Consider the following 113,266-nt stretch of genomic DNA (forward strand, 5'->3'; position numbering starts at 1 on the left):
CGCCGCTGCAACGAGCAGTCACGCGTGGAGACCACCACCACATTGCCGTGCGTGTCGGCCAGGCACTGCGTCTCCACATGCCGCGGACGGTCCAGGTAGCGCTCCACGAAGCACTCCCCGCGGCCGAACGCCGCGACCGCCTCACGCACCGCGGAGTCGTACAGCTCCGGCACCTCCTCCAGCGTCCGGGCCACCTTCAGACCCCGCCCGCCACCGCCGAACGCCGCCTTGATCGCGATCGGCAGCCCGTGCTCCTCAGCGAACGCCACGACCTCATCCGACCCCGACACCGGATCAGCGGTCCCCGCGACCAGCGGCGCACCCGCACGCTGCGCGATATGCCGCGCCGCGACCTTGTCACCCAGATCCCGGATCGCCTGCGGCGGCGGACCGATCCACGTCAGACCCGCGTCCAGGACCGCCTGCGCGAACTCCGCGTTCTCCGACAGGAATCCGTACCCCGGATGCACCGCGTCCGCACCCGACTCCGCCGCGGCGGCCAGCACCCTGGCGACATCCAGATAACTGGTCGCCGGAGTGTCACCGCCCAGCGCGTACGCCTCATCCGCCACCCGGACATGCACCGCGTCCCGGTCCGGATCGGCGTACACCGCCACACTCGCGATCCCCGCATCCCGGCAGGCACGGGCAACGCGGACAGCAATTTCACCGCGGTTCGCGATGAGCACCTTGCGCACGATGGCTCCCTTGGCTCATTTGGCTGGTTCGGCTTCCCCGACTCCGGCGGCTTCCCGGCTCCGACGCCCCGCGGCGGTCAGGGGGCCGCGCGTCGGCCGGCCGCGCTCACGGCGTCCAGCCGCCGCTCCGGCCGCCGCGCCGCCACTGGCCGGGGCCGCGGTCCGGGGCGGGGACCGTGCCCCGCCGCCACGATCGCCGCGAAGGTGACCGCCGCGCCGCGGGCTCGTCACCGAGCGCGGCGCCGGCGCCCGCCCACACCGCGAGCAGTGCGGCCAGCTCCTCGGCGGTGGGCTCGCCCCGCACCACCCGGATGTCGGGGTCGCGCGCGCCGCTCACAGCGGGATGTTCCCGTGCTTGCGCGGCAGCCGCGTCACCCGCTTGTCGGCGAGCGCGCGTAGCGCCTGGGCCACTTGCCCGCGGGTCTCGTGCGGCATGATCACCGCGTCCACGTAGCCCCGCTCGGCGGCGACGTAGGGGTTGCACAGCGCCTGTTCGTACTCGGCGCGCAGCCGGTCGCGCTCGGCGGCCGGGTCCTCGGCCTGCTCGACGGCGCGGCGGTGCAGGACGGTGACCGCGCTCTCGCCGCCCATGACGGCGATCTCGGCGGTGGGCCAGGCGAGGTTGACGTCGGTGCCGAGGTGCTTGGAGCCCATGACGCCGTACCCGCCGCCGTACGCCTTGCGGGTGACGACCGTGACCATGGGGACGGTGGCCTCGGCGTAGGCGTAGATCAGCTTGGCTCCGCGCCGGATGATGCCGCCGCGTTCCTGCTCCAGGCCCGGCAGGAAGCCGGGGACGTCCACGAAGGTGAGGACGGGGATGTGGAAGGCGTCGCAGGTGCGGATGAAGCGGGCGGCCTTCTCGCTGGCGTCGATGTCGAGCGCCCCGGCCATGTGCGAGGGCTGGTTGGCGACCACGCCGACACTGCGGCCCTCCACCCGGCCGAACCCGCAGATGATGTTGCGGGCGAACAGTTCCTGCGTTTCGAGGAGCTCGCCGTCGTCGAGGACGGTGTGGATCACCTGGTGCATGTCGTAGGGCCGGTTGGCCTCGTCGGGGATCAGCTCGTCGAGCGCGAGGTCGGCGGCGGTGAACTCCTCCGCGGCGCGCACCTCGTAGTCGGGCGCGTCGTCCATGTTGTTCGACGGGAGGTAGCCGAGGAGCAGGCGGACGTACTCGAACGCCTCCTTCTCGTCGCGCGCGAGGTGGTGGGCGTTGCCCGAGACGGCGTTGTGGCTGTAGCCGCCGCCCAGTTCCTCGCGGTCGATCTGGTGGCCGGTCACCGTCTTCAGCACGTCGGGCCCGGTGACGAACATGTGGGAGATGCCCTCGACCATGACGATGAAGTCGGTGATCGCCGGGGCGTAGACGGCGCCGCCCGCGCAGGGGCCGGTCATCAGGGAGATCTGCGGGATGACACCGGACGCCTGGACGTGCCGCTTGACCAGTTCGGCGTAGAGGGCGAGGGAGACCACGCCCTCCTGGATGCGGGCGCCGCCCGAGTCGTTGATGCCGATGATGGGGCAGCCGGTGCGCAGCGCCAGGTCCATCACCTTGAGGATCTTCTCGCCGTAGACCTCGCCGAGGCTGCCGCCGAAGACGGTGAAGTCCTGGGCGAACAGGCAGACCCGGCGGCCGTCGATCGTGGCGTATCCGGTGATCACGCCGTCGCCGAGCGGACGCTGGCGGTCCATGCCGAAGTCGTGGCAGCGGTGCCTGGCCATGGCGTCCAGCTCGACGAAGCTGCCCGGGTCGACCAGGGCGTCGATGCGTTCGCGGGCGGTGAGCTTGCCCTTGTCGTGCTGGCGCGCGACGGCTGGTGCGTCGGTCGCCAGCCGCGCCGACTCGGCCCGCCTGCGGGTGAGTTCGGACAGCCGCTCGGCGGTGGTTCCTCTTCCTGGGCTTGCGGACACGGTGTCTCCTCGGTGCGTCATGACCTGGCCGTGCGGGCGTCGCGGGGCCCGGACGTCAGCCGCTTCGTACGACGGCGTCGGCCAGCGATCCGTCCGTGTAGAGCTGTCGGCAGGCGCGGCGTCGCACCTTGCCGCTGGAGGTCTTGGGCAGAGTGCCGCGCCGCACCAGCAGTACGTCGTCCGCCTCCAGCCGATGATTGTCCCAGACCGCCTCACGTACAAGCCTGTGCAGCCGTTCCGTACCGGTCTCGCGCAGGGTCCGCCCGTCGGCCTCCACGACGACGACCAGTTTCTCGGTGCTGCCGTCGTCCACGGAGAAGGCCGCCGCGCAGTTGGGGCGCAGGCCGGGGGCGGCGGTCTCGGCGGACAGTTCGATGTCCTGCGGGTAGTGGTTGCGGCCCGCGCGGATGACGAGGTCCTTGAGCCGCCCGTTGATGTACAGGGTGCCGTCGTGGAGGAAGCCGAGGTCGCCGGTGCGCAGGTATTCGTGGCTGTCGTCGGCGGCGGGGGCGGTGCGGGCCCAGAAGGTCTCCTTGCTCGCCTCCGGGCGGCCCCAGTAGCCGGCCGCGACGCAGGGCCCGTTGATCCAGATCTCGCCGACGCGGCCGTCGGGCAGCGGGTTCAGGGTCGCGGGGTCGACGATCCTGATCCGGGTCCCGGGCTCCGGCGCGCCGCAGCCGACGATCGGCACGGCGCCGGGCGCGTCCGCGTCGACCTGCCGGACCACGCCGTCCCGCAGGGCGTCGTCGGAGACCCACAGGGCGGCGGGTTCCCGGTCGACGCGGTCGCCGGTGGCCTTCAGGGTGTTCTCGGCGAGCCCGTAGCCGGGGCACATCGCGCGCGGGTCGAAGCGCGCGGGGGCGAAGGCGGCGGCGAAGTTCTCGATGGTCCGCCAGCGCACCGGTTCCGCGCCGTTGCCCGCGACCTGCCAACTGGACAGGTCGAGTCCCGGGCCGATCCGGCCCTCCGCGGCGGCTGACACGCACAGGTCGTACGCGAAGCCGGGCGCGGCGGCGTGCGTGCCGCGGAACCGCGAGATCGCCTCCAGCCAGCGGGCCGGGCGGCGGATGAACGCCTCGGGTGTCATCAGGTACGAGGTGGGGCCCGCCCACAGCGGCAGCACGATCCCGAACAGCATGCCCATGTCGTGGAAGAGCGGCAGCCAGGACACCACGGTGGCGCCGGGGCCGCAGGGCCACAGGTCGTCGGTCTCCCGCGCGTTGGCCATGAAGTTGGCGTGGGTGACCATCACGCCCTTGGGGTCGCCGGTCGACCCCGAGGTGTACTGGAGCAGCGCGGTGTCGCCCGGTCCCGGCAGGGTGCCGTGCCACTGCTCCGGGTCCGCGCCCCCGGCGGCGTCCTCGGGAAGTTCGTCGGTGGGGATCAGCGTCAGGCCGGTCAGCTCCGGGCGGTCGCCGAACCGCTCCCGCAGCTCGCGTGCCACGGCGGCCGTGGTGAGGACGGCGTGGGTGTCCGCGTCGTCGGCGATGCCGCGCAGCCGCTGGAGTCCGCTGACCCGGCTGGGCACCTGGACCGGCGCCGCGGCGATGCCCGCGTACATGCAGCCGAGCAGGGCGCGGACGAAATCGAATCCTGAGGGGTAGAGCAGTACGGCGTTGCGGCCGGCGAGTCCGGCCGCGGTGAGCGCGACGGCGTGCCGCCGGGCGTCGGCGTCGAGGGCGCCGTAGGTCAGCGGGTCCTGCGGCTCCTCGCCGTCGTGCAGGAAGACGAAGGCGGTGTCGTCCGGCCGTGTCGCGGCGCGCAGCCGCAGCGCGTCCACCAGGGTGCGCACCTCGGGCAGGGTGCGCAGGTCGAGCGGCGCGGAGGGGTGGGGGTACGGGGGCACGGCCTCGGCGACGGGCTGTCGCGTCAGGTCGATGCTCATGGTCAGCGCTCCTTGTCGAGCCGGGCGAGCCGTCCGCGGTAGAAGGTGAGCGGGCCGTCGTCCTCCAGCGTGCCGAGCGAGGTGACGGCGCCGACCACGATCCGGTGGTCACCGCCGTGGTACTCGTCGGCGACCTTGCACTCCAGGTAGCCGATGGCGTCGCGCAGGATGGGCGCGCCGGCGCTGCCGCTGAGGCAGTCCAGCCCGTCGAAGCGGGTCGGTCCCGGTGCGGCGAAGCCCATGGCGACCGGGCCCTGTGCCGCGCCGAGGATGCTCACGGCGAAGGTCCCGGTGGCGCGGACGGCGGCCAGCAGCCGGGAGTCGTGCCGCAGGCAGAACAGCACCAGGGGCGGTTCCAGCGAGACGGAGGTGAAGGAGTTGACGGTGGCGCCGACCCATTGCCCGTCGATCACGCTGGTGACGACGGTGATGCCGGTGGTGAAGTGCCCGCACACCTGGCGCATGGCGGACGGCTCCGGCGGCAGGGCCTGGGCGGGGAACCTCTTGGTTCCGGTGTCTGCTTCCATGTCCACGATCCCCAGGTGGGCGAGTCTGCGTCGGATGTCCTGTTCCTGGTCAGTCGTCATGGCCGAGGTCTTTTCCGCCGCCGCGCGCACCGTAGGGCCGCACCAGGCGCAGCACTCCCGGTGGTGCTTCCTTGCGCGCCCACAGCAGGGTGCGCACCCGTTGCGGGGTGGTGAGGACGTACTCGCGGTCGGTGGGGTCGCCGAAGCCGTAGATCGGCGGCACCATCGCTTCGTTCCGCAGGCGGACGAAGATCCGGTCGGCGCTCTGGCGGGCGGTGGCGCGGCCCTCGGCGGTGTCGCGGCAGGCGGCGAGGGTGAAGTCGAGCAGCTCGCGGTATTCCGGCAGCGTCTCGTGGCAGACACCGGTGGCGGGGTCGGCGCGCAGCGAGGTGAGGGCGGCCTCGGCGGCGCCCGACGCCATCGTCTTGGCGCTCCGCTTGAGGGAGAGCGCGTCGAACATGGTGCCCAGCAGCCAGACCCTGGCCGTCGCGCTCCACAGCGCGGGGTGCGAACTGGCGGTCAACGCGGCGTCCACCAGGCGGTCCTGACGGTCCGCCATGCCGTGCTGCAAACGCTCCAGATAGCGGAAGCGGCCCGCCGACCAGTCGTCGTCCCTGGCCGCGGCGAGGATGTCGGAGGCCGCGGAGTAGACGAGTTGGGCGGAGGTGTAGAGGTCGCGGCCGAGGACCGGGTCGCCGCCGAGCGCGGAGCCGTCGAGCAGCAGCATGCGGTCGCCCACGGTGCGCGAGGCGTGCCACTGGCCGGAGTCGGCCGTCCAGCAGAACATCGGCTGGGCGTCGGCGAGTTGGGCGGCGACGGCCGGGTGACGGGCGGCGCGGGCGAGGATCTCCTCCCAGCCGTCGGTCCCCTGCCGGGGGAAGCGGGCGGCGTCCAGCGACAGGGTGACGGTGGCGAGCGCGGAGCCGGCCGGCGTACCCGAGCCGTTGCGGAAGTGGCCGACCTGTATCCAGCCGCCGTCGAAGACGTGGTGCAAGGTGCCCTGCGACCAGGGGTGCGAACCCTTGAGGACCGGCGCGACCCGCTCGTACGGCCGTACGCCGACGGCGTGCGCGCCGATCACCCGCGTGCCGGTGCCCCCGGAGACCCGCTCGGCGCCGAGCGCGCGGGCCACGGCCGAGTCGGGGCCGCCGGTGTCGACCACGAAGCGGGTGCGTATCTCCTCGCCCGAGGTCAGGGTCAGGCGTACCCGGTCGTCCTCGGCGACGGCCTTGTCGACCCGGACCCGCTGCCGTACCCGGGCGCCGTACCCGACGGCCGCGGCGAGCATCCAGGCGTCCAGGTCGGGCCGGTAGAAGCGGCTCTCGCCGTGCTCCGAGGGGATGTTGAACTGGAGGGAGTCGGCCCGCCGGTGCCCGGCGCCCTCGTGGTGGTGCACGAAGCCGAGGGTGCGCTGCACGCCGCAGTTGTACGACAGTTCGCGTCCGACCCGTCCCGCGTCGGCGAGCAGCGCGATCTCCGGCACCCGGAAGCGCTCGGCGATCACCTCGTAGAGGAACGAGGTGCACGGCAGCGTCATCTCACCCGGCTCGCTGCCGGACGTGTCGTGCTCGCCGAGCAGCAGGACGCGCAGGCCGTGCCGGGCGAGGATCACGGCCAGCGAGGTGGCCGTGATCCCGGTGCCCAGGACGGTGACGTCCGGGTCACGCTGGTCGTCTCCGATGTGGTCGGGGTCGGTTCTCATGGTGCCCATCACCTGTTCGGGTCGGATACGGATGGGTCAGCCGCCGTGCGCGACGCGTTCCATGGCGAAGCCGCGCATGGCGTGGGTCACCGTGCCCGCGATGTCGGCGGGTGCCTTGGTCCGGGCCCAGGCGACGGTGCGCGCCATGCGCGCGGGGGTCGCGTGGAAGAAGTGGTTGCCCGGCTTGTCGAGGTTGAGCGGCGGCGGGATGAAGTCGGCGGCGGAGAGCTGCGCGAACAGCCGCCGGGTCGCCTCCTGCGGTGTGATGGTGCCGTTCTCCACCTGCTCGCTGACGGCGGTGGTGTGGCGCAGCAGTTCGTTGCAGCCGTCGTGGGTGGGGAAGGGCGAGCCGAGGTACTTGGAGTGCTCCATCTCGCGCAGCGGGCCGGTGTCGCCGCCGCGCCGCAGCCGGTCGTAGACGCCTTCGAGGTGGAAGGTGCCGAGCACGGTGGAGATCGCCCAGGTCCTGAAGACCGCGTTCCACATCTCGTAGTCGCGGAAGGCGATGAAGGAGCTGTTGACCAGGTCGTCGTTGGCGCTGAGCAGGCCCTGCTCCAACTGCTCGACGAAGGCGAAGCGTTCGCGGGAGAAGTCGTCGTCGCGGATCGCGTCGAGCAGCCGGTAGCCCAGGACGTTGACGACTTCGAGGGTGTTGGTCAGGCCGCGGGAGTAGAGCGCGTCGATGAATCCGGCGGCGTGCGCGGTGATGCAGAAGCGGTCGCCGACGGTGCTGGTGGTCGAGTACTGCAACCGGCCGGTGGAGACCCACTCGCGGACCGGGCGGGCGTTCTTGAACTGCGGTGCGATGTCGGGGAACCTGCTGAGGAATTCGTCGAATTCCTGCTGCGGCGGGCCGTCGGGCCGCGGGTGGCGGCGCGGGTCCAGGGTGAGGCCGACGCTGCACAGCCGGTTGGTGCCGCCCTTGTTGTTGTCGAAGGGGATCACCCACAGCCAGCCGCCGTCGAAGACGTGGTGCAAGGTGCCCTGGTGCCACGGGCTGGGGTTGCCGTACTGCGACGGGTTGCGCATGACGTCGTCGTACGGGGTGACGCCCACCATGTGCGTGAACAGCGAGCGCGAGTGGTGCTTGAAGCGGGTGGGCTGTTCGCGCAGGCCGAAGTGCTCGGCGACCGGGGAGCGGTGGCCGCTGGCGTCGACCACGTAGCGGGCCTGGAAGGTCTCGCCGCGGTCGGTGGTCAAGGTGACGCCCGAGCCGTCGATGTCGACGTCCTGGATCCGGGTCTGCTGCCGCAGGACCGCGCCGTAGGAGGCGGCGGTGTACGCCATGTAGGCGTCGATGTCCTGCCGGTAGAAGTGGTTCTCGGTGTGCAGCATCTTCGGGATGACGAACTGGTTGACCTCGTCGGGCCGTTGGGCCTGGCCCTCGCGCTGGTAGACGAAGCCGAAGTTGCGCTTGACGCCGCAGGCCCCGGTCACGTGCTTGCGTACGCTCTGGAAGCTGGCGAGGTGGGCGATCTCCGGCACGTCGTAGCGGGCGCTGACGACCTTCATCAGCACCGAGGTGTAGGGGATGGTGGACTCCCCGATGGCGAACCGCGGGTGGGTGCCGGCGTCCAGCAGCAGCACCTTGGCGCCGTTGCGGGCGAGTACGGCGCCCAGGATCGAACCGGCGATGCCTGCGCCGAGAATGGCTACGTCGTGGCGGGTGTTCATCTGCGACCTCCTGGGATACGGCGGTGTGTCCTGGGGCTTCGGCCGGTGCAGCCGGATCGGTGGGTCAGTGCTGACGGGCGACCTCGGCGGCGAGCAGCCGTGCCCAGTGGACGGCCGGTTCCTCGAAGAAGGGACGGGGTTCCAGGCGCAGGGCCAGGTCGGCGCGGTAGCGGGCGATGACCTGCGTCACCCCCAGCGAGTCCAGTCCCAGGTCGAGCAGGCTGATGTCGTCGGTGATCTCGGTGAGCGCGACGCCGAGGTGGTCGGCGAGGACGGTTCTGACGTAGCCGTCGAGCAACGGTTCGCGCTGGTCGACGGGCGCGTCCAGGACGGCCCGCAGGTGTTCGGAGGGTCCCTGGTCCTGGCCGGGACCGGCGCTGTCGGCGCGGACCTCGGTCAGCAGCGGGCGGGCGCGGCGCGATTCCAGCAGCGGGCCGAGCGTCGTCCAGTCGGCGCCGGAGACCACGGCGTGCGCGGTGTCGGAGGCGAGCAGCGGGCCCAGGTGCCGCAGCCCGGTCTCCGGGTCGATCGCCCGGAGCCCCAGGGCCTCCAGACGGGCCATCAGCTCGTCGCCGCCCAGGCCGCTGGCCACCCGCCAGGGGCCCCAGCTCACGCTGAGCGCGGTGGCGCCGGTGCCGCGCCGGTAGGCGGCGAGCGCGTCGAGGAAGCGGTTGGCCGAGGCGTACGCGCCCAGGTGCGCCGAACCCCACACGGAGGCGATGGACGACATCAGCAGGAAGAAGTCCAGCGGTGCGCCGTCCAGCAGCCGGTGCAGCGTCCAGGCTCCCTCGACCTTGGGCAGCAGCACGGCGTGCAGCGACTCGGGGTCGGCCTCCGCGATGTTCTGCGCCCCGGCCAGGCCCGCGGCGTGGATGACGCCGCGCAGCGGCTGCCCGCTGTCGGCGATGTCCGCGAGGACCGCCGCCATGCCCGCCTCGTCGCCCACGTCGGCGGCGGCGACGGTCACCCGCGCGCCGTGGGTCTCCAGGGCGCGGATCGCGGCGACCCGCTCGGCGACGGGTGCGGGGAGCGCCGGGTCGTCCCAGCTCTGACGCGGGGGCAGGCCCGCGCGGCCGGTGAGGACCAGGTGCCGGGCGCCGAGGCCGACCAGCCACTCGGCCAGCGTCAGCCCGAGGCCGCCGAGCCCGCCGGTGATCAAGTAGCTTCCGTCGCCGGTCACTTGGAGGCGCGGGGCGTCGTCGGCCGGGGGGCCGGAGCGGATCAGACGGGGCACGAGGCGGGCGCCGCCGCGGTAGGCGACCTCGTCGTCCTCGTCCCCGAGGAGCAGTTCCTCGGCCAGTTCCGCGGCGCCGCTGTCGGCCGCGCCGCCTTGCGGGTCCAGGTCGACGGCCCCGCCCCACAGGTCGGCGTGTTCCAGCGAGACGACCTTGGCGAGGCCGGTGAGCAGCGATCCCGCCAGGCCCTCGGGGGCCTCCTCCTCGCCGGTGGCCTGCGCGCCGCGGGTGACCAGCCACAGCCGGGGCGGCCGGGCCCCGGCGGTGGCGGCTTCGGAGGCGGAGCCGGGAGGCGCCTGGGCGGCTCCTTCGGCGAGCGCCTGGATCAGGTGCACCACGGTCTCGGGTCCCGTCACACGGGCCCGCGCCAGGTCCTCGACGGTGGTCTTGTCGCCGCCGGGCGCGTCGAGGGCCGCCAGGTGCACGATCCGGTCGACCGGGCCGATGTCGGCCAGCAGCGCGCGCAGCGCGGCGGGATCGCCCGCGGGGACGCTCCGGGCGCCCGGCAGCCCGGCCGGACCGTCGCCGATCCTGGCCAGCACGCACTCCCCGCCGAGCGAGGACAGCTCCGCCGCCAGCCGCTCACCGACCCCCGTGGTGTCGGTGAACAGCAGGGTGCGCCCGGCCGGATCCGCGGCGCGGCCCGCGCGCGGCGAGCGGCGCCACTCCACCGCGTACTGCGGGTAGTCCGCGGCTTCGGGGTCCGCGACCGCCCCGCCGGGTCCTGGCAGTACCGGAGAGGTGTCGTCGGCCAGCGGGAAGTTCAGTCGCAGTCGCTGGAAGGCGTACGTGGGCAGCGGCACGTGCCGGTCGGCGGTGGCCGGGTGCACCCGCGACCAGTCGACGGGTACGCCCCAGGCGTGCAGCGCGCCGAGGCTTCCCAGGACCTGCTCGGCCTCGGGCCGGCCGCGCCGCAGGGACGGCAGCCACAGCAGGTCGGGGTCGGGCAGGGCGCGGGCGGCCAGGCCGAGCAGGGTCCGGCCGGGGCCGATCTCCACGAAGGCGCCGACGCCGGTCTCGCGCAGTGCCAGCACGCCGTCGTGGAAGCGGACTGGCTGCCGGGCGTGCCGGGCCCAGTAGCCGGGGTCCGCGAGGGTGGCGCGGTCCAGCGGCCGGCCGGTGAGGTTGGAGATCAGCGGGACGCGCGGCTCACGGAAGGTGATCTTCGCCGCCGCCTCCTCCAGTGGGGCGAGGACCGGGTCGAGCAGCGGCGAGTGGAAGGCGTGCGAGACGGTCAGCGGTTTGGCGGTCACACCCTCGCGGGCCAGCTCAGCCCGGATCTCCGCGATGGCGTCGGCATCGCCGGAAAGGACCGTGTCCTGGGGCCCGTTGACGGCGGCGACGGCGACCAGGTCGGCGCGGGAGCCGATGGCCCGCTCGGCGGCCTGCGCGTCCAGTTGTACGGCGAGCATCGCGCCGGGCGCGGTCACCGACTCCATCAGCCGGGCCCGCAGGGCGATCAGCCCGAGCGCGTCCTCCAGGTCCACCGCTCCGGCGACGCACGCCGCCGCGTACTCGCCGACGCTGTGGCCGATCACGGCGGCGGGGCGGACGCCCCAGGACGCCCACAGTTCGGCGAGCGCGAATTCGACGGCGAACAGCGCGGGTTGGGTGTAGCCGGTCCTGTCGAGCGAGCCGTCGGGCTCGACGGGGTGGACGACCTCCAGCAGCGGTCGGTCCAGGACCGGGTCGACGATCTCGGCGCAGCGCTCCAGAGCCTGCCGGAACACCGGCTCGGCCTCGTACAACTCCCGTCCCATGCCCGCGAACTGGGCGCCCTGGCCGGTGAACATGAAGGCGGTCTTCACGCGGTGCGCGGCCTGGGCGCGGCGGGGGGCGGGACCGCCGTCGCCGGTCCCGAAGTCGTGCAGCCGGTCGGCGAGCGAGGCGGTGTCGCGGGCGGTGAAGGCGGCGCGGACCTGCTGCGGTGAGCGGCCGGCGGCGATGGTGCGGGCCACGGAGTCCAGCGGGGTCGCCGGGTTGGCGCGCAGGAAGTCGGCCCAGCGCAGGGAGAGTTCACGCAGCGCCGGTTCGCTGCGGGCCGACGCGACGAACACTTCTGCCTGCCGCCCCGGCCGCGGGTCCGGCTCGGGCTGCTCGGTGGTCATGGCGGGCGGTTCCTCGATGACGAGGTGGACATTGGTGCCGCTGGCGCCGAACGAGCTGAGGCCCGCGGTGCGCGGCTGCCCGTCGGACGGCCACGGGGTGTGCTCGGCGGCGACCCGCAGGTGCAGCGCGTCCCAGTCGACGTTGGGGTTGGGCGTGCGGAAGTGCAGGCTCGCCGGGATCTCGCCGTGGCCGACGGCCAGCACGCTCTTGATCAGCCCGGCGATGCCCGCCGCCGCCTCCAGGTGGCCGACGTTGGTCTTCACCGACCCGACGTAGACGGGGTGATCCGCCGAACGGCCGGTGCCGAGGACGGTCTCCAGGCTGCGCAGTTCGATGGGGTCGCCGAGGGCGGTGCCGGTGCCGTGCGCCTCGACGTAGCCGATCCGGTCTGCGGTGACTCCCGCGTCGGCGAGGGCCGCGCGGATGACCTCCTGCTGCGCCTTGCCGCTGGGTACGGAGATGCCGCTGGCGTGGCCGTCGTGGTTGACGGCGCTGCCCCGGATGACGGCGAGCACCCGGTCGCCGTCGGCCACCGCGTCGCTGAGCCGCTTGAGCACCACCAGACCGCAGCCCTCGCCGCGTGCGTAGCCGTCGGCGGAGGCGTCGAACGCCTTGCAGCGGGCGTCGGGCGAGACCGCCCCGGCCTTGCTGACCAGCACGAAGCCGTACGGGGACAGGATGACGTTGACCCCGCCCGCCAGTGCCAGATCGGTCTCGCCCAGGCGCAGGGCCTGGCACGCCTGGTGGACGGCGACCAGTGAGGAGGAGCAGGCGGTGTCGACGACCTGCGCGGGTCCGCGCAGCCCGAAGGTGTGCGCGATGCGTCCGGCGATGAAGCTGTTCTCGCCGAGGAGTTGGTAGCCGTCGATCGCGGCCGGGTCGCCGTACTGCTGCCGCAGCCGTACGTAGTCGCTGGTGCTCGCGCCGATGTAGACGCCGGTGCGGGAGCCGTCCAGCGAGTCGTGCGGGATGCCGGCCCGCTCCAGCGCCTCCGAGGCGACTTCGAGCGCGATCCGCTGCTGGGGGTCCATTCCGAGCGCTTCGCCCGGCGCGATCCCGAAGAGCTGCGCGTCGAAGGTGTCGGCGCTGTCCAGGAACCCGCCTTCCACGACGTACGCCTTCGCGGGCGCCTCGGGGTCGGGGTCGTAGTACGGGTCGGTGTCCCAACGGTCGCGCGGGAAGGGGCCGATGGCGTCCACGCCGTCGCGCAGCAGGTCCCACATGCGCTCGGGCGAGTCGGCGCCGCCGGGGAAGCGGCAGCCGACGCCGATGACGGCCACCGGGCTGTGCAGCGCGGCCCGTTGGTCCTCGACCATCGTGCGCAGCCGCCCGATGGTCTCCAATGCCTGGGCGAGGCGGGACCGTTGGTCCGGTGCGCGCTCCGGCGTACGGTCCGATGTGCGGGGTCCGGCACCGTCGGTGGGCTGGTTCATCGCTTGTCTCCCTCGATGAGGGCGTTCACGGCGGCGACTTCGGCGTCCAGACGGGCGAAGAGGTCCGCGTCGTCGGGGTCGTCGTAGTCGTCTTCATCGGTGAGGTCGCCGGTGACGGTGGCGTTGTCCGCGGTGCCTTCGGCGCTTTCGGCGCGTCCGGTGGTCGCGGCGTTCTCGGCGCGTCCGGTGTCTTGGGTACGGGTGACGCTGCCGGCGGCGGGCTGCGGCGCGTGAGACCGTTCGTCGCCCGATCCGCCGACCACCTCGGCGGCGAGGAATCCGGCCACGGCGTCGCCCGTCGGGTATTCGAAGGCGAGTGTCGCGGGGAGCGCGCTGCCGAAGCGGCGCTCCAGCCGTACCTTCATCTCCAGCGCCGTGATGGAGTTCAGGCCCAGTTCGAAGAAGCCCTGCCGGGGCTCCAGTTCGCCGGGTCCGTCCAGGCCGAGCACCACCGCCACCTCCTCCAGGACGCACTCCAGCAGCAGATCGCCGCGCGCCGCGTCGGGCAACGAGCGCAGCTTGTCCAGCAGCGCGCCGGAGTCACCGGGCGCAGCCGCCGCCTCGGCGGCCAGGGCGTCGAAGAGCGGCCAGGGGCGGGCCTGTTGGTAGAGCGGCAGCAGCAGGCCCCAGTCGGCGTCGGCCGCGGCGGCGCCGGTCAGGCCCGCCGCGGTGATCCGGTCGAGCAGTTCCACGGCGATGCCGGGCGGGAGCGGGCGCATGCCGCTGCGCGTCAGCCGGTTGGCGCTGTCGCGGTCCAGCAGATCCACGTCGAGCCAGGGCGCCCAGGCGATGGCGCAGACCGGCAGGCCCAGGGCGCGCCGGTGCCCGGCGAGGGCGGTGAGCAGCGCGTCCACCGGGGCCTGCACGCCCGCCCCGATCGCCGCCCAGGCCGACGCCACGGTGCCCCACACCTGGAAGAGGTCCAGGTCGGTGCGCGTGTCGAGCGCTGCTTGGTGCAGCAGCCACGCGCCGCGGGCGCGGTCCTCGACCGCCTCGGCGATCGCGGCGGCGGTCGGCTCCTGGTCGATCGGCAGATTCCAGCCGACGCCGAGCCAGATCACGCCCGCGACGGGGTGTCCGGCCGCGGCCTCGTCCTCGATCAGCCGGGTCGCCTGCTTGGCGTCCTCCACGCGGGGCACGACCAGCGTGCGGCCCGCGCCGCGCGCGGTCAGCCAGGCGGCCACCCGGTCGGGCAGCGGTCCTTCCGCGCCCGCCACCAGATAGCTGCGGTCGGCGGCCAGTTCGACCGGCTCGAACAGCGGCGGCGGGGCCGGGGCGCGCAGCACCCGGGCGGTGAGCCTGCGTCCGGCGCGCAGCGCGATCTGGTCCTCGACGTCCTCGCCTCCGGCGCGGTCGGCGCCGTGGGCGAGCAGTTCGGCCGCGACGGCCGCCGCGTCCTCCGCCACACCCGAGGTCAGGGGGTCCAGGTCGAGCGCGGCGCCCCAGGCGGTGGGGCGTTCCACGCCGGAGACGATCGCGGACTGCCGCAGCGGTGCCTGTGCGGCGGCGGGCAGTTCCAGCTCGTCCACCGCGACCGCGCCCCGCGTTACGTACAGCACGCGTGCGCCGCTGCCGACCGCCGCCGTCACGGAGGCGACCGCCGTCACCCCCGCGCACGCGTCGGCCACGGCGAGGGGGTCGGGCTCGTCCCGCTCCGGCAGGTCCAGCGCCCCGAGGTGCACGACGTCCCGGCAGCCGGGCCCGGTGCGCAACTCCCGCAGCGCGTCGGCGAGTCGCTGCCGTACGGTGTCGGGCTCGCCGTCGGCCGCCAGCAGGGTCGTGGGCCGGCCTTGTGCGGCCAGTGCCCGTGCCAGTTCTTCGGCGACGCCGCCGCGGTCGGCGAGGACGACGGTGACGGGTCCGGTCAGGAGCGCCCCCGCTCCCCCGGCGGCTGTGGACGGGTCGTCGGTCCGCGATGCGCCGAGGCCGTCCCGCTGGGCGGGGACATGGGCGGTCAAGCCGCGCTGCGGAGTCCCGGCTTCGAGCCGAGCCTGGGTTTCGGCCGGCCGCTGCTCGGGCTGACGGACCGTCAGCGGGCGCTCCTGCCAGCCGAGGACGTACAGGCTGGTGGTGAGGCGCGCGGTCTCCTCCTGGTTGAGGACGCGGCCTCGCGGCGGGGCGAGGCGCAGGCCGGTGATCTCGGCGAGCGGCCGGCCCTCGGGGGTGGTCAGGCGGATGTCGGCGGTCGGGTCGCCCGCGGTGTCGGGGCGCAGGGCGGCGGTGACGAGGACGCGGTCGTCGGGGGCCGCGTACAGGGTGAGGCTGTCGAGGGAGGCGGGGAGCGGCGCCGGGTCGGCGGGGTCGGTGGACAGCAGGAACGCGGGCAGCCGCAGGGCGAGTTCGAGGAGGTCGGGGGCGAGGTGCCACCGCATGGTGGCCGGGCGCAGCCGCAGTTCGAGTTCGATGCGGCCGTCGGCGGTCCGGGCCGATTCCGGGGTCGGCGCGCAGTCCCCGGTGGCGTGCCGGGCCACCCAGGCGCGCAGGGCCTCGTCGACCGGGCCGCGCGGGTGCGGCGGGGCGTCCGCAGCGGTGTCGGACGGCGCGCGTCCTGGCAGGGCGCGGCCCGAGACGAGGCGGCGGGGGCGCGGCGCGGTGTCGGTGGCGGGCTCCCACAAGGTGAGCGCCAGACCCGGCCGGTCGCCCGACGCGGCGCGTTCCAGGCTGAGTTGGGTGGTGACGGAGCCGTCGGCCGGGACCAGCAGGGGGCGGTCGAGGGTGATCTCCTCAAGGCGGACGGGGCGGCCGGGGCCGAAGGCGGTCCCGGCCGCGGCGACGGCCAGCTCCAGCCAGGTGGCGCCGGGCACCCGCAGCGCGGCGCCCACGGGTTCGGCGCCGAGCCGGGTGGCGGTACGGGCGTCGAGGTCCGTCTCCACGACGCGGCCCGACGGGGTGCGGACGTCGCGGGTCAGCAGCGGGTGGGCGCCCTTGTTCGCGGGGGCGGCGTCGCGCTGGTCGACCCAGTACCGCTTGTGCTCCCACGGGTAGGTCGGCAGCTCGGCGAGCGGGCCGTTCCCGGGGTGCAGCCGCGGCCAGTCCACGGCCTGGCCGCCGACGTGCAGGGCGCCGAGCCCGGTGAGCAGCGACTCCGGGCCGTCCTGGTCGCGCAGCAGTGACGGCACGAACAGTCCGTCGGTGCCCGCGGCCCGCAACTCCTGCTCGATGGGCACGAGTTGGATGGGGTGGGCGGACAGCTCCACGAAGGTGTCGTGTCCGTCCGCCGCCGCTGCGCGTACGGCGTCGGCGAACCGTACGGTCTGCCGCAGGTTCCGGCCCCAGTAGGCGGCGTCCAGGGGGGTGTCGGCGGCGAGCGGCGCGCCGTCCACCGAGGAGTACATCGGCAGGCGAGGGGCGGCCGGGGCCAGGCCGGTCAGGGCGTGTACAAGCTGTTCGCGCAGCGGCTCGGCCCAGGGGCTGTGGGCCGGGCCGCCGGCGTTGACCGCACGGAAGAACACGTTGCGCGCGCGCATTCGGGCGCCCAGTTCCTCCAGTGCGGTCGTCTCTCCCGACACCACCGTCGACTGTCGGCTGTTGACCACGGCGACGCACAACCGGTCGCCGTACGGTGCCAGTTCGTCCTCGGTGCGGTCGGCGTCGAGGCCGACCACGGCCATGCCGCCCTGGCCGACCAGGGCCCGCAGCAGGTGGGTGCGGCGCACCATGATCTCCGCGGCCTGCGCCAGGTCGAGCGCGCCCGCGCACAGGGCGGCCGACACCTCGCCCATGCTGTGGCCGAGCACGGCGGCGGGCTCGACGCCCAGGGCGCGCCAGCTCGCCGTCAGGCCGTACTGAGTGGCGAAGAGCATGATCTGCTGGTCGAGTTCGTTCGAAGGCTCGCGCGCGGATTCCAGCGCTTCGCGCACCGACCAGTCCAGGTGGCGGGCGAGCGCGGCGTCGCAGTCCGCGATCGCGTCCCGGAACACCGGGTCGGCGGCCAGCAGGGAGCGGCCCATGGCGGGCCAGTAGGAGCCGTGCCCGGAGAAGACGAAGACGGGTCCGCGTGCGCGTGCGGCGGCCTTGCCGAGGACGGTGCCGGGGACGCTGTCACCGTCGGCGACGGCGGTCAGTCGTTCGGCGAGCGCGGCGCGGTCGCGGCCCACGACGACCAGCCGGTGGTCGAGGTGGGAGCGGTGTACGGCCAGGGTCCGCGCCACGGCGGCCGGTTCCGCGCCGTGCGCGTCCCGTGTCGCGTCGCCGTCCGGCTCGGCGGTGAGCAGTGAGCGCAGGGCGGCGGCCCGGTCGCGCAGTGCGGCGGGGGACGCGGCGGACAGCGGCAGGACGTGGAGGCGGGCGGTCAGGGCAGCGCCGTCGTCCGCGTCGGAGGTACCGGGGGCATCGGGGACGTCGGAGGCATCAGAGGCGTCGGTCGCGGGGGCCTCGGCGAGCACGATGTGCGCGTTGGTGCCGCTGAAGCCGAAGGCGCTGACCCCGGCGACCCTGCGGCGCTCGCCGCGGGCCCACGGGCGGGCCTCGGTCGGGACGTCCAGGGGCAGTTCGTCCCAGGGGATGTCGGGGCTCGGCCGCGTGAAGTGCAGGTGCGCGGGCACCGTCTCGTGCCGCAGGGCCAGGACGGTCTTGATGAGTCCCGCGATGCCGGACGCGGCTTCCAGGTGGCCGATGTTGGTCTTCACCGAGCCGACCAGGCAGGGCTGCTGGGTCGTCCGTCCGGCCAACGCGGCGCCGAGCGCCCGCAGTTCGATCGGGTCGCCGAGCGGAGTGCCGGTGCCGTGCGCCTCGACGTAGTCCATGTCGTCGGCGCCGACGCGGGCGTCGGCGAGTGCGGCGCGCAGCAGTGTCTCCTGCGCGGGACCGTTGGGGGCGGTGAAGCCGCTGCTGGCACCGTCCTGGTTGACGGCGGAGCCGAGGATCAGCGCCAGGACCCGGTCGCCGTCGCGCCGGGCGGCGGACAGCGGCTTGAGGATGACGGCTCCGCAGCCCTCGCCCCGCGTGTATCCGTCGGCGGTGGCGTCGAAGGTCTTGCACCGGCCGTCGGCCGCGAGGGCCCCGGCGGCGTCGCTGGCCCGGTGGATGGTGGGGCCGAGGATGAGATTGACGCCCGCGGCGACCGCGAGGTCGCTCTCGCCCGAGCGCAGACTGGCCACCGCGAGGTGCACCGCGACCAGCGAGGACGAGCAGGCGGTGTCGACGGCCAGACTCGGGCCGCGCATGCCGAGCAGATACGACAGGCGGCCGGCGGCGGCGCTGAAGGAGGTGCCGGTGCCGTAGAAGGCGTCCACGTTGTCGGGGTGGCTGCCCACGATCTGGGCGTAGTCGGTGGAGTTCATGCCGAGGAAGACCCCGGTGCGGGACTCGGCCAGCGAGGTCGGCGGGACGCCCGCGTGTTCCAGTGCCTCCCAGGCCACTTCGAGGAACATCCGCTGCTGCGGGTCCATCACCTTGGCCTCGCGCGGCGGGATCCGGAAGAACGGCGCGTCGAAGCCCGCCGGGTCGTCGTCCAGGAAGCCGCCCCACCACACGCGCGGGTCGTCGAAGCGGCCGTCGGGGGCGCGGCGTACGGCGTCGCGGCCCGCGGTCAGCAGCCGCCAGTAGGCGTCCGGACCCTCGGCGCCGCCGGGGAAGCGGCAGCCGACGCCGATGACGGCGATCGGCTCGGGCGCGCCGGGCGTGCCGGTCGGCGCGGCCGGAGCCGCGGGCGTGTCGGTCGTACGGGACACGGCCGCCGCGTCGGTCGTGCGGGCCACGGCGGGCGCGGGAGCCGGGGCGTCGCCGAGCAGGCCGTCGAGGTAGTCGGCGAACCGCCGCACGGTGGGGTGGTCGAAGGCCGCGGTCTTCGGCAGCCGCAGCGGCACGGACCGTTCCAGCACCTTGCACAGCTCGACGGCGCCGAGGCTGTCCATGCCGAGGTCGGTGAAGCCGCGACCGCGCGCCACGGTGGTGCCGGAGGCCAGCCCCAGCACCTCCGCGGCGGCGTCCGCGACCAGGTCGGCGAGCTGGTCGCGGCTGGGGCGCGCCGGGGTCGCCGGAGCGGTGGCGGGAGCGGCGTCCACCGGCGCGGGCAGGGCGGGCGGCGCCGTCTCGGACAGCGGCGTGCCCGGAGTGCTCAGGCGCAGCCCCACGGTCTCGGCGACGAGCCGCCCGGCCTCGTCGTACAGCTTCAACTCACCGTGCAGTGCGCTCAGTTGCGGCAGGGTGTCGGCATCGGCGTTCGCGTCGGGCGCGGGGATGTCGAACCACAGCTTGTCGCCCTGCCACGGGTAGCCGGGCAGGTCAGTGACGGCCGTGGGTCCCGGATTGACCTCGGGCCAGCGGATGTCGACCCCGGCGGCGTAGAGCCTGGCCAGCGAGGTGCGCGCGGTGGCGACGTCGTCGGTGTCGCGGCGCAGGGTGGGGACGACGAGCCCGTCGACTCCCCGGTCCTCCAGGCTCTGGACGACGGGCTGGGCGAGCACCGGGTGCGGGCCCAGCTCCACGAAGAGGCGGTGACCGGCGTCGAGCGCGCGGCCGAGCGCGGCGGAGAAGCGGACCGGCTGGCGGAGGTTGCGTCCCCAGTAGTCGGCGCCGAAGGGGCCCTCGGCGCCCGGCTCGCAGGTGAGGTGGACCGGCACGCGCGGCTTCGCCGGGGTGATCTCGCCGAGCATGGCGACGAGTTCGTCCTGGTAGGGCGCCATCTGCGCGCTGTGGAAGGCGTATTCGCCGGGCATCGCGCGGTAGCCGTGGCCGAGCTCGGCCAGTTCGGCGCCCAGGGCCTCGACGGCCTCGGTGCGTCCGGAGACGACCGTGCTCGCGGGACTGTTGACGGCGGCCACGGTCACGTCGTCGCCGTATGCGGCGAGCAGCGGCAGCAGGTCGGCTTCGGGGAGGGCCACGGAGGCCATCCGGCCGCCGCCCTCGGCCCGTTGGAGGAGGCGTCCGCGGTGCACGATGACGCGTACGGCGTCGGTGAGGGTGAGGGCGCCCGCCACGTGGGCGGCGGCGATCTCGCCCATGCTGTGCCCGATGACGGCGGCGGGCTCCACGCCCCAGGAGCGCCAGAGCGCGGCGGCGGCCACCTGCACGGCGAAGACGACAGGCTGGGCGAATTCGGTCCGGGTCAGCCGGGAGTGCTCGGCGTCCGCGGTCAGTTCGCCGATCACCGACCAGCCCGCCTCCGCGGCGATCAGCTCGTCCACGCGGGTCAGTTCGGTCCGGAAGGCGTCCTCGTGGGCCAGCAGTTCGCGGCCCATGCCCGTCCATTGGCCGCCCTGCCCGGAGAAGACGAAGCAGACCTGCGGCAGGTCGTCGCCCGAGTCGCCCGGGTCGCCGAAGTCCCCGGCGTCCGTGCCGCCCCACTGCGCGCCGCCTCGCTCTTCCGCCGCCAGGTCCGGCACGGCGGTGTCGAGAGACGTCTCCAGCAACGTGCCGAGTTCCTGGGCGAGTTCGGCGGCCGTCCTGCCGGTGACGGCGATGCGGTGCTCCCGGTGCTGGGTGCGCCGGGTGCCCGCCGCCGTGACGTACGCGGCCAGTTCGGCCTCCGGCTGGTCGAGCAGCCGGTCGCGGTGCGCACGGGCCAGTTCGCGCAGCGCGGCGCCGGAGCGCGCGGAGACCGGCAGGAGCAGCCGGGACGGCCGGTCCTGTGCCGCCTCGGCGGGCGGGGCGACCGCGGGCGGTGCCTCGACGATCACATGGGCGTTGGTGCCGCTGAGCCCGAAGGCGCTGACGCCGGCCAGTCGCCGCCCGCCGCCGTCCGGCCACGCGGTGAGGTCCGTCGGCACCCGCACCGGCCAGCGGTCCCAGCGGATACCGGGGTTGAGCCGGTCCAGGTGCAGATGCGGGGGGATCTCGCCGTGCTGTGCGGCCAGTGCCGCCTTGAGGAGACCGGCCGCGCCCGCCGCGCCGTCGGTGTGCCCGAAGTTGGTCTTCAACGAGCCGACCAGCAGCGGGTGTTCCGCGTCGCGTCCTTCGCCGAGAATCCGGGCGAGCGCGCTCATCTCGATGGGGTCGCCGAGCGGGGTGCCGGTGCCGTGCGCCTCGACGTAGCCGATCTCGTCGGGCCGTACGTCCGCGGCGGCCAGGGCGTCCCGCAGCAGCGACTGCTGGGCGGCGGCGCTGGGCACGGTCAGTCCCGCGCTGTGCCCGTCGTGGTTGACGGCGGAGCCGCGGATCACGGACAGCACGCGGTCGCCGTCGGCGAGCGCGTCGGTCAGCCGCTTGAGGACGAGCACCACGCAGCCGTCGCCGCGGACGATTCCGTCGGCCGCCGCGTCGAAGACCTTGCAGTGCCCGTCCTTGGCCATGGCGCCGACCTTGGACATGAACACCGTCAGCTCGGCGGAGAGCAGCAGATTGACGCCGCCGACCAGCGCGGTGTCGGACTCCCCCGTCAGCAGGCTCTGCCGCGCGAGGTGCACGGCGACCAGCGACGAGGAGCAGGCGGTGCTCAGCGCCACGCTCGGGCCGTTGAGGCCGAGCAGGTACGACAGCCGCCCGGGGCCGAAGCTGGCCTCCTTGCCCGAGGCGTACCAGGGGTCGATGCCGCGGACGCCCGCCTCGCGGGAGTGCCGCAGGAAGTAGTCGACGCTCAGGCCGCCGGAGAAGACGGAGGTACGGGTGCCGGCGAGGCTGCCGGGGACGATCCCGGCGTGTTCCAGCGCGTCCCAGGCGACCTCGATGAGCATCCGCTGCTGCGGGTCGATCTGCCGGGCCTCGCGCGGGGCGATACCGAAGAACTCCGCGTCGAAACGCGTCTCGTCCTCGATGAAACCGCCCCAGCGCGTGTACGTCCGGCCTGGCGCGTCGGGGTCCGGGTCGTAGTGCCGGGCGAGGTCGGAGCGGGACGGCGGGATCTCGGTGATCACGTCCGTGCCGTCCCGCAGCACCCGCCAGAATCCGGCCAGGTCCGCCACGCCGCCCGGGAAGCGGCAGCCGGCACCGATGATCGCCACCGCCTCCGGGGCCTGATCGGTCATCAGAACAGCGCCGCCGCTGAGGGCGCGGACAGGCTGCCCAGGTGCTTGTACCAGAGGTGGTCGGGATCGTTCTCGACCGTGGCGACGATCTTCCGCATCGCGGCGAGCGCGCGCGGTTCGTCGTCGTCGTAGACGTCGCCCTGGAGCATCTTGAGGACGTCGAGCCGGTACCTGGGGTCCTGCACGAAGGCGGTGAACAGGATGTTCAGCCGGTAGTAGATGGAGATGAACTCGTACCAGTTGCTCACCCCGCGCCGCAGGGTCCGCTCGTACTCGGTGAAGCGGGACTTGCTGAAGTCCCCGGCCTCCGCCGCCGCGATGATGTCCTTGGTCGCGATGCGGGCGCTGTTGAGCGCGACGCTGACGCCGCTGGAGAAGATCGGGTCCACGAAGCGCGCGGCGTCGCCGATCAGCACGAAGTTGTCGCCGGTGATCTCCTTCATGCCGTAGCTGTAGTCGCCCTCGGCCTTGAAGGGGCGTACGCGCTCGGAGTCCTCGAGCGCGGCGCGCAGTTCGGGGCGGCTTCCCACGCACTCCCAGAAGAAGCCCTCCAGGTCGTCCTTGGAGGCGGTGAAGTGCTTCTTCTGCGTGACGACGCCGACGCTGGTGATGGTGTCGGTGATCGGGATCTGCCAGACCCAGGTGTCGGTCAGCGGCAGGAAGTGGATGAAGATGTAGTCGGCCTTCTTCTTGTCGTGCGAGAGGGCCGTGCGGTCCAGGCCGTCGAACCAGGTGTGCACCGCGTACTGGTTGAACACCGGGTCGGGGACCTTGAGCTTGAGCTGGCGGCCGAGCATCGTGCCGCGCCCGCTGGCGTCCACGACCATGCGGACGGTGACACCGGTGTCCTTGTCGCGGACGGGGTGGATCACCGGGTGCTCGCCGGAGAAGTCGACGCTGCCGATGCGGGTGTTCTCGAAGACCTTCGCGCCGCAGGAGGCGGCGTGCTGGAGCAGGAGCTGGTCGAACTTGCCCCGGTCCACGTGGTACGTGTGGGACTGGAGGACGCCGGGCTGGTCGCGCTCGTCGAATTCGATCTCGGCGGCGCCGAGGCCGTGCGAGAGGCCGCCGAAGCCCATGGTGGGGATGCCGGCCGGTGCCGCGGACGTCCAGGCCGCGCCGAATTTGCGGGGGAATCCGGCCTGCTCGACGAGGTCGAGCGCGCCGATGTCGCGCAGTACGGGGGTGGTGGCGGGCACCAGTGACTCACCGACGTGCTCGCGGGGGAAGGTCTCCCCCTCGAAGACCGCGACGGTGAGTCCGGCCCTGGTCAGGTATGAGGCCGCGGTGGAGCCTGCCGGGCCTCCACCGATGATCCCGATGTCATAGTCGACTGCGGACAAGACTGCTCCTCTTGAGTCGGATCGGACGGGCCCTGCCTCGGCACGGGCCGCGCTTCCGGTCGGGCGGTTCGCGTCCGCGTCAAAGCGGCGGCGGCACAGCGGCGTCGGACAGAGCGTCAGGCCATGGCGGCGGGGTCGGTCTGGATCCGGACCACGAGCTTGCTGATGGCGTCCAGGCTCTTGAAGTTCCTGCCGACGATGTACTCGGGCGGCATGAACAGCCCGTACCTGTCGTGGATATGGGCGATCAGCTCGGTGGTGTTCAGCGACGTGAGGATTCCGAGCTGGAGCAGCGGGGAATCGGGCTCGATTCCCTCCTCGCCCTCGGGCAGGAATCGCGTTTCGACGAACTCCTTCAGCTCCGCGAGGACTTCGTCGTAGCCGAGCTGCGGATCAGAACTGTCGGACATGCGTAGCGACCTTCCGGAGTCCGGGGTTGACACGGCGGAACCCCCGACTCCACGAAGTCGCGGTCGGCTCGGCCAGGGCCCCAAACGTAGCTACGGGCGCCGCCGGAGGACTTCACCAGACCTGATGAATTACGCCCGCGCACACACGCCCCGAAGTGCGTACTTACGGGGGAGGCGCCGCTTCCGCTTCACGTGCGGGTCCTCATTAATGATGAGTACTCACGGCCGTGGCCCCGTGCCGCCGCAACGGCGAGGATCGAGGGACCATCCGGTGCGCCCGATCACAGGAGGTCCGCGGCCGTGCTGCTTCCCGCCCTACGGCCCCAGTTGCTGTGCCTGCCCCATGCCGGCGGCAGCGCGGTGATGTACCACGCGTGGCGGCCCGGCCTCGCCGAGGTGGCGCGGGTCCGCCCGGTCGACCTGCCGGGCCACGGCAGCCGCAGGCGCGAACCGCTCGCCCAGGACATCGGCACGCTGACCCGTACCCTCGCGGCCGAGCTGGCACCCGGTATCGAGGGACCCTACGCGGTGTTCGGGCACAGCTTCGGCGCCGTGGTCGCCTTCGAACTGACTCACCGGCTCTCGCAGTTGGTCGGCCCGCCCGCCGCCCTGATCGTCTCGGGACGCAATTCGCCCCGCACCCCGCACGCGCTGCCGCCGCTGCACAACGCGCCGCCCGCCCAACTGCTGAGCGGCCTGCGGACGTTGGAGGGCGCGCTGCCCGCCGTCGAGGACAGTCCTGAACTGCTCGACCTGTTCCTTCCGCCGCTCCGCGCCGACCTGCGGATGACGGAGACCTACCGCCGTCCCACCGAACTGCCGCCGCTGTCCTGCCCGGTGCATGTCTTCGCCGGCGACCTGGACCCGGTGGTGGACGCGCCGGGGCTGGCCGCGTGGGCGGCGGAGACCACCGGGCCGTGCCGGGTCACCACCGTGCGGGGCGGCCACATGATGCTCGCCAGCGCCGAACTGCGCTCCGCGCTGGCGGACCTGCTCACGGTCGGCGCGATGTGATCCGCGACCCCTGACCGCGGGGCCCTCGGCCCCGAGCCCCAGCCCTGAGCCCCGAGCCCCGAGCCCCGAGCGCAGCACCCCACCTTCCGTCTCTCCCTCCCTCCCCCTCCCGATGCAGGAGCCAGCGTGGACTTCAGTTGGAGCACCGAGCAGACCGCGCGGTACGAGGAGACCGTCCGCCGGGCCGCCGACGCGTTCCCCGCGGACCGTCCGCGGCGCCCCGGTGAACGGTCCGACTGGCGGGAACTCGGCCGGATCGGCGCCCTGGGCGCCTGCCTTCCCGCCGAGTACGGCGGGGACGGCCTCGGCGCGCTCGACACCGCGCGGGTCATCGAGGCCGTGGGCCGCGGTTGCCACGACACCGGGCTGGTCTTCGCGGCCAGCGCCCACCTCTTCGCCTGCGCCGTGCCGATCGCGGAGTTCGGCAGCGCGGACCTCAAGAAGCGCTTCCTGCCGGAGCTCGCGTCCGGCCGGATGATCGCGGGCAACGCCATGACGGAGCCGGAGTCCGGCTCCGACGTCTCGCGGCTGCGGGTGACGGCGACCGAAGTGCCCGGCGGATTCGTCCTGGACGGCGAGAAGAGCTTCGTCAGCAACGGCCCGGCCGCCGACGTCCTGGTCACGTACGCGACCAGCGACCCCGACTCGGGACACCTCGGCCAGACCGCCTTCGTCGTGCCGGCCGACGCCCCCGGGGTGCTGCGCGGTGAGCCCTTCGAGAAGATGGGCCTGTCCTCCTGCCTGGCGGGCACGGTGACCTTCCAGGAGTGCTTCGTCCCCGACGACCAGGTGCTGGGCGTCGAGGGGATGGGCGCGACGATCTTCCAGACGTCCATGGGCTGGGAGCGCGCCTGCCTCTTCGCGGGCTATCTGGGCCTGATGGACCGGCTGGTCGAGGAGTGCGTCCGATTCGCCCGCGAGCGGCGGCAGTTCGGCCGTCGCATTTCCGGCTTCCAGGCGGTCTCGCACCGCATCGTGGACATGAAGCTGCGGCTGGAGAGCGCCAGACTCCTGCTCTACCGGGCCTGTTGGGAGATGGACCGCGGCGGCAGGGCGACCCTGCCGGTGGCGCTGTCGAAGCTCGCCGTCTCCGAGGCCGCGGTGCAGAGCGCGCTGGACGCCGTACGGATTCTCGGCGGTCGCGGATACCGGTCGGAGTCGGGTGTGGAGGCGGCGCTGCGGGACGCGGTGCCGAGCGTGCTGTTCTCCGGTACCTCGGAGATCCAAAAGGAGCTCGTCGCGAAGGAGCTGGGACTGTGAGGCTGCACGAATTCGTCACCGCCGCCGCCCGCAGGGCGCCGGATTCCCTCGCGGTCGACGCCGTCGACGGACGGCTGACCTACGGCGAACTGGACGCGCTCGCGGCGCGTTACGGCGCGGCGCTGGCCGCGAGCGGGGTGCGGCCGGGCGACCGGGTCGTGCTGTGGAGCGCGAAGAGCCTGCACGTCGTGGCGCTGATGCAGGCGTGCCTGCGCGGCGGCGCGGTCTACGTACCGGTGGCGTCCTCGAACCCGCCGTCGCGGCTGGCGCGGATCGTCGCGGCCTGCGCCCCCGCGCTGGTGGTGACCGACGAGGACGGCGCGGACGCGGCGGCCGACGCGGGCTGGGACGCGGCGCCCTGCCGTACCTTCGCGGACCTGCTGGCGACGGGCGAGGGCCAGCCCGTACCGTCGCCGGTCGAGGGATCGGAGCACGATCCGGCGTACATCCTGTTCACGTCGGGTTCGACCGGTGAGCCCAAGGGTGTGTGCCTGAGCCACCTCAACGCGCTGGCGTTCGTGCGGTGGGCCGCGGCCGATCTGCGGCTGGTCCCCTCGGACCGGCTCTCCAACCACGCGCCGTTCAATTTCGACCTGTCGGTCTTCGACCTCTACGCGGCGTTCCTGGCGGGCGCCAGCGTCCATCTGGTGCCCGAGGCGCTGGCCTACGCGCCGGCCCAGCTCGTCCGCTTCATGGACGAGCACGCGATCACCGTCTGGTACTCGGTGCCGTCGGCGCTCACCTTGATGATCACCAAGGGCGGGCTGCTGGACGGGCCGCCGCCGCGCGCGCTGCGGGCCTGCGTCTTCGCGGGCGAGGCGTTCCCGATCGCCCATGTGCGGCGGCTGCGCGCGGCCTGGCAGGACGTCAGGCTGCTCAACTGGTACGGCCCGACCGAGACGAATGTCTGTACGTCGTACGAGGTCTGCGCCGCCGATCTCGACCGCGCGGGCGCCCTGCCGATCGGCGCGGTCTGCTCGGGCGACACCCTGGAGCTGGGCCCCGAGGTCGCGGGCCAGGCGGGGCGGGAGCTGCTGGTCTCCGGCCCCACGGTGATGCTCGGGTACTGGGGCCATCCGCCGCAGAGCGGCCCGTACGCGACCGGCGACCTCGTGCGGTACGACGACGCGGGCATGCTGGAGTACCTGGGGCGCCGCGACCACATGGTGAAGATCCGCGGCAACCGGGTGGAGCTGGGCGAGATCGAGAGCGTCCTGAGCCTGCACCCGCAGGTCAGGGACGTGGCCGTGGTCGTGCTCGGGACCGGGCTCACGGCACGGCTGCACGCCGTGGTGGTCCCGGCCCCGGACAGCGCTCCGGGCCTGCTCGCGCTCAAGCGGTGGAGCGCCGAACGGCTCCCCACCTACATGCTCGTCGACAGCCTCAGCCTTTTCGACGAGATACCCCGAACCGGGAACGGCAAGAAAGACCGTTCCCAGGTCGCGAAAATGGTGTCACATACTGGTACCGACTAAAGATTCTAAATTGCCGCCGGCTCTGACAATTCCTTTTTCATAAGCATATATAACGGCGTGTACTCGATTGCGCAGAGCCAGCTTGTCCAGCATGCGCTGAACGTGTGATTTCACGGTGCTCTCACTCAGAAAAAGTGCTTCTGATATTTCCGCGTTCGAATAGCCGCGGATGATGAGCTGGAGCACGTCGCGCTCACGCCGGGTTATTCCACTGGACACCAGATCGGTCTCCGATGTTTCCGCTTGCGGCGGTTCCGGCGTGATGGCCGCCGCGGTGGCGGCGGCAGTGGCGGCGCCGACGGTGGGAATCACCAGTCGGTAACCGGCGGCGACCATCCGGACGGCGGCGATGATCCGCTCCGGACTCGCCTGACTGTCGAGCACACCCCTGGCACCGGCCGCCTGCCAGTGCTGAGCGCACTGCTCCAGGCTCTGGACCAGGGCTAATATCTTAGGGCAGCCGTCGGCGCCGCCGACGATGAGCTGCTGGATGGCATGCGGAACATCCGGCGCCACATCCAGCGCGTCGATGATCACCACATGCGGAGACAACCTTGCCACGCAGGGCAGAGCGTGCCGAATATCGGCAACCTCGCCCACGACTTCCAGATCGGTTTCCCTGCTCAGCAGGACACTGAGTCCCACACGGGAAACCGCTCTGGAGTCGACGAGAAGAACTCTCGTGATCCCATCCTGAAGCATCGAGCCCCCGACCTTCAGCAAACAGCACGTTATTTCGACTCTAGCACGCACGCCTGACCAGCATCAACATGGAACATTTGAGCTCGTTATGATTGAAAGTTAAATCTATAGCCCTTTCGGGCAATGCCCCGAGCCGCCGCACAGGTCACGGCGCGCCGATAAACTCCCCTCGCGGACAGGTCGCCCGTTTGCGTCCCAAAGAGGTTTCAAGCGACCCTCGCGGGTAATTCTTCCGGGTTCGGCGAGGCGTGTCGAGCGCCCGGCGGGCGGCCGGGCCGCGTCGGCGCCGGACCGGACCGGCGCCCGGTCCGCACGCGGTCCGCGCCCGCGGCGCCGGCGGTGGCCGGCGCACGGCCGGCGGGTGGTTGGCGTTTCACCCCGCCGAGGCTACTCTCATAAATCACCGAACGGTGAATTTACGTGACAGGGCGGCGGTCATGGGAGAGGCGGTCACCGGACGGCCCGGCCGACGGCCGGGCCGCAGCGGCAGCAGAGAGGCGATCCTGCGGGCGGCGCGGCTGAAATTCGCCGAGTACGGCTACGAGCGGACGACGGTGCGCGGCATCGCCCGCGAAGCGAAGGTCGACGCGGCGCTCGTGCACCACTTCTTCCGGTCCAAGGAAGGGGTGTTCGCCGCCGCCGTCCACGAGGCGGTGCGCCCGATGGAGTTGCTGCCGGTGCTCGCCGGGGATCCCGCCACCTCGGGCGAGCGGCTGCTGACGACGGTCCTCGGCCTGTGGGAGTCGGCCGAGCGGCACGACGCGCTGCTGGCGGTGATCCGGTCGGCGGTCTCGCACGAGACGGCCGCCGGGATCCTGCGGGAATTCCTCGGCCGTGAAGTGCTCGGCCCACTGGCCCAGGCACTGGCCGAGCCACAACGCGCTTTGCGCTCGGCCCTGTTGGGCTCCCAGCTCATCGGTCTGGTCATGGCCCGCTACATCATCCGCGTCGAGCCGCTGGCATCCGCGAGCACGCCGTCGCTGATCGCCGTGTACGCGCCGGTGATCCAGAATTCCCTCACCGGCGACCTGCCGCTCCCCCGCACGGCCGACCGTCCTGGCGGCGCGGGCTGAGCCGCGCCCGGCCCGGTCCTTCACCATTCGCCGCGCAGTACACCGGTTCGTGATTCACCATCGCCGCGCAAAGCCTTTACGCGAGCTACGCGATCCGGGCCGGTGATTCGCCGTCACAATGGTGATTTAGCGTCATATCGAGCCAGCCCGGGGCCCGTTGGCCATGCATCGACCGCGCGCGAATCTTGGTGTAGCGTCTGCCGCCAAGCAGCGTGTCCTTCAGGGGAAAGGGCCCGAAGAGAAGCCTGCCCCGAACACCTTTGCCGCATTCATCGGCGAATGCACAAAAGGGTAACGGGACAGCTCGACTCCGGGTATCGCCCCAGGTCTTCGCCCTGCGCGTGTCGCAGTCGCGTCGATACGAGGAGTCACAGGATATGGTCACGGTCGCGGCATTCGCCAGCCGTAAGAAGGCCCCCGCGCTCAGCGGTGCTTCCCGTCTTCTGCTGGTGCTTTTCTCGGTATTGGTGCTTTTCACGGTGGGGTTGCTCCTGGCGCGCGGCACTTCCGCCGCCGCTCCCATCCCCGGTTCCCCGCTGGACGCGTACGACAAGCAGGTCCCCTACGACATGGGCGTCCACAAGATCGCGAGACTCGCGGCTCTGATCGCGTATGTGCTGATGGTGGCCACCGTCGTCCTCGGTGTGCTGCTGCGGCTGAGATTCCTGCAGCACGCGGTCAACCGGGCCACCTTCTACGGCGCGCACATGACGCTGGCGCTCTCCGCGATGATCTTCGGTGTCGTGCACGGCGCGACCTTTCTCTACCAGCCGGTCTGGCGGATCGGCGGCCGTGAGCTGACCGTGCCGTTCACCGGCGGTGTGCAGCGGCTCCCGGTGGGCTTCGGCATCCTCGGCACCGAACTGGCCATCGCCGTGGGATGTTCGGTGTGGCTCCAGCGCAGACTGGGCTACCACCGCTGGCTGAGGACTCATCAGTTCGCTTACGTGGCCTTTGGGTTGATCTGGCTGCACGTCTTCCTGGTGCACCCGGAGCCGCGCCATCTGAATCTGGTGTCGGTCGGCATCGCCACCGGCGCGGGCACGGTGTTGCTGGCCTTCCTGATCCGCGCCTTCCCGTCCCGCTCCCGGCTCAGACAGCGCACCTACCTCGGCAGGCCGGGAGCCGCCGAATGATCCAGCCGCCTCCCCCGGGCCGTGTCCCCCCGGCGCCCTGGCCACCGGGTCAGACGCCCGCCGCACGGCCCACCACACCGGTCGTCGTCCACCAGGGCCGCCCGCCCGCGCGCACCGCGCCGCCGCTCCCCCAAGCCCCCATCGCCGCCGAGTCGTTCGCGCCCGCCAGGCCCGTACTGGTGCCCGAGGCGGAGCCGGTACGGATCAGCGTCGACAACAACCGGTGCCACATCTACGGCATCTGCCAGCAAGAGGCGCCCGAGGTCTTCCGGATCGCCGAGAGCGGTTCGCTGCACTACACGCGCAGCGTGCCCGCCGACTACGCGGCCAAGGCCCGCCAGGCAGTGCGGTGTTGCCCGATGCAGGCCATCACCGTCCACGGCGGGCAGAGCCCGTCCGGCGCTCCCGCCGCGATCGGGCGGCGGGCGGCGAGGCCGCTGCGCAGCGGCTCCGCGGCGCGGGCGAGCCTGCGGCGGATCGTCGTCGCGGGCGCCGGGCTCGCCGGGCTGAGCGCCGCGACCCGACTCAGGGAGCGCGGTTTCGACGGGGAGTTGGTGATGGTCGGCGAGGAGCCGCACCGGCCGTACAGCCGTCCGCCGCTGTCCAAGCAGTATCTGTCGGGCCGGCTCGCCGAGCAGCAGTTGCCCTTCCGGGCGGACGCGGCGCTGGACGCGCACTGGCTGCTCGACACCCGGATGACGGGGCTGGACCTGGCGAAGTCCGCGATCGAACTGCGCGGCGGGGAGTATCTGCCGTTCGACGGGCTGGTGGTGGCGACCGGTGTGGACGCCAAGCGGCTGCCCGAGGCGCCGGTGTTCAGCGACCGGGTCCGTACCGTCCGCACGATCGAGGACGCGGCGGCGATACGGCGGGCGATGCACGCGGCGCGCGCCCGTCGGGTGGTGATCCTCGGCGGCGGCTTCATCGGCTGCGAACTCGCCTGCACCGCGCGGGAGAACGGGATGGACGTGACGCTCGTCGTCCACAGCGCGCCGCTGCTGCGCCGGGTGCTCGGCGCCAGGGTCGGCGCGGTGGTCGGCTCGCTCCAGCGCCGCGCGGGTGTCGACGTCCGCCTCGGCACGAAGATCACCGACTGGCAGGACCACGGCGACGGGCTGCGGCTGCGGCTCGACGACGGCGCGGTCCTCGACTGCGATTTCGTGGTGCTCGGTCTCGGCGGGCAGCCCCGTACCGAGTGGCTGCGGGGCAGCGGTCTGGAGATCTCCGACGGCGTGCTCTGCGGGCCGACCTGCCACGCGGTGGACGAGTGGGGCAGGACCACGCCGCATGTGGTGGCGGCCGGGGACGTGGCCCGCTGGCCGAACCCGCGGTTCGACACCGAGCCGCGCCGGGTCGAACACCTCATCCACGCCGTGGAGATGGGGCAGCACGCCGCCGACTCGTTGCTGCGCGGCCCCGGACGCGCGGCGCGCTTCACTCCGGTGCCGCGCTTCTGGTCGGAACAGCACGGCATCCGGATCCAGGCGGTGGGCATCCCCGCGCTCGGCACGGACACCGAGGTCATGGCGGGCTCGATGCGCTCCGACCGCTTCCTGGTCCGCTACTCCCGGCAGACCGCGTACGGTCCGCAGATCGTGGCGGCCGTCGCCTTCGACATGCCGCTGGAACTCCTGCGCTACCGCGACCAGATCGGACGCACCCTGCCCCATACCCGGCCCACCGGCGGGAGGGGGCGCCGATGAGCCGTCGCGGCGTCAACCGCAGGAGTCGTTCCGGGCTGCTGCTGTCCGGCGGGATGCTGTCGTGGCTGCTCAGCGTCCCCGCCCGGCTGCACCTGCGCTGGCTGATGATCCTGCTCGTGATGGCGGCGGCGATGGCGGCGTACGGCAGGGTGCTGATCACCGCGGCGCCGATGCCGCCCAGCAAACCGCCGGGCGTCCGCTCGGGTTCCCCCGCGTCCCCCACCTACTCGATGCCGCCCGCGACCTCCAGCCCGCCGGACGTGCACTGAGCCGGCGCCGGCGCGGACCGACCCCCGCCGTCCCCGTCAGGACGGCGGGTTTCCCGTCGCGCCCGCGGTGAAGGGGGTGACCACGAACTCGTTGTCGCAGTTGGTGATCTTCCCCGGGAAGACCAGCGACGCCCTGCTGCCCGGCGGGTAGATCCGCAGGCTCGTGGAGGTCGGCAGGCAGGTCCCCTGCTGGTTGACGGTGTGGATGGTGTCGCTCGCGGACTCGCCGGGCCGCAGCACGACGGGCCCGTGCGGGAGATTCTGGTACGTGGCGGGGGCGCCGATCTGCTTGCCGTTCGCGTCCAGCAGCGACAGGCCGGGGAAGCCGGTGACATGGCAGACCGTATCGCTGTGGTTGGTGAGCAGCAGGTAGCGGTAGAGGTTGCCCGCGCCCGCGTCGCCGTCGCCGAGGGAGGCGGTGAGCTGCGCGGCCGTGCACAGCGGTGTGGCGGCGGAATCGGTGCCGGTGCTGGTGCTGGTCGGCGAGGTGGGCGGGGTGGTCCCTGACGGCTCGGACGTGACGGTCGTACCGTCGCCCGGGCCCTTGGTGGGCGTGGTCCGCGTCGGGGTGGGCGCGGGCGGCGGCACGACGGGCGGGGTCGTCGGTCCGGGGGCCGTGGTGACGGGCCCGCTGCTGTTGGCCGGTGTGGGGACGACCTCCTGCGAGTCGTCCCTGTTGAGCGCACCGGCCACGTAGAAGGCACCGGTGATGACGGCGGCGGCGAGCGTGCCGCCGACCATCGCGCGGGAGCGGCGGCGCCTGGCCGCGCGTCGGCGGATCAGCTCGAACGAGCCCGCGGGCGGCGGCAGGTAGACCGCGGGCGGGCGCAGCAGCGGCTCCAGCGGGTCGAAGGGCTCCCCGCCGGGACCGTCGTCAGACAGTCCGGTCATGGTGTTCCCCCAGCCTGGCGCGCAGCAGTTCGCGGGCCGCGTGCAGGTCGGCCTTGACCGTGCCCTCGTTCCGGCCGAGCAGCGCGGCCACCTGCTGTACGGGCAGGTCCGCGTAGTAGTACAGCAGTGCCGGATCGCGCAGTCGCTCCGGGAGGGACTGGACGAGCATGCGCACCGAGGGGTCGCTGCTGTCCTGCTGCTCCTTCACGGCTTCCTCCGTGGTGAATCGGCGCATGGCGCGGCGCTCGCGCTCCAGTCTGCGCCAGTGGTCCCTGACCAGGTTGGCCGCGGTCACATAGAGGTATCCGCTGGGCTCCTCGACCTTGGTCCAGCGCGCCCACAGCCGGGTGAAGGCCTCGGACGCGATCTCGTGCGCGGTCCCGTCGTCGTCCACCAGACGGCGGCACCAGCCCGCCAGGCGCGGATAGACGGCCTCGAACAGCTCGGCGGCCGCGCGCTCTTGGGACCGGATGGCCGCTCTCCTCACTCGTCGTCCTCGTGGTGATCGTCGTCTGCCCCGGTGGCGCCGGGGCAGACCTCCCGGGCCGCCCGGCGGCGCCCGCCCCGCCCCGGCCCCGGTTCGGGGCCGGGGACGTACGCGCGGACCGGGTCCGGTGCGTACGAGCGGTGGGCGTCCGGACGGCGGACGGGTGCGGGGTCCTGTTCAGGTTCCCGCTCCCGACGACAGGGACGCGTAGACGATCACGTTGTCCTGATAGCCGCTCCCGGTGATCCGGGTGCCGCCACAGGTGATGAGACGCAGAGCGGGGTGGTCGACGTTCCCGTACACGCGGTCCGTCGGAAATCTCGCTTTGGCGACCGTCTGGACGGAGTCGACGGTGAAGGCGGCCGTGGCGCCGTCCTTGAGGCCGATCTCGATCCGGTCGCCGGCGGCGAGCTCGGACAGGTGGCGGAAGACGCCGTCGCCGTACTGTCCGACCGTGACGTGGCCGAGGATCACCGAGGGTCCGGTGACGCCGGGCGTCGGCGAGCCGCTGTACCAGCCCGCGGGCGAGCGCGCCTCGATCGGCGGTACGGCCACGGTGCCGTCGGAGTTGAGCCCCAGTGACATCACCGGGGTGTCGACGCCGATGGCCGCGATCCGCAGCCGGACCGGGACCGAGCGGGCCAGCGGTACGGCCCCGGTGGTCGCCGGGGTCGTGCCGCGGGACGACGGCGTCGAGGTCGCGGACGCCGAGGCGGACGGTGTCCGCTCCGTCCCGCCCGGGGTGGCCCGAGCGGGCGGGTCGGACTGGCAGCCGCTCAGCAGCACCAGTACGGCGGCGGCGAGCACGCACCAGGCCCGTACCGGGACGGAACGGCTGAGGGAGGTGACGGTCGGCAACGGTCAGTCCTGTGCCCGGCCGTGCGACCTGCGGCGCATCCCGGTGACCAGGCCGAGGGCGCCGACGGCCAGCACACCGGCGCCGGCCAGCGCGAGGGTGTCCTTGTCGTGGGTGCCCGAGGAGTGCGCGGTCTCGGCGAGGCCGGTGTCGGGGGCGCCGCTGGGTACGGCGGTGACCTGCGAGCCGGAGCCGGAGGACGTGGTGGTGGGCGTCGGCGCGGGCGTGGAGTTGGAGGGGTTGCCGCCGGTGCCCGCGACGAGCGGGGTGACGGAGAACTGGTTGTCGCAGTTGGTGATCTTCCCCGCGAAGACCAGCGACGCCTTGTTCCCCGGCGGGTAGATCCGCAGGCTCGTGGAGGTCGGCAGGCAGGTGCCCTGGTGGTTGATGGTGTGGATGGTGTCGCTCACCTTGCCGCCGGGGCGCAGCACGACCGCCGCGTAGCCGTTGTGCTCGCGGGTGGCGGGCGCGCCTATCTGCTTGCCGCTCGCGTCGAGCAGCGACAGGCCGGGGAATCCGGTGAGGTGACAGGTGGTGCCGCTGTGGTTGGTCAGCACCAGGTAGCGGTAGAGGTTGCCCGCTCCGGCGTCCTCACCGCCGAGGGACGCGGTGAGCTGGGAGGTGGCGCACATCGGAGTGCTCGATGTGTCGCTCGCGGGGGCGACGGCGGTCGCCGGGGACGCTCCGAGTACGGCGAAACTGGCCGCGGTCGAGAACGCGGCGGCGCCGACGGCGAGTGAACTCATGCGCATGTCCGGTCTTCCCTTCTCCCCCCGGCTGCCGCGCTCCGGAACGAGCGCCGGCCGGGCCGTAAGGGGATTCGCAGGGGAGAGACGACGCGGGGTGGCGCCGGGTTGTAAAGAGATTGCCAAATCAATCGAGCGGCAAGCGGCGGCACTTCGCGCACGGGGTTTCGCGCGCCGCCTCCCGGCTGGTCCAACGGCGGGCCTGGCAGGATCGGTTGCCATGGGCGCGCATCAGTGGGGCACGCACGCGGTGACGTTCGCGGCCGGCGGCGTGACCAAGCGGTTCCCGGCCACGGCCCACGAGCGCGCCGTGCGCGAGTGGCGGGCGTTGACGCTGCTCGACCGGCACGCGCCGGGGCTGGCGCCGCGGCCGTACTCCTGCGACCTGGGCGACGCGGGGCCGGTGGTCTCGATGTCCCTGCTGCCCGGAGTGCCGCTCCGGGGCGCGCCGTTGGACGGCGAGCGGCTGACGCGTCTCGCGCGGACGGTGAACGCGCTGCACAGCGCGCTGCCCGCCGACGTCCTCGCGCGGGTGCCCGTACGGCCGGAAGGCCCGGCGGAACTCGGCGCGCGGCTGCGCGGTTGGGCGCCGCGGGTGCGGGGACGGGTGGACGCGGCCGTGGAGGGCGCTGTCGACGCGGGCCTCGCCTGGCTGGACGCGTCGGGCCTGGACCGTACGGAACAGGCCGCCGTGCCCGCGGTCTTCGGCCCCGGTGACGGCAATCTCGCCAACTACCTCTGGGACGGCTCGCGTGTGCGGGTCGTGGACTTCGAGGACTCCGGCCGCAGCGACCGCGCCTATGAACTGGCCGAGATCACCGAGCATGTGGCGAGCTGGGTGGAACACCCGCTGGACGTCACGGCGTTCCTGTCGCACGTCGAGCTGACGGCGGCGGAGACCGTACGGCTGCGGGACTGCCGACGGCTGATCGCGCTGGTGTGGCTGTTCCTGCTGTCCTTCGAGGACCTGGCCTCGGGAGATCCTGCCGCCCGGCGCAATCCGCCGGGTACGGCGCGGCGGCAGGCGGGCCGTCTGCTGGCCCTGCTCGGCTGACCGGCCGTACGCCCTCGCGTGGACGGCCCGCCGAGCGCGGTCTCACGGCCGCGGCCACTGCCGCCCTTCGCGGGACTCGATGCTGCGGTTGAAGCGGGCGAGCATGTCGCTGAGGAGTTCCACGTCCTGCGGTGACCAGTCGGTCAGGACGCTGTCGATGCCCGCGATGTAGAACGCGCGGTCGGCCGCGAGCCGTTTGGCGCCCTCTTCGGTGATGCGGAGCTTGCGGGCGAGGCCGCCGTCGGGGTCGGGGACGCGCTCGGCGAGGTCGGCCCTCAGGAGGGCGGCGGTCTGCCGGTTGACCGTCGAGGTGTCGAGCGCGAAGGCGTCGGCGAGCTGTCCGATGGACATCGGGCCCTCCGAATCGAGGCGCGCGAGCAGCAGATACGCGGACTTGTCCAGCCGCTCGGCCGAGCTGTCCCGGCGCGTCAGCACATGGTGGCGGGCCACCAGCATCAGTTCCCGCTCCAGCCGCTCCAGCACACCGCCTCCGCATGACGTATGGACGCACGACGTGGGACGTACGAACCCGGGGCGCGCGCCGTGACGTCCGTGCTCCCGCCTCCCGAGAGTACCCACGACCTGGGCAATGTGCATGACGCACATCCTATGTATTATGCACATCTCCCTGCCCACCTCGTCCACGGCCCGCGGCCCGACGACCCCCACCGAAGGCGACGACATGTCCGACTCAGCAAGCGGCACCGGCATACCGGCAGCCGGTCACACCGCCGGTGTCCACCGGCCCGCGAGTGGCGCGGTCGTCGCCGTGCTGGCCTTCGCGGGCATCGTGGTCGCCCTCATGCAGACGCTGGTCGTCCCGCTGCTGCCCGAACTGCCCGGCCTGCTGCACGCCTCGGCCTCCGACACCTCATGGGTGATCACCGCCACCCTGCTCGCCGGAGCGGTCGCCACCCCGGTCACCGGACGGCTCGGCGACATGTACGGCAAGCGCCGCGTCCTGCTGCTCAGCCTCGGTCTGCTGGTCGTCGGCTCGCTGGTCTGCGCCTTCACCTCGTCGCTGGTCCCGATGGTCGTGGGCCGGGCGCTCCAGGGCGGCGCGACGGGCGTCATCCCGCTGGGCATCAGCATCATGCGCGACGAACTGCCCGCGGAACGGCTCGGTTCCGCGATGGCGCTGATGAGCTCGTCGCTGGGCATCGGCGGCGCGCTCGGCCTGCCCAGCGCCGCGCTGATCGCGCAGCACGCCGACTGGCACGCGCTGTTCTACACCTCCGCGGGGCTCGGCGTGGCGGCGATGGCGCTGGTCCTGTTCCTCGTGCCGGAGTCCCCGGTGCGCACGCCGAGCCGGTTCGACGTGCCGGGCGCGATCGGGCTGTCCGTGGGCCTGGTCTGCCTGCTGCTGGCGATCTCCAAGGGCGGCGACTGGGGCTGGGCCTCGGGCACCACGCTGGGACTGCTGGCCGCGGCCGTCGTCGTACTCGTCGGCTGGGGCATGTTCGAACTGCGCACCACCGCGCCGCTGGTGGATCTGCGCACGACGGCCAGGCCGCAGGTGCTGCTCACCAACATCGCCTCCGTCATGGCCGGTTTCTCGCTCTTCGCGATGTCGCTGGTCCTGCCCCAGCTCCTCCAGCTCCCCGAGGAGACGGGGTACGGGCTCGGCCGGTCCATGCTCGTGGCCGGTCTGTGCCTGGCCCCGTCAGGGCTGGTGATGATGGCCGTGTCGCCGCTGTCGGCGCGGATCTCGGCGGCCCGCGGCCCGCGTGTGTCCCTGATGATCGGCATGGCCGTCGTCGCGGTCGGCTACGGGCTCGGCCTGTTCCTCACCCACGCCGTGTGGCAGGTGGTGGTCGTCGCCTCCGTCATCGGCTGCGGGATCGCCCTCGCCTACGCGGCCATGCCCGCGCTCATCATGGGCGCGGTGCCGCTGGCGGAGACCGCCGCCGCCAACGGGCTCAACACCCTGATGCGGTCCATCGGCACCTCGTCGTCCAGCGCGGTCGTCGGCGTGATCCTCGCCCACATGACCACCACGTACCACGGCGCGCCGCTGCCCTCGCTCAGCGGCTTCCGGGTGGCCTTCGCCGTCGCCTGCGGCGCGGCCGTCGCGGCGCTGGTCATCGCCGCGTTCATCCCGGCGCGGCACGTGCGCGCCACGGGCGGCGGTGCGGCGAAGGTCCCGGCACCGGCGCCGGCGGACGAGCCGGTCTGAGCGGTCCTGCGGCCGTACCCGGTCCGAAGATCTCAGGACGTCCCACAAGGTCCCAGAAGCTCAACGTGAGGTCGACCTTCAGGGCAGGATCACGGCGCGGCCGTTGATCTTCCCGGCGTGCAGCCGCTCGTAGGCGAGCGGAGCGTCGTCCAGGGAGTACGTCTCGACGTGGACCTCGACCGCGCCGGAGCGGGCGAGGTCGAGCACCTCGATCAGCTCGGCGCGCGAGCCCCAGTAGGGGGCGCGGACGGCCGCGTCGTAGGCGACGGTGCCGAAGCCGACCGTGGCGCTGCCGCCGCCGATGCCGACGATCGTCACGTCGGACTCGACGGCGGCGCACGCGGTGGCGGTGGCGACCGTGGGGGCGGCGCCCACGAAGTCGAAGACGGCCTGGGCGCCGACGCCGTCGGTCAGCGCGCGGACCCGGTCGGCCGCGTCGGCGTCGGACAGGACGGTCTCGTGGGCACCGACCGCGCGCGCCAGCTCCAGCTTCTCGTCGCTGACGTCGAGGGCGACGACGCGGGCCGGGCTGAGCACGCGCAGCAGCTGCACGGCGACGTGGCCGAGGCCGCCGGTGCCGATGACGACGGCGGTGCTGCCGGGGACCAGCTTCGGCAGCGAGGTCTTGATCGCGTGGTACGGCGTGAGGCCCGCGTCGGTCAGCGGCACCGAGGCGACGGGGTCGAGGTCACCGAGCGGCACCAGGTGCCGGGGGTCGTCGACGATCATGTACTCGGCGATGGCGCCGGGCGCGCCGAGGCCGGGCGGGCGGATGCCCAGCTCCTCGGCGCGCAGACAGTAGTTCTCCTTGCCCTGCGCGCACATCAGGCAGCCGCCGCAGCCCCACGGGCCGTAGACGGCGACCGACTCGCCCGGCTCCAGGCCGCCGACGCCCTCGCCGAGCGCGGCGACGGTGCCCGCGCCCTCGTGGCCGAGGGTGAGCGGCAGCGCGAAGGGCAGGGCCTCGGCGGGCCAGCTCATGACGGCGATGTCGGAGTGGCACACCCCGGCCGCCGTGACCTTGAGCAGCACCTGGCCGGGGCCCGGCTCGGGGCGCGGGACGGTCACCACTTCGGGGGCGGCGCCCACGGTGCGGTACTGAACCGCCTTCATCTCGGCCCTCGGCTCCGCCGTCGTTCCGGCCCGAGTCGTGGCCGTCGTCCCTTCAGGGCTTGCTGATGTCGACATTCGGTGACCTCTCTCCGGCTCTCGCTCCCCCGCTTCTGCTCCCGGTCCCACCGCCGGGACCCCGCTCCCGGCTCTTCGATTTTCCCCCGGTCCCGCGCGCCCCGCTCAGCGAACGCGGAAGGCCCCCGGCGGGTCGCCGGGGGCCTTCGGGCCTACGAGGTCGCTGGTGGGGTGCTTACGCGACGGTGCCGGATGCGGAGATGACGACCTTGGCGGAGGGCGTGCCGCTGCGCGAGCCCTTGCCCTCGATCTGCTTGACCAGTTCCTCGCCCTCGACGACCTCGCCGAAGACGACGTGCTTGCCGTCGAGCCAGTCGGTGACCACGGTGGTGACGAAGAACTGCGAGCCGTTGGAGTTCGGCCCGGCGTTCGCCATCGACAGCAGGAACGGGCGGTCGTGCTTGAGCTTGAAGTTCTCGTCCGCGAACTTGTTGCCGTAGATGCTCTTGCCGCCGCGGCCGTCGCCGCTGGTGAAGTCGCCGCCCTGGAGCATGAAGGACGGGATGATCCGGTGGAACGCCGAGCCCGCGTAGCCGAAGCCGTGCTCGCCGGTGGCCAGCTCACGGAAGTTCCGCGCCGTCTCGGGCACGACGTCGTCGAAGAGACGGAAGACGATCCGACCGGCCGGAGCGCCGTCAATGGAGATGTCGAAGTACACGTTGTCCATGGGCACCATCCTTGCATCCCCAGCGGGAGACGCCGCGCCCAGAGCGGCCCAACACGGCAGATCCGCAGGTCACAGCCGTACCGGAGGTGCCCCAGGGCCTCCGGGGGCGACCGGGGCCCTCGGAAGGCCGACCGGGTCAACCTCGTCGCCTTGCCCGTGCGACCGGTGGCAAACTGCGCGGGTCCGAACTGTGCCGGATGCGTTTCGGTCATGGCACGTCGGCAAGACGCCCCGTTGACGACAGACCTGGGAAAACGTCCGCAGGTGTCACCGCGCACCGCGGGCGACCTCCCCGGACCGTCGCCGTCCGTTGCGACCCGATGTCGAATTCCTGGAGATCAGATGGCCGCTGACAGGCCGCCGCCGGGTGGTGGGCAGCGCTCCACGCAAACGCCCCCCACCGGTATGCGAGCGCTTCGGGCCCCCTTCACGGCCGCCGCCGTCCGCGCTCTGGTGCGGGAGACCGTGGCCGCCGACCCCGAGCCGTGCGATCCCAGAGCCATGGGCGACGCGGTGCTCGCCACCTCGGAACTCGCCACCAACGCCATCGTGCACGGCGGCGGTATCACCCACTGCCAGGCCCGCCTCGTACCGCTCGGCGTCGAGGTGAGCATCGACGACCTGAGCCCCGCGCTCCCCCGCCTCACCGAACGCCCGCCGGGCACCGAAGCCCCTTACGTGGGCGGCGGATTCGGCTGGCGTCTGATCCAGCAGCTCGCCCTGCGGGTGACCGTCACCCCGCACGACCCCGCGCCCGACGGCACCCCGCGCGGCAAGCGGATCACCCTCATCCTGCCGCTGTACTGAACCCGGCGCGCGCGGCGGCCTACGCCTCCGCCGCGGCGTGCACGAATCGCCGCAGGCACGCGCGCAGCTCGGCGATGTGACCGTCCAGCGGGTCCGCGCGGCCTTCCGCGCCGAGTTCGGCGTTCATGGCCCGGTTGACGGGGCGCCGCCGCCGAGCGTCCCGCGCCGCCCACCGCCGACCCCGTACGGGGTCGGCGACGTGCCGGGCGAGGGTGTGGCGGCCCTGCCACGGCGAGTGGCTGATGCCGGGACCCTTGACCTTGACCGGAGGTGAAGGTCGACAGTGCCGGTGGAGACCAGCCGACGAGCGGAGCCCACGCGGCTCCGGCGGGAACCGGACGAGAGGACCCACCCATGGACGACGACGCCCTCGTGGCGGAGCAGATGGCGTACTACCGGGCGCGGGCGGGCGAGTACGACCGGACCTACGCGCAGTACCAGGAGCTGCGGGATCTGCTGGAGGTGGTCGACGAACTCCCCATCACCGGGGACGTGCTGGAGTTGGCCTGCGGGACGGGCCAGTGGACCCCGAGGCTCGCGGCGCGGGCACGGTCGGTGACGGCGGTCGACGCGGCGGCCGAGGTGCTGGCCATCGCCCGTACCCGTACCGCGTCCTCCACCGTCCGGTTCGTCGAGGCCGACGTGTTCGCGTGGCAGCCGCCGCGCCGCTACGACACGGTCTTCTTCGCCTTCTGGCTCTCCCACGTCCCGCCCGCCCGGCTGCCCGGGTTCTGGGGCACCGTCGCCGCCGCGCTCGCCCCGGGCGGCAGGGCCGTCTTCGTCGACGACGGCCCCGGCGCGGCGACGTACGAGGACGTCCTCACCGGCCATGCGACCCCGGTGGCGCTGCGCAGGACCGACGACGGCGGTCGGTACCGCATCGTCAAGGTGTTCCACGACGCCCGGACGCTCACCGACGCCCTCACCGCGCTGAAGTGGTCGGTCAGCGTCCGTACCAGGGCCGGGTTCCTCGTCGGCGTCGCGGAACCGCCGCCCGGCGCGGGCCCCGCACCGACGGCGTAAACGGCGTGACCGGTGGTCGGGCGGGCGCGAGACTGGCCGCATGACCGTTACGGATGCCAAGACCGACCTGCGCTTCTACCTCCAGTCCGCGCGCGACGCCCTGCTGTGGAAGCTGGAAGGGCTCTCGGAGTACGAAGTGCGCCGCCCGATGACGCCGACCGGCACAAATCTGCTGGGCCTGGTGAAGCATGTGGCCAGTGTGGAGTTCGGCTACCTCGGCGACACCTTCGGGCGGCCCTCGGGCGAGCCGTTGCCCTGGCTCGACGCGGGAGCCGAGGCGAACGCGGACATGTGGGCCGCCGCCGACGAGTCACGCGAGTACATCGTGGGCCTCTACCACCGGGCGTGGGCCCAGGCGGACGCGACGATCGACGCGCTGGCCCTGGACGCGACCGGCCGGGTGCCGTGGTGGCCCGACGGCCGGGACGAGGTGACATTGCATCACGCAGTGGTGCGGGTGATCTCCGATACCCACCGGCACGCGGGGCACGCGGACATCCTGCGCGAATTCACCGACGGCGCGGTGGGCATGAACGAGAACAACGGCAGCCTGCCGCCGGGCGACGCGGCCTGGTGGGAGAACCACCGTGACCGCCTGGAGCGGGCGGCCCGGGAGGCCGACGCGTGAGGCCGTAGGACCGTCGTTCACCGACCGCCCGGCGTGACGGCACGCGCGCGGCCTCAGTCGGCCGCGACCGCCTCCGGCAGGTCCACGATGCCGCCGCTGCTGTCCGCGATGGCCAACGCCGGCCGGCAGCGGCCTCGAAGCGGACGCCCTGCTCCGGCTCGCCGCGTCGGCCGAGCATCCCAGCGAACACCCGCTGGCCCGCGCGGTGGTGGACGCGGCCCGCGAGCGCGGCCTTCCGCTGTCCGCCGCCGACGGCTTCACCTCGGCCCCCGGCCAGGGCGTCACGGCCACCGTCGACGGCCGCACGGTCCAGGTCGGCTCCCCCGCCCGCCTCCTCCCCGTCGGGACCGACGAGGCGGTGCGGGACGGGTGCGCGAGGCAGTGCGGGAGGTGGCGGCCCCCCTCCGGTCCTGCTGACCGGCGACAACGTACGGGCCGCCCGGCAGTTGGCCGCAGAGGTCGGCATCACCGACGTACGCGCCGGCCTGCTGCCGCAGGACAAGGCAGCGGCCGTACGCGCGTGGGAGGCACGCGGTCGCAAGGTGCTGGTCGTCGGCGACGGCGTCAACGACGCGCCCGCGCTGGCCGCCGCACACACCGGCGTCGCCATGGGCAGGGCCGGGTCCGACCTCGCGCTGGAGACCGCCGACGCCGTGGTGATCCGCGACGAGTTGGCCACCGTCCCGGCCGTCGTGAAGCTCTCGCGCGCCGCCCACCGTCTGGTGATCCAGAATCTGACGATCGCCGCGGTCTTCATCGCCGCTCTGGCCGTCTGGGACCTGACCGCCGCTCTCCCGCTCCCCCTCGGGGTCGCGGGTCACGAGGGCTCCACTCTCGTCGTCGCCCTCAACGGCCTCCGGCTGCTGCGCGACACCGCCTGGACCCAGCCGTGAGGCGAGCGGTCTCCGCGCGCCTGCTCTGCCGACAGCGGGTGTGTTAGCGTCGCTCGCTCACTTTCACAGAGCGATCAGTGCGGGGGCGTCATGAAGCTTCTCCTTACCGACTCCGGTGTCAAGAACGCCAGCATTCTGGCGGCGCTCCTCGACCTCCTGGGCAAACCGATCGCCGAAGCCAACGCCCTGTGCATTCCCACCGCCGGGTACGGGGGCCCGTACGGCGATCCGGGCGGGCCGTGGCGTTTCATCAGCGGACAGTCCCTTCACCCCATGACCGGGCTGGGCTGGAAGTCGGTCGGCGTACTGGAGCTCACGGCGCTGCCCGGCATCGACAAGGAGCGGTGGGTCTCCTGGGTCCGGGAGACGGACGTCCTGCTGGTGAACGGCGGCGACGCGCTGTACCTGTCTCACTGGATGCGGGAGTCCGGCCTGGCCGACCTGTTCCCCTCGCTGCACGACACGGTCTATGTGGGGCTCAGCGCCGGGAGCATGGTGCTGACTCCCCGCGTCGGGGAGCACTTCGTCGCCTGGCAGCCGCCCACCGGTGACGACCGCGCCCTGGGAGTCGTCGACTTCTCCCTTTTCCCGCACCTCGACAGTCCGGGCTGCCCCGAGAACACCATGGCCGAGGCGGAGCGGTGGGCCGCCGCGCTCAAGGCCCCGGCGTACGCCATCGACAACCAGACCGCCATCAAGGTGACCGACGACGGCGTCGAGATCGTCTCCGAGGGGAACTGGAAGCTGTTCAACGCGGCGCCGTGACCTGCTCGACCGTGAGCACGATCTTGCCCTGGAGGTGTCCGCGGGCGGCCCGTTCGTGCGCCGCCCGCGCGCGGGCGAGCGGGAAGGTGCTGTCGACGGCGACGCGTACCGTGCCCGCGTCGAGCAGGCGTCCCAGTTCGGCGAGTTGCGCGCCGTTCGAGCGGACCTGGGCGGTCGAGACGGTGACGCCCAGCCTCGCGGTCTCCTCGGCGTCGAAGTCCCCGGGAAGCACGGGGAATTGGGCGCCGCCGCGCTTGAGGGTGCGCAGGAACCGCCTGCTGTCGGGGCCGCCGACGGCGTCGAGTACGAGGTCGACGTCGTGCACCAGCTCCTCGGGACGGCTCTTGGTGTAGTCGATGAACCGGTCGGCGCCGAGATCGCGCAGGAACGCCTCGTGCGCACCGGACGCCACGGCGGTGACATGCGCGCCCTTCCACTTCGCCAACTGCACGGCGAAGTGCCCCACGCCGCCCGCGGCGCCGTTGACGAGCACCTTGCTGTCGGCGTCGAGCGGCGTCGGGCGGTGCCGCGCCGCCTGGAAGGGCGAGGGGTGGTCGTGTCCTGCCTCGATGAGGAACTGCCACGCCGTGAGCCCGGCCATGGGCGCCCCGGCGGCGTGCACGTGGTCGATGCCGGACGGCTTGCGCGCGAGGTCCGACGCGGGCGCGGCCACGTACTCGGCGTAGGCGCTGCCGTGGAAGCCGGGGAAGCGCAGAAGACCGAAGACCTCGTCGCCCACGGCGAGGTCGTCCACGTCCGGAGCGACGGCTTCGACGACACCCGACACGTCCGTTCCCGGAACGGCGGGCAGCCTGACGGTCGACTCCGGCTCCCCCGGCACCGAGGTCAGCCCGCCGCGCAGGTACCAGTCCGGAGGATTGACGCCCACCGCGTGGACGCGGACGAGCACCTCGCCCGGTCCCGGCTCGGGAATAGGCACCCGGTCCTCACGCAGCACCTCGGGGCCGCCGTGCTCGTGCAGCCGGATCGCCCGCATCGTGTCTGACGGCATCTTCGTGGGCATCGTCGTCTCCTGCCCCCACCGGGGGATACGCTGAACGGATCAGTGGTCCATCTATCCGAACCACTGATCCGAATATATGGACCACTGATCCGGATAGTCAAGAGGGACCCATGCGCGCCGACGCCAGGAAGAACCGCGACCACCTGCTCGACATCGCGGGCGCCGTCATCGCCGAGCACGGTGTCGACGTCTCGCTGCGCGACATCGCCCGCAGGTCCGGCATGGGCCTGGCGACACTGCTCCGGCACTTCCCCACCCGGGAGGCCCTGCTCGAAGCCCTGCTCCACACGAGCTTCGGTGAACTGACGTCGCGGGCGGCCGACTTGGAGACACAGGGGTCACCCGAGGACGCCCTCGTCTCGTGGCTGCGCGACTGCGTCGCCTGGACGACCGAGTACCGGGGTGTGACCGTCCTGATGGCCGCCGCCATCGAGGACACCGAATCCGCGCTCCACGCCTCGTGCGTCACCCTGCGCGCGGCCGGAGCGCGGCTCCTCACCCGCGCCCAGGCCGCGGGCGTGGCACGCGACGACATCGACGGCGCCGACCTGTTCGCCCTCGTCGCCATGCTCGCCTGGCTCGGCGACCAGCCCTCCCTCGCCCCCCGCGCCGACCACCTCTTCGACGTGATCGCGAGCGCGATCCTCACGAGCGCGGACAGCGCCGACACCGGCCGGCAACCACGCCCCCCGGTCCTCGGCTGAGGCCGTCGCGCCGGGGTCCGCGACGGGCTGGTCCGCACGCGTCACCGTCCACGCGGGCTCGGCGATGCCGCCGCACAGGAGCGGGCCGTCAGCGGATCAGCGGCGTCGCCGCGATCGTCGGAGGCGGCCCGACGCCGTACGGGTCACTTGGACTCCAGGTGTCCCAGGGGGTGGGCGGCGGCGAGGACGGAGCGGGCCGTCTCCCAGTCGGTGTGGTCGTCGCCGGTGATGTGGCGCAGGTAGGCGAGGGTGACCTGCTGGACGAGAGCGACGCGGCCGGGGTCCTCGTCGGTGGTCTCGGCCGACCGGTAGCCGGAGATGCCGCCGAGGAAGTGCTCGCCGCCGCGGACGGTGAGCAGGCTCTTGTCGCCTCGGCTGAGTGTGTAGGGGTCGGTGGTCCACGCCGGACCCCGGGTCGAGAGGGGGAGGTCGTCCTGGTCGCCCGCGACGACGAGTCCGGGGGCGGCGATGTGGGAGAAGTCCTGGTCACGGAGCCAGGGAAGGTGCTCGTGGGCGAAGGGGGTGAGTTCCGCGCCGCCCTTGCCCGCGGTGGCGAGCTGGACGCTGGCCATGACCCGCGGGTCGGACAGGTCTTCGGCGAGGCCGGTGCGCGGGTCCTTGACGCGCAGCCCCACCAGGATGCCCGCGGTCTGACCGCCGAAGGAGTGTCCCGCCGCGACGACACGGCTGCGGTCGGTCCGGCCCGCCAGGCCCGGCACCGACGCCTCCAGCGTTCCGAGTTCGTCCAGGACGCGCTTCATGTCCTGGACGCGGTAGCGCCACAGGTCGGGCGTACGGGGGTCGTCCCCGGCGAAGCCGAAGCGCTTGGAGTCCAGATGGGTGGCCTGGACGGTCACGAAGCCGTGCGCGGCCCAGTGGTCGACCAGCGGCGCGTAGCCGTCCAGGTCGGACCCGAAGCCGTGCGCGAACAGCACGATCGGCAGGCGGGTGCCGGTGACCGGGGCGGAGATCCGTACCCGCAGGTCCGCGCCTCGGTGCGGGGCGGGCAGGACGAGCGGCTTGACCGAGACGGTCGGGGTGGGCGCGGGGCCGGTGAGGCCGGTCGCCGAATACGTGGTCATGCGTGTCTCTTTCGGAGGTGCGGGGGTGCGGGGGTGCGGGGGTGCGGGCGTGCGGGCGTGCGGTGGCTCGGGAAGCGGGGCTCTCCGGGAGGAAGCTCCGGGAGAAGGGCGCATTGGTTACGCTAAAACCTGACGTTGACGTCAAAGGCAAGTGGCTGTGACGCGGATCGCAGGGACGTGGAGTGGGACATGCGCATCGGGGAACTGGCTCGTCGCACGGGCGTCAGCACCAGGGCGCTGCGGTATTACGAGGAGCAGGATCTGCTGGTCTCCGAGCGCAGCGACAGCGGCCAGCGCCACTACGCGGAGGCCGCGGTCGACCGGATCAATCTGATCCGGGAGCTGTACGCGGCCGGTCTGTCCAGTAAGACCATCGCCGCGCTCACGCCCTGCGTCATCGACGGCCGGGCCACGCCCGAGCTTCTGGATCGCCTCACGGTCGAGCGTGATCAGATCGACCGGCACATCGCGGATCTGACACACACCCGCGACCGGCTCGACTCGGTCATCGCCGGCGCCTCCGTGAACCTGCGCACCGGCGCGTCCTGCCGACAGGACACGTCCGGCTAACGGTGTCGCGCCGGTCCCGCGGTGGCACTCTTCGTCCCCCCATCGCCCGCCAACTGACAAGCGGCCTGGTGCGATTCCAGGGTGCGACGGTGACGCCCACGCGCCACGCGGACGACCGCGCAGAGTGCCCGCCCCGCCACCCAGGGTGCCGCCACGTTCGCGCAATGTCGCTGTCGTAATTCCCCTGCATGGTTGGTGCATGGTCCAGCGCGAAGATCGCCGGGACCCACTCTGACTAGGGGGATACGCAGTGACGTTCAGCCGCAGACAACTGCTCGGTACCGGAGGCAGCCTGGCCCTGACCGCTGCGCTGGCCGCCGCCTGCGGGTCGAACAGCGGCCGGGACGACGGAGGCGGCAAGGGTGGCAAGGGCGGCAAGGTCACCTTGCAGCAGTGGTACCACCAGTACGGCGAGGCGGGTACGGAGCAGGCGGTGCGCCGGTACGCCGACGCGTACACCGCGGCGAACGTCAAGGTGCAGTGGCGGCCCGGCGACTACGACCAGCAGACCGCCGCGGCGCTGCTCACCTCGTCGGGACCGGACGTCTTCGAAGGCGGCCCGACGCTGGACCAGATCCAAGGCGGCCAAGTGGTCGACGTCACCGACCTGGTCGGCCCGGTGAAGGCCGACTTCAACCCGGCCGTGGTGACGACGTACGGGGACAGGATCTGGGGTGTCCCGCAGGTCATCGACATGCAGCTCCTGTACTACCGCAAGAGCCTGCTCACTGCCGCGAACATCGCGCCGCCGACCACGCTCGACGAACTGGTCGACGCGGCGGCGAAGTTGACCACCAAGAAGGTCAAGGGGCTGTTCCTGGGCAACGACGGCGGCGCCGGGGTGCTCGGCGGTACACCGCTCTACGCCGCCGGGCTCAGCCTGGTGACCCCGGAGGGCACCGTCGGCTTCGACGACCCGGCCGCCGCCCGCACCCTGGCCAAGTTCCACCGGCTCTACGCCGACAAGTCGCTGCTGTTGGGCGCGCCGACCGACTGGTCCGACCCCTCGGCGTTCATCCAGGGGCTCACCGCGCTCCAGTGGTCCGGACTCTGGGCGCTGCCCGCGGTCAAGAAGGCCCTGGGGGACGACTTCGGGGTGCTGCCGTTCCCGAAGGACGGCGCGGCGGGCAAGCCCACGGTGCCGGTCGGCGCGTACAGCTCGGCCGTCAACTCCCGCAGCAAGCACCAAGCCGAGGCCAAGGCGTACATCAAGTGGCTGTGGATCGACAGGACCGAGTACCAGGAGGACTTCGCGCTCTCCTACGGCTTCCACATCCCGGCCCGGATCTCGCTGGCGAAGAAGGCGGCCAAACTGCGGGAGGGCGCGGCGGCCGACGCCGTCTCGTACGCCACCGACCACGGCTTCTCGCAGCCGCTGTTGTGGACACCGGCCAGCCAGACCGCGTACCAGGACGCGCTGAGCCGCATCATCAAGGACGGCGCGAACCCCGACACGGAGCTCAAGTCGGTGGTGCGCAAGACCAGTTCCGAATTGCAGCGGGTCCGGAAGAAGTCGTGAGACACCGCACGCTGTGGTTCTGGGTCTTCGTCGGACCATTCGCCGCCGGGCTCGCCCTGTTCACGTACGTGCCGCTGTTGTGGAGCGTCTATCTGAGCTTCTTCGACGCGCACAACACGGTGTCCCCGCACCGCTTCGTGGGCCTGGGCAACTACGCGGACGTCCTCGGCGACCAGGCGTTCACCGACAGCCTGCGCACCTTCGGGGTGTTCGCACTGTTCATCGTGCCCGCCACCTACGCGCTCTCGCTCGCCCTGGCGCTGATGGTGAACCGGCTCCGGTACGCGCAGGCGTTCTTCCGTTCGGTGTTCTTCCTGCCGGCCGCCTGCTCCTATGTGGTGGCGGCGCTGATCTGGAAACTGTCGATCTTCAACGGTGTGCGGTTCGGCCTGGCGAACACCGTCCTGGGCTGGTTCGGCGCCGACCAGACGGCGTGGCTGTCCACCACCCACCCGCCGTGGTACTGGCTGGTGATCGTGACCGTACGGCTGTGGTTGCAGGCCGGGTTCTACATGATCCTCTTCCTCGCCGGACTCCAGCGCATCCCCGCGCAGTTGTACGAGGCGGCGGCGGTGGACGGCGCGCGGCCCGGCTGGCAGGTCTTCCGCCACATCACGTTGCCCCAACTGCGGGCCACCTCGGTGGCGGTGGCGCTGCTGCTGGTCATCAACGCCTTCCAGGCGTTCGACGAGTTCTACAACCTGCTCAGCGATTCCCGCGGCTATCCGCCGTACGCCCGGCCGCCGTTGGTGTACCTGTACACCACCGCGCTCGGGCGGGGGCAGAACCTGGGCGTGGGCAGCGCGGGCGCCGTCGTCCTCGCGCTGATCATCGCGGTGGTCACCGTCGTCCAGGCCCGCTGGTTCGGGCTCGGCAGGAGGGAGGACTGACATGGAGCAGGCCCTGCTCAGATTCGGGCGCGCGGTGCGCCTGGTGCTGCTCGTGGTACTCGCGCTGCTGTTCCTGATCCCGTTCTACCTGCTGGTGCGCAACGGCCTGTCGGCCGAGCAGGACATCACCTCGCCGGACTGGACGTTCTTCCCCACCCACCTCCAGTGGTCCAACATCCGCGAGCTGTTCGACGACCCGGCGGTGCCGATGGCCCGGTCGCTGCTCAACTCGGCCATGATCGCGGTCACCACGACGGTGGGCACGGTGGTGCTGGCGTCGCTGGCGGGATACGGGCTGGCCCGTATCCCGTACCGCTGGTCCAACCAGGTGTTCTACGCGATCCTCGGCACGCTGATGGTGCCCGCCGCGGTCACCTTCGTGCCGAGCTTCGTGCTGGTGTCCTCGCTCGGCTGGATCTCCACGCTGCGCGGCCTGATCATCCCGACGATCTTCTCGGCGTTCGCCTGCTTCATCTTCCGGCAGTACTTCCTGGGCTTTCCCGGTGAGTTGGAGGACGCGGCGAAGGTCGACGGACTCGGCTACTGGCGCACCTACTGGCGGATCGTGGTGCCCAACTCCCGGCCGGTCTTCGCGGCCGTGTCCACGATCGTCTTCATCGGCGCCTGGAACGCCTTCCTGTGGCCTCTGGTCATCGGCCAGGACACGTCGTCCTGGACGGTGCAGGTGGCGCTGTCCACCTTCACCACCGCCCAAGTGGTCAACATCCACGAGCTGTTCGTCGCGGCGGCGGTGTCGATCCTGCCCCTGCTGCTGGTCTTCCTGCTCCTCCAGCGGCACATCGTGGCGGGCATCGAACGCTCCGGCATCGACGACTGAGCCCCCGCCGGGGAGTCGCGGCGGTACGCCCGCGACCCGTTCAGCGGACGTCGCGGACCGCGGCCAGGCCGCGGTCGTAAAGGTCGAGGATGTCGCCCTCGCCGTCACCCTCGATCCAGGTCGCGATGGCGGCGTCGAAGCAGCCGAAGGCCGTGGCGAGGACGGCGCGGACCTGTACTCGGTCGGCGCCCGAGGCTGCCAGCCTGGCTTCGAGGAGCGGGAGCAGTTCCTCCTGGCAGCGCACGCGCTTTCCGAGGTAGGCGGCGCGCAGCGAGTCGGTGCGGTGGATCAGGCGGAAGCGCTCCAGGGCCTGTTCGGGACCGGTGTGGACGGAGAGCGCGGCCTTGAGGGCGGCGCGCAGGGTCTGCCAGGCGTCGGCGTCGGCGGGCTGCTCGCGAACGGTCTCCGTCAGCAGGGTGACGAACTGCTCCTGGCTGCCGCCGATGAGGTCTTCCTTGGTGCCGAAGTAGCGGAAGAGGGTGCGCTGCGAGACACCGGCCTCGCGGGCGATCTGCGCGATGGTCGTCTCGTCGTACCCCTGCCGTGTAAACAGCCGCAGGGCGGTGTCGAGGATCTCCCGGGCCGCGAGCTGCCGCGTCCGGTCCCACAGTGTGGGCGCGGCCGGCCCGTCGCCCGTTGTTCCCTGCGTCATGACATCACCTTAGCGCGGCCTGCCATCGTGGCATTCACACGACATTTGGCAGTCACTGCCATACGGGCGTACGGTGACAATCAGTGGGGCCGTCCACGCGCCCCACGCGTCGACAAGGAGAGCGACCGTGGCAGCGAAGACAGCACTCGTCACCGGCGGCACCAGCGGGATCGGCAAGGCCACCGCGGAACTGCTCCACGCGCGCGGCTACCGCGTCATGGTCACCGGCCTCGGCAGCGTCGACAGCTCCGGCCTGCCGCACGACGTGGTCGCCATCAGGGCCGACGCCGGTTCGCTCACGGACATCGACCAGGCGGTGGAGCGGGCGCGCGGGCACCTGGGCTCCCTCGACCTGCTCCATCTCAACGCGGGCATCTCCCGGCCCGGACCGATTGAGTCCACCGACGAGGCCGCCTTCGACGCCCTGTTCGACATCAACGTCAAGGGGAACTTCTTCACCCTGCGGAAGGCGCTCCCGCTGCTGAACGAGGGCGCGTCCGTGGTGTTCACCATCGGCGCGGGCGAGGGGCTCGGCGCGGCCATGACCGCCGCCAAGGGAGCGCTGCTGCCTCTGATGCGCTCGCTCGCCATCGAACTGGCCCCGCGCCGTATCCGGGTCAACGCGGTGAGCCCCGGCCTGATCGACACTCCCGCGTACGGCAAGCTGGGCATCGGCCGGGAGACGGTCGCCGCGTGGGGCGAGGACGTTCCCCTCGGCCGCGTCGGAGCCCCCGCCGATGTCGCCGAGGCGGTCGCCTTCCTCGCCTCCGACGCCGCCGGTTACATCACGGGCGACAATCTGATCGTCTCCGGCGGCATGGGGATCCACGCCCGCTCCGCCTAGCGGACGGTCCGCCGCCGCGGGCCCATCGGTTTGCGACTGGTTCCGACCGCTTGCGATCAGTTTCTGACCTGGGATCGGGCTCCACCGGCGCGCGTCGACGGGGGCGCACTCGGGTTCGCCCTGATCCGCTCTTTCCTCTCCCCCGTGACGCTGGACATACTTGTCATATGTCGACACACCACGACGCGCATAGGGACCCGGTCGTCGGCGACCTCCCGCGCATTGTCACCCCGCACGGCGACCTCGACGCGGACACGCTGGGGCCGTTGCGGCAGGAGCTGACCGAGGCGGCCGAGGCCGGCCGGGTGCTGGTGCTCGACGCCAGCGGGATCACCTTCGCCGATTCCAGCTTCCTCAATCTGCTGCTGAGCATCCACCAGCACGGTGACCTGCGAGTCGCCGCCGTGCCGCCGCAGTTGGCGCGGCTGCTCCGTATCGTCGGCGTGGACCGCGTCCTCAAGGTGTACTCGACGGCGGAGGAGGCACTGCGGGCGACGGCGTGAGCCACCGGGTCCGGATCAGCGGGTGACGGTGAGTCCGGCGCACTCCCAGTGCAGCAGGCTCGTGCGCGCGTCGGGCGGGGTGTGCCCGTACGCGCCCGCGGACACGCTGATGTTCACCACTGGCCAGGCGCGCCAGGCGGGGCCGACGCCGTGGCCGTCGCGGAAGACGACCTCGTCGTCGATGGACCAGCAGACGTCGTCGGCGTCGAAGCGGACCCGGAGTGCGAAGGGGCGGCCGGGCGCGATCACGTCGGCCGCCTCGAACCCGCCGGGGCGTACGTGGTTGGACAGTTCGAGCAGCCGCGGGTTGGTGGGGTGGTACTCGAAGAGGTCGATCTCGCCGTGGCCCGGCTGGGGGCGGCCCGCGTCGCTGTCGCGGCCCCAGGTCCAGATCGCGGGCCAGGCGCCCTGCGGGGCGTGCACCACGCAGGTGGCGGTGAGTTCGTCGCCCGGCAGCAGCTCGAAGCCGCCGGGGGCGTACTCGGTCGACACCAGGTCGGTGTGCCAGACGCCGCCCGCCGCCCGCCGGGCGCGGAAGACACCCCCGGCGGTGGGGGCGTAGGCGGGGCCGATCTGGTCGAGTTTGTTGTCGCCGGGATTGCGGCCGCTCTCCGGGTAGGCGGAGGTGCGGCCCGCCGCCCAGGCCGTGCGGTCGGTGAAGGGCGCGTCGAAGACCACGCGCCGGGGGCGCCGGGGAGGCGGCGGACCGTGGGGCGGGTCATGAGGGGTCGGTTGCTGAGGGGGCGGCTGAGCCGCGTCCTGGCCGGTGGTCACGGTGCTCCTGGTGGCTCGGCGAGATCCGGCCGAGAGTTCAGGCGGGCAGCTCGCTCCGTACCCAGTGAAGATCACCGCGCGGCTCGCGAACAGGAGCGTGCGGAAGCGCGGGCGGCGCGTAACGCGTCAGCCCACGCCCCCTGACCGGGTCAGGCGCTCACGCTCCGAGGGCGACGCGCACCTTGATCCGCTTGCCCACCGGCTCGCGCCGGACGTCGAAGCCCTCGCAGACCGCGAGGATGATCTCCAGGCCGTGCTGGCCGATCCTGCCGGGCTCCGCGGCGCGCGCGAGCGGCATCGACGAGTCGGTGTCCCACACGGTGATCACCAGATCCGTGCCCTGGATCTCCAGGTTCAGCGCGCAGGGACCCGGCGCGAATTTGCACGCGTTGGTCACCAGCTCACTGACCACGAGTTGCGCGTCGGCGACGACGACCGCGGGGATCGGCTGGGCGCGCCCGCCCGTCACACCGGCCAGGAAGTCGGCGGTGAAGGCGCGGGCCGCCGCGATCGATCCGGTCTCGCCGTCGTACGCGGCTCCCGCCCAGATGTCCTGGCCGGCCTGCTGATGCGGGCCGTTCACGGCCACCGCGCTGGAACGCATGTTCTTGCCCCTGTCCGGTTGTCCGTCACAACCGTCAGGGCTTCTGCCCCACCCCAGTCGCTTCACACCCATCTTTTTTTCGGCTTCTCCTTTCGGGCCGGACGCGGGCCTCGGACGGGCGGCGCGCTCGGGGAACGGGCAGGTGGTGAGCGGGCCGTGAACGGATGACGCGCGGAGACGGCCGCCCGGCAGGACGGCCGTCTCCGCGCGGCCCGGTGGGCACGGCCGACGGCGTACGGGCGCGACGGCCCGGTCACAGCTCCAGGTCGTTCTCGATCCGCTTCAACTGGTGCCGGGCCATCGCCAGGTTGGCGCGCGACTTGTCCAGCGCCAGGTACAGGAAGAGGCCGTTCTTGCCCCGGCCCTTGAGCAGCCGGATCAGGTGGTACTGCGAGCCCAGGGTGATGAGGATGTCCTCGATCTCGTCCTTGAGGCCGAGCAGTTCCATGGTGCGCGCCTTGGCACGGACGACGTCGGTGTTGCCGGCCGCCGCGACGTTGAGGTCGAGTTCCTTGCCCCCGCCGAGGGTGCCCAGCGCCATTCCGCTGGTGTAGTCGACGAGTGCGACGCCTATGACGCCGTCGATCGAGGTCATCGCGTCCTTGAGGGCGGTTTCGGTGTTGGCCATGATGGCTGGGCTTCCTTCCGGTCGGTTCATGCGCGGTGCTGACGTGGATGCGGTGGACGCGGTGGATGCGGTCGATGGGGTGGATACGGTCGATGCCGTTGCCGCGTCGGGGGCTGTGGGCGCGCGGTGGCGGGCGCCGCCGGTCCGGGTGGGTCGGGTGGTCATGGTGTGGGGGCGTCCTCCCGTGGCTCGGGGTCGCCGTCGACCAGGTGCGCGATGTGCGCGCCGGAGCGGCGGGCCTCCATGTGCAGCCGGCCCACGTTGACCTGCGGTCCGGCCAGGACGGTGAGCACGCAGGCGGTGCCCGCGGCGTAGATGGCGACGTATCCCTGCTCGCCGCGGACCAGCAGTTCCCGGAAGGGGCCGTGGGACGCGGTGTCGGTCAGCCGCAGGCCGACGCCCAGCGCCGCGGCGGTGAGGGCCGCCACTCCCTCGGCCTCCACGGTGTCCGCCTCCTGGGCGAGCACCATGCCGTCGACGCCCGCGGCGAGCGCGCCCGTCGCGTGCGGCAGCCGGGCCCGCAGCCGCCGCAGTTCCTCGCGTATCTCGGCCTCCTGCGCCATCAGATTCCTTCTCTCCTCTCTCCTTCCGACCTTCTTGTCGGCGCGTTGTCGCACGACGCGCCTCATATCTGTGCGGTCCCGGTCCTGCGGGCGGGAGTGCGCTTCACGGTCGTGCCTCCAAGGCGTCGAGGACCCTGCGGAGCGTGCCGACGTCGGGAGGTCCCGGCAGGTACCCGGCGCGGTCCGCGGTGGCCGGTGCGGATGCGGCTTCCTGTGCCCGTCCCGGTGGCCGCCCCTGCCCTGGTGGCGGTGCCGCGCGCCGCGGGGTCTCGCAGTGCCCGGCGGCGGCCAGCCGCCGTACGTCGACCAGCGCGTGGAAGGTGGGCCTGCCGAGCACGGTGGCGATGGCGGACGGGGTGCGTACCCCGTCCACGAGGTCCAGCAGGGCCCGCTGCCGACGCGGTACGGGCGGCAGGCACGCGGCCCTGCGGCGGACGACGGGGGCGGTGTCGAGCTGCGGATACGGCCACAGGGCGTCGAGGAGTCCGCGGCGGCGGCGGGTCTCGCGCTCCACCTCGGTCACCCGCACCGGGCGCACGGGGCCGAACCAGTGGACGACACCGTGCCGGAAACGCGTGGGGCCGCTGCCCGCGGCGAGGACGAAGAAGGCCGCGTCGTAGAGCGCGCCGAGGTGGCTGATCTCCAGTTCCGCGGCGGAGATCCTGCGGTGTTCCAGGAGGTGGCGGGCGGTCCGGCAGCGGGCGCCGGCGGCGTCCACCGCCTCCTGCCACACCTCGACGGGAAGTCGGCCGCCGGCGGTCAGCAGGACGTCGATGCCGGGGGTGGCCGGGCTCTCGGCGTGCACCACGACGCCGTCCGCGAGGTAGAGCGCCCCGCTGTCCCGGAGCAGCGCGCCGGTCGCGCCCTCCTCGGCCAGGCGCAGCAGCATCGGTGACAGCGGCCCGGTCATGCCAGCACCAGCCGTTCGGCGAGGTCGCGTACGCGCATCATGGCGAGGGCGAGGTTGGCGTGCTCGCGGTCGAGCCACAGGTGCAGGAACACCCCGCCGTCGAAAGGTGCTTCGACGAAGCGCAGCAGGTGGTAGCCGGTGCGGGTGACGACGATGACGTCCTCGACCGGCAGCCCCTTGGCGGTGTCTGCGGGTCCTGAGGCAGCGGCGGGCGCGGCGGGTTCCGTGGTCCCGCCGCGCGGTGAGCCGAGGGGTTCCGCCGGTTCGAACGCCGAGTGCTCCACGGCCATGCGCGCGAATTCCGCGGTCTCGGCCGCCGCCGTCTCGGGGTCACCGCCCGGCGCGTCTCCGACCTGTCCGAGGGAGAGCCCGCTGATCCACTCCACGAGAGCGGCGCCCCGGGCTCCCGGCAGCGTCATGGCCTCGCGCAGGCACTCGTCTATCCCGGACACCCGACTCCCCTGCGTGAGGCCGCTGTTGGCCCGCCGACGGATCGGCAGTGACCGTCACGTTACGCACGGTGGCACTCGCGCGAAGGACTTCTGGCAATTTCCAGCGGTACATGACCGCACTGGGCATAAAATGCTCCCCCTCCGCCCGGCCGTCCGCGCTTGGTCGCCGTCCCCGGAGCGCCACCGGCCCCTCGCGTATCGCACGCGAGGGGCCGGGCCGGTTGTGCTCAGGGACGCCGGCCGGGTCGGGCCGGGTCGGAGGAGGTCGAGTCGGAGGAGGTCAGTCCGGGTCAGGTGTTCCAGACCTGGAATTCGGAGATCTGCCCGGCGGGCCAGCCGGAGTTGGCGGTGACCGTCACCCGGAAGTACCGCGCGGTGGCCGCGGTGAAGGTGAGGGTGACCGTGTTGTTGGAGGCGGGGTCGAAGGAGTAGGAGGCCGAGGACTTGAGGGTGGTGAAGGTGCTGCCGTCGGTGCTGCCCGACAGGGACAGCGTCTGGTTGCGGGCGCCCCAGCCCGCGGGGAGCTGGAGGACGACCTTGCTCGCGCTCTGCGCGGAGCCGAGGTCGACCTGGACCCACTGCGGGAAGGCGTTGTTGGCACTCTCCCAGTAGCTGTTCTGGCTGCCGTCGGTGACGTTGGAGGACCCGTAGACGTCGGAGTGGCTGGACTCGCTGGTGGCCTTGCCCGCCGCCAGGTTGGTGCTCACCGTGCCGCTGCCGGTGCCGGTCAGCGCCACGGTGGTGGGGCTGTTGGAGGCGTTCCCGCTGATCGTCAGGGTGCCGGTGCGGGTGCCGGAGGCGGTGGGGGTGAACTTCACCGCGACCGAGCAACTGGCGTTGGCCGCGAGCGACGTGCCGCAGGTGTTGGTCTGCGAGAAGTCCCCGGAGGCGGTGACCGAGCTGATCGACGCGGCGGCCGTACCGGTGTTGGTCACCGTCACGCTCTGCGCGCCGCTGGTGGTGCCGGGCGCCTGGGAGGCGAAGGTGAGCGAGGTCGGAGTGACGGACAAGGTCGCGGACGACGGGTTGGTGCCGCCGCTCGGGTAGACCTGGAGGCCGGACAACTGGGCGGCGCTCCAGCCCGAGTTGGCGGTGACGTTGATCCGTACGTAGCGGGCGGTGGCCGCGGGGAAGGTGAGGGTCACCGTGTTGTTGTTGGCGCTCGGGTCGAAGGTCTGCGCGGCGGAGGGCGACAGGGTGCTGAACGAGGTGCCGTCCGTGGAGCCCTGTACGGACAGGGTCTCGGTACGGGTGGCCCACGCCGTGGACGGCGGGAGCCGCAAGGTCACCTTGCCGACCGCGTAGTTCTGCCCGAGGTCGACCTGGACCCACTGCGGGAAGGCGCCGTTGGCGCTCTCCCAGTACGTGGACGCGTCCGCGTCGGTGACATTGCCCGCGACGAAGGTGCCGTTGGCGGAACTCGCCGTGGCCGGGCGGCCTGCGGCGATGTCGGTGCTGCTGTCGATTCCGGCGCCGCTGAGCGCGACCGTGGTCGGGCTGTTGTTGGCGTTGCTGGTCAGTGTCAGCGTGCCGTTACGGGTGCCGCCGGCCGTCGGCTTGAAGGTGACGGTCACCGCGCAGGACGAACCGACCGCGAGCGACGAGCAGTTGTTGGTCTGGGTGAAGTCGCCGGTCGCCGCGACGGCCGAGACGGTGGCCGTGGTGGTGCCGGAGTTGGTGACGGTGACGGTCTGCGGGGCGGCCGTCGCGCCGACGACCGTGCCGCCGAAGGACAGGCTCGCCGGGTTGGTGCCCAGGATCGGGCCGGGCGCGGTGCCGGTGCCGGACAGGGCGACGGTGCTGGTGTTGCCGCCCGCGCCGACGGTCAGCGTCCCGGCACGCGCGCCGGTCGCCGTCGGCGCGAATTTCACGCTGACGGTGCAGGAGCCGTTGGCCGGGATGGAGGTGCCGCAGGTGTTGGTCTGCGAGAAGTCACCGCTGGTGGTGATGGCGGAGACGGAGGCGGCCGAACCGGTCGGGTTGGTGACCGTCGCGGTCTGGGCGGCGCTGGTCGAACCGGTGGCGACCGAGCCGAAGTTGAGCGCGCTCGGGCTGGCGGTCACGCCTTCCGCCGGGTAGGGCGGGAAGACGGGGGTGGGGAATCCGCCGCAGAACGGGGTGCCGCTGATGCCGGAGTTGCCGCCGCCGTCGGTGACGGTGAAGTTGTTGCCCTCGCAGCTATAGATCGGTGAGCTGGCGCCGATGCCGGTGGCCGTGACGTTGGTGAACTTCGCGGCGCCACCGGTCTGTTCCTGGAGGGCGAAGGTGCCGGCGCCCGCGATGGTCACGTTGTTGAGGCTGACCCCGCTGACGGTGCCCTCGACCCACTGCACCGCCTCGTAGGGGCTCTGCTGGATCAGCGCGTTGGTCACGTTGATCGGGCCGGTGATGGCGCCCTGGCTGCCGTCGAACCACAGCGCGCCGACGCCGAACTGCCAGTTCGGGTCGAGACTGCCCGCCCTGATCAGGGTGTTGTTGGAGATCGTGGTGGTGCCGACCGGGGTGGAGGTGAAGCGCTGGCCGACGTGGATGCCGCCGCCCTGGGCGAGTCCGGTGTCCCGTACGAGGTTGCCGCTGACGGTGTTGTCGTGGCCGCCGTAGATCGCGATGGCGTTGGCCAGGATCTGGGTCTCCACGGTGTTGTTGGAGATGGTGTCGTTGGCGTCGGCGCCGAGCGCGGCGTCGGCCCAGGTGGCGATGCCGTCGTCGCCGGTGTTGCGGATCTCGCTGTTGGTGACGGTCGAATTGGTCACTCCGCCGTGGAAGTTGACGCCGTCGGCGGTGGTGTCCCGGATCCGCAGACCGCTGAGGGTCAGCTTGTCCATCGGCCCGTCCATCCAGGCGCCGACCTTCAGGTGGTCGATCCAGAGGCTGGAGACGGTGGAGTTGCTCATCGCGCCGCCGATGCCGTTGACCTGGTCGCAGTCGTTGCGCTCACCGACCTGGCCGAAGATCGCGAAGTTGGAGAGGTGGACGTTGCTGCTCACCCCGCGATTGCCGCCGACTCCGCAACTGTCGGGCTCGCCGAGCCCGTAGAAGCCGGGCGCCGCGCCGGTCACCGTCGAGTACCACATGCCCGCGCCGGTGACGGTGACGTTGTTGACCGTGATGTGCCGGGGGATCTTGAAGGTGCCCGGCGGGATCCACACCGTGCCGCCGGGGCCCGCCGCGTTGATCGCCGCGTTGAAGGCGGCCGTGCTGTCGGCGGCGCCGGTCGCGTCGGCGCCCTGGCTGGTCACCGAGACCGAGCCGGACGGCTGCGGGAGGGCGGCGCCGACCTGCTCGAAGTCGGCGAAGTCGATGGTGGTGGCGGCGCTGGAGCCGCTGGTCTGGAGGGTGAAGGTGGTGCCGGCCGGATACGTCTGCGGGAGCAGCCGGTGGACCTCGTCGTAGAAGTGGTGCGGGTTGCTGCCCGGTGTGTTGGTGAAGGGGTAGCTGCCGTAGTACCAGCTATAGGCGTTGGTGAGGGTGAAGTCGGGCTGTGCGGCGCCGTTGATCGCGAACGACAGCGGGGCGGTGTAGACCGAGCCGCCCGAGCCGTCGGGGATGCTGTAGCGGAAGTCGATCGAGTTGGTGGCGACCGGGGTGGTGAAGGTGACGTACTTGCCGCTGCCCGAGAGGGTCACCGCCTTGCGGTACGACGCCTCGTCGGCGAGCTGTCCCGCGGCGAAACTCGGGCCGATGGCCGTGCCGTTGGTGGCGGAGTTCTCCGCCTGCACCTCGACGTAGGGAAGGCTCGCGCCGCTGCCGCCGGTGGCTGCGGCGGCCGATGCCGGTGGGGCCGCGAGGGCGATGACGCCCGCGGCGGCGATCAGCGCGGTGGTGCCTCCCACGGCGATGGTGCGCCTCAGGGATCTGATGGGCTGGAACAACGTCTGCTCCTTTTCGACACGGAATGCCGGACCTGCGCCGTGCGGACAGCCGTACGAGGGCATGGGGAAGCGAGGTGACGCGGAGCTGGGCCGCCGACGCCGGTGCGGGCCTGGGACACGGCCCGTCGCGGTGGCGGTGAAGGGGATGGCGACTGGGGCGTTGCGCTGAAGCGGTCGGCGGGTGGGGGGTGACGGCGCAAGGGGAACCGTAATGTCGTGGACACGGCAGCGCAATATACGAACTTATCTTTGCTCAATCTCTACTTTCTCTCGCAAGATCCAATGTTGCCCGTCCGTGGATTCGGGAGACCGCCGCCGCTCGCCCCGTGCGCCCTCCGATCGACGGGCACCTCGTCCACCTTCTACAACGTGTAGTAGATTCGCGGGCAGCCCCCGGCCGGGGCCGTCCGCCGAGGTCACCGCGGGGCGCGGGTCTGGCATGCCCGGCTCCCGCTGCCCACGCCCGCAAGGAGGCCGATCACCGTGACTCCTCATTCCGACCGGCGGACCGTCGCCCGTACCGTCCTGCGCACGGGTGCGGTGGCCGCGTCCGCGCTCGCCGCCGCGTACGCAGGGCCGGCGCTGTCGACCTTCGGGCCGCTGCGCAACCGGCTCATGCCGCGGCTGTCGGGACACGGACGGCCCGACAGCGTGGCGCTCACCTTCGACGACGGCCCCGACCACCTGTCCACCCCGCACTTCCTGCGACTGCTCGACACCCGCCGCGTGCGGGCCACCTTCTTCCTGCTCGGCTCGATGGCCGTCCGCTCCCCCGGCCTCGTCACGGAGATGTACGAGGCGGGCCACGAGGTCGCGATCCACGGCTGGACCCACCGGCCCGCGCTGCTGCGCGGCCCCTGGACCACGTACGAGGACCTGGCCCGCGCCCGCGACCTCGTCGGCGGCCTCACCGGCGGCGCGCCGACGCTCTACCGGCCGCCGTACGGCGTCATGACCGCCGGTACGCATCTGGCCTGCCGCCGCCTCGGACTCACGCCGGTGCTGTGGACCGCCTGGGGCGAGGACTGGCGCGGGCGCGCGACGCCGCGGACCGTCCTCGACACCGTCACCCGCGACCTGCGCGGCGGCGGCACCGTCCTGCTCCACGACTCCGACTGCGCCTCGGCCACCGGGTCGTGGCGCAACACGCTCGGGGCGCTCCCCCGCCTTCTCGACTTCTGTCAGGAACGCGGCCTGACGGTCGGCCCGTTGCGCGATCACGGGGGTCTCGCGGTGGCCGGTTGGTCGGGCGGCCGGGGCCGGGGCGGCCAGGTCGTGCCGTAGTACCGTGAGGATTCCTACGAAGGAGCGGGAAGCGTGGCCGAGCAGGAAGGCCCGGCCGCCGGGCGACGCGCGCCGGGCGAGCTGGAGAGCGAAGTCCTCGCGGCGCTGTGGGCCGTCGGCGAGCCGGCCGGGGCGGGCGCCGTACGCGAACAGGTCGCGGGCGAACCCGCCTACACCACCGTCCTGACGATCCTCACCCGCCTCCACGACAAGGGCCTGGTCACCCGCGAGCGCGCCGGACGCGGCTACCTCTACTCCCCCGTGCGCGACGAGGCGGGCCACGCGGCGGCCGGCATGCGCGACCTGCTGGAAGCCGGCGGAGACCGCGCGGCCGTCCTGGCCCGCTTCGTCTCCGAACTGCCCGCGGAGGACGAGAGGTTGCTGGAGCGGTTGCTGCGCGATCACGCCTCGGGGCAGGCCACCGGCGCCGCTCCCGGCACCCGCCCGGCGCGGCGCCCACGCGGCCGCCGGTCCTGACGACGTCGGGCACGGGCGTGCGCGCCAGGGCCGAAGGGGCCGGGGGGCCGTTCGTGATCCGCGGAACGGACCCTAGCCCGGCGGGAGTGTCACCTGGAAGCGGGCTCCGCGCGGTGCGGGGACCAGGGTGATGTCGCCGCCTGCCGCGCGGGCGAGGCGGCGGGCCAGGGGGAGGCCGAGCCCGGCGCCGTCGTGGGCGTCCGTCTCCGAGCCGAAGCGGCGGCCCGCCTCGAAGACGGCCTCGGCGTGTTCGGCGGGGACGCCGGGGCCGTCGTCGGCGACGAACACCCGCGCGCCGTCGGGGAGTCGGACGCATTCGAGGGCGATCGCGCGGGCGGCGTAGCGGCGGGCGTTGTCGAGCAGCGGGGCGAGGACGCGTTCGAGGAGTTCGGGAGTGACGCCGACGTCCACCGGCTCGCCGGACGCCGTGACCGGGGGCGCCTCGGGGTGTTCGGCGCGGCTGCGGTCGGCGACCGCGCGGGCGACGTCGAGGGCGGCGCAGCGGCCCGCCGCCGCCGCGGACGGCTGCCGGGCCTCGCTGAGCAGTGTCCGGCAGATCTGCGCCATCTGTGTGGCCGCGGCGGCGATGGCCTGGTGGGAGGAGCGGGACTGGTCCGCGGTGCGGGGGCGGGCGGTGAGCCAGTCCGTCTCCGCCGTGATCCGGGCCAGCGGATTGCGCAGTTCGTGGGAGAGCTCGGCGGTGAACTGCTGTTCGTGCCGCAGGACGGCCGCCTGGCGGTCGAGGAGCTGGTCCAGATTGGCGGCCAGCGCGGCCAGTTCCGCGGGCCTGGCCTCCCGCGCGCCGAAGCGCTGCGCCGCGCCGTACCGGCTCCAGCGGGACGCCTGGTCGCTCATGGTGCTGACCGGGCGCAGGGCGCGGCCGATCACCATGCGGGTGACGAGGTAGACGCCGCCGACCAGCAGCAGGGCGAGGCCGAGCGAACCGGCCAGCGCCGAACGGGCGGTGAGCAGATACGGCTCCAGGCTCGCGGCGGCCACGACGGTGGCGACCTGAACTCCCCCGCCGCCCAGCGGCATCGCGTACAGCCGGGTCGAGCGCGGGGTGGAGGTGTCGGCGAATCGGGTCCCCTTGCCCGCGAGGGCGTCCGCGCGGCGCTGGAGCGGTTCCGGAGCGGCGGGGCGTTCGACGACGTGGGCGCCGCGGTAGATCCAGATTCCGCTGTCGAGCGCGCCGTCATCGCCCGGTTCCCGGACGGCGATGGTCCCGTCGGCGCGGATGTCGACGGTCGCGGCGACGGCCGCGGCGCGGGTGCGCAGCAGGTCGTCGGCCTGGCGGCGCAGTATCTCGTGCAGCGCGACGTTGAACGCGGCGGTGAGCAGCGCCACCCACAGCACGGTGGTGACGAGGGCGAGCAGCGCCAGTCGGCCGCGCAGGGTCGCGGGCAGCGTGCCGGACAGACCCCGGCGGCGCGGGCGCCCCGCGCGCGGCTGCTGCCCGGCGCGGCTCGGGCGTTCCGCCCGGCCCGGACGTCGCACGCGGGCGGGCGGCCTCACGCGAACCGGTATCCGATGCCGCGCACGGTGTCGATGCCGCGCGTGCTGCCCGTCTCGCGGAGCTTGCGGCGCAGCCGCGACACGTACTGGTCAAGGGTGTTGTCACTGACCTGGGCGCCGTGCGGCCACGCCGCCCGTACCAGGCTGTGCCGTCGTACGGCGGCGCCGGGCGCGGCCATCAGGCAGGCCAGGATGCGGAATTCGGTGGGGGTCAGGGGTACGGCCGCGCCGCCGTCCGCGGACAGCGCGTGCGTGACGGGGTCCAGGCGCAGTCCCTTGACCTCGCGGGCCGCCACGCGGTTGCCGCGGCGGAGCGCCGCGTGCAGACGGGCGGTCAGCTCGGCCAGGTGGAAGGGCTTGGCGAGATAGTCGTCGCCGCCGGAGGAGAAGCCCGACAGCCGGTCGTGCAGGGCGTCGTGCGCGGTGAGGAAGAGCACGGCGGCCTCGATGCCGACAGCGCGCATGGCCTGGCAGACGTCCCGCCCGTCGGAGTCGGGAAGGCCGACGTCGAGGACGACCGCGTCCACGCGCGGGCCGACCGTACGCAGCGCGCTCGCGCCGTCGGCGGCGGTCAGCACCTCGAAGTCCTCTTCGCGCAGGCCGCGGGCGAGGACGTCGCGCAGTCCGTGGTCGTCCTCGACGATCAGGACGCAGTGAGCGGTCATGCGGCCCAGTATCGACGACCGGGCACGTCGGGGAAGGGCCGGGCGGCCGGAGGCGGGGCGGCGCTCAGGTTGTGTTCAGGCGCCGCGTGCCAGCCTGCGCGGCATGACAACGACCATGGAACGCTCGGGCTCCGCGCCCGGGGTGCGCACGATGCTCAACAAGGTGCCGGAAGTCACCGTCTACTTCTGGCTGATCAAGGTCTTGTGCACCACGGTCGGCGAGACCGCGGCGGACTATCTCAACACCAGTCTCCACATGGGCCTGACGAACACGACGTACGTGATGTCGGTGCTGCTGGTGGCGGCCCTGGTGGCGCAGTTCCGGGTACGGCGGTACGTGCCGGGCGTGTACTGGCTCGCGGTGGTGCTGATCAGCGTGGTGGGCACCTTGGTCACGGACAATCTGACCGACAACCTCGGGGTGGCGCTGACCACCACGACCGCGGTCTTCGCGGTCGTCCTGGCGGCGACCTTCGCGCTCTGGTTCGCCGTCGAGCGGACGCTGTCGATCCACAGCATCCGCACCCCGCGCCGTGAGGCGTTCTACTGGGCGGCGATCCTGTTCACCTTCGCCCTGGGCACGGCGGCGGGCGACCTGGTCGCGGAGCGGATGAACCTCGGCTACTGGCTCTCCGCGCTCGCCTTCGGCGCGGTCATCGCGGTGGTCGCGCTGGCGCACTTCCGGCTGCGGCTGAACGCCGTGCTCGCGTTCTGGCTGGCGTACATCCTGACCCGGCCGCTGGGCGCGTCCCTGGGCGACTACCTCTCGCAGCCGCGCGCGGACGGCGGTCTCGGCCTCGGCACGGTGGGCACCAGCGCGCTGTTCCTGGCCACGATCCTGGCGCTGGTCGTCTATCTGACCCGGACCCGCAAGGACCAGCGGCCCGCACCGCACACGCCGCTGGACGAGCACGCCCAGCAGGACCGGCGGGCGGCGGAAACCGCCTGATGACGTACGAGGCTGCCACCGTCCTGTCTGCGCTGATACGCGGCCCGCGCCGGTCACCGGCGTCCACCGGTCCCCCGTGCCGTATCGCAGCAGACAGGAACGACAGCCCGTGCGTGCTCCCTTCGTCCCCCGCGCCCTCGCGCGCGTCCAACGGTCCCTGACCTGGCTGATGGCCCTGGCCTACGCCGTCGCGACGGTCGCTCCCGCCGCCGGTCTGTGGCTGCGGCACCTGCGGTGGAGCGTGCCGCGCGGGGTCGGCGTACCGGCCGCCGCGCTGTCGCCGCCCTCGGCGCTGCTGGCGTTCGTGCTGTTCACGGCGGCCCTTCAGGTGCCGGTGCGGCGGCTGCCCGCGCTGGCCAGGCGCCCGGGGGCGCTGATGACCGGTACGGCGGTGAACGCGGCCGTGCCGCTGCTCGTCCTGCCCTTGCTGGCGGGACTGTTGCGGTTCTCGCCCGACACCGACGGCGGCAGCGGGCTGCTGACCGGGATCGCGCTCGTCGGCGCCATGCCGGTGGCCGGGGGCGCGACGGTCTGGGGCGGCCGGGCGGGCGGCAACCACGCGCTGGTGGTCGGCATCGTGCTCGCCTCCACGCTGCTCAGCCCGTTGACCACCCCGCTGACGCTCTCCATGGCCGCCGTCTTCGCGCACGGCCACTACGCCCACGATCTGGGGCGGATGGCCGGTGCGAGCAGCGGCGCCTTCGCGCTGGCCGGGGTCGTCACGCCGTGCCTGGCCGGGCTGTTGGCGCAGCGGATGACGTCGCGGGAGCGGCGGGACCGCGCGCTTCCCGGTCTGAAGCTGGCCGCGCTGCTGGCGTCACTGCTGCTGACGTACGCCAACGCGTGCGGCGCGCTGGGCGGTCAACTGCGGCACCCGCAGGTGGCGTTCATCGCCGCGTCGGTCGGTGTGGCGGCCCTGGCGTGCCTCGCGGCGCTGGCCGTCGGCTGGGGTCTGGCGCGCGGTCTGCGCAGTGACCGGGCCGACACGGTCGCGATCACGCTGGCCTCGGGGATGAACAACAGCAGCGCGAGCGCGGTGCTCGCGGCGACTCATCTTCCCGCGCATCCGCAGGTGTTGATGCCCGTGCTGGCGTACAGCATCGTGCAGAAATTCGGCGCGGGGGCGGTGGACAGCTTCCTCGGCCCCCGCGCCGCCGCCGGATCCCGGCGGCGGCGCGCGCGACCGCGCGCCACGTCCGGTGCTACGCGCCCGCGTTCGCGGGCAGGTCGCGGTGACTGACCGCCAGGAAGCCCACCAGCGCGGCGATCAGGACGGTGAGCACCAGGCTGACCGGTCCCGTGCCCCAGCCGAGGCCGCCGCGGTGGAGGGGTACGCCCATCCAGTCGGCGAAGGACGCGCCGAGCGGGCGGGTGAGGATGTACGCCCACCAGAAGGCGGCCACCGCGTTGAGCCCGAGGAAGCGGCCCGCGAGCGCCGGTACGGCGATCAGGACGGCGAAGACGACGCCGGAGGAGAAGTAGCCCAGGTGCAGGCTGCCCGCGGTGAGGTCGCCGGCCGCGGTGCCGAGCGCGAAGGTGGTCAGGACGGTCGCCCAGTAGAACGCCTCGCGGCGCGGGGTGCGGACGCTGTGGATGGACAGCGTCCCCTCGCCGGCGTACCAGGCGGTGAGCACGGCCGCGAGGATCAGCGAGAAGGCCATCGTGGAGACCGCGTACGGTACTCCGGCCACCACGTGCACGACGTCGGCGGCCATGGTGCCGAAGACGCTGACCATGACGATCGCCGACCAGTAGATCCACGGCGAGTAGCGCGGCGCGCGGAACTGGGCGACCAGCAGCGCCACCAGGCCGATCAGGCCGAGGCCGCCCGCGACGACCGGGCCGAGCGCGCGGGCCAGGAAGTCCGAGGTCGTCTCGCCCATGCCGGTGGTGAGCACTTTGGTCAGCCAGAACCAGGCGGTCACCTCCGGCACCTTGCTCAGGGCGCCGCCGGCCGCGAGGCCGCTCCGCCCCGTCCGCCGGTGCCGTACGGGACCGGCGCCCGCCGACTCGTACGGCATCGCTCCGACCGTCCACGCACGCGCGGACCGCTGCTCCACAGGTTGTTCCACAGGACCGCAACTCTCCCGGCGCGCAGGCCGATTCCGCTCTCCGCACAGCACGGCCCCGAGCACGCGCCGACCAGGGCGGCGAGCCCCGACAGGCCGACGACTACACGACTGTAGACGAACGGCATGCGGGCGAATCGGACACGCGGGCGGTCCGCGCCGATCCTTTGCCGACCCCTTACCGGGACCCGCGACGGACAGCGCCCACGGCGGTCGCCGCGGTTCCCGGGGACCGGCCGGGCCAGGCGGTCAGCGCAGCGTGGCCGTGAAGCTGCGGCCGTACGCGTGCCGGGTGGTCACCTCGACGCGGGTGCCGCCGGGCACACGGGAGACGCGCACGCCGTCGTCGGCGGTGACCGCGCGCAGCGGACGGCCCCGGAGGACGAGCGTGATCCGGTCGCGCTGCGTGGTGGGGTCGGCGACGGCGAGGGAGACCACGCCGCGCCGGTCCTCCCGCAGCAGGACGGACGCGGGCCCTTCGACGGAGAGCCGCTCGGCGTGGTGCGGGCCCGCGGTGAAGGTGTTGACGGCGAGCAGGCCCAGGTCGCGGTGGCGTATCGCCTGCGCCGCCGTGGAGTTGGCGACCACCGACAGCGGGCCGCGGGCGTACGACCGCAGACGCGCCTCGCTGGCGTGCGGGACCAGGGCGTACGCCACGGAGACCGGCCGCGCTCCGGCGGCCTGCTCGACGCGGACGGCGAAGACCTGCTTGGTCACGGTGGTGTCGGGGTTGGAGGTACGGACGACGCGGCGGCTGCGGGCGACGGTGTCCAGCGCGACGGTGGTGCGCGGTCCGGACCGCCCGTGTCCCCGGTCCGGTTGTCGCCGGTCCTCGAAGCCGTCGAGGAAGACGTACCCCACGGCCGTGCCCTGGCCCGCGTCGGCGTAGCGCAGCCAGGCCAGCGGCGCGGTGCCGGTGCCGGACCACGGGGCGCCGTCGCGCAGCCGCCCGGTGAGGGTGACCGGGTCCGCCGGGTCGGCGATCCGGGTGTCGAGCGTCGTGGTCACCGCGCGGCCCGCGCCGTCGCCGACTCCGGCGGCGAGGACGACGATCTCGTCGTCGAGCATGAACCAGGACTTCGTGGCGTCCGCGTTGCGGTAGACGACGAAGTCGTCCGGCAGGAGCCCGGCCCGCTCGGCGGCGTAGGCGGCGTCGTCGGACTGCACGAAGGCGGCCGTCCCGTACGCGCCGAGGGTGGCGCCGCCGGAGAGGGCGTTGGTGGCGCGCGGGAAGTAGACGTAGGTGTTCTGCGACTCGGAGGAGGCGGTGAAGCCCTGGTCCGGGTTGTCGTACCAGGCGGTGCCGTACAGCTCGGGCACGCTGCGCCGGGTCTCGACGGGGGCGGTGACGCCCGCGAGGCCGTAGGGCGACACGGCGGTGAGGTAGTCGATGCCGTAGGCGCGGGTCTGGTCCTGGCCGGTGAGATAGAGGTAGTGGGCGCCGTCGCCCTGGAACCACGGCAGCAGATTCTCGCCGCTCATGTACTCGTACTTGCTGATCCTGGCCGAGCTGCGGGCCAGCGCGAAGGCGTAGCCGGGGCGGCGGTGGACGGTCCGGTCCATGGAGTTGAGGGCCGCGTGGTGCGCGGCCGGGACGAGGTCGCGCGCCGGGGCCGAGGTGTCGGCGAGGATGTCGGCGTAGCGGACGACGGTCGTCGGGGAGACGAAGGTGACCGGGTCGAGGGCGGCCCGCGAGGTCTGCCGTACGTAGCGGACGTAACCGGCCAGCGCCGCCGCGTCGTTCGCGGAGGCGTAGGCGGATATTCCGGTGACGGCCTCGACGACGGTGGCGACGTCCGCGTATCCGGTGGTGGTCCTGGAGATCGCGCGGCCCTTGACGATCTCGGTCATCCACCCCTCGAAGATCAGCGGGGCGAAGCCCTCGGCGATCCAGCCCTGCACGACGCCGATCAGGTCGTCGCCCTGCACATGGCTGGTGCCGTCGAGCATCCGGACCGTCTGCACGACGCGGCTCAGCAGCCCGGTGCCGTACGAGCCGGTGTAGGCGACGGAGGCGTGCTGGATGAAGGAGCCGTCCGCGTAGAAGCCGTCGGTGACGCCGTGCCGCAGACCGTACGGGTCGATCGTGGCGAAGACCGTCAACTGGTCGGCGACGGCCTTGGACGTGCGGGCGTCGTCGCCGAGGACCGCGCCTTGCAGGATGCGGTTGGTGGTGATGTCGGCGAGGTTCGCGCCGGTGTGGAAGCGCGAGTCGAGGTCGACGTCGCCGTCCTTGCCATTGCGCAGATAGGCGTCCATGGCGGCCACGAACGCGGCGGTGAGGTCGGGCCGGTAGGCGGCGAGGGCGTCCTGGAGGAGCAGCAGCGTCTTGGTGACGTGGGTGGAGATGCCGATCTCCCAGTTGAACCAGTTGCCGTAGTAGCCCTTCGCCTGGTCGCCGTAGTAGCCGTCGTAGAGGAAGGCCAGGCCGTCGATGACGCGCCGCTGCACGGCCACGTCGTCGCGCAGCCCGGAGCCCGGACCGCCGGGCGCGCCGGGTACGCGGGTCGCGAGCGCCGTCTCGTACAGGTACTGGAACGACGTCGTCAGGTTGGTGTCGCTGGTGCCGAGCGTCAGGCCGCCGAAGAGCTGATGCGCTCCTGCCGTGCCCAGCGCGGCCAGCCTGGCGCGGGCGGTCGCCTCGATCGCGGTGAGCTTCGCGGCGACCTCGGGGCGAACGTTGGACTCGGCGGTACCGGCGAAGACCGCCACCGTGTTGGCGACGAGCGCCGCCTGGTCCGCGCTCGCGCCGTGCGCGCCGCCCGCCGGGACCGGGCCGTCCGCGGCTCGCGCGCGCAAGGGTGCGACCAGGGCCGTCAGGCTCGCCGCCGGGACCGAGGAGAGCAGGACACGACGGGATATCGGCACGGCGGCGGCTCCAGGGAAACGGGGACGGAAAGCGCTTGCTGCATTGAAGCAACGCGGGCCACGCCTGTCACTACCCTTGCACGGCGTCCGCGCCGGGCCACGGGGGAAGGGAGCGGTTCCGCGCCTCGGACCGTCCGCCGCCGACGGCATTGCGGCGGCGCTCCCCCGCGGCCACAGTGGGCACATGACTGACGCGGCGGCCCCGGAACCGACAACGATGCTGGCCACGGCCCTGGAGGAGGCCCGCGCCGGGCTCGCCGAGGGCGGCATCCCGATCGGCGCGGCCCTCTTCGGCCAGGACGGGCACGTGCTGGGCCGCGGGCACAACCGCCGAGTGCAGGACGGCGACCCGTCGGCGCACGGCGAGACCTCGGCCTTCCGGGCCGCCGGACGGCTGCGCGGATACGGGCGCACGACGATGGTGACGACGCTGTCCCCGTGCTGGTACTGCTCGGGGCTGATCCGGCAGTTCGGCATCGGCCATGTGGTGATCGGCGAGGCGCGCACCTTCTCCGGCGGCCACGACTGGCTCGCGGAGCACGGCGTGCGGATCACGCTGCTGGACGACCCCGACTGCGTCGCGCTCATGCGGGACTTCATCACGGCGCGGCCCGAGCTCTGGTACGAGGACATCGGGGAGTGACGGCCGACCGGTCGCGCCTCCCCGAGGCGGCGGTACGGCGCGCGGGCGGCGGGAAATACGCTTGCGGCGCCGTGACCAGGTGTTCCTAGACTGGGCGGTATGCCCGCCGTCGAGGTCTCCGCCGTCGATCTGCACCGCATCGCGTCCTTCCGCGCCGCCTTCCAGCGGCGGCAGGCCCGGTGCGTCGTCGAGTTCCCCGGCGGCGCGGCGGTCCTCAACGGCGCGTACGCCGCCTCCCACGAGCACAATCAGATCGTCGTGGAGGGACCGGTGGCGGTGGACGAGCTGCCCGCGTTCGCCGACGCCGTACTCGCCCATCTGCCGCACCGCCGGATCTCGGTGCTGGACGACGAGTTCGGTGTGCTGTGCGCGCCGACGCTGCTCGCGGCCGGTTACGAGCACGAGACGGAACTGGTGATGCGGCACTCGGGTCCCGCGCCCGCGCCGGACCCGGCCGCCGAGACCGTCACGCCGCGGGCCCTGCGGTCCGCCGTGCTGCGCCAGACGCGGCAGTGGCTGCCGAAGGCCGACGACGAGGTGCTGCGCCAGCTCACCGACCGCCGCGCCGCCCGGCTGCGGGGCGCGGAACAGGTGCGTTTCCTGGCGGTCAGGGACGAGCAGGGGGCGGTCGGCGCGTGGACCGACCTCTACCTCGACCCGGCGGAGGGCATCGCGCAGATCGAGGAGGTCGTCACCGCGACCACGCATCAGCGGCGCGGCTACGCGGACGTCAATCTCGCCACCGCCGTGCACCTGGCGGCCGGGTGCCCGCTGCTGTTCCTGATCGCGGACGCGGACGACTGGCCGCGCACCTGGTACGCGCGGCGGGGCTTCACCCCGATCGGCCGCTCACACGTCTTCACCCGCGCCGCGTGAACCGGGTGAGCCGCCGCCTGAGCCGGACGAGCCGTCCGCGCTGCCCGAACCGCGCGAATCGTACGCCCCCGCGCGGGAGCGTACGAGCACGGCGGCGATGTCGTCGTCGAGCTGTCCGTCGCTGAAGCGCAGCAGCTCGGCGCGGAGCTGGTCGAGCAGTTCCCTGGGCTCCACGGGCGGTCTGCCGCTCACCCATCGGCGCAGCGAGAAGAACGCGCCCGTGTCGTCGCGGGTCTCGATGACGCCGTCGGTGTAGAGCAGCAGCCGGTCGCCGCGGACCAGCGGGACGGTGTCCATGCGGTAGTCGGATCCGATCAACACGGCCATGTTGAGGGGCGGTGACGGGGCGCTCGGGTCGAGGGACGTGGCCTGGTCGCCGCGCAGCAGCAGCGGCGGCGGGTGGCCGCAGTTGAGGAGGACGGCGTGGCCTCCGTCGGCCGGGATCTCGACGAACAGGGCGGTGGCGAAGCGCTCGGGCGCGTCGCCGCCGGGGATCGACGCGCTGTAGCGGACCACACTCCTGTCCAGCCTGCGCGCGACCGCCGCGAGGTCGGGTTCGTCGTGGGCGGCGTCGCGGAAGCTGTTGGCGATCGCCCCGGCCGCGCCCGCCGCGTTCAGCCCTTTGCCGCGGACGTCGCCGATGAGCAGGCGTACGCCGTGCGGGGTGTCGGCCGCCGCGTAGAAGTCACCGCCGATCCGGGCCTCCGCGGCGGCGGCCACGTACAGCGTCTCGACGTCCACGTTCCCGACACGGGGCGGCACCGGCCGCAGGACGACCGCCTGTGCGGTGTCGGCCACCGATCTGACCTGGGTGAGGGTCTCCTCGCGGTGCAGCCGGCTGTGCGCCGCGTATCCGGCCGCGGCGGTGACCACGGCGATCGCCCCGGCCGTGAACAGCATGTTCGGGGAGTCGATGATGAGCGAGTCACCGACCACCACGGCGGTCGCCACCACGCCCAGCGCGACGGTCGGGCGCACCGGCCACATGGAGGCGGCGAGCGCGGGAGCGGCGGGCAGCAGGCGGCTGATCGCGAAGTCGGTCGGAGTGACCAGCGCCACCACTATGATCATCACGGTCAGCAGGAGCGGGGTCAGGAGGACGGGATCCCATCGGACGTCCGGCCACCAGGAGCGCCAGCGGGATCGGATCGTCTTCACACCGTCGAGCATAACGGTGCATATCGGACAATACGTCTTCCCGGCCAGGCGGGTCGGCCGCTTCCTGTCGCGTACGCGAGGGCATGTGAACCGCGCCGCGCGGCCGTCCGCCGGTCTCCCCGGCCGACCGGCTGACCGGCCGACTGACCGACTGACCGTACGTCCATGAGCCGGACGCGGTGAGTCCGCCCTACGGGGTCCACTCGTCGGCGAGCAGCCCGAGGACCACCTCGTCGAGGAAGGAGCCGTACACCCAGGCCGCCCGGCGCAGCGTTCCCTCGACACGGAATCCGGCGCGTGTGGCCGCGGTGATCATCCCGGTGTTGTCGGCGAGGGTTTCGAGCTGGATCCGGTGCAGACCGCGCACGACGAAGCCGTAGTGGCACAGCGCGCGCACGACGTCGGTGCCGAGGCCGCGACCGCGGTAGGCGGGGCGCAGACCGATCCCGAGGTGGGCGAGCCGGTTGTGGGTGTCGATTCCCCACATCGAGGCCGCGCCCGCCAGCTCCCGCGTCCGCGTCTCCACCACGGAGAAGACGACCACCTCCGGAGGAAGCCCGTTCACCGCGTACGGTGAGTCCGCCGTGCCCGGCGATATGGGGCGCCAAGGGCGGGAGTCGGAGCGGGACCTGCCCACCACGTCGTCCTGCAACTCGGCGTGGAGCACCGGGACATCGCTCTCGATCCTGGCCCTGAGCTGGATTTTCTCGCCTTCTATCACCCGGCATTGCTATACCGGCCGCATGCGTCGGTCAACCGAATTCGAGGCCGGCGCCCGCACCCCCGTACCCGTGCTGAAAGAGGTCTCCCCCGTGAAGGACGAACACGAATTCCTCGCCGCCGCGGACATCCCGTGGACCCCGGCGGAGGGCTCGCCGGGCGTCAGCGAGCGCGTGCTGTCCGCCGACCCGGCCGCCGACGGCGCGGAGCTGACCCGGCTCGCGCGCTGGGAGCCGGGGCTCGACACCTCAGCCGCCGGGGTGATCAGGCACGCCTACTACGAGGAGGTCTATCTCCTGGAGGGCGAGCTGGAGGATCTGACCCTGGGGAAGACCTTCGCCAGCGGCCACTTCGCCTCCCGCCCTCCCGGCATGCCGCACGGCCCGTACCGCACGGGCCCCGGCTGTCTGATGCTGGAGATCCGCTACCGCCCGAGCTGACCGGCCGTCCCCCGGAGCCCGGCCGGTGACGCGGCGGTGGCATGCTGGACGGCGTGTCCACCATCCCCGCCGACGCGGAGCCGATCGTGGCCGAGGCGCCGCCCGGCGCCGCGGCCGAGCCGCTGATGACGCAGTGGTGGCTGGACCTGGCTTTCGTGCACTGGCCGGTGGAGCCTGGGCTGGTGGCACCGCTGCTGCCGCCGGGCGTACGGCCCGACACCCTGCACGGCGTCACGTACGTGGGTCTGGTCGCCTTCCGCATGCACCGGGTCGGCTGGTTCCGGCTGCCCGGTGTGCCGTACCTGGGCACCTTCCCCGAGACGAATGTGCGGCTGTACTCGGTGGACGAGCGGGGGCGGCGCGGTGTGGTGTTCCGGTCGCTGGACGCGTCCCGGCTGATACCGGTCGTCGTGGGCCGGGGCGTCTTCCGGCTGCCCTATCTGTGGTCGCGGATGTCGGTGCGCCGGGACGCCGACACCATCACGTACACCAGTTCCCGCCGCTGGCCGGGGCCGCGCGGCGCGCGGGCCTCGCTGAGCGTACGGATCGGTGAGCCGGTGGCGGAGCCCACGGAACTCGAACACTTCCTCACCGCCCGCTGGGGCATGCACAACGCCTTCTTCGGGCGGCCGGTGTATCTGCCCAACGCCCATCCGCGCTGGCCGCTACACCGCGCCGAGCTGCTGTCCCTGGACGAGGACGTGGTGACGGCCGCCGGTCTGGCCCGGCCGCTGGGGGACCCGGTCAGCGTGCTGTACTCCCCCGGCGTCCCGGTCCGCTTCGGCCTGCCGAACAAGCCCGCGGGCATCCCGACCCCGTAGCGCGGGTCCCCTGCCCTTGCGGACTCCCGTCACCGCCGGTCATCATCGCCGGGCTTTACAGTCGCTCATACCGCCGGTCTTACGGTCGGCCGCGCCAGGCCACGGCCGGTTCCCGGAGCGTGCCGGCCGCGGCCGACTCGGGGGCGCTGCAGTACGGCAGGTCGTCCAGCGGGTGGCCGGCGCAGAAGCGGGTGACGAGGTCGGCGAAGTCCGCGATCCGCTCGACCGGCGCGAGGTGGTCGGTCTCGTCGATGGTCAGGAAGGTGGCCGCGCGCAGCACCGCGGCGACCTCGCGGCCCATCTCCGGGGTGCACAGCGTGTCGTACTCGCCGGTGACGACCAGGCTGGGCACCGCGGGTACGGGCTCCGGCCGGTACCACTCGTGCCGCATCAGCCGCTTGTTGTGCTCGGCGGACTTCCGCAGCTGCTCGGCGTCCTGGCCGATCAGACCGCCGTACACCAGGCGGGCGACGGCCGCGTGCTTACGTACCCGGCCGGTGCCGGGCGGGGACATGAAGCGGTCGGTGAGCTCGCGGGCGATCCGGTCGGTCTCGCCGCGGTCGATCATGCCGTCCCAGCGTTCCATGGCCGCCGCGTAGTCCGGCGGGATCCGGGTCGTCATGCCGACGAAGAACAGCCGCTCGACCCGCGCCGGGTAGTGCTGGGCGAAGCGCAGGCCGACGGCGCCGCCGAAGCAGGCCGCGACGAGGTTGACGGCGGGCACGACCAGCTCGTCCAGCAGATGCCGGACGACGGCGGCGAGGAAGTCGATGCCGTAGAACGCCGGGAGGAAGTCGGCGGTGCCGTAGCCCGGCAGGTCGACGGTGATCACGTCGGCCGCGGTGCCGATCCGCTGCTCGTGCCGCATCCACGAGTGCCGGTCCTGGGAGGAGCCGCCGAGGATCAGCAGGGGGGCGTCGACCGGCCGTTCGTGGTGCCTGATCCGGCAGGTGTACCGGAAGCCCTCGTACTCCAGATGCCACTCACTGATCCGGGCGAATGGCCGCGCCGTGGCGCCGTCGCTCTGGGCGGGCACCGGGCCGGGCAGGCAGGCGGTCGGCTCCTCGCGGGCGGCGGTGGCGAAGGACAAGGGGACTCCAGGGTTCGATGGCGGGCATCGACTCCTGCCTAACAGGGCGAACCGCCTCCGTGCGGGTCCGTGACCCGTTCGAGGGCGGTTCGCCGTGCCGCCTGCGCCGGTGGATTCGACATTCGTACACCTGGGGTACGAATGCCTCCCCCAATGGGCTCCCCCGGTCCGTACGCCCGTCGGCCGGCCGGTCCGCCGGCCGGCCGGTCCGCCGGGTCAAGGTGCCGTGCGCACCTCGATGAGCATCGCGTGCTCCGGGTCGAGCGTGGGCATGGGGATTCCCGCCGTGGCCAGGACGGCGCCGGGCAGCGGCAGCCAGCCCTCGAGGGCGCGGGCCAGCCACGGCGGTGCGGTCGTCTGGTGGAAGGAGGGCAGGCCGATCTCGGTGCGGACGCGGACCTGGTAGGCGGTGGCGGGGTCGAGGCCCGGCAGCCGGACGCGGCCCGACTGGCCCTCGGGCGAGGTGGCGATCCTGGCCCACGCGTACAGCGCGGCCGAGCCGTCGGCGGCGACGACGCCGTGCAGCAGGACGGCGCCGCCCGCGAGGTCGGCGCGGACCACCCGTCCCGAGTGCAGCAGCGGGCGCTGCTCGCGGTACAGCGCGGACCAGTGGGTGAGCCGGGCCAGCTCCTCGGGGGTGCAGCGGCTGAGGTCCTGTTCGATGCCCGCGTGGCCGAACAGGGCGGTGGCCATCCGGAAGGTGTCGGTGCCGGGACGGCTCGTGGTGTGGCTGGGCGTGGGGCCGACGTGCGCGCCGAAGAGTTCCGGCGGCAGCAGCTGGCCAGTCCAGCGCTGGATGGTCTGCCGTTCCACCGGGTCGTTGCAGTCCGAGGCCCACACCCGGTCGGTACGGGCGAGGATGCCGAGGTCGATCCGGCCGCCGCCGCTGGCGCAGCTCTCGATCTCCAGGCCCGGGTGGCGGGCCTTGAGCGCGTCGATCAGCCGGTACAGCGCGAGGACCTGGGCGCGGCTTCCGGGCCGGTCGACGCCGCCGGGGCCGCGCTCGACCGCCTCGTGCAGCTCGCGGTTGTGGTCCCACTTCAGGTAGCCGATCCCGTACCGGCCGACGAGGGTGTCGAGCGAGGTGAGCAGGTACTGCCAGGCGTCCTCGTTGGCGAGGTCGAGCGTGTACTGGTGCCGGGAGCTGGGTCCGAGGCCCGCCGAGGGGCCGAGGATCCAGCCCGGGTGCTCGCGGGCGAGGTCGGAGTCGAGGTTGACCATCTCCGGCTCGACCCACAGGCCGAATTCCATGCCGAGGGAGCGGACGTGGTCGGCCAGCGGGGTCAGGCCGTCGGGCCAGACGGTCGCGTCCACCGTCCAGTCGCCGAGGCCCGCGGTGTCGTCGCGGCGCCCCTTGAACCAGCCGTCGTCCAGGACGAAGCGCTCGACGCCGACCTCGGCGGCCCGGTCGACCAGCCGCAGCAGCCGGTCCAGGTCGTGGTCGAAGTAGACCGCCTCCCAGCTGTTGAGGATCAGCGGGCGCGGGGTGGCCGGGTGGGTGGGGCGGGCGCGCAGCAGGGTGTGGAAGCGGTCGGCGAGCCCGTCAAGGCCCGCGTCGGACCAGGCGAACCAGCAGACCGGGGAGGTGTACGACTCCCCCGGTGCCAGCCGTACCTCGCCCGCGCGCAGCAGTTCGCCGCCGCCGAGCACCACGGCGTGGTCGCTGCCCGCGCCTTCCGGCAGCCGCTCGACGAGATACCGCTGGTCGCCGCTCCACCCGACGTGGAGGCCCCACACCTCGCCGTCCCGGAAGCCGAAGCCGGGCACGCCGACGGTCAGCAGGTACGGCGAGTCGACGCCGGGCTTGCCGCGCCGGACCTCGCGGACGTACGAGCCGTAGTGCAGCGGGCGGCGCTGCGGGGAGCGTTCCCTGCTCCACTTGCCGGTGAAGTCCAGTACCTCACCGGCGCGTTCGGGCAGCGGCAGCAGCAGGCCGAGCGCGGACAGGTCGTACGGCGCCGGGTCCGTGCCGGAGTCCGCCGCCTGCCCCGCGGTCAGCTCGGCGTGCACCCCGAGCACGCCCGACGGCTCCAGGCGGTAGGTGACGGTGACGGCCAGGTCGCTGACCTCGTCCCGCAGGCGGATCACCAACTCACCGCCGCCGGGCACTTCGCGCTGCTCGGCGCCGGTCAGGGACGGCCGCGGGGTGGTCGCGGTGCCCGCCCGGTGGCCCTGCTGGGCGGGGCTGCCGGACCAGCCGTCGGCCTCGGTGGGCCAGACGGTGAACCGGCGCGGGACGTCGAGGGAGTTGTTGAGCACCGCGCCCTCGGCGGTCAGGCTCAGCGCGGCGAGGTCGGCGTCCGAGAGATCGCCGAGGTCGGCGCCCCAGTGCAGGACTCTGGGCACCGGCTCGCCGAGCACCACGACGAGGGCGGCGCCTGCCGCGCGCAGGGTGACGATCCGCGCGGGGATGGTGGTCATGAATGAGTCCTTTCCGCAGGTCCGGTGACCATCATCGTCATCGGGCACCAGGGCGCCGCCGGTGGGGTGCGGCAGCCGTGGCGGCTGCCGCGCCCCAACCGCGGGACGGCGACCGGGGTCAGACGGTGACGCGGTCGACGTCCGAGGCGTAGTCGGCCGGGTTGCCGAAGGTGACGGTGTTGTCGCCCGCCTTCAGGTGGACCGGTACGGTCACGGACCGCGCCACGCCCCAGTTGTTGTCGTTGCCGCCGGGCAGCGGGAGCTGGAACGACGAGCCGCCCGCGGTGACCACGGCGGTGCGGCCGGAGGACCCGTCCGCGTAGCCGAGCGTGAGGAGGTAGGTGCCGTCCTTCGGCGCTGTCACATAGTTGATGGCGACCGCGCTGTCCCCGCCGAGGTTGCCGACTTTCTTTCCGCCGGAGCAGGCGGCGCAGTCGGTGATGCTCGCGTTTCCGGTGAGGGTGTTGGCGGGGGCTTCCGCTTCGTAGGTGACGCGTCCGCCGGGGGCGGGGGTGGTGACCGGAACCGGTTTGCCGGGCGCGGAGTGGCGTCCCTTGGCGTCGTGGGCGGTGACGGTGAAGGTGTAGCCGGTGGCGGGGGTGAGGCCGGTGACGGTGGCGGAGGTGGTGCCGGTCGAGGTGGCCTTGCGGCCGTTGACGTACACGTCGTATCCCGTGGTGGCGGGGCCGGTGTTCACCGGGTTCCAGGCCAGGGAGACGGTGGTGGCGGTGGACGCGGTGCCGTGGACGCCGAGGGGGGTGCCGGGGGCGGGGGTCTTCTTGGCGGGGGTGAGGGTGAACAGGCGGGAGCCGTGCGGGGGCAGGTTCTTCGTCAGGTGGCCCGAGGCGCTGCCGAGGCCGGTGCGGCTCCACAGGTCGCGGACGGCGGCCTTGCCGGTGATGCCGAGGTCGGCGAAGTCCGCGGTGACGTCGGCGGGTGCGCTGCCGAGGTTGAACAGGGCGACGGTGTACGTTCCGTCGGTGTTGCGGGCGTACCAGACCTGCTGGTCGGTGGCCTGGCTGACGGGCCTGGCGGGGTTGCCCGCCTGGTCGACCGCGATCACCTCGTCGTTGGTGAGGAGTTTCAGGCCGTAGGGGTCGAGTCGGGTGAGGTCGTCGCCGGAGTACAGCGGTGCGGACTCGACCGCCCACAGCGTCATGTAGGTCTGCCGTTCGGCGTCGGTGAGGCCGTCCATCGCGCCTGCGCCGACGTCGAGCGAGTCGAGGTTGTTCCAGTGGCCGGGGCCTGCGTCGTCGATCCACTGGACGACGTCGTTCCACCGCTGCTTGACGGAGTTGTCCCAGGTCACCAGCGTGTCGCAGTAGCACTCCACGTCGGTGTCGACCCGCCACCCGTTGGAGTTCGGCTTCCACACGTCCGCCCGGTCATGACTCAACGACCAGGACACCGTGAACTGAATCGGACGGCCGGTCTTCTGGAGCGCGGCGTGCCATGCCTGGACGTCGGGGATGTTGTCGTGGGCCGCGTCGCCCTGGTTGGAGCCGGGGCCGACGCCGTCGACCTTGAGGAAGTCCACGCCCCAGCCCGCCAGTTGGGCCGCGACGGAGTCGATGTACTTCGCGGCGCACGGGCTGGAGAAGTCCATCTGGTAGGAGACGTCGTCCCAGCCGCTGGTCTTGCGCAGGTCCGGGTAGACGATGTCCTTGGTCGTACAGCCCGGTGCCCCGTAGACCGGCGACTTCCCGTCGTTGTACGCGTCGAAGTAGAGCCCGACGGCCAGATAGGCGCCGAATTTCAGGCCCTTGGCGTGCACGTAGTCCGCCAGACCCTTCAGTCCGTCGGGGAACGTCGTGGCATTGGGCATCGGACGGCCGTAGTGGTCGAAGCCGCCGACCCAGCCCGAGTCGATGTTGATGTACTCGTAGCCGTGGGACTTGAGCTTCTTGGCCACCACATCGGCCTGCTGCTTCACATGCGCCTCGGTCAGCCAGCTCATCCCGCCGTAGCCGGGGAAGTTGGTCGACTCCAGGCTCCAACTGCTCCAGCCCATGTACGGCTTGGCGGCCAGGACCGGGGACGGGGCGGGGGCGGCTCGGGAGACGGCGGCTTGTACGGACTCGGGTGCGGAGCCGGGCGCGGCAGCGGGCGCCGACGCGGACGCCGGTACGGCGAAGGCCGCGATCAGCGCTCCGGCCGCCAGCAGGGCGGGGAGGACGGCGTTCCGGGCGCCGCCCCTGGCGCGGGCGGCACGGGCGCTGAGGCGTACGGGTCCATCGGAAGGTGCCATGACTGCTCCATCTCGGCACCGTGCGCGGGCACGGCGGGGCCGGGTGACGAGGAGGGTTGGTTGGCGTGGACGCCTGCGCTCGCGGGGCGGTCCGAGGGGACGCCGCCCCGTGCGCAGGCCGCGGCCGGAGGGGAGGAACGCCGGTCGCGCTCCTGCCGTTCGGGGCCGTCCCGGACCCCGTTCGGCTGTGGAGTGCGGCGACTGTAGCCAGAGTTTCCTTCCAGCGTCAACATAGTCGCCACCTGGTTTCCCGGCGGATTCTGTGAATTCTGTGCACCCCTCGCGCCACTCTCGCCTTCCCTTACCTTCCGGCGGAAAGGTAGGGTCGGAGACGTGACTCCCGCCGATCAGCCGCCCGCCGCCGCCCTGGTGTTCCAGACCCTGCTCGCCCACGGGCCGCTCACCCGGGCCGAGGCCGGCCGACGTACCGGCCTGTCCGCGGGGGCCGTCACCAAAGTGACGGCGCCGCTGCTGAGCGACGGCTGGATCACCGAGCTGAGCACCCCGGCCCCGAAGCGGGCGACCGGCAGACCCGCCACGCTGATCGCGGTACGCCCGGAGCGGGCCCGCTTCATCGGCGTCAAGGTGACCGCGGACGAGCTGATCGGCGTACTGGCCGATCTCACGGCCAAGCCGCTCGTGGCACGCCGGGTCACCCTCGACTCGCGGGATGTCGGCACCGTGGTGCTGGCCATCGCCCGGCTGGTCAAGCGGCTGCGCGCGGCGGCCGGGCCCGCGCACGGCGAGGACGTGCACAGCATCGGCGTGACCATCTCCGGCGACGTCGACGGGCAGACCGGCATCGTGCAGTACTCACCGTTCCTCAACTGGCGCCGGGTCGCGCTGGCTCAGCTCGTCGAGACCGCCACCGGCACACCGACGGTGATCGAGAACGACGTACGCGCGCTGACCGTCACCGAGCAGTGGTTCGGCGCGGGCGCGGGCCTGGACTCGTTCGCGCTGATCACCGTCGGCGCCGGGATCGGCTGCGGACTCTCCATCCGCGGGCGCGTGGTGTCGGGGGCGCACGGCGTGTCGGGGGAGGTCGGCCACCTGCCGGTCGGCGGCACCGAGCGGACCTGCACCTGCGGCAACACCGGCTGCGTGGAGGCCGTCGCGTCCACGCACGCCATCACCGAGCAGGCCAGGCAGGCCACGGGGAATCCGGGGCTGACGATGACCGAAGCGGTACGGCTGGCGCACGCCGGGGACGAGGCGGTCCGCGCCGTGTTCTCCCGCGCCGGGCACGCGCTCGGCCTCGCCATCGCCTCGGTCGCCAACCTGATCGGCCCCGAGCGGATCATCATCTCCGGCGAGGGCGTGGCGACCTACGACCTGTTCGCCGACCAGATCCGCGAGACCTTCGCCGCCCAGGCGTTCGGCGCCGCCGCCGAGTGCGATCTGCTGCTGCGCCCGCTGCCGTTCGAGGAGTGGGCGCGCGGCGGCGCGGCCGTGGCGGCGCAGCACCTCTTCGCGCCGGTCAAGTAGCCGGTCGGGTTACGGGTCGGGGAACCGGGCGAGCAGCGGTTCGGGGAACGGGGCGGGCAGCGGGCGGGGCGGCCGGTCACGTAGCGGACCGGCGGCAGCGCGACCACGGCCGCGGGCGGCCCTGTTCGGCAAAGCCTTCCGGGGCGGGCCGCCGACTGTCACACTCGCTGGTGTGCCCGACTTCGACGTGTTGGTGATCGGTTCAGGTCCTGGTGGTCAGAAGGCGGCCATCGCGGCGGCCAAGCTCGGACGGCGGGCGGCGGTGGTGGACCGCGCGGACTCGCTGGGCGGGGTGTCGATCCACACCGGCACGATCCCGTCCAAGACGCTGCGGGAGGCGGTGCTCTACCTCACCGGCCTCAACCAGCGGGATCTGTACGGCCAGAGCTACCGGCTCAAGGAGGACATCACCGTCGCGGACCTGACCGCGAGGACGCAGCATGTGGTCGGCCGCGAGGTCGATGTGATCCGCAGTCAGCTCTCCAGGAACCAGGTCGCGCTGCTCTCCGGCACCGGGCGCTTCGTCGACCAGCACACCGTCGCGGTGCGCGACGCGGTCGGCCAGGACCGGCTGGTGACGGCCGAGCACATCGTGATCGCCACCGGCACCCGGCCCGCGCGCCCGGCGAGCGTCGAGTTCGACGACCGTACGGTGCTGGACTCCGACAGCGTCCTCAGCATGGAGCGGGTGCCGCGGTCCATGGTGATCGTCGGCGCCGGGGTCATCGGCATGGAGTACGCGTCGATGTTCGCCGCCCTCGGCAGCAAGATCACCGTGGTGGAGCAGCGCGAGGGAATGCTGGACTTCTGCGACGCCGAGATCGTCGAGGCGCTCAAGTACCACCTGCGCGATCTCGCGGTCACCTTCCGCTTCGGCGAGACGGTCGCGGCGGTCTCGCGGCACGAGCGCGGCACCCTGACCGTGCTGGAGAGCGGCAAGAAGATCGCCGCGGACGCGGTGATGTACTCGGCGGGACGGCAGGGTCTGACCGACGAACTGGACCTCGACAAGGCCGGTCTGCAAGCCGACAAGCGCGGCCGGATATCGGTGGACGAGCACTTCCGCACCGCGGTCCCGCACATCTACGCCGTCGGTGACGTCATCGGCTTCCCCGCGCTGGCCGCGACCTCGATGGAGCAGGGCAGGACCGCCGCGTACCACGCCTGCGGCGAACCCGTGCACGCGATGCGGGACGGCCAGCCGATCGGCATCTACACCATTCCCGAGGTCAGCTTCATCGGCCGCACCGAGGACCAGCTCACCGACGAACTGGTGCCGTTCGAGGTCGGTGTCTCCCGCTACCGCGAGCTGGCCCGCGGCCAGATCATCGGTGACGCGCACGGCATGCTGAAACTGCTGGTCTCGCCGGAGGACCGCAAGCTGCTCGGCGTGCACTGCTTCGGCACCGGCGCCACCGAGCTGATCCACATCGGCCACGCCGTGATGGGCTGCGGCGGCACCGTCGACTACCTCGTGGACGCCGTCTTCAATTACCCGACGCTCGCCGAGTCCTACAAGGTCGCGGCGCTCGACGTCACCAACAAGATCCGGCAGATCGACCGGCTGGGGGACTGAGCCGCGCGGGTGCTGTGTCGCCGATGAGTTTTCGGCGGGCGGCCGGTCATAAAGGTGAACGGCGGCGCTCGGGCGCCGACGACAGCCTGACGCGAGGAGACCGCGATGCCCCGGATCACCCCCAACCTCTGGTTCGACACCGAGAGCCAGGAAGCCGCCGAGTTCTACGTCTCGGTCTTCCCGAACTCGCGGATCACCGACACCACCTACTACGGCGAGGCCGGTCCGCGCGAGGCGGGCACCGTACTGACCGTGGCGTTCGAGCTGGACGGCCAGCCGTACATCGCGATCAACGGCGGCCCCGAGTTCCCCTTCACCGAGGCCGTCTCGCTGCTGATCACCTGTGAGGACCAGGCCGAGGTCGACCACTACTGGGCCCGGCTCACCGAGGGCGGCGGCTCCGAGGGCCCGTGCGGATGGCTCAAGGACAAGTACGGGCTGTCCTGGCAGGTCGTCCCCACCGGCATGGTGGCGATGCTGAACGACCCCGACGCGGAGCGCGGCCAGCGCGCGATGAAGGCGATGCTCGGTATGAAGAAGATCGACCTGGCGGCGCTCAAGGCCGCCGCCGACGGCACCGGGGCCTGAGGGACGCCGACGGGAGGACGTACCACGCGCCGCTAGGAAGCGCCGTCCGACGCGGGACGGGCACGGGGGTGGCGGCGCAGGAAGTCGTCCACGAGACGGTCGGTGAAGTCCCGGTCGACCGGGTCCCCGGTCACCAGGACGCGGTGGTAGATCGGCCCCACGAGCCGGTCGACCTCGGCCGTCAGGTCGAGACCGGCGGGGAGTTCGCCGCGGCCCACCGCGTTCTCCAGCGGGAGCCGGTCGCGGCCGCGCTGCTCGTCGAGATAGCGGGCGCGCAGCACGGCCGCGAACTGCGGGTCGTGCTGCGCGTGCCCGAGCAGGGCCCGGAAGACCGCGCCCGCGTCTGACGCGGTGAGGAAGCCGGCCAGCAGGCCCAGGTGCTCGCGGAGATCGGCGCCGAGATCGCCGTGGTCGGCCGGGGCGAGGGCTTCGGCGGCGTCCTGGAGGAAGGCGTCCAGAAGGACGTCGGTCTTGGTGTTCCAGCGGCGGTAGATGGTCTGTTTGGCGACCCCGGCCCGCGCCGCGATGCCCTCGACGGTGACACCGGCGAAGCCCTTCTCGACCAGGAGGTCGTCGGCGGCTTCCAGTACGGCCATCCGCGCCTGCTCGCTGCGCCCGTGCCGGTTGCCGTGGTGCCGCGCCGTCCGGTCGGCGTCAGCCCCGGCGCCCCCCGCACCCTCCGTGCCGCCCGCACTCTCGGCGCCCCCCGCGCTTTCGGCGCCCCTGGCGCCGTCGGCGACCGAACTCCCTCGCTCCATGTCTGCATCCTCCGGGTCCCGGGGTAGGTCGGCAACTTCTAGACGCAACGCAACGGTGCGTCTACTCTAGAGCCCATGACAGCCACCAGCACCCTCCGCGACCCCCGGGTCGTCTCCGCCCTGACCGCGATGTTCGACCGGGCCGCGCAGGACGACGCGACCCGCCGCCGTATCCGGGCCGCGTGGCCCGACGGCTTCGCCCCGGCGACGCCGCGGGAGTTGGCCGACGCCAACGCCGATGTGTACATGCCGATCTCGGCCGACGGCGGAAAACTCCTGTACAGCCTGGTCCGGGCCGTCCGTCCGGCCACCGTCGTCGAATTCGGCACCTCCTTCGGGATCTCCACGCTCCACCTGGCCGCCGCGGTGCGCGACAACGGCGCGGGGCGGGTGATCAGCACCGAACTGAGCGCGGACAAGGCCGCCGCGGCCCGCGTGACCTTCGCCGAGACGGGTCTCGACGGACTGGTCACCGTCCTCGAAGGCGACGCCCGCGACACCCTCGCCGAGCTGTCAGGTCCAGTGGACTTCCTGCTGCTCGACGGCTGGAAGGACCTCTGTCTGCCCGTCCTGCGGCTGCTCGAACCGCGCCTCGCGCCGGGCACCCTCGTCGTGGCCGACGACGTGGACCTCACGGACCTGGCGCCGTATCTCGACTACGTCCGCGATCCGCGCAACGGCTACGAGAGCGTCACCTTCCCGGTCGAGGACGGCATGGAGGTCAGCTGCCGCCTGTGAGCCGCGGCGGCAAAGGGCCCGGCAGGACGAACGGCCGGGCAGGGGCCCCCGGCGGACGGCAACGGGAAGAGGGCCGCGGCGGCCCGGAAAGCAGAGGCGGATGAAAGGCGACGCCGTGGAGCGCGCGGAGCAGCCGAGCCCTCGCGGAGCGCGGCGGCTGCTCGCTGACCACGCCATCGACACCCGCCCGCTGGCCCTGCCCGCCTTCCGGCGGCTCTTCATCGGCCAGGGCACGTCGTTCGTCGGCTCGATGCTCACCCAGATCGCGGTGCCGGTCCAGGTCTTCCGGATCTCGCACTCGTCGCTGGCCGTCGGCATGGTCGGCTTCGCCGGTCTGGTGCCGCTGATCGTCTTCGGCCTCTACGGCGGGGCCGTCGCCGACGCCGTCGACCGCAGGACGCTGTATCTGTGGTCCTCGCTCGGCACCTGGACGGTGACGCTGGCGCTGCTCGCGCAGACGCTGCTCGACGTGCGCAATGTCGGGCTGATCCTCGCCCTGGTCGCGACGCAGTCCGCCGGGTTCGCGATGGCCAGTTCCGCGCGCGGCGCGATCGTGCCGCGCATCGTCGAGCCCGGCCTGATCCCCGCCGCGAACACCCTCAACTACGTGATCGGCACGGTCGGCGAGGTCGTCGGCCCGCTGATCGCCGGTGTCCTCGTGACCGTCCCGCACGGCTTCGCGTACGCGTACGGCGCGGACGCCGTGCTGTTCACGGCCGCGCTACACTCCACGCTGCGGCTGCCCCGACTTCCGCCGGACGGCTCCGCGGCCCGCCTGGGTCTGCGGTCGGTACGGGACGGGCTGTCCTTCATCGGCGGGCGGCCGGTGCTGGTGATGAGCTTCTTCGTGGACATCTGCGCCATGACGCTGGCGATGCCGCGGTCGCTGTTCCCCGACGTCGCGGACGCCCGCTTCGGCGGCTCGGTCGGACTGCTCTACTCCGCCATCCCGATCGGCTCCGTCCTGGCCGGGTTCGCCAGCGGATGGATCGGCCGGATCCGGCGGCAGGGCGTGGTGCTCACCGGCGCCGTGCTGGCGTGGGGCGCCGCCGTCGCCGTCTCCGGCCTGGCCCGGCAGCTCTGGCTGGTCGTCCTGCTCCTCGCCGTCGCCGGCGCGGCCGACCTGATCAGCGCGGTCCTGCGCCAGACACTCCTCCAGACCTACGCCCCCGACGAGATGCGAGGCCGCATGCAGGGCGTCCACACCGTCGTCGTCGCCGGCGGCCCCCGGCTGGGCGACCTGCGCGCCGGTACCATGGCCGCCGCGCTCGGCGCCGGGCTGTCCTGGACGATCGGCGGCCTCGCCTGCGTGGTGGTCGTGGCACTCGCCGCCCCGCTGGCCCGCTCCTTCTGGCGCTACGACTCCGGCGCCCCGGCCCCGGCGGCCGACCCCGCGAAGGACACCGGCCCGCTGCGCGAGCAGACCGCCCCCTGACGGCTCACCAGCCGGTGCGCCCCGCCGGGTACATCCGCTCGCATCAGCTCTTTGCACCGACCCCATTCGCACCAGTCGGCACACTCCCCTCGCGGCGCCGGATCTGTCATCGTCGACTTGTCAGCGCACGAACAGAAATGCGCTCAAGCGGACCCACAACCAGACATGACCCGACGTCGAACCGACGCCGTGGTCTCGGGCGATGCGCGGTTCGAGGTCCTCTCCCCCACGCTGATCCGCACCGCGTACGCGGGCGACACCGCGTTCCTGGACGCGCCGACCTTCAACGCCGTCGGCCGTGACGGCTTCGGCGGCGCCCCGTTCACCCAGCGGGTTCTCGCGGGCGTACGGCTCACTCCCGACCGGCGGTTACGGCGGCAGGGCCGGGCTCACGACCGGGCCGCGGGCCGACAAGCGCACCACCGTGCACTTCACGGGTGACACCCGCTCGAACGAGGCGCTGTTGCCGTACACGTAAATTCTGGCCGAGGAGGCCCGGTGCGCCAGTGCGCCAGTGACCAACGCCACCGCGCCGAAGTCCGTGACCGTGGACGGCGTCCCGGTGGCCAGGAGCGCCTGGGCGTGGGACGCCGCCGCCGGGAAGGTGACCGTCACCGTTCCGCAGAGGTCCGTGCGTCAGCAGGTCACCGTCAGCTATCGGTGACGCCGCCCGGGGACGCGGCCGGGGCCCACCGCGCCTCGGTGGCGTCCAGCAGGTGTGCGATACGGGCGGGGTCCGGCAGCGGGCCGTGATCGCCGGGGACCCGCAGGGCCGCGCCCGCGGTGACATGGCCGAGGCGCAGCGCGCGGACGGGCGGCTCGCCGCGGAGCAGGCCGGTGAGGAATCCGGCGGCGAAGGCGTCGCCCGCGCCGACGGGTTCCACGACCTCGACGGCGCGGGCGGGCACGGTGTGCGCCGTCGCGCCGTCGAAGGCGGTCGCGGCGCGGGCGCCGTCCTTGACCACCAGCACGCGCGGGCCCGGCAGCAGGGCGCGTACGTCGGCGGCGTCGGCGAGGTGCGCGCCCCACAGCTCCTGGGCCTCGTCCAGGCCGACGAAAGTGATGTCCGCGCGGTCGGCGAAGTCGCGCAGGACGCCGGGCGCCGCGCCGTCCGGCCAGAGCGCGGGCCGGTGGTTGACGTCGAAGCTGACCGGCAGCGGGCCGCGCAGCGCCGAGTCCACCAGGTCGCGGCAGGAGTCCGACAGCGCCGCCGTGACGCCGGTCAGGTGCAGCAGCCCCGCGGTGCGTACGGCCTCGGCCGCCAGCGATCGCGGCCCGAGCGCGGACGCGGCCGACCCCCGCCGGTAGTAGTGCACGCGGGTGCCCTGCCCGCCGGGGCTCTTCACCATCACCCCGGTCGGCCGCCCCGTGTCGGTCCTGACGCCGCCGACGTCCACCCCGCACGCCGCGACCTCGGCCACGATCCGCCGCCCGAACGGATCGTCACCGACCGCCGACACCCACCGGGCCTCCACCCCGTGGTCGGCCAGATACATCGCCGCGTTCGACTCCGCCCCGGCGACCTCCACCCGCAACCGCCGTGCCTCCGCGAGCGTTTCACCGGTCTCCGGCACCATCGCGACCATGGTCTCCCCGAGGCAGGCGACGGGGCCGCCGATCCGGATCACGGCAGTCTCCTCGCGGGGGTACGGCGCGGGCCCCGTCCGGTCATGGCGAGTGACGGCGCCAGGCGCTGCCCCCGTTCGGTCGTACTCCCGGTCATCGCGCGGCCCGCGCGCTCGGCGCGTCCGTCTCCGCGACGGCGGCGAGGAAGTCCCTGGCCCGCGCGCGGAGTGCGGTCCGGCTGCCGCCGCTCGCCGCGTCGCCGATGAGGGGCGAGCCGACGCCGACCGCGAGGGCTCCGGCGGCGAAGTAGGCGCGGGCGGCCGGGATGTCGACGCCGCCGACGGGCACGAAGGGCAGGTCGGGGAAGGGGCCGCGCAGGGCACGGAGGTAGCCGGGGCCGCCCGCTTGCTCGGCGGGGAAGAGCTTGAGCGCGGTGGCGCCGAGCCGCCGCGCGGTGACGATATCGGTGGGCGTCATCACTCCGGCCAGCACGGGCAGGCCCAACTCCCGTGCGGCGCTGACGCCTTCGCCGACCGCGGGCGTGACGACGAAGTCGGCCCCGGCGCGGTGCGCGTCCTTGGCGTCCTGCTCGGTGAGGACGGTGCCCGCGCCGAGCGGCGCGTCGGGGCCGAGGGCGGCCCGGGCCGCGGCGATGACGCCGAGCGCGTTCCGGCCGCTGAGCGAGACCTCGACCAGTGCGACGCCCTCCTCGACCAGGGTCAGTACGGTGCGCAGCGACGCGTCCTCGTCGTCGCCGCGCACGATGGCGACGAGGCGGTGGGCGCGCAGCGCGGTGAGCAGGTCCACGGGTGATGTTCCTTTCCTGTTGCGGTGATTCGGACGGCGTGGGGCCGGGGCGGGCGGTGGGGTCGGGGTGAGCCGGTCGCGGTGCGGTGAGCCGGTCGCGGTGCGCCGATCCCGTCGAGGGATCAGCGGCCCGGGGCGGACGCGGCGGCGGTGGCGGCGGAAGCACCGGCGGCCGTGACCGTGAGCCGCCAGCGGACCTCGCCGCTCGCGGGCACGCGGGCCGCGTCCCCCTCCCCCGCCGTCGCCAGGTCGAAGACCCGCCCGAGCATCGGCTCCACGCCGATCGAGCGGTACGGCGCGCCCTCGGGAAAGCCGCCCAGATTCCGCCACAGGGCGATGGACGCGGGCTGACCGGCCACGTCGAGCGCGAACCGCAGCCGGTCGGTCCCGTCGCGCACGGTCGCCGTCGCGGCCTCGACGACCGCGCCGCTCGCCGTACCGTCGTCGGGCCCGAGCAGGTCGAAGCGGGTACGCGCCGCGTCGCCCGTGCCCCCGGCGGACGGCCAGGTGAACGGCTCGCGCCGCGCACCCCCGTCCGGGTAATGCAGGGCCTGTGCGCCGGGCGGCAGTTCGATCCGGCCGTCCCGCGACACGTCGAGGAGCGCGTGGGCGGCCCACAGGAAGCGGTAGCCGGGCGCGGCGGTCAGCCGGTAGTCGACCACCGCGCCGCCGCCGGGGCCGCCCCCGATCCGCCGGGTGAGCCGGAAGTCGGGGTGGTCGACCCGGTCCGCGCCATCCGCGCCATCCGCGCCATCTGCGCCGTCCCCGGCGTTCTCGCGCCGCCAGGGGCGCGACCACACGTCGCCGTGGTCGGGGACGCCCCGGACGGTGGGCAGGCACTCCTCCACACCGCCCGCGTCGGCGAAGGCGTCACCGGGCGCGACGCCCGCGCGACGTGGCTCGTCCCGGTGCCAGAGCCATTCGCGGTCCCCGGCCCGCAGCGACGTCCAACGGCCGCCGTGCGCCAGGTCGGTGACGATCCGTACGGGAAGCGCCGCCCCGGTCAGCGCTGTCACCATTCCGCGAACGACCCGTCGGCGTGCCGCCACACCGGATTGCGCCAGGCGTGCCCACCGCGGTCGGCGGCGCGTACCGCCGCCTCGTCCACGGTGATCCCGAGCCCCGGCAGCCCGGTGCGCAGCGCCTGGCCGTCCACGAAGCGGAACGGCTCGGTGTCCACCAGATAGGACAGGAGGTCGGCGTCCTTGTTGTAGTGGATGCCGCGGCTCTGCTCCTGGATGAGGAAGTTCGGCGTGCAGAAGGCGACTTGGAGGCTGGCGGCGAGCGAGATCGGCCCCAGCGGGCAGTGCGGGGCGAGTTGGGCGCCGTACGTCTCGGCGAGCGACGCGATCCGCGTCACCTCGGTGATGCCCCCGGCGTGCGAGAGGTCCGGCTGCGCCACGGCTATGCCCGCGGTGAGCGCGGGCAGGAACTCCGCGCGCCCGTACAGGCGTTCACCGGTCGCGATCGGCACTTCGGTGGAGGCCACCAGGCCGCCGAGCAGATGTCCCAGCTCCGGCAGCAGCGGCTCCTCGACGAACAGCGGGTGCAGCGGCGCGATTTCACGCAGGACGCGCCGGGCGCCCGCGGCGGTGAAGCGGCCGTGGAAGTCGACGGCGACATCGCGTCCGGGGCCGAGCGCCTGGCGCGCGGCGGCCACCCGCTCCACGACGGCGGCGGTCTCGGCGGGCGTGGTGAGCGCCGACGTGCGGCCGGCCGCGTTCATCTTGACGGCGGTGAAGCCTGCCTCGACCTGCGCGCCGACGTCCTCCGCGAGCCGCGCGGGCTCGTCGCCGCCGACCCAGGCGTAGACCCGGACCGCGTCCCTGACCGGACCGCCGAGCAGGCCGTACACGGGGGCGCCGTACGTCTTGCCCGCGATGTCCCACAGCGCGTGGTCGAGACCGGCGACGGCGCTGGAGAGCACCGGGCCGCCGCGGTAGAAGCCGCCCTTGGTGAGCACCTGCCAGTGGTCCTGGATCCGCAGCGGGTCCTGGCCGATCAGATACTCGGCCAGCACGTCGACGGCGGCGCGCACCACCTCGGCGCGCCCCTCGACCACGGGTTCGCCCCAGCCGACGACGCCCTCGTCCGTCTCGATCCGGCAGAACAGCCACCGGGGCGGTACGAGGAAGGTCTCGACGCGCACTATCTTCACTTCGCCGCCTCTGAAGCCGTGGAGGTCTGGGATTCCTTGGTTGCCCGCGCCGTTTCGGATGCCCGCGCCGTTTCGGTTGCCCCGGTTGTCCCGGACCCGCCGGACCCGCCGGACCCCTCGACCGCCTCGGCGCCCGAGCCGTGCACCAGGTCCAGGTCGCGGACGGCCTGGTCGAGCAGGGCCCGCATGGCGCGCTCGGCGGCGTCCGGGTCCTGGTCGCGTACCGCGTCGAGGACGGCCCGGTGGCTGGGCACCGGGTCCTGGCCGTGCGGGGAGCTGTGCACGATCTCGTCGCGGTGCGCGAGACCGGACTCGATCACCATCTCCATCCGCTCCAGCAGTTCGTTGTGGGTGGCGGCGAGCAGGGCGCGGTGGAAGGCGAGGTCGGCCTCGACCGCGTGCGCGGCGCCGCCCTCGTCCTCCCCCATCGCGGTGAGCGCGGCGTCCAGCGCGACCAGGTCGCCGTCGGTACGGCGCACCGCCGCCAGCCGTACGGCGGCCGGTTCGACGATCCCGCGGACCTCGCCGAGGCTGCGCAGCAGCCCCAAGTCGGCCCCGGTGCCGGTGCCGCCCGCGAACTGCCAGCGCAGCACGTCGGCGTCCAGCAGATTCCAGTCGGCGCGGGCTCTGACGAAGGTGCCGCGTTTCTGCCGCGCGTCGACCATCCCCTTGGCCGCCAGCACCTTCAGCGATTCGCGCAGCGCGGTGAGACTGACGTCCAACTCGCTCTGCAACGCCACGAGATCGAGTGTCGCCCCTTCGGGGATCTCGCCGCTGAGCACCCGGCGCGCGAGAGTCTCCACGGTCTGCCCGTGCACTCCGCGGCGCGCGTATGGCGTCATGTCGTTCTGCCTTTCTCCAGGTCGGGTGGGGTACCCCGGGTGAGGTACGGCGATGGTGGTCGGCGGCGGTCAGGCCGAGGCCTTGGTGACACTCCAGCCGCCGTCCACCAGCAGGCTCGAACCGGTGATGTACGAGGCGTCGTCCGAGGCGAGGAAGGCGATGGCCGCGGCGACCTCCTCCGGGCGGCCGAAGCGGCGCGCCGCGGTCTCCGCGACGCTGCGGGCCCGGTCCTCCTCGGGCACCCGGTCCCAGGCCGCGGTGAGGATCGGACCGGGGAGCACCGCGTTGACCCGGACCTCGGGCCCGTACTCGACGGCCAGTTGGCCGCTCAGCGACAGCAGCGCGCCCTTGGCCGCCGCGTAGGCGGGGTGGCCGGGGATGCCCTTGTGCGCGTGGACGGAGGAGGTGAGGACGGCGGCGCCCCGGGCGGTGCGCAGGTCGGGCAGCAGCGCCCGGAAGCCGAGGAAGCCGCCGGTGAGGTTGACCGCGAGCTGACGCTCCCAGGAGGCGACGGACATCTCGTGGGCCGGGGCCACGTCGACGGTGTAGGCGTTGGAGACCAGAGCCGCCACGGGGCCGTAGGCGTGCGCCACCGCGACGATCCGCTCCCAGTCCTCGGGGTCGGACACGTCCGCCCGTACGGACACCGCCCGGCCGCCCTCCTCGCGGATGCCCGCGGCGACGCCCTCGGCGCGGTCGGCCGCGATGTCGGCGAGGACCACGGCGGCGCCCTCGGCCGCGAGCCGTTCTGCGGTGGCCGCGCCGATCCCGGAAGCGGCTCCGGTGACCACGGCCACCTTGTCGGCGAAGCGGAGTGCTGCGTTCATGTGCTGGTCCTGCTCCTCGGTACGGTGGGGCTGGTCGGTGCGGTCGGTACGGTCGGTGCGGTCGGGTCGCTCGGTGCGGTCGGACCGGTCCGGGCCTCCCGCGACTTTAGTGACGCCCGGAGCCGTCGGCGGCCTCCTGCCGCGCCAGCACGACGAGTTCGGCGTCGTGTCGACCGGTCCAGCCGAACGGCAGGCCGCTGTGGAGCAGATACGCCCCGCTGTACACCGTCCCGTCCGCCGTGTCGGTGTAGCGGGCGGCGGGGTCCAGGCCGCGCAGCCGCAGCCGCGAGGCGCGTCCGGGGACCAGCGGCGCGCCGTCGAGCCGTCCGGTGCTCCACGCGGTGACCACGACCCGCGCGCCGCCGCGTTCCTCGTACTGGACACCGCAGGTCGGATCGGCGGGGCCGTTCAGCAGCCGGGCCGTGCCGTGGTGGACGACGTCGCGGATCTCCTTGTAGCGGGCGATCCAGCCCGCCGCCTCGGTGCGCTGCTCCGGCGTCCAGGTGCGGATGTCGGCGCCGATGCCGAGCACGCCCGCGATGGCGAGGACGAAGCGGAAGGCCAGGGAGCGGGGCCGCGGGTCGAAGACGCCGGGCGCGTCGGTGACCCAGGAGCTCATGGTGTGCGGGGCGTGCGCGTGCAGATAGCCGTACTGGATGGCGAGCCGGTCGAGCGGCGCGGTGTTGTCGCTGGGCCAGACCACGTCGGTACGGGCCAGCGTGGCGTGTTCGATGCGGGCGCCGCCGCCCGCGCAGCCCTCGACGGTGACGTGCGGGTGGTGGGCGCGCAGGTGGTCGAGGACCCGCAGGTATCCGGCGACGTGGTCGGCGTCGAGGTCCTGGCCCGCGGCCGGTCCCGTGTCGGGCCTGCCGCGCTCGGTCGGCGGGCGGTTCATGTCCCACTTGAGGTAGCTGACGGCGTGTTCGCCGAGCAGCCGGTCCAAGGTGGCGATCACGAAGTCCTGCACGTCCACCCGGCCGAGGTCGAGCAGCAGTTGCTCGCGGACGAGGGTCGCCGGGCGGCCGTCGATCCGGTACGCCCACTCGGGGTGCTTGGCGTACAGCTCGGACCGCGGGCTGATCGCCTCCGGCTCGACCCACAGGCCGAAGTCCATGCCGGTGGCGCGGACCCGCTCGATGAAGCCGTCGAATCCCTCGGGGAAGTTGGCCGGGTCCGGGGTCCAGTCGCCCAGTCCCCCGGTCTCGTCCCGCCGCCCGCGGAACCAGCCGTCGTCCACGACGAAGAGTTCGACGCCCATGTCGGCGGCGACGGCGGCCAGTTCGAGCTGCGCGTCGGCCTCCACGTCGAAGCCGGTGGCCTCCCAGGAGTTGTACTGCACCTTGCGGGTACGGTGCAGCCGCTCGCCGCTCAGCGCGCGCTCGTACGCGTGCCAGATCCGCGTCAGTCCGTCGAGCCCTTCCGGGCTGAAGGCGCAGGCGACGCGCGGGGTGGTGAGCGTGGCGCCGGGCGCGAGGCGGACGGACTCCTCGTGCGGCAGCCGTCCGGCGCGTACGCGGACGATCCCGCCGGGTTCCGCGTCCGCGGTGATGTGCCAGTTGCCCGACCACTCCAACGCGATGCCGTAGGTGGGGGTGTCGCCCTCCTGCGGGGCGGCGGCGTCCTGGACCGCGAGCCAGGGCGCGTAGGCGTGGCCCGGCACTCCCTGGGTGGAGGCCATCTCGAACCGGCCCCTGACGAGGTCGAGTTGGGTGCGCTGGAACTCCTGCGACCACTGGCCCGTGAGGTAGGTGAGCCGGGCGCCCCCGCCGTCGGTGACGGGGACGCTGATCGCGGCGGAGTCCAGGCGTTCCAGGCGCAGTTCGTCCGGTCCCGTGCAGGTCAGCTCGGTCCAGCGCAGCAGTACGTCGGTGCCGGGCACGGTCTCGTAGCGCAGGGCGACCCGCAGTCCGAGGTGGTCGTCGGTGAAGTCCAGGCGCAGCGACCGGTCGTCGTCCTGTGTGGCGCGCTCGAAGGTCCACCACACGCCGCGTTCGCCGTCGGGGCGGCGTACGACGAGGTCGGCGCCGCCGAAGGGACGCATGCCCTGGGGCAGGTATTCGGCCGGGGCGGCGTCGGCGGGGGTGATGTAGTGGGTGCGGCGCGACCAATCCAGCGGGGACGGGCCGGTCTCGGCGCCGTGCGGGCCCCAGGCGGTGACCTCGGCCCACCGCCCGTCGCCGCCGAGGCGGACGGCGTAGGTGGTGGTGTCGGTGCGCAGCAGCCACGGTGCGGCCGACGGCGTTGCGGACGGGGTCACTTGACTGCTCCCAGGTTGAGTCCGGCCACGAAGTGCCGCTGGAATCGGAGGAAGACGATGACGGTCGGGGCGGCGGCGATCACGGAACCGGCCGCGATGACGTTCCACATAGAGACGTACTGGCCCTGGAGGCCGATCAGCGACGCGGTGATCGGCATTTTGCTGTCGGTGCGCAGCACGGTGATGGCCCACAGCAGGTCGTTGAAGATCCACGTGAACGACAGCGCGGTGAGCGCGGCGAGCGCGGGCCTGGCGAGCGGCAGGATGATCCGCGTGTAGATCTGCCAGGGGCCCGCTCCGTCGATGACGGCGGCCTGCTGGATCTCCGGCGGGATGGACCGCATGAAGCCGTGCAGCACGAAGACGTAGAAGCCGACGCCGAAGCCGACCTGGACGCCGATGAGGGCGTACAGCGAGTCGTAGAAGCCCAGTTGCTCGCTGAGCTTGGAGACCGGGATCAGCAGGATCTGCGGCGGCAGCAGATTGCCGCTGAGCATCACCAGCAGCAGTACGCGGCGCAGCGGCACGTCGTAGCGGCTGAGCGCGAAGGCGGCCATCGAGGCGAGCAGCAGCGAGATCAGCACGGTGGGGACGGACACCAGCATGCTGTTGATCAGCGCGCGCTGCTGTCCGCCGTCGACCCACGCCTGGCGGAAGCCGTCGAGGGTGAAGGAGTGCGGCAGGCCGCCGAGGCCGTTGGCGGCGATGTCGTCGAAGGAGCGGGTGCTGGTGACCAGTACGACGACGATGGGGATCAGCCAGATCAGCGACAGCAGTCCCGCGCCGGTGTGGAAGGCGGCGGTCCCCCAGGCCCGGCGCCGGTCGGGCCGACGGCTCCCGCCGCGCGCGGCCTTCGTACCGGCACCCGCGTCCTCGCCGGTACGGTCCGCGGTCGGCGCCGCGTCGGCGCCCGCGTGCGTGACGGTCATGAGTCGGCCTCCTTGAAGGCGCGCACCAGGTACGACGCGATCACGCCGAACGCCAGCACGAAGATCACGACGGCGAGCGCGGAACCGTAGCCGAGCCGCAGGGACTGGAAGGCGGTGGAGTACATGTACGTGCTGAGCAGTTCGGAGGAGTGGTACGGGCCGCCGCGGGTGAGCGCCCACACCACGTCGAAGGAGCGCAGCGAGTCGATGATGATGACCGACAGCACGACCGCGTTGACGCTGCTGAGCTGCGGCAGCGTGATGTGCCGGAACTGCTGCCAGCGGGAGGCGCCGTCGACCTTGGCGGCCTCGTAGAGCATCGGGTCGATGCCCTTGAGTCCGGCCAGGTAGAGCACCATCACGTAGCCGATCTGCCGCCACAGGGCGGGCACGATCACGGCGTAGAACGCGGTGTCCTGGTCGGCGAGCCAGGGGTGGGTGAGGCTGCCGAGTCCGAGGCCGGACAGGGTGTGGTTGATCAGGCCGTCCGGCTGGTACATCGCCTGCCAGACCAGGGCGGTCGCGGTCAGCGAGAACACCACGGGCAGGAAGAGCGCGGCCCGGTAGAAGCCGACCCCGCGCCGCTCCTGCTGGAGCAGCAGGGCCGCGCCGAGGCCGAGCGCGGCGGACAGGCCGCCGAAGAGCACCAGCCACAGCACGGTGTCGAGCACGGCGGTGTGGAAGACGCTGTCGTGCACCATCTCCCGGTAGTTGCCCAGGCCGATGAAGCGCGGCGCCGAGACCCCGTCCCACTTGGTCAGCGAGAGGTAGAAGCCCTGGAGGGCGGGCCAGAAGACCCAGAAGCCCTCGGCGAGCAGCGGGACCAGGACGAAGGCGAGGACGACGGGCGGGACCCGGGTCGCCTGCTTGCGCTTCTTCGGCTTCCCCGGCTTCTTGCCCGGGTCCGCGCGGGTCGCGGTGAGCACCGCCATCTCACTGGCTCCAGATCTTCTGCGCGTCCCGCTGCCAGGTGGTGAGGATCGAGTCGATCTCCTTGGGCTTGGCCAGGAACTTCGTCAGCGCGGTGTCGGCGGTCGGCTGGAGGGCGTCGCTGGAGTCGCGGTTGAAGAACTGCGTGACCTCGGCGGCGCTCTCGATCAGCGCGCGGCCCTTCTTCACCAGCGGGGTGCCGCTGTCCTTGGCCTTGGGGTTGGTCGGCAGCGCGGTGCCGGAGGAGCCCTTGATGTAGGTCTCCTGCGCCGGGGCGGTGGCCAGGTACCGCATGAAGTCCTTGACCTCGTCCCGGTGGCCGGTGCGGGCGCTGGCGAAGTAGCCGTCGGTGGGGCCCTCCTCGGCCATCGGGATCTTGGCGTCGATCACCGGGAAGCGGAAGAAGTCGATGTCGTCCAGTTCGCCCTTCGGGGCGGAGTCGGCGAAGAAGGTGCCGATCAGCATCATCCCGGTGCGGCCCTGGAGCAGCGCCGTGGTGGCGTCCTGGAAGGCGAGCGCGGTGCCGTTGGGGTCGAAGTACGGCAGCGCCTCGGCCCACTTGTCGAAGACCTTGCGGACCTCGGGGTCGTCGAAGCGGTGCTTCCCCGCGAGCAGGTCGCGGTGGTACTGGGCGCCGTTGATACGGATGTTGAGGTAGTCGAACCAGGACGACGCGACCCACGCGGTGCCGCCGCCCGCGCCGAGGCCGATCGGCGCGACGCCCTTGGACTTGAGCGTCTCGCACAGGGCCATGAACTCGTCCCAGGTCTTGGGCTCCTGGACGCCCCACTTCGCGAAGTTCGACTTCCGGTAGAACACGCCCCACCAGTAGTACGTGGCGGGCACGAACACCTTCTGGCCCGACGAGGAGGTGCACAGCGTCTGGAGCGCCTTGGAGTAGCCGGACAGCTCCGGCTCGGCCCAGATGTCGCCGACGTCGAGCAGCAGATTCCTCTTGGCGTACGAGTCCGCGACCGAGCCGGGGTACCAGGTGAGCAGGTCCGGCGGGTTGCCGGAGGTGAGGTACGTCGGGAGCTGGGTGCGGAAGGTCTCAGAGGCGACCGTGTTCAGCTTGGCCTTGCCGTCGCCCTGCTTGTTGTACGCGGCCACGAGGTCCTGCATCGCGGCCTTCGCCTGCGGGGACGACAGGTTGGACTGAAGGGTGACCGGGCCCTTGCCCGACTGGGTCTTGGCACCGGACGAGCCGGAGGTGACGCAGCTACTCATCATCGCCGCGGCGCCGACGGCGCCCGCACCGGCGAGGAACCGGCGGCGGCTGGGTTGCGAGGTGTTCATGGGACTCCCTTACGCCCACGGAACGGGGCCCGGCCCCCTGACGACCGGGCCCTCGTTCGGCTGGTACAGACTGTCGTGACGGCGGAGCGCCGTCAAGATTAATTCCTAATTTATTTACTTAGGCACGTCCGTGGCCCGTGCGCGATCCCGCACCGGACGCCGTACCCGACCTGTCAGAGCGTGCTCTGGCGGACGGCTCCGCCCACCCCGCGGAAGACCACCAGCACGCTCCCGTCCGCCGCGGCCGTGGCCCCGGCCGACCCGTCGAGCGCCCCGCTCACGAACGCCGTGCGCGGGTACCACCCCGACCAGGTGTCGCTCGCGGCGTCGTACCCCCGCTGCCAGAGCGTGTAGTCCGAGGCCCGCGCGAGCAGTTGGACGGTGCCGCCCGCCGTGACCAGCGTGGGCGCGGCACTGATGGTGCCGCCCAGCGACGACCAGCCCGACCAGGCGCCCGAGGTGTCGCGCACCCGCGTCCACACCGCGTCGTCCGCGGCCCGCACCGCCACATGGATCCGGCCCGCGGCGTCGGCGACGGCCGACGGCCGTCCATACAGCGCCAGTCCGTCCGGCGCGCCGATCGAGGTCCAGCCGGTGCGCGGGCCGCGGCTGCGGACCGTGCCGTCGCTCCCGGTGGCGAACAGCGTCCACCGGTCGGGGCCGTCGAAGGCGACGGTCGGCGCGTCCGCGAGCCGCCCGCCCAGGCTCTGCCAGCCGCCCCAGCGGCCGTGTTCGTAGGTCCGCCGGTACGCGGCGCCGTCCGTGCCGCGCACGAACACGTCGATCCGGCCGCCCGCGCTGCCGTACGCGGCGGGATCGCCGAGGAACCGGCCGCGGGTGGGGCCGCCGAGGTCGGTGGTGCGCGCCGGCCAGTGACCGTCCCGGCCGGTGCGCGCCCGCAGTTCGCCGCCGTCGCCACGGGTGAACGCGGTCAGCGTGGCGCCGTCGCGCACCAGCGCGGGGCTCGCCGTGGACCGGCCGCCGAGCGTGACGCCGGGCGCGTCGTCGCGCCCGGTGAGCTTCAGGAAGGCGGTGCCGTGGGCCGGGACGGTGACGGTGTACGAGCCGGTGCGCGTGCCCCGGTCGGCGCGCGCCCGCAGGTCGCGTACGGCCACGTTGCCGGTCAGCCCGGCGGCGGCGAAGTCGACCGTGCGCGCGGCGGGCCGGTCCGAGCGGTTGAGCAGGACGACCGCGCGGCGGCCCGCGCCCTGGAGGACCTTGCTGTAGACGTCGCCGGTCGCGTCCGTGGCCACCCGTACGCCCTGGATCGCCAGCGGGTCCTGGTCGACGGCGAGGATCTCCGGATTGCGCAGCGTGTCGAGCATCGCCTTGGGCAGGGTGCGCGGGTCGGAGCCGATGACCAGCGGGGAGGCCATCTCCGCCCACATCACGAGCTGCGTGGTGGACTCCTCCTGCGTCAGCTCGTACGAGCCGTCGGGCATCTTCCGCATCGGGATCAGATAATCGGGGTCGTTGTAGTGGCCGGGGCCCTGCGCCTCGGGGTGCCAGGCGTTGGCATCCATGTTGCGCAGCACATTGGGCCACTCGTCCGCGGTCGGCGTGCCGTAGGCGATGTCGGTGCCACTGCGCCAGGAGTCGGCGGCGGTCGGCCCGTACACGTACGCGTTGTGCGCGTCCTGCGCCGGGGTGTGCGGCAGACCCCAGTCGTCGGTGAGCGGGTTGCACAGGTTGAGGATCATCGGGCGGCCGGACTTCGCGACGGCGTCGCTGAACTCCTTGAAGGCCGGGCCGGGATCGAGCTTTTCCGCGATGCCGCACAGGAAGTCGACCTTGACCGCGTCGATCTTCCAGGCGGCGAACTGGTCGGCGTCCTGCCGGTAGTGGCCGCGGCTGCCGAGCCCGCAGTTCGCCGGGTCGTAGTCGCCCGCGTCGGTGTAGATGCCGGCCTTGAGTCCGCGCTGGTGCAGATAGGTGACCAACGCCGGTATGCCGGAGGGGAATCGGTCGCGGTTGGCGGTCAGGCGTCCGGCGCTGTCGCGGGGCGTGTCGGCCTGCCAGCCGCCGTCGAGCCACACGATGTCGTAGCCGCTGTCGCGCAGACCGCTGCTGACGAGGTGGTCGGCGACGCTTCTGACCTGGGCCTCGGTGGGGGCGCCGAGGCCGTAGTAGGTGTTCCAGCCCATGTACGGCGTCGGCGCGAGGCCGCTGTCGTAGAAGGCGGGGGCGCCGTCGGCGGCGGTGCGCGCCGGGGCGTCGGCATGCGCCGCCCCCGGCACCGCGACCGCGAGCAGTACGCCCGCTCCCGCCGTCGCCACGGCGCGCCGGGCACGCGCCGTCCCTGAACGATGCGAAGTCATGAAGGGTCTCCCGAGAGTTGGGGATACGCGGACGGCCGCCTCCCGGAACACCAGGGACCGCCGCCACGACGAAGACTGTGGCGGCGGTCCCGAACCCTGTCAACGATAATTCCTAATTAACTTAAATTTGCAGCTCCGGGTCGCTGTCCTGACCGCTTCCCCGGCCGCCGTCGCGCCCTTCCGGAGCGGGCGCCGTCCAGTTGCCGAGGAGCTGGAGCGCCTGGGCGCTCGGCGAGCCCGGCTCGACGGTGTAGACGCACAGCGTCTGGTCCTGATCGCCGGGCGGTTGCAGCGACTCGTAGGAGAACTCCAGGTCCCCCGCGACGGGATGGCGGTAGCGCTTGATCCCATGGGTGCGGCGCAGCACCCGGTGGTCGTTCCACCACGTGGTGAACTCCGGTGAGCGCAGGGTGAGTTCACCGACCAGGTCGGCGAGCTGACGGTCGTTCGGGTAGCGGCCGGCCTCCAGCCGGAGCATGGCGACGGTCTCGGCGGCGAGCTGCTCCCAGTCGACGACGCGCTCGCGCGCCTCGGGGTCCAGCAGGTAGTAGCGGGCCATGTTCCGGCGGGTCGCGGGCAGCGCGTCGAAGTCGACGAGCAGCGCGCGGGCCAGCCGGTTGGACGCCAGCACGTCGGTGCGGCGGCCGAGGACGAAGGCGGGCACGTGCTCCAGCGTCTGGAGCAGCAGATGGAGTCCCGGCCGAACCCGCTGCGGTCCGCTCGGCGCGTGCCGGGACCCTGCGGGCCTGCGGGTCAGCAGGTCGGTCAGGTGCTCGCGCTCGGCGGTGTCGAGCCGCAGCGCGCGGGCGAGCGCGTCGAGCACCTCGGGGGACGGGTTCCCGCCGCGCCCCTGTTCGAGCCGGGTGTAGTACTCGGTGCTCACCCCGGCCAGCCGGGCCACCTCGTCGCGGCGCAGCCCCGGCACCCGGCGGACCCGGCCGTCGGCGGGCAGTCCCGCCTCGTCGGGGGTGATACGGGCCCGGCGCGAGCGCAGGAAGTCGGCGGTGTCGGTGCTGCGGTCCATACCCCCAGTGTGGCGGGCGGCGCGCGGGCCGCGCGCGTCGTGACTGGCCCTGTCAGTACCTGCCTCGCCGGTGCGGGTCAGGCCGTTACCTGCCTGCTCAGGGCACTTTTCGGCGCTCCGCGGCGGCTGCCCGGGTGGTGTGCTGGACGGCAGGCGGACCGAGGGTCCGCCGCCGGATCACACCGAACACGAAGGGTGGACAGCCATGTCCGCGCACGACATCAGCAAGCCCCTCACCGGCCGGGTGGCGGTCGTCACCGGCGCCTCCAGCGGTCTCGGCGAGGCGTCCGCGGAGCACCTGGCGGAACTCGGCGCGAAGGTCGCGGTGCTGGCCCGCCGCACCGACCGGCTGGACGACCTGGTCGCCCGGATCGCCAAGAACGGCGGCGCCGCGCTGGCCCTGCCGGTCGACGTCACCGACCCGGAAGCCCTGCTGGCCGCCGCCGACCGGGTCGCGGCCGAACTGGGCGGCGCCGACCTGCTGTTCAACAACGCGGGCGTGATGCTGCCCTCGCCGATCGAGGAGCTGCGCACCGACCTGTGGCAGCGGCAGATCGACCTCAACGTCAAGGGCCTGATGAACGCGATCGGCGCCTTCACCCCGCAGTTGATCGCCGCCGCGGCCGAGCGCGGCGTCGCCGACCTGATCAACACCTCGTCCATCGGCGCGCGGAACATCTTCCCGACCTTCGCCGTCTACTGCGGGACGAAGGCGTTCGTGACGCATCTGTCCACGAATCTGCGAGTCGAACTCGGCCCGAAGAACGTGCGCGTCACCTCCCTGGAGCCGGGCATCGTCGGCACCGAACTCCAGACCCACGTCACGGACGCGGGCGCGCTGGAGTGGCTGGACGGCGCCCGGCGGTCGATGGAGTTCCTGGAGGCCGGGGACATCGCCAGGACCGTCGGTTTCATCGCGACGCTGCCGCCGCGGGTCAACATCCAGCAGGTCACCGTCATGCCGACGGGCCAGCCGAGCTGACCCGTCGGCAGCGCCGGTCAGTGGCCGGAGGTCGCCTTCAGACCGACCACGGCGACCAGCAGCAGCGAGACGAAGAAGATCCGGGCGGCGGTCGTGGGCTCGCCGAGCACCGCCATGCCGACCACGGCCGCACCGGCCGCGCCGATGCCGACCCAGACGCCGTACGCCGTACCGATCGGCAGCGTCTTCGCCGCCTGGGAGAGCATCAGCATGCTCGCCACGATGCCCGCGCCGGTCAGCAGACTCGGGACGGGACGGGTGAAGCCGTCGGTGTACTTCATTCCGATCGACCAGGCCACTTCGAGCAGACCTGCGACAACAACAAGGACCCATGCCATGAGGGCACCTCCGTGGGTTTCGTGCTTACGGGGGTGCGCCGTCTTTGCAGGGTCCCGGTACGACGCGCTCGTCGGGTACTCATCCGACCATAGCAAATTCCGGCAATACGGCCACCGGCCGAGGTGCGGACCGGCCGCCGTTTCCGAGACAGTCCCGGAGTCGCACCCCGTATGCGTACGGCGTATACCTTGATCCTCGGCGGCACCGTTCGCGGCTGTATACGCAGTACGCTGCGTAGTGGCGGCGGCGAGGAATCCGGTGTCGCTCAGGCTGTCGACCAGGAGGTGGCGGGACCCGTGGCGGCTCACAAACGCTTGAACAGGGACGAGCTGATTTCCACCGCGCTCGCCGTGGCCGACAGCGAAGGTCTCGAAGCCGTCACCATCCGGCGGGTCGCCCAGCAGCACGACGTGACGCCGATGGCGCTGTACCGGCACTTCCCGGACAAGGACGGGCTGTTCGACGCGGTCACCGAGCGGCTGCTGACCGACGTCCGGGTCCCGGAGCCGGACGAGCGGCCGTGGCACGAGCAGATGAACGACCTGCTGAGCGGTTTCCTCGCGGCGCTGCGCCCGCACCCCAACGCCGCCGGTCTGGTGATCACCCGGATCTTCGCCTCGGAGCCCGGTCTCGTCGTCACCGAACGCACCCTCGCGCTGCTCTCCGCGGCCGGTCTGCCGGTCGAGCAGGGCGCGCAGACCGCCGGTCAGGCGCTGTGCTCGCTGGTGACCCTGGTCATCACCGAACCCGGCCGCAGCAATCCGGCCCTGGACCCCGAGTCCCGCGAGGAGGCCGTCAGCGCGAAGAAGGCGAGCCTGCTCGACCTGTCCCCCGACCGGTACCCGCACGTCGTGGCCGCCGCCGACGCGCTCTTGTCGTGCGCGAGCAACGACGCGTACTACCGGCGCGGTGTCGACATGATCGTCGCGGGCATGCGCGGCACGGCGCAGGACGCCCTCGCGGCCGAGGCCGCCACCGGCTGACCCGGCGCGCCCTCGGGACTCGGTGCTGGAAGCCGTTACCAGGGGACGACGCCGGCGTCCTCGAAGAACCCGCCGGTCGGGCCGTCGTCGGGCAGGGTGGCGAGGCGGATGGGGGTGGCCGCGCCCTGCTGGGGGGTGCGGGGGCCGAGGAAGCCGGTGAAGTCGGTCGCGACCAGGCCGGGGCAGGCGGCGTTGATCAGGATGTTCGTACCGGCGAACTGCCGGGCGTAGTGCACGGTGACGGCGTTGAGGAATGTCTTCGTCGGCGAGTAGGCCGCCATGACCGGGCCGATCTCGACGTCCGGGTCCGCCTGCCGGGTCAGGGAGGCGACGCTGCTGGAGACGTTGACGACGCGCGGCGACGCGGAGCGCCGCAGAAGGGGCAGCATCGCGTTGGTCACGCGGATGACGCCGAGGACGTTGGTCTCCACGACCGTGCGGACCAGGTCGAGGTCGAGCGTCGTCGGGTCCTGCGTCCACCCCGGCCCCGTCGGTCCTGAGATACCGGCGTTGTTGACCAGAGCGTCCAGGCGGCCCTCCCGCCGCTCGACGAGTTCCGCGGCGTCGGTGACGCTGCGGTCACCGGTCACGTCCAGCGGCACCCCGAAGGCGTCCACCCCGGCGGCGCGCAGCTTGTCGACGGCGGCTTCGAGGCGGCCCCCGTCACGCGCTCCCACGCCCACCCGGTAGCCGAGGGCGCCGAGGCCGCTCGCGATCTCGTAGCCGATTCCCTTGTTCGCGCCGGTCACCAGCGCGATCTTCGTTTCGCTCATGCCGTCGATGCTCGCCCGCCGCCGGGCCGCGCATCCAACACCGATACGGCGCTCTGTCATACCCGGCAGGTATCACACGTACGCTGGGGTCATGGACACCTTGGAGATCCGTGAGCTTCGGTACTTCACGGCGGTCGCCGAGGAACTGCACTTCGGCCGCGCCGCCGAGCGCCTCGGCATGGCCCAGCCACCGCTGTCCCGCGCGATCCAGCAGCTCGAACGGCGGCTCGGCGTCACGCTGCTGATCCGCGACCGCCGCGGGGTCGCTCTGACCGGCGCCGGTCAGGTGCTGCTGCACGAGGGCCGCGCGGCCCTGGACGCGACGGCCGCCGCCGCGCGCCGTACCCGCCGGGCCGGTGACGCCGACCGCGCGGGCGGGGCCCGCGACCGTCTGGTCCTGGCGGTGAAGGCCGCCGCGTCCCACGAGTTGCTGCACAAGCTCCTGGACGCCTACGCGGCCGAGCCGGACGCCGCCGAGATCGAGGTGCTGCCGAGCGGCACGTGCGAGCAGGGCGAGATGCTGCGCGACGGCCGCGCCGATGTGGCGCTCATGCACAAGCCGTTCAACTCCCTCGCCGGATTCGACAGCGAGGAACTGATGACCGAGGGCCAGATCGCCATTCTGCCCGCAGGGCACCCCTTGGCCACGCGCAAGGTCCTGTCGCTGGCCGACGTCAGCGACCTCCCCGATCTCCCGCTCGCCCGCTGGGCCCACGACGGCACGTATCCCCCAGGCCCTGGCCCCGAGATCCACGACCAGACGCAACTGGCCCAGCTCATCGCCCTCGGCCGCACCATGGCCGTCTTCCCCGACTCCGCCCGCGCCTGGCTGTGGGCCGAGCACACCGCCGTCCCGCTCAGCGACGCTCCGCCCGTCGTCACCCACATCGCCTGGCCCGCCCACAGCCGCTCCCTCCCCCTCGCCGCCCTGGTCCGCACGGCCACCCGGCTGTGAGCCGGGTGGCCCTGGCGACCGGCAAGCGGCCGGGCGCGGGGGTCAGGCCCGCTCGGGGAGCGCCGCTCCGACCGCGGTGAGCCAGGCGTCGGCGAGCAGGGCGTGACCGTCCGGGGTCAGGTGGATGCCGTCGTCGGTCCACTTGCGGGGACCGGCGTCGGCGGCGGCCCGCGTCATCAGCGCGTCGGCGGGGACGAGGGTGGCGGAGAAGTCGGCGGCCAGTCGCCGTACCACCGCCAGCTTGCCGTCCAGGTCGTCCCGGAACGCCAGTTGGTCCTCGCTGACGGGCATCACGAACGGCTCGATCAGCACCAGCGCGCTGCCCCGGTCGGCGGCCTGGCCGAGCACGGTGCGGTAGTGGTCCTCGTACTCCTCGTCGGAGGTGGGGTCGTCGCTGTCGAAGCGGCGCCACACCTCGTTGATCCCGACCAGGACGGACACCACGTCGGCGCCGACCGCCAGGCAGTCCCGGTCCCAGCGGCCCCGCAGGTCGACCGCGCGGTTGCCGCTGATGCCGCGGTTGACGAAGCGGACCCCGGAGCCGGGGTGCTCGGCCGCGTACCGCTCGGCCACCATCGCCGCGTAGCCGTCGCCGAGGGAGTCGGGCGCGTCCAGGTCACGACCGCAGTCGGTGATGCTGTCGCCGATGAAGAGCACGACGCCGTCGTCCGGAACGAGATTCGGGCGGACCTGCGGGCTCAGAGGGGACGTCATGATCGGGCCTTTCCCGTGCCGACACGCGTTGCGCTGTTCGTACCACTGTTCGGATCGCCCACTGTACGGTCCCCGACCTGCCCGTTCGCGACCGGCCACCCGCCGACCAGCGGCCCGCCCAGCCGGATTCCGTCCGCACCTGCCGGTACCAACGGCGATGGACAGCGGGTTCGACACACAACACGGCGGCACCGGCCGCGCCGCGACGTGGTCGGCGGGGGGCGGAAACGTATGTGGGTGCTGCCGTCCGGCAAGAGCTGGACGGACGCCGCCAGGTACGTGGTGCTCGGTGTGGCCGCGCTCGTGTCGCTGTGGTTCTGGCTGATCCCGCTCATGAAGTGGCGCGGCACCCTCTACATCCTGACCACCAAGCGGGTCCACATGCGGGTCGGCTTCGTGAACAAGACCGGGCGCAGCATCCCGTTGGCCCGGATCAACGACATCTCGTTCGCCGCCTCCCTGTGGGAGCGGATCATCCGGTGCGGGACGCACAAGATCGAGTCGGCCTCCGAGCAGAGCCTGCTGACCCTGAAGCACATTCCCGACCCCGAGGGTCTGAAGAGGACCATCTACGAGGCGATGGACGGCGACCAGGAGCACCGCTACGGCGCCGAGGAGCGGATCTCGCGTTCCCGCTGACGGGAAGACGGCAGGACAACTGGAGAGCCCCTGGGCGGCGGTGACACCGGCCAGGGGCCCTCTCGCGATCGATCCGGCTCGGACCGTCAGCCGTCGTTCTCCGACGACGGGATGTACGCGCCCGGTACGTCGTTCGGCGCGAAGATCCTGGCCTCGCCGGGGTACGGCTTGGTCCAGTTGTGCGTCTGGTACCAGGTGAGGTGGTTCATCTGCGCCGGGTTGGCGTAGTCGGGCACGGCGTTGGGGCCGGTCAGGCGCTGCTGGGACTTCCAGGTGTCCCACTGGTCCGCGAGCCGCTTCTCGGCCGCCGGGACCGCCGCCGCCGGCACCGCCGCCGCGTTGGGGTTCTGCGCCGCCGGGGTGTCGACGCCGCAGGAGGGCGGGGTGGACAGACCGTCGGTGAGCGAGGTGCGATTGGCCAGCGCGTTGAACGGCGCGAGGTCGGGCTTCTTGGTGAAGGCCGCGGTCATCGGGCTGGCCGCCGTGTCCTTCTGGTTCATCGGGTGGACCCCGAGGATCTGCTCGATGGTGCGGATCATCGTGATCTGCGAGTAGTAGTGGTTGTCGACGACGCCGTGCCGGGCGTACGGGCTGATGATCTGGATCGGGGCGCGGTGGCCGTCGATGTGGTCGAGACCGGCCTGGGAGTCGTCCTCGACCACGAAGATGGCGGAGTCCTTCCAGTACCGGCTGTGCGAGATCTCGTCGACCATCTTGCCGACCGCGAGGTCGTTGTCGGCGACCTGCGCGGCCGGGCTCGCGGGACCGCCGGTGTGGTCGCTGGAGAGCCAGAACATGTTCAGATTCGCCGGACCGTTCTTCTCGAAGTCCTGCTTCCAGATCTGGTACCGGTAGACGTCGGGGACGCTGGTGTCGAACTTCGGGAAGCCCGGCACGGACACGGCGTTGAGCGACGGGATCGGCGAGGAGGAGTCCAGCGGGTAGGCGGTGTCCTTCCCGGTGGCGTCCATGGTCTTGGCGTCGCAGTACAGGTTCTGCCAGCTCGCGTCGGCGGGTTTGGTCAGGAACTGCTGGAACTCGCCGAAGTCCCGCACCGACTTCCCCGCCGCCTGCGCGCCGGTCCACAGGAATCCGCTTCGCTGGTGGCCGAGCGCGTCGTCCTCGGTGTCGTAACTGCGCAGGTACTCACCGGCGGAGGACTCGGTGTACTCCGGATTGTCCGCCTGCATCAGCCAGTTGTGGCCCTCGGCGGAGTTGGTGCCGATGTCGTACGTGTTGTCGTACAGCCCGAACTGGCGCGCCAGCGCGTGCTGGTTGGGTGTCACGTTCTCGCCGAACTGGGTCAGCGACGGGTCGCCGTCACCCTGCGGGAGGTCGCCGAGGATCTGGTCGTAGGTCCGGTTCTCCTTGACGATCAGGAAGACGTGCTTGATCGTCGAGGGGTCGCCGAGCCGCGCGGGGACCGGCACCGGCTTCGCGTGGCCCTTGGACGCGGCCTCCTTGAACGAGCCGTTGGTCCAGCCGTTCTGGCGGAAGACCTTGGCCGTCTGGGACGCGATGACACGGTCGTTCGGCAGCGTGAAGTGCTGCACGCTCGACGTGGTGTCGTGGGTGCCGTGCCCGGCGGCGGTGGTGGGCCGACGGGCGTCCACGCCACGGGTGTTGGAGATGACGACCTGCTTGCCGACGGTGGCGATCTCGGCCGGGAAGTAGTCCGTCGGGAGCAGTCCGACGTAACTGACCGGCTCCTGCGGGGTCGTGTAGCGGTAGACGGCGACGGCGTTGGCGCGGCCGAGCGTCACCAGGAGGTGCCCGTCGTCGGTGAGGGTCACGGCGTCGGGTTCGTAGCCCACCGACGCCTCGGGCCACGGCCGGGTGGCGATGGTCTGCACGACCTTGTCGTTGGCCGTCCTGATCACCGACACGTCGTTGGTCGCGGTGTTGGTGACGAACACCGCTCCCTTCTTGGCGTAGACCGCGGTCGGGTGCAGCCCGACGGTGATGCTGGCCGGCGCGGCGTCGGGCTTGGCCAGGTTGATGACACTGACCGTGCCGGTCGTGGTGGCGGCGGTCACCGGGTCGGCGGCCACCTGGGTGTTGTACGAGTTGATGGTGGTCTCGCCGGGACGCGCCGGACGTCCGCCCTCGTTGCTGACGTACAGCTTGTCGCCGACCCGGGCGATGCCGCGCGGGGCGTTGCCGACGGGCCAGCTCCGCTGGACGGATCCGGTCGCGGCGTTGATGGCGACCACGCGGTTCTGGCCGTTGACCACGCTGTACACGGTGGCGCCGTCGGGCGAGAAGACCGCCGCGCTCGCCAGCGCGTGCCGGGGACCGTCGGCGGGGATCTTGACGGCCGTCGGGTGGGCGAGGCTGCCGTCCGCGTTCACGGTGAACTTGGTGTATCCGTCGGTCTGGCCGAGCCACAACTGCGAGCCGTCGGGCGAGTACGCGGGGCTTTCCTGTCCCACGTCATTGCCGCTGATCCGCAGGTCGGCCGCGGCGGAGTTGCCGATGAGCTGCTGCACCTTCCAGCTCTTCAGGTCCACGACGGACAGCGCCATCCCGCCGTCGGTGACCGCGGCCGCCAGGTGGGTTCCGTCCGGGCTGACGGTGGACGACATGATCTTGCCGTTGTTGACGACGAGGCGGTCGCCGTACGGGGCGATGTACTGGTCGCTGGAGATGACCTGGCCCCGGTCGGTGGTCTGCCCGACCTGCTGGGTGCCGAACTGGTGCGTCTGGGCGAACGCGGTGCCGGTGGCGGCGAGGGCGAGGGCGCTGACGCCCGACGTCACCAGGACCGCCCGGCGTCCGACGCGTTTGCCGAAAATGCTGAACTCCGGTTTCTCGGTACGCCTTCGGCGGCGAGCTACCTGCATGGAGTCATCCCTTCGAGGAGTGGAGCAGTTCGACGTTGCCCTCGAACTGCCAGAGCGGGTTCGGCGCGTCCCCGACGGGGGTGCGCACGAGGAAGTAGCCGTTGACTTCCTTCGGCCCGTCGCCGTCGGCCACGAACCGCCCGTCCGCGGTGACGTCGAGTTGGTAGACAGCCGTCCCCGCGGCCGTGACGTCGGGGAGATGCCAGGTGACGACGCAGCGCCAGTCGTTGCCCGGACCCTCGGCGGCGACCTGGCCCCCGCCCCTGTTGCACGCCGCGGTGACGCGCAGGTGCTCCTCCGTCACGTCGGGGCGGTTCAGGTCGCCGGCCTGGACGCGGTAGAGGTGGGCGAACGCGGTGGCCACCGACCGCTGGATCTTGTCCTGGTCGATTCCGGAGCCCGTCGACGGGGTCGCCACGGCGATGACCGCGAAGGTCGCGGCCAACAGGCCGGTCAGCGGCAGGAGTCCGGCGGTGACGGCACGGCGTCCCGAGCCGTCGGAGGTGAGGTCGGTGAAATCGCGGCGCAGGAAGAGCAGACACGCGAGTCCCGTCGCGACCACGGCCCACACCACGCTCACCGCGATGCCGATCAGCAGCGGTTCGAGCTGTCCCGGACTGGTGAACAGACCGTTCCACGAGAGGAAGGCGTAGCCGGGCAGGGCCAGGCGCAGGGCGACGGGCAGCGGCAGCATCTGGGCGAGCTGCATCGCGAGCGCGACGAGCGCGGGCAGGAGCAGACCCATCGGGGACCGTCCCAGCGCGATCGACCCGAGGAGTCCGATCGCGGCCAGGGCGAGGGTCGGCGCGACGACACAGGCCCAGGCGAGGAGGACGTCACGCGCGGCGTCGGAAGGCGCCAGCAGGTGGCCGTCGAGGCCGACCAGCGGGTGGTTGCCGACCGACAGCAGCCCGCCGACCACGCCGGAGGCGGCCAGCCCGGCCACGAGCAGCAGGATGACGGTGAGGCTGGCCAGTGCCTTCGCGGCGAAGATCCGCCCGGGCGACCTGACCGCCACCAGCAGGTGCCGCCAGGTGCCGAGCCGGTCCTCGGAGGCGAAGACGTCCCCGGCGACCAGCGAGGTCAGCAGCGGGAGCGCCCAGGTGCCGGAGAAGCCGAGCACCACCAGCGATCCGGCCCACCCGGTGGCATGCATCCAGCGGCCGAAGAGGGTGTCGGAGGGGAGCGTGCTCTGCTGGCTCACCGCGGCGACGAAGAGCGCGGGCGCGATCCAGCAGGCGAGCACCAGCAGGCGGATGCGCCACTGCGACACCAGCTTGACCAGTTCGAAGCGGTAGGCGCGGGCCACCGAGACGCGGCGGACTCCGGCCCCGTCGTCATGGCCGTCATGGGCGTCATGGCCGTCAGCCGGGCGGTCGGTCGCGGACACGGTCGCGGTCATCGGGCCGCCTCCTGCTCGGTGAGGGCGAGGAACGCGGCTTCGAGGGGCGATTGCACCGGGCCCACCTCTCGTACGGCGACGCCGTCGCGGACGATCCGCGCCACCAGGTCGTCCAGGGCCGGCGTCGGCGCGCGGACGACGAGGACGTCGGCGCCGCGCCATGTCGCGGCCTCGTCCACGACACGCACACCGGCCGTGTCATGGGCCAGCCGGCTGGCGGCCCGCTGGTCCGAGGTCAGCAGCCGGTAGTCGAGTTCGCGGCTCTCGGCGGCCAGCTTGCCCAGCGGGCCGGAGAAGACGGTCCTTCCGGTGGCGAGGATGGTGACGTCGGAGCACAGCGCTTCGAGGTCGTCCATGCGGTGGCTGGAGAGCACGACCGCGGCGCCCTCGGCGGCGAGCCGGGTGAGGACACCGTGGACGTGCTTCTTCCCCGCCGGGTCGAGGCCGTTGGACGGTTCGTCGAGGACGAGCAGCCGGGGTGTGGTGAGCAGGGCCGCGGCGAGTCCGAGGCGCTGCCGCATGCCGAGGGAGAACCCGCGCGCCTTGTCGTCGGCGACGTCGGTGAGGCCGACCTGGTCGAGTACGTCGTCGATCCCCGCCGTCCGCGCGTCGCGTCCGCGCAGGGCGGCCAGCGCGGCCAGATTCTGCCGGGCGGTGAGCGAGGGGTACAGCCCCGGCCCGTCCACGAATCCGGCCACCCCCTCGGGAGCGGCGAGCAGCCGGCCGATCGGCGTGCCCAGGATGTCGAGGTGCCCGGCGTCGGCGACGGCCAGGCCCAG

At 72.6% G+C, this 113,266-nt stretch carries 96 protein-coding genes, 1 pseudogene and 1 riboswitch (1 of these 98 cut by a window edge); of the genes and pseudogenes, 40 read left to right on the plus strand and 57 right to left on the minus strand.

The window, feature by feature from the left end:
• From ACFZAM_RS19860 to ACFZAM_RS19910, 11 genes are all read right to left on the minus strand, one after another.
• Positions 1–698: biotin carboxylase N-terminal domain-containing protein (locus tag ACFZAM_RS19860; RefSeq protein ID WP_391047669.1), on the minus strand; the 698-nt coding region annotated here is incomplete at its 3' end.
• Between the two features lie 106 nt (positions 699–804).
• Positions 805–1,035, minus strand: a complete 231-nt coding sequence (locus tag ACFZAM_RS19865; protein ID WP_391047672.1) for an acyl-CoA carboxylase epsilon subunit — start codon at positions 1,033–1,035, stop codon at positions 805–807.
• Entirely contained in the window at positions 1,032–2,633 is a 1,602-nt protein-coding gene (locus tag ACFZAM_RS19870) for a carboxyl transferase domain-containing protein (RefSeq protein WP_391047674.1), read from the minus strand. Before ACFZAM_RS19870 ends, ACFZAM_RS19865 begins: the two co-directional genes overlap by 4 nt.
• A gap of 34 nt (positions 2,634–2,667) precedes the next feature.
• Complete coding sequence (locus tag ACFZAM_RS19875; RefSeq protein ID WP_391047677.1) at positions 2,668–4,497, minus strand: AMP-binding protein; 1,830 nt, start codon at positions 4,495–4,497, stop codon at positions 2,668–2,670.
• Between the two features lie 2 nt (positions 4,498–4,499).
• Positions 4,500–5,084, minus strand: a complete 585-nt coding sequence (locus ACFZAM_RS19880) for a flavin reductase (protein WP_391047680.1) — start codon at positions 5,082–5,084, stop codon at positions 4,500–4,502.
• The gene (locus tag ACFZAM_RS19885; protein WP_391047682.1) at positions 5,074–6,726 is read right to left on the minus strand and encodes an NAD(P)/FAD-dependent oxidoreductase; all 1,653 of its coding nucleotides are present in this window, start codon (positions 6,724–6,726) and stop codon (positions 5,074–5,076) included. Before ACFZAM_RS19885 ends, ACFZAM_RS19880 begins: the two co-directional genes overlap by 11 nt.
• A 36-nt stretch (positions 6,727–6,762) precedes the next feature.
• Positions 6,763–8,400, minus strand: coding sequence for an FAD-dependent oxidoreductase (locus ACFZAM_RS19890; RefSeq protein WP_355334782.1), 1,638 nt, complete (start codon positions 8,398–8,400; stop codon positions 6,763–6,765).
• A 64-nt stretch (positions 8,401–8,464) separates the two neighbouring features.
• Positions 8,465–13,177, minus strand: coding sequence for a beta-ketoacyl synthase N-terminal-like domain-containing protein (locus ACFZAM_RS19895; protein ID WP_391047685.1), 4,713 nt, complete (start codon positions 13,175–13,177; stop codon positions 8,465–8,467).
• Complete coding sequence (locus ACFZAM_RS19900) at positions 13,174–22,080, minus strand: beta-ketoacyl synthase N-terminal-like domain-containing protein (RefSeq protein WP_391047688.1); 8,907 nt, start codon at positions 22,078–22,080, stop codon at positions 13,174–13,176. Before ACFZAM_RS19900 ends, ACFZAM_RS19895 begins: the two co-directional genes overlap by 4 nt.
• A complete protein-coding gene (locus ACFZAM_RS19905; protein ID WP_355334791.1) occupies positions 22,080–23,423 on the minus strand; it encodes an NAD(P)/FAD-dependent oxidoreductase in 1,344 nt (447 codons plus the stop codon). Before ACFZAM_RS19905 ends, ACFZAM_RS19900 begins: the two co-directional genes overlap by 1 nt.
• Before the next feature lie 116 nt (positions 23,424–23,539).
• A complete protein-coding gene (locus tag ACFZAM_RS19910) occupies positions 23,540–23,833 on the minus strand; it encodes a phosphopantetheine-binding protein (protein WP_355334794.1) in 294 nt (97 codons plus the stop codon).
• A 300-nt stretch (positions 23,834–24,133) separates the two neighbouring features.
• Between ACFZAM_RS19910 and ACFZAM_RS19915 the strand changes: the two genes are divergently transcribed.
• The 3 genes from ACFZAM_RS19915 to ACFZAM_RS19925 all read left to right on the plus strand — a co-directional run bounded on the left by ACFZAM_RS19915 (position 24,134) and on the right by ACFZAM_RS19925 (position 27,582).
• On the plus strand, positions 24,134–24,847 hold the full coding sequence (locus ACFZAM_RS19915; RefSeq protein WP_355334797.1) for an alpha/beta fold hydrolase: 714 nt from the start codon (positions 24,134–24,136) through the stop codon (positions 24,845–24,847).
• 126 nt (positions 24,848–24,973) lie between these two features.
• Complete coding sequence (locus ACFZAM_RS19920) at positions 24,974–26,107, plus strand: acyl-CoA dehydrogenase family protein (protein ID WP_391047692.1); 1,134 nt, start codon at positions 24,974–24,976, stop codon at positions 26,105–26,107.
• Positions 26,104–27,582 carry an amino acid adenylation domain-containing protein gene (locus ACFZAM_RS19925; protein ID WP_391047695.1) on the plus strand — a complete coding sequence of 493 codons (1,479 nt, stop codon included), beginning with the start codon at positions 26,104–26,106 and terminating at the stop codon, positions 27,580–27,582. Before ACFZAM_RS19920 ends, ACFZAM_RS19925 begins: the two co-directional genes overlap by 4 nt.
• Here the strand turns inward: ACFZAM_RS19925 and ACFZAM_RS19930 are convergent.
• Positions 27,562–28,227 carry a response regulator transcription factor gene (locus ACFZAM_RS19930; protein WP_355334806.1) on the minus strand — a complete coding sequence of 222 codons (666 nt, stop codon included), beginning with the start codon at positions 28,225–28,227 and terminating at the stop codon, positions 27,562–27,564. The genes ACFZAM_RS19925 and ACFZAM_RS19930 overlap by 21 nt on opposite strands.
• Before the next feature lie 494 nt (positions 28,228–28,721).
• Here ACFZAM_RS19930 and ACFZAM_RS19935 point away from each other — a divergent pair, with 494 nt between their 5' ends.
• From ACFZAM_RS19935 to ACFZAM_RS19950, 4 genes are all read left to right on the plus strand, one after another.
• On the plus strand, positions 28,722–29,357 hold the full coding sequence (locus ACFZAM_RS19935; RefSeq protein WP_355334808.1) for a TetR family transcriptional regulator: 636 nt from the start codon (positions 28,722–28,724) through the stop codon (positions 29,355–29,357).
• A gap of 377 nt (positions 29,358–29,734) precedes the next feature.
• Positions 29,735–30,493 carry a ferric reductase-like transmembrane domain-containing protein gene (locus ACFZAM_RS19940; protein WP_391047699.1) on the plus strand — a complete coding sequence of 253 codons (759 nt, stop codon included), beginning with the start codon at positions 29,735–29,737 and terminating at the stop codon, positions 30,491–30,493.
• Positions 30,490–32,196 carry an FAD-dependent oxidoreductase gene (locus ACFZAM_RS19945; RefSeq protein WP_391047701.1) on the plus strand — a complete coding sequence of 569 codons (1,707 nt, stop codon included), beginning with the start codon at positions 30,490–30,492 and terminating at the stop codon, positions 32,194–32,196. The genes ACFZAM_RS19940 and ACFZAM_RS19945 overlap by 4 nt, the downstream gene beginning before the upstream one ends.
• Positions 32,193–32,465 (plus strand): hypothetical protein, encoded by a 273-nt coding sequence (locus ACFZAM_RS19950; RefSeq protein WP_391047703.1) that lies wholly within the window; start codon positions 32,193–32,195, stop codon positions 32,463–32,465. Before ACFZAM_RS19945 ends, ACFZAM_RS19950 begins: the two co-directional genes overlap by 4 nt.
• A gap of 36 nt (positions 32,466–32,501) precedes the next feature.
• On the opposite strand, the gene ACFZAM_RS19955 is transcribed toward ACFZAM_RS19950, so the two are convergent.
• From ACFZAM_RS19955 to ACFZAM_RS19970, 4 genes are all read right to left on the minus strand, one after another.
• On the minus strand, positions 32,502–33,356 hold the full coding sequence (locus ACFZAM_RS19955; RefSeq protein WP_391047704.1) for a DUF4232 domain-containing protein: 855 nt from the start codon (positions 33,354–33,356) through the stop codon (positions 32,502–32,504).
• A complete protein-coding gene (locus ACFZAM_RS19960; RefSeq protein WP_355334821.1) occupies positions 33,340–33,843 on the minus strand; it encodes an RNA polymerase sigma factor in 504 nt (167 codons plus the stop codon). Before ACFZAM_RS19960 ends, ACFZAM_RS19955 begins: the two co-directional genes overlap by 17 nt.
• A 177-nt stretch (positions 33,844–34,020) precedes the next feature.
• Positions 34,021–34,701 (minus strand): class F sortase, encoded by a 681-nt coding sequence (locus ACFZAM_RS19965; protein ID WP_391047706.1) that lies wholly within the window; start codon positions 34,699–34,701, stop codon positions 34,021–34,023.
• Positions 34,702–34,704: 3 nt separating this feature from the next.
• Positions 34,705–35,451 (minus strand): DUF4232 domain-containing protein, encoded by a 747-nt coding sequence (locus ACFZAM_RS19970; protein ID WP_391047709.1) that lies wholly within the window; start codon positions 35,449–35,451, stop codon positions 34,705–34,707.
• 214 nt (positions 35,452–35,665) lie between these two features.
• On the opposite strand from ACFZAM_RS19970, the gene ACFZAM_RS19975 reads away from it, so the two are divergent.
• A complete protein-coding gene (locus ACFZAM_RS19975; RefSeq protein ID WP_391047711.1) occupies positions 35,666–36,499 on the plus strand; it encodes a phosphotransferase in 834 nt (277 codons plus the stop codon).
• 42 nt (positions 36,500–36,541) lie between these two features.
• Here the strand turns inward: ACFZAM_RS19975 and ACFZAM_RS19980 are convergent, their stop codons facing one another.
• Positions 36,542–36,955 (minus strand): MarR family transcriptional regulator, encoded by a 414-nt coding sequence (locus ACFZAM_RS19980; RefSeq protein WP_391048211.1) that lies wholly within the window; start codon positions 36,953–36,955, stop codon positions 36,542–36,544.
• A 226-nt stretch (positions 36,956–37,181) separates the two neighbouring features.
• On the opposite strand from ACFZAM_RS19980, the gene ACFZAM_RS19985 reads away from it, so the two are divergent.
• Positions 37,182–38,675, plus strand: a complete 1,494-nt coding sequence (locus ACFZAM_RS19985; protein ID WP_391048213.1) for an MFS transporter — start codon at positions 37,182–37,184, stop codon at positions 38,673–38,675.
• 78 nt (positions 38,676–38,753) lie between these two features.
• On the opposite strand, the gene ACFZAM_RS19990 is transcribed toward ACFZAM_RS19985, so the two are convergent.
• Together ACFZAM_RS19990 and ACFZAM_RS19995 are read right to left on the minus strand one after the other, a co-directional pair.
• Positions 38,754–39,788 carry an alcohol dehydrogenase catalytic domain-containing protein gene (locus tag ACFZAM_RS19990; RefSeq protein WP_391047714.1) on the minus strand — a complete coding sequence of 345 codons (1,035 nt, stop codon included), beginning with the start codon at positions 39,786–39,788 and terminating at the stop codon, positions 38,754–38,756.
• 250 nt (positions 39,789–40,038) lie between these two features.
• Complete coding sequence (locus ACFZAM_RS19995) at positions 40,039–40,530, minus strand: peptidylprolyl isomerase (protein ID WP_355334835.1); 492 nt, start codon at positions 40,528–40,530, stop codon at positions 40,039–40,041.
• Between the two features lie 405 nt (positions 40,531–40,935).
• Here ACFZAM_RS19995 and ACFZAM_RS20000 point away from each other — a divergent pair, with 405 nt between their 5' ends.
• The 5 genes and pseudogenes from ACFZAM_RS20000 to ACFZAM_RS20020 all read left to right on the plus strand — a co-directional run bounded on the left by ACFZAM_RS20000 (position 40,936) and on the right by ACFZAM_RS20020 (position 44,646).
• The gene (locus ACFZAM_RS20000; protein ID WP_355334838.1) at positions 40,936–41,337 is read left to right on the plus strand and encodes an ATP-binding protein; all 402 of its coding nucleotides are present in this window, start codon (positions 40,936–40,938) and stop codon (positions 41,335–41,337) included.
• Positions 41,338–41,691: 354 nt separating this feature from the next.
• Positions 41,692–42,360 (plus strand): methyltransferase domain-containing protein, encoded by a 669-nt coding sequence (locus tag ACFZAM_RS20005; protein ID WP_391047717.1) that lies wholly within the window; start codon positions 41,692–41,694, stop codon positions 42,358–42,360.
• Between the two features lie 40 nt (positions 42,361–42,400).
• The gene (locus ACFZAM_RS20010; RefSeq protein ID WP_391047718.1) at positions 42,401–42,988 is read left to right on the plus strand and encodes a DUF664 domain-containing protein; all 588 of its coding nucleotides are present in this window, start codon (positions 42,401–42,403) and stop codon (positions 42,986–42,988) included.
• A gap of 112 nt (positions 42,989–43,100) precedes the next feature.
• A pseudogene (locus ACFZAM_RS20015) lies at positions 43,101–43,881 on the plus strand (HAD-IC family P-type ATPase); the annotation flags it as partial.
• Between the two features lie 90 nt (positions 43,882–43,971).
• Positions 43,972–44,646, plus strand: a complete 675-nt coding sequence (locus ACFZAM_RS20020) for a Type 1 glutamine amidotransferase-like domain-containing protein (RefSeq protein WP_355334846.1) — start codon at positions 43,972–43,974, stop codon at positions 44,644–44,646.
• On the opposite strand, the gene ACFZAM_RS20025 is transcribed toward ACFZAM_RS20020, so the two are convergent.
• Positions 44,630–45,658: a zinc-binding dehydrogenase gene (locus ACFZAM_RS20025; RefSeq protein ID WP_391048215.1), complete on the minus strand. Its 1,029-nt coding sequence runs from the start codon at positions 45,656–45,658 to the stop codon at positions 44,630–44,632. The genes ACFZAM_RS20020 and ACFZAM_RS20025 overlap by 17 nt on opposite strands.
• A gap of 122 nt (positions 45,659–45,780) precedes the next feature.
• Here ACFZAM_RS20025 and ACFZAM_RS20030 point away from each other — a divergent pair, with 122 nt between their 5' ends.
• Positions 45,781–46,374: a TetR family transcriptional regulator gene (locus tag ACFZAM_RS20030; protein WP_391047722.1), complete on the plus strand. Its 594-nt coding sequence runs from the start codon at positions 45,781–45,783 to the stop codon at positions 46,372–46,374.
• A gap of 143 nt (positions 46,375–46,517) precedes the next feature.
• Here the strand turns inward: ACFZAM_RS20030 and ACFZAM_RS20035 are convergent, their stop codons facing one another.
• Positions 46,518–47,456 carry an alpha/beta hydrolase family protein gene (locus ACFZAM_RS20035; protein ID WP_391047724.1) on the minus strand — a complete coding sequence of 313 codons (939 nt, stop codon included), beginning with the start codon at positions 47,454–47,456 and terminating at the stop codon, positions 46,518–46,520.
• Positions 47,457–47,645: 189 nt separating this feature from the next.
• On the opposite strand from ACFZAM_RS20035, the gene ACFZAM_RS20040 reads away from it, so the two are divergent.
• From ACFZAM_RS20040 to ACFZAM_RS20055, 4 genes are all read left to right on the plus strand, one after another.
• Positions 47,646–48,026, plus strand: coding sequence for a MerR family transcriptional regulator (locus tag ACFZAM_RS20040; protein ID WP_355334854.1), 381 nt, complete (start codon positions 47,646–47,648; stop codon positions 48,024–48,026).
• Between the two features lie 250 nt (positions 48,027–48,276).
• Positions 48,277–49,545, plus strand: coding sequence for an extracellular solute-binding protein (locus ACFZAM_RS20045; RefSeq protein ID WP_391047726.1), 1,269 nt, complete (start codon positions 48,277–48,279; stop codon positions 49,543–49,545).
• Entirely contained in the window at positions 49,542–50,435 is an 894-nt protein-coding gene (locus ACFZAM_RS20050) for a sugar ABC transporter permease (protein ID WP_355334860.1), read from the plus strand. Before ACFZAM_RS20045 ends, ACFZAM_RS20050 begins: the two co-directional genes overlap by 4 nt.
• Before the next feature lies 1 nt (position 50,436).
• Positions 50,437–51,273 (plus strand): carbohydrate ABC transporter permease, encoded by an 837-nt coding sequence (locus tag ACFZAM_RS20055; RefSeq protein ID WP_355334863.1) that lies wholly within the window; start codon positions 50,437–50,439, stop codon positions 51,271–51,273.
• A gap of 40 nt (positions 51,274–51,313) precedes the next feature.
• On the opposite strand, the gene ACFZAM_RS20060 is transcribed toward ACFZAM_RS20055, so the two are convergent.
• Positions 51,314–51,925 carry a TetR family transcriptional regulator gene (locus tag ACFZAM_RS20060; RefSeq protein ID WP_391047729.1) on the minus strand — a complete coding sequence of 204 codons (612 nt, stop codon included), beginning with the start codon at positions 51,923–51,925 and terminating at the stop codon, positions 51,314–51,316.
• Positions 51,926–52,052: 127 nt separating this feature from the next.
• On the opposite strand from ACFZAM_RS20060, the gene ACFZAM_RS20065 reads away from it, so the two are divergent.
• Positions 52,053–52,769 carry an SDR family oxidoreductase gene (locus ACFZAM_RS20065; protein WP_391047731.1) on the plus strand — a complete coding sequence of 239 codons (717 nt, stop codon included), beginning with the start codon at positions 52,053–52,055 and terminating at the stop codon, positions 52,767–52,769.
• A 167-nt stretch (positions 52,770–52,936) separates the two neighbouring features.
• Positions 52,937–53,272, plus strand: a complete 336-nt coding sequence (locus tag ACFZAM_RS20070) for an STAS domain-containing protein (protein WP_355334871.1) — start codon at positions 52,937–52,939, stop codon at positions 53,270–53,272.
• A 15-nt stretch (positions 53,273–53,287) separates the two neighbouring features.
• On the opposite strand, the gene ACFZAM_RS20075 is transcribed toward ACFZAM_RS20070, so the two are convergent.
• The 7 genes from ACFZAM_RS20075 to ACFZAM_RS20105 form a co-directional block, all read right to left on the minus strand.
• A complete protein-coding gene (locus tag ACFZAM_RS20075; RefSeq protein WP_391047733.1) occupies positions 53,288–53,950 on the minus strand; it encodes a beta-glucanase in 663 nt (220 codons plus the stop codon).
• A gap of 253 nt (positions 53,951–54,203) precedes the next feature.
• Entirely contained in the window at positions 54,204–54,650 is a 447-nt protein-coding gene (locus ACFZAM_RS20080; protein WP_391047736.1) for an ATP-binding protein, read from the minus strand.
• Positions 54,651–54,903: 253 nt separating this feature from the next.
• Positions 54,904–55,278, minus strand: a complete 375-nt coding sequence (locus ACFZAM_RS20085) for a hypothetical protein (RefSeq protein ID WP_355334877.1) — start codon at positions 55,276–55,278, stop codon at positions 54,904–54,906.
• A gap of 161 nt (positions 55,279–55,439) precedes the next feature.
• Positions 55,440–55,841, minus strand: coding sequence for a roadblock/LC7 domain-containing protein (locus ACFZAM_RS20090; protein ID WP_391047738.1), 402 nt, complete (start codon positions 55,839–55,841; stop codon positions 55,440–55,442).
• Positions 55,842–55,944: 103 nt separating this feature from the next.
• Entirely contained in the window at positions 55,945–56,751 is an 807-nt protein-coding gene (locus ACFZAM_RS20095; protein ID WP_391047741.1) for a transcriptional regulator, read from the minus strand.
• A complete protein-coding gene (locus ACFZAM_RS20100; RefSeq protein ID WP_391048217.1) occupies positions 56,748–57,170 on the minus strand; it encodes a hypothetical protein in 423 nt (140 codons plus the stop codon). The genes ACFZAM_RS20095 and ACFZAM_RS20100 overlap by 4 nt, the downstream gene beginning before the upstream one ends.
• Before the next feature lie 323 nt (positions 57,171–57,493).
• The gene (locus ACFZAM_RS20105) at positions 57,494–61,075 is read right to left on the minus strand and encodes a choice-of-anchor D domain-containing protein (protein ID WP_391047743.1); all 3,582 of its coding nucleotides are present in this window, start codon (positions 61,073–61,075) and stop codon (positions 57,494–57,496) included.
• A gap of 483 nt (positions 61,076–61,558) precedes the next feature.
• Between ACFZAM_RS20105 and ACFZAM_RS20110 the strand changes: the two genes are divergently transcribed.
• Both ACFZAM_RS20110 and ACFZAM_RS20115 read left to right on the plus strand, forming a co-directional pair.
• Positions 61,559–62,359, plus strand: a complete 801-nt coding sequence (locus tag ACFZAM_RS20110) for a polysaccharide deacetylase family protein (RefSeq protein WP_391047745.1) — start codon at positions 61,559–61,561, stop codon at positions 62,357–62,359.
• Between the two features lie 33 nt (positions 62,360–62,392).
• On the plus strand, positions 62,393–62,836 hold the full coding sequence (locus tag ACFZAM_RS20115; RefSeq protein WP_355334889.1) for a BlaI/MecI/CopY family transcriptional regulator: 444 nt from the start codon (positions 62,393–62,395) through the stop codon (positions 62,834–62,836).
• A gap of 72 nt (positions 62,837–62,908) precedes the next feature.
• Here the strand turns inward: ACFZAM_RS20115 and ACFZAM_RS20120 are convergent, their stop codons facing one another.
• Together ACFZAM_RS20120 and ACFZAM_RS20125 are read right to left on the minus strand one after the other, a co-directional pair.
• Positions 62,909–64,333, minus strand: coding sequence for an ATP-binding protein (locus tag ACFZAM_RS20120; protein ID WP_391047748.1), 1,425 nt, complete (start codon positions 64,331–64,333; stop codon positions 62,909–62,911).
• A gap of 14 nt (positions 64,334–64,347) precedes the next feature.
• A complete protein-coding gene (locus ACFZAM_RS20125) occupies positions 64,348–65,016 on the minus strand; it encodes a winged helix-turn-helix domain-containing protein (protein WP_391047749.1) in 669 nt (222 codons plus the stop codon).
• Positions 65,017–65,119: 103 nt separating this feature from the next.
• On the opposite strand from ACFZAM_RS20125, the gene ACFZAM_RS20130 reads away from it, so the two are divergent.
• Positions 65,120–65,965: a hypothetical protein gene (locus ACFZAM_RS20130; protein WP_391047751.1), complete on the plus strand. Its 846-nt coding sequence runs from the start codon at positions 65,120–65,122 to the stop codon at positions 65,963–65,965.
• Positions 65,966–66,074: 109 nt separating this feature from the next.
• Entirely contained in the window at positions 66,075–67,205 is a 1,131-nt protein-coding gene (locus ACFZAM_RS20135) for a sodium-dependent transporter (protein ID WP_391047752.1), read from the plus strand.
• Here the strand turns inward: ACFZAM_RS20135 and ACFZAM_RS20140 are convergent.
• Positions 67,168–67,986: a hypothetical protein gene (locus ACFZAM_RS20140; RefSeq protein ID WP_391047754.1), complete on the minus strand. Its 819-nt coding sequence runs from the start codon at positions 67,984–67,986 to the stop codon at positions 67,168–67,170. The genes ACFZAM_RS20135 and ACFZAM_RS20140 overlap by 38 nt on opposite strands.
• A gap of 297 nt (positions 67,987–68,283) precedes the next feature.
• Positions 68,284–70,902 (minus strand): polysaccharide lyase family 8 super-sandwich domain-containing protein, encoded by a 2,619-nt coding sequence (locus ACFZAM_RS20145; RefSeq protein WP_391047756.1) that lies wholly within the window; start codon positions 70,900–70,902, stop codon positions 68,284–68,286.
• A gap of 184 nt (positions 70,903–71,086) precedes the next feature.
• On the opposite strand from ACFZAM_RS20145, the gene ACFZAM_RS20150 reads away from it, so the two are divergent.
• Positions 71,087–71,545: a deaminase gene (locus ACFZAM_RS20150; protein ID WP_391047758.1), complete on the plus strand. Its 459-nt coding sequence runs from the start codon at positions 71,087–71,089 to the stop codon at positions 71,543–71,545.
• Positions 71,546–71,644: 99 nt separating this feature from the next.
• Positions 71,645–72,421 carry a GNAT family N-acetyltransferase gene (locus ACFZAM_RS20155; protein ID WP_355334907.1) on the plus strand — a complete coding sequence of 259 codons (777 nt, stop codon included), beginning with the start codon at positions 71,645–71,647 and terminating at the stop codon, positions 72,419–72,421.
• Here ACFZAM_RS20155 and ACFZAM_RS20160 read toward each other — a convergent pair.
• Complete coding sequence (locus ACFZAM_RS20160) at positions 72,395–73,579, minus strand: SpoIIE family protein phosphatase (RefSeq protein ID WP_391047759.1); 1,185 nt, start codon at positions 73,577–73,579, stop codon at positions 72,395–72,397. The two genes, ACFZAM_RS20155 and ACFZAM_RS20160, sit on opposite strands and share 27 nt — an antisense overlap.
• Before the next feature lie 190 nt (positions 73,580–73,769).
• Entirely contained in the window at positions 73,770–74,300 is a 531-nt protein-coding gene (locus ACFZAM_RS20165) for a GNAT family N-acetyltransferase (RefSeq protein ID WP_391047761.1), read from the minus strand.
• 22 nt (positions 74,301–74,322) lie between these two features.
• On the opposite strand from ACFZAM_RS20165, the gene ACFZAM_RS20170 reads away from it, so the two are divergent.
• Together ACFZAM_RS20170 and ACFZAM_RS20175 are read left to right on the plus strand one after the other, a co-directional pair.
• On the plus strand, positions 74,323–74,739 hold the full coding sequence (locus tag ACFZAM_RS20170; RefSeq protein ID WP_391047763.1) for a cupin domain-containing protein: 417 nt from the start codon (positions 74,323–74,325) through the stop codon (positions 74,737–74,739).
• A gap of 125 nt (positions 74,740–74,864) precedes the next feature.
• Complete coding sequence (locus ACFZAM_RS20175; protein ID WP_391048219.1) at positions 74,865–75,560, plus strand: DUF2071 domain-containing protein; 696 nt, start codon at positions 74,865–74,867, stop codon at positions 75,558–75,560.
• A 79-nt stretch (positions 75,561–75,639) separates the two neighbouring features.
• Here ACFZAM_RS20175 and ACFZAM_RS20180 read toward each other — a convergent pair whose 3' ends face one another.
• The 3 genes from ACFZAM_RS20180 to ACFZAM_RS20190 form a co-directional block, all read right to left on the minus strand.
• Complete coding sequence (locus tag ACFZAM_RS20180; RefSeq protein ID WP_355334916.1) at positions 75,640–76,650, minus strand: alpha/beta hydrolase; 1,011 nt, start codon at positions 76,648–76,650, stop codon at positions 75,640–75,642.
• A 216-nt stretch (positions 76,651–76,866) separates the two neighbouring features.
• Complete coding sequence (locus ACFZAM_RS20185) at positions 76,867–79,071, minus strand: alpha-galactosidase (protein WP_391047766.1); 2,205 nt, start codon at positions 79,069–79,071, stop codon at positions 76,867–76,869.
• Positions 79,072–79,189: 118 nt separating this feature from the next.
• Positions 79,190–81,319, minus strand: coding sequence for a fibronectin type III domain-containing protein (locus tag ACFZAM_RS20190; protein WP_391047769.1), 2,130 nt, complete (start codon positions 81,317–81,319; stop codon positions 79,190–79,192).
• Positions 81,320–81,652: 333 nt separating this feature from the next.
• On the opposite strand from ACFZAM_RS20190, the gene ACFZAM_RS20195 reads away from it, so the two are divergent.
• The 3 genes from ACFZAM_RS20195 to ACFZAM_RS20205 all read left to right on the plus strand — a co-directional run bounded on the left by ACFZAM_RS20195 (position 81,653) and on the right by ACFZAM_RS20205 (position 84,971).
• Positions 81,653–82,807, plus strand: coding sequence for an ROK family protein (locus ACFZAM_RS20195; protein WP_391047772.1), 1,155 nt, complete (start codon positions 81,653–81,655; stop codon positions 82,805–82,807).
• Between the two features lie 172 nt (positions 82,808–82,979).
• The gene (gene sthA / locus ACFZAM_RS20200; RefSeq protein ID WP_355334926.1) at positions 82,980–84,383 is read left to right on the plus strand and encodes a Si-specific NAD(P)(+) transhydrogenase; all 1,404 of its coding nucleotides are present in this window, start codon (positions 82,980–82,982) and stop codon (positions 84,381–84,383) included.
• Positions 84,384–84,488: 105 nt separating this feature from the next.
• Entirely contained in the window at positions 84,489–84,971 is a 483-nt protein-coding gene (locus tag ACFZAM_RS20205; RefSeq protein ID WP_355334929.1) for a VOC family protein, read from the plus strand.
• Between the two features lie 32 nt (positions 84,972–85,003).
• On the opposite strand, the gene ACFZAM_RS20210 is transcribed toward ACFZAM_RS20205, so the two are convergent.
• Entirely contained in the window at positions 85,004–85,729 is a 726-nt protein-coding gene (locus ACFZAM_RS20210) for a TetR/AcrR family transcriptional regulator C-terminal ligand-binding domain-containing protein (protein WP_391047776.1), read from the minus strand.
• A gap of 75 nt (positions 85,730–85,804) precedes the next feature.
• Here ACFZAM_RS20210 and ACFZAM_RS20215 point away from each other — a divergent pair, with 75 nt between their 5' ends.
• The 4 genes from ACFZAM_RS20215 to ACFZAM_RS20230 all read left to right on the plus strand — a co-directional run bounded on the left by ACFZAM_RS20215 (position 85,805) and on the right by ACFZAM_RS20230 (position 88,566).
• Positions 85,805–86,467, plus strand: coding sequence for a class I SAM-dependent methyltransferase (locus tag ACFZAM_RS20215; protein WP_391047778.1), 663 nt, complete (start codon positions 85,805–85,807; stop codon positions 86,465–86,467).
• A 100-nt stretch (positions 86,468–86,567) separates the two neighbouring features.
• The gene (locus tag ACFZAM_RS20220) at positions 86,568–87,902 is read left to right on the plus strand and encodes an MFS transporter (RefSeq protein ID WP_391047781.1); all 1,335 of its coding nucleotides are present in this window, start codon (positions 86,568–86,570) and stop codon (positions 87,900–87,902) included.
• Positions 87,903–88,067: 165 nt separating this feature from the next.
• A complete protein-coding gene (locus ACFZAM_RS20225) occupies positions 88,068–88,343 on the plus strand; it encodes a hypothetical protein (protein WP_391047782.1) in 276 nt (91 codons plus the stop codon).
• A 73-nt stretch (positions 88,344–88,416) separates the two neighbouring features.
• On the plus strand, positions 88,417–88,566 hold the full coding sequence (locus ACFZAM_RS20230; protein ID WP_391047784.1) for a hypothetical protein: 150 nt from the start codon (positions 88,417–88,419) through the stop codon (positions 88,564–88,566).
• Here ACFZAM_RS20230 and ACFZAM_RS20235 read toward each other — a convergent pair.
• From ACFZAM_RS20235 to ACFZAM_RS20290, 12 genes are all read right to left on the minus strand, one after another.
• Positions 88,553–89,530 (minus strand): PfkB family carbohydrate kinase, encoded by a 978-nt coding sequence (locus tag ACFZAM_RS20235; RefSeq protein WP_391047787.1) that lies wholly within the window; start codon positions 89,528–89,530, stop codon positions 88,553–88,555. The two genes, ACFZAM_RS20230 and ACFZAM_RS20235, sit on opposite strands and share 14 nt — an antisense overlap.
• Before the next feature lie 91 nt (positions 89,531–89,621).
• Positions 89,622–90,275, minus strand: coding sequence for a bifunctional 4-hydroxy-2-oxoglutarate aldolase/2-dehydro-3-deoxy-phosphogluconate aldolase (locus tag ACFZAM_RS20240; RefSeq protein WP_391047789.1), 654 nt, complete (start codon positions 90,273–90,275; stop codon positions 89,622–89,624).
• 122 nt (positions 90,276–90,397) lie between these two features.
• The gene (locus tag ACFZAM_RS20245; RefSeq protein WP_391047792.1) at positions 90,398–91,294 is read right to left on the minus strand and encodes a hypothetical protein; all 897 of its coding nucleotides are present in this window, start codon (positions 91,292–91,294) and stop codon (positions 90,398–90,400) included.
• The gene (gene dgoD, locus ACFZAM_RS20250; RefSeq protein WP_391047794.1) at positions 91,288–92,433 is read right to left on the minus strand and encodes a galactonate dehydratase; all 1,146 of its coding nucleotides are present in this window, start codon (positions 92,431–92,433) and stop codon (positions 91,288–91,290) included. The genes ACFZAM_RS20245 and dgoD overlap by 7 nt, the downstream gene beginning before the upstream one ends.
• Positions 92,430–93,275, minus strand: coding sequence for an FCD domain-containing protein (locus ACFZAM_RS20255; RefSeq protein ID WP_391047797.1), 846 nt, complete (start codon positions 93,273–93,275; stop codon positions 92,430–92,432). The genes dgoD and ACFZAM_RS20255 overlap by 4 nt, the downstream gene beginning before the upstream one ends.
• Positions 93,276–93,344: 69 nt before the next feature.
• A complete protein-coding gene (locus tag ACFZAM_RS20260; protein ID WP_355334955.1) occupies positions 93,345–94,103 on the minus strand; it encodes an SDR family NAD(P)-dependent oxidoreductase in 759 nt (252 codons plus the stop codon).
• Positions 94,104–94,209: 106 nt separating this feature from the next.
• Positions 94,210–96,360: an alpha-galactosidase gene (locus ACFZAM_RS20265; protein ID WP_391047799.1), complete on the minus strand. Its 2,151-nt coding sequence runs from the start codon at positions 96,358–96,360 to the stop codon at positions 94,210–94,212.
• Entirely contained in the window at positions 96,357–97,289 is a 933-nt protein-coding gene (locus tag ACFZAM_RS20270) for an ABC transporter permease subunit (RefSeq protein ID WP_391047802.1), read from the minus strand. Before ACFZAM_RS20270 ends, ACFZAM_RS20265 begins: the two co-directional genes overlap by 4 nt.
• Positions 97,286–98,221, minus strand: coding sequence for a sugar ABC transporter permease (locus tag ACFZAM_RS20275; protein WP_355334961.1), 936 nt, complete (start codon positions 98,219–98,221; stop codon positions 97,286–97,288). The genes ACFZAM_RS20270 and ACFZAM_RS20275 overlap by 4 nt, the downstream gene beginning before the upstream one ends.
• 1 nt (position 98,222) lies before the next feature.
• Positions 98,223–99,515, minus strand: coding sequence for an ABC transporter substrate-binding protein (locus ACFZAM_RS20280; protein WP_355334962.1), 1,293 nt, complete (start codon positions 99,513–99,515; stop codon positions 98,223–98,225).
• A gap of 173 nt (positions 99,516–99,688) precedes the next feature.
• Positions 99,689–101,833, minus strand: a complete 2,145-nt coding sequence (locus ACFZAM_RS20285; protein WP_391047804.1) for a glycoside hydrolase family 27 protein — start codon at positions 101,831–101,833, stop codon at positions 99,689–99,691.
• A 121-nt stretch (positions 101,834–101,954) separates the two neighbouring features.
• Complete coding sequence (locus tag ACFZAM_RS20290) at positions 101,955–102,857, minus strand: helix-turn-helix domain-containing protein (RefSeq protein ID WP_391047806.1); 903 nt, start codon at positions 102,855–102,857, stop codon at positions 101,955–101,957.
• Between the two features lie 205 nt (positions 102,858–103,062).
• Between ACFZAM_RS20290 and ACFZAM_RS20295 the strand changes: the two genes are divergently transcribed.
• Positions 103,063–103,839, plus strand: coding sequence for an SDR family NAD(P)-dependent oxidoreductase (locus tag ACFZAM_RS20295; RefSeq protein WP_391047809.1), 777 nt, complete (start codon positions 103,063–103,065; stop codon positions 103,837–103,839).
• Positions 103,840–103,856: 17 nt separating this feature from the next.
• On the opposite strand, the gene ACFZAM_RS20300 is transcribed toward ACFZAM_RS20295, so the two are convergent.
• The gene (locus tag ACFZAM_RS20300; protein WP_188280976.1) at positions 103,857–104,177 is read right to left on the minus strand and encodes a multidrug efflux SMR transporter; all 321 of its coding nucleotides are present in this window, start codon (positions 104,175–104,177) and stop codon (positions 103,857–103,859) included.
• Between the two features lie 32 nt (positions 104,178–104,209).
• A riboswitch (guanidine-III (ykkC-III) riboswitch) is annotated at positions 104,210–104,280 on the minus strand.
• A 194-nt stretch (positions 104,281–104,474) separates the two neighbouring features.
• Here ACFZAM_RS20300 and ACFZAM_RS20305 point away from each other — a divergent pair.
• Positions 104,475–105,161 carry a TetR/AcrR family transcriptional regulator C-terminal domain-containing protein gene (locus ACFZAM_RS20305; RefSeq protein ID WP_391047812.1) on the plus strand — a complete coding sequence of 229 codons (687 nt, stop codon included), beginning with the start codon at positions 104,475–104,477 and terminating at the stop codon, positions 105,159–105,161.
• Positions 105,162–105,196: 35 nt separating this feature from the next.
• Here ACFZAM_RS20305 and ACFZAM_RS20310 read toward each other — a convergent pair whose 3' ends face one another.
• Positions 105,197–105,934 (minus strand): SDR family NAD(P)-dependent oxidoreductase, encoded by a 738-nt coding sequence (locus ACFZAM_RS20310; protein ID WP_391047814.1) that lies wholly within the window; start codon positions 105,932–105,934, stop codon positions 105,197–105,199.
• A gap of 91 nt (positions 105,935–106,025) precedes the next feature.
• Between ACFZAM_RS20310 and ACFZAM_RS20315 the strand changes: the two genes are divergently transcribed.
• Positions 106,026–106,889: a LysR family transcriptional regulator gene (locus tag ACFZAM_RS20315; RefSeq protein WP_391047816.1), complete on the plus strand. Its 864-nt coding sequence runs from the start codon at positions 106,026–106,028 to the stop codon at positions 106,887–106,889.
• Positions 106,890–106,931: 42 nt separating this feature from the next.
• Here the strand turns inward: ACFZAM_RS20315 and ACFZAM_RS20320 are convergent, their stop codons facing one another.
• Positions 106,932–107,603 (minus strand): GDSL-type esterase/lipase family protein, encoded by a 672-nt coding sequence (locus tag ACFZAM_RS20320; protein WP_391047819.1) that lies wholly within the window; start codon positions 107,601–107,603, stop codon positions 106,932–106,934.
• A gap of 231 nt (positions 107,604–107,834) precedes the next feature.
• Between ACFZAM_RS20320 and ACFZAM_RS20325 the strand changes: the two genes are divergently transcribed.
• Entirely contained in the window at positions 107,835–108,242 is a 408-nt protein-coding gene (locus ACFZAM_RS20325) for a PH domain-containing protein (RefSeq protein ID WP_391047822.1), read from the plus strand.
• An 86-nt stretch (positions 108,243–108,328) separates the two neighbouring features.
• Here ACFZAM_RS20325 and ACFZAM_RS20330 read toward each other — a convergent pair whose 3' ends face one another.
• The 3 genes in view from ACFZAM_RS20330 to ACFZAM_RS20340 are tightly spaced (at most 4 nt apart) and all read right to left on the minus strand, a layout consistent with a single transcriptional unit that may run on beyond the window.
• Complete coding sequence (locus tag ACFZAM_RS20330) at positions 108,329–111,085, minus strand: alkaline phosphatase family protein (protein ID WP_391047825.1); 2,757 nt, start codon at positions 111,083–111,085, stop codon at positions 108,329–108,331.
• 4 nt (positions 111,086–111,089) lie between these two features.
• Entirely contained in the window at positions 111,090–112,487 is a 1,398-nt protein-coding gene (locus tag ACFZAM_RS20335; protein WP_391047827.1) for an ABC transporter permease, read from the minus strand.
• A protein-coding gene (locus tag ACFZAM_RS20340) for an ABC transporter ATP-binding protein (protein ID WP_355334994.1) crosses the window boundary here: on the minus strand, positions 112,484–113,266 show its 3' portion. It continues 156 nt past the right edge of the window; the window shows 783 of its 939 coding nt (coding positions 157–939); the start codon falls outside the window, past its right edge; the stop codon is at positions 112,484–112,486. The genes ACFZAM_RS20335 and ACFZAM_RS20340 overlap by 4 nt, the downstream gene beginning before the upstream one ends.

It is taken from the genome of Streptomyces sp. NPDC008079, assembly GCF_042957385.1.
GTDB lineage: Bacteria > Actinomycetota > Actinomycetes > Streptomycetales > Streptomycetaceae > Actinacidiphila.

What these genes read in the sequence shown, in the direction of transcription:
- ACFZAM_RS19870 (WP_391047674.1), bottom strand. Translation starts at nt 2,633, where the DNA reads ATGACGCACCGAGGAGACACCGTGTCCGCAAGCCCAGGAAGAGGAACC.
- ACFZAM_RS19875 (WP_391047677.1), bottom strand. Translation starts at nt 4,497, where the DNA reads ATGAGCATCGACCTGACGCGACAGCCCGTCGCCGAGGCCGTGCCCCCG.
- ACFZAM_RS19880 (WP_391047680.1), bottom strand. Translation starts at nt 5,084, where the DNA reads ATGACGACTGACCAGGAACAGGACATCCGACGCAGACTCGCCCACCTG.
- ACFZAM_RS19885 (WP_391047682.1), bottom strand. Translation starts at nt 6,726, where the DNA reads ATGAGAACCGACCCCGACCACATCGGAGACGACCAGCGTGACCCGGAC.
- ACFZAM_RS19890 (WP_355334782.1), bottom strand. Translation starts at nt 8,400, where the DNA reads ATGAACACCCGCCACGACGTAGCCATTCTCGGCGCAGGCATCGCCGGT.
- ACFZAM_RS19895 (WP_391047685.1), bottom strand. Translation starts at nt 13,177, where the DNA reads ATGAACCAGCCCACCGACGGTGCCGGACCCCGCACATCGGACCGTACG.
- ACFZAM_RS19900 (WP_391047688.1), bottom strand. Translation starts at nt 22,080, where the DNA reads ATGACCGATCAGGCCCCGGAGGCGGTGGCGATCATCGGTGCCGGCTGC.
- ACFZAM_RS19910 (WP_355334794.1), bottom strand. Translation starts at nt 23,833, where the DNA reads ATGTCCGACAGTTCTGATCCGCAGCTCGGCTACGACGAAGTCCTCGCG.
- ACFZAM_RS19935 (WP_355334808.1), top strand. Translation starts at nt 28,722, where the DNA reads ATGGGAGAGGCGGTCACCGGACGGCCCGGCCGACGGCCGGGCCGCAGC.
- ACFZAM_RS19940 (WP_391047699.1), top strand. Translation starts at nt 29,735, where the DNA reads ATGGTCACGGTCGCGGCATTCGCCAGCCGTAAGAAGGCCCCCGCGCTC.
- ACFZAM_RS19945 (WP_391047701.1), top strand. Translation starts at nt 30,490, where the DNA reads ATGATCCAGCCGCCTCCCCCGGGCCGTGTCCCCCCGGCGCCCTGGCCA.
- ACFZAM_RS19950 (WP_391047703.1), top strand. Translation starts at nt 32,193, where the DNA reads ATGAGCCGTCGCGGCGTCAACCGCAGGAGTCGTTCCGGGCTGCTGCTG.
- ACFZAM_RS19955 (WP_391047704.1), bottom strand. Translation starts at nt 33,356, where the DNA reads ATGACCGGACTGTCTGACGACGGTCCCGGCGGGGAGCCCTTCGACCCG.
- ACFZAM_RS19970 (WP_391047709.1), bottom strand. Translation starts at nt 35,451, where the DNA reads ATGCGCATGAGTTCACTCGCCGTCGGCGCCGCCGCGTTCTCGACCGCG.
- ACFZAM_RS19975 (WP_391047711.1), top strand. Translation starts at nt 35,666, where the DNA reads ATGGGCGCGCATCAGTGGGGCACGCACGCGGTGACGTTCGCGGCCGGC.
- ACFZAM_RS19980 (WP_391048211.1), bottom strand. Translation starts at nt 36,955, where the DNA reads ATGCTGGTGGCCCGCCACCATGTGCTGACGCGCCGGGACAGCTCGGCC.
- ACFZAM_RS19985 (WP_391048213.1), top strand. Translation starts at nt 37,182, where the DNA reads ATGTCCGACTCAGCAAGCGGCACCGGCATACCGGCAGCCGGTCACACC.
- ACFZAM_RS19990 (WP_391047714.1), bottom strand. Translation starts at nt 39,788, where the DNA reads ATGAAGGCGGTTCAGTACCGCACCGTGGGCGCCGCCCCCGAAGTGGTG.
- ACFZAM_RS19995 (WP_355334835.1), bottom strand. Translation starts at nt 40,530, where the DNA reads ATGGACAACGTGTACTTCGACATCTCCATTGACGGCGCTCCGGCCGGT.
- ACFZAM_RS20000 (WP_355334838.1), top strand. Translation starts at nt 40,936, where the DNA reads ATGCGAGCGCTTCGGGCCCCCTTCACGGCCGCCGCCGTCCGCGCTCTG.
- ACFZAM_RS20005 (WP_391047717.1), top strand. Translation starts at nt 41,692, where the DNA reads ATGGACGACGACGCCCTCGTGGCGGAGCAGATGGCGTACTACCGGGCG.
- ACFZAM_RS20010 (WP_391047718.1), top strand. Translation starts at nt 42,401, where the DNA reads ATGACCGTTACGGATGCCAAGACCGACCTGCGCTTCTACCTCCAGTCC.
- ACFZAM_RS20020 (WP_355334846.1), top strand. Translation starts at nt 43,972, where the DNA reads ATGAAGCTTCTCCTTACCGACTCCGGTGTCAAGAACGCCAGCATTCTG.
- ACFZAM_RS20025 (WP_391048215.1), bottom strand. Translation starts at nt 45,658, where the DNA reads ATGCCGTCAGACACGATGCGGGCGATCCGGCTGCACGAGCACGGCGGC.
- ACFZAM_RS20030 (WP_391047722.1), top strand. Translation starts at nt 45,781, where the DNA reads ATGCGCGCCGACGCCAGGAAGAACCGCGACCACCTGCTCGACATCGCG.
- ACFZAM_RS20035 (WP_391047724.1), bottom strand. Translation starts at nt 47,456, where the DNA reads ATGACCACGTATTCGGCGACCGGCCTCACCGGCCCCGCGCCCACCCCG.
- ACFZAM_RS20040 (WP_355334854.1), top strand. Translation starts at nt 47,646, where the DNA reads ATGCGCATCGGGGAACTGGCTCGTCGCACGGGCGTCAGCACCAGGGCG.
- ACFZAM_RS20055 (WP_355334863.1), top strand. Translation starts at nt 50,437, where the DNA reads ATGGAGCAGGCCCTGCTCAGATTCGGGCGCGCGGTGCGCCTGGTGCTG.
- ACFZAM_RS20060 (WP_391047729.1), bottom strand. Translation starts at nt 51,925, where the DNA reads ATGACGCAGGGAACAACGGGCGACGGGCCGGCCGCGCCCACACTGTGG.
- ACFZAM_RS20070 (WP_355334871.1), top strand. Translation starts at nt 52,937, where the DNA reads ATGTCGACACACCACGACGCGCATAGGGACCCGGTCGTCGGCGACCTC.
- ACFZAM_RS20080 (WP_391047736.1), bottom strand. Translation starts at nt 54,650, where the DNA reads ATGCGTTCCAGCGCGGTGGCCGTGAACGGCCCGCATCAGCAGGCCGGC.
- ACFZAM_RS20085 (WP_355334877.1), bottom strand. Translation starts at nt 55,278, where the DNA reads ATGGCCAACACCGAAACCGCCCTCAAGGACGCGATGACCTCGATCGAC.
- ACFZAM_RS20090 (WP_391047738.1), bottom strand. Translation starts at nt 55,841, where the DNA reads ATGGCGCAGGAGGCCGAGATACGCGAGGAACTGCGGCGGCTGCGGGCC.
- ACFZAM_RS20095 (WP_391047741.1), bottom strand. Translation starts at nt 56,751, where the DNA reads ATGACCGGGCCGCTGTCACCGATGCTGCTGCGCCTGGCCGAGGAGGGC.
- ACFZAM_RS20100 (WP_391048217.1), bottom strand. Translation starts at nt 57,170, where the DNA reads ATGACGCTGCCGGGAGCCCGGGGCGCCGCTCTCGTGGAGTGGATCAGC.
- ACFZAM_RS20125 (WP_391047749.1), bottom strand. Translation starts at nt 65,016, where the DNA reads ATGACCGCTCACTGCGTCCTGATCGTCGAGGACGACCACGGACTGCGC.
- ACFZAM_RS20130 (WP_391047751.1), top strand. Translation starts at nt 65,120, where the DNA reads ATGACAACGACCATGGAACGCTCGGGCTCCGCGCCCGGGGTGCGCACG.
- ACFZAM_RS20140 (WP_391047754.1), bottom strand. Translation starts at nt 67,986, where the DNA reads ATGCCGTACGAGTCGGCGGGCGCCGGTCCCGTACGGCACCGGCGGACG.
- ACFZAM_RS20150 (WP_391047758.1), top strand. Translation starts at nt 71,087, where the DNA reads ATGACTGACGCGGCGGCCCCGGAACCGACAACGATGCTGGCCACGGCC.
- ACFZAM_RS20155 (WP_355334907.1), top strand. Translation starts at nt 71,645, where the DNA reads ATGCCCGCCGTCGAGGTCTCCGCCGTCGATCTGCACCGCATCGCGTCC.
- ACFZAM_RS20170 (WP_391047763.1), top strand. Translation starts at nt 74,323, where the DNA reads ATGCGTCGGTCAACCGAATTCGAGGCCGGCGCCCGCACCCCCGTACCC.
- ACFZAM_RS20175 (WP_391048219.1), top strand. Translation starts at nt 74,865, where the DNA reads ATGACGCAGTGGTGGCTGGACCTGGCTTTCGTGCACTGGCCGGTGGAG.
- ACFZAM_RS20185 (WP_391047766.1), bottom strand. Translation starts at nt 79,071, where the DNA reads ATGACCACCATCCCCGCGCGGATCGTCACCCTGCGCGCGGCAGGCGCC.
- ACFZAM_RS20190 (WP_391047769.1), bottom strand. Translation starts at nt 81,319, where the DNA reads ATGGCACCTTCCGATGGACCCGTACGCCTCAGCGCCCGTGCCGCCCGC.
- ACFZAM_RS20205 (WP_355334929.1), top strand. Translation starts at nt 84,489, where the DNA reads ATGCCCCGGATCACCCCCAACCTCTGGTTCGACACCGAGAGCCAGGAA.
- ACFZAM_RS20210 (WP_391047776.1), bottom strand. Translation starts at nt 85,729, where the DNA reads ATGGAGCGAGGGAGTTCGGTCGCCGACGGCGCCAGGGGCGCCGAAAGC.
- ACFZAM_RS20215 (WP_391047778.1), top strand. Translation starts at nt 85,805, where the DNA reads ATGACAGCCACCAGCACCCTCCGCGACCCCCGGGTCGTCTCCGCCCTG.
- ACFZAM_RS20220 (WP_391047781.1), top strand. Translation starts at nt 86,568, where the DNA reads ATGAAAGGCGACGCCGTGGAGCGCGCGGAGCAGCCGAGCCCTCGCGGA.
- ACFZAM_RS20225 (WP_391047782.1), top strand. Translation starts at nt 88,068, where the DNA reads ATGACCCGACGTCGAACCGACGCCGTGGTCTCGGGCGATGCGCGGTTC.
- ACFZAM_RS20245 (WP_391047792.1), bottom strand. Translation starts at nt 91,294, where the DNA reads ATGGTGACAGCGCTGACCGGGGCGGCGCTTCCCGTACGGATCGTCACC.
- ACFZAM_RS20255 (WP_391047797.1), bottom strand. Translation starts at nt 93,275, where the DNA reads ATGACGCCATACGCGCGCCGCGGAGTGCACGGGCAGACCGTGGAGACT.
- ACFZAM_RS20260 (WP_355334955.1), bottom strand. Translation starts at nt 94,103, where the DNA reads ATGAACGCAGCACTCCGCTTCGCCGACAAGGTGGCCGTGGTCACCGGA.
- ACFZAM_RS20270 (WP_391047802.1), bottom strand. Translation starts at nt 97,289, where the DNA reads ATGACCGTCACGCACGCGGGCGCCGACGCGGCGCCGACCGCGGACCGT.
- ACFZAM_RS20275 (WP_355334961.1), bottom strand. Translation starts at nt 98,221, where the DNA reads ATGGCGGTGCTCACCGCGACCCGCGCGGACCCGGGCAAGAAGCCGGGG.
- ACFZAM_RS20280 (WP_355334962.1), bottom strand. Translation starts at nt 99,515, where the DNA reads ATGAACACCTCGCAACCCAGCCGCCGCCGGTTCCTCGCCGGTGCGGGC.
- ACFZAM_RS20285 (WP_391047804.1), bottom strand. Translation starts at nt 101,833, where the DNA reads ATGACTTCGCATCGTTCAGGGACGGCGCGTGCCCGGCGCGCCGTGGCG.
- ACFZAM_RS20290 (WP_391047806.1), bottom strand. Translation starts at nt 102,857, where the DNA reads ATGGACCGCAGCACCGACACCGCCGACTTCCTGCGCTCGCGCCGGGCC.
- ACFZAM_RS20295 (WP_391047809.1), top strand. Translation starts at nt 103,063, where the DNA reads ATGTCCGCGCACGACATCAGCAAGCCCCTCACCGGCCGGGTGGCGGTC.
- ACFZAM_RS20300 (WP_188280976.1), bottom strand. Translation starts at nt 104,177, where the DNA reads ATGGCATGGGTCCTTGTTGTTGTCGCAGGTCTGCTCGAAGTGGCCTGG.
- ACFZAM_RS20310 (WP_391047814.1), bottom strand. Translation starts at nt 105,934, where the DNA reads ATGAGCGAAACGAAGATCGCGCTGGTGACCGGCGCGAACAAGGGAATC.
- ACFZAM_RS20315 (WP_391047816.1), top strand. Translation starts at nt 106,026, where the DNA reads ATGGACACCTTGGAGATCCGTGAGCTTCGGTACTTCACGGCGGTCGCC.
- ACFZAM_RS20320 (WP_391047819.1), bottom strand. Translation starts at nt 107,603, where the DNA reads ATGACGTCCCCTCTGAGCCCGCAGGTCCGCCCGAATCTCGTTCCGGAC.
- ACFZAM_RS20325 (WP_391047822.1), top strand. Translation starts at nt 107,835, where the DNA reads ATGTGGGTGCTGCCGTCCGGCAAGAGCTGGACGGACGCCGCCAGGTAC.
- ACFZAM_RS20330 (WP_391047825.1), bottom strand. Translation starts at nt 111,085, where the DNA reads ATGCAGGTAGCTCGCCGCCGAAGGCGTACCGAGAAACCGGAGTTCAGC.
- ACFZAM_RS20335 (WP_391047827.1), bottom strand. Translation starts at nt 112,487, where the DNA reads ATGACCGCGACCGTGTCCGCGACCGACCGCCCGGCTGACGGCCATGAC.